Origin of the sequence: Corynebacterium sp. HMSC070E08 (assembly GCF_001808895.1) — a bacterium.
In the GTDB taxonomy this organism is placed as follows: Bacteria; Actinomycetota; Actinomycetes; order Mycobacteriales; family Mycobacteriaceae; genus Corynebacterium; species Corynebacterium hiratae.
This window is the reverse complement of sequence record NZ_KV794727.1, coordinates 1-113095: the sequence shown is the minus strand read 5'-3', so window position 1 is coordinate 113095 and position 113095 is coordinate 1. Positions and strand designations below refer to the sequence as shown.

Sequence of the window (113095 nt, the reverse complement as noted above, 5' to 3'; positions counted from 1 at the left end):
TCGACCTGGTCAACCAGGCACCACGGCTGGGTGCCGTGGGCGTGAACTGCGTGAGCGCGCCCCACGCGCTTGGTGTGGTGAAGACGCTGCGCGCAGCCACCGATAAGCGGCTGCTGGCTTGCCCCAACAGCGGCGAACTCTGGGACCACGGCGCCCATGAGTGGCGGCCGGCCCCCGCTGGCGCGGTGAGTTTGGCTGAGGCCGCAACGGATCTCGTGGCCGCCGGCGCGAGCCTGCTGGGCGGGTGCTGCCGCGTGGGGCCTACTGAGATACGCCAGCTGCGCACTTCCATCCTTCGCGCAACAAGCGACTCATTTGGGCAATAACGAAGGAATACCAGGACAACCCTACGGCACGGGGGATACAGTATTGCTATGAAAAAATCTTCTTTCCTCGCAGCATGCGCTGCGCTCCTCGTTGCATCACTGTCCGTCCCCGCCGCCAACGCCGAGCTGACTCAAACTGAGCGGGATCAATTCCGCACCGATCCCGTTGGCGCGATTGCCTGGCAGGCCATCAAGGGCTCTTCGGAATATGTTCGCGCCGATGGTAACACCATGATGGCCGCGTCCTTCTTCTCCATGACTATGCCGGGGCAGAGCATCGGCCTGCCTGCACTGGAGAACTGTGCTGAGCGCGTCGGCTCCTCCGCGCCGGAGGGCGGCGTTCGCTACGTGGCGGCCGCCCTGTGCGCCACCTTCGATCCGAATGCCCGCGGCGAGGTGCAGCGCGGGGACTTTGGCTACGGTCCACTGGGCTAAGCCTCGCTGTGGTCAGCCGCGCTACGGCACGTAGTGCGTAGCGCGTAGGATCGGGTGCTGTCTTAAGGAGGATTGATGCGCAAGCACGTGGTGATCATGGGAGTCTCGAGCTGCGGTAAGTCCACGGTGGGGGAGTTGCTGGCGCAGCGCACCGGCCTGCCTTTTCGGGATGGGGACGATATGCATCCGAAGGCGAACATCGAGAAGATGTCCTCGGGGCAGGCGCTTGACGACGCCGACCGCAAGCCCTGGCTCGAGTTCATCGGCCGCTTTCTCGCGGACCAGGACACCGGGGCCATCGTGGGCTGCTCCGCGCTCAAGCGCTCCTACCGCGACATCATCCGCGCCGCGGCACCGGATACGGTCTTCGTGCACCTGCACGGCTCCTACGATTTGCTCAAGGAGCGCATGAGCCAGCGCTCTGGGCACTTCATGCCGGTCTCCCTGCTGGATTCACAGTTCGAGACGCTCGAGGAACTGCAGCCGGGGGAAGCAGGCATCGTGCTGGATGTCAGCGCTGCCCCGGAGGACCTTGCCGCCGCGGCGGCCGAGTACCTGCAGGTCTAGAGCAGCGCGGCGGCGCCGTAGAAGATAAGGACGACGCCGAAGCCGATCGCGGAAATCAGCGCCTGGTTGACGGTCCATGTCCGCAGGGTGGTGGCTACGTCCATGCCCATGAGTCGGCCGACCAACCAGAAGCCGGAGTCATTGACGTGGCTGCCAAAGACGGAGCCCGCCGCGGTGGCGAGCGTGATGAGGACCAGCTGGATTTCCGTGAAGCCGCCTGCCTCCACGGCGGGCACCATGAGCGCTGCGGCCGTGGTGAGGGCAACGGTGGCTGAGCCCTGTGCCAGGCGCAGTGCTACCGCGATGAGGTAGCAGGCCAGGATGACGGGGATGCCGAGTCCGGACAAGGAATCCGCCAGCGCGTCACCGATGCCGCTGGTGCGCAGCACCCCACCGAACATGCCGCCGGCGCCGGTGATGAGGATGACGGAACAAATCGGACCGAGCGAAGACTCCACGGTCTTTTCGATGGCGCTCTTGCTTTCCCCACGGCGCAGGCCCAGCACGGCCATCGCCGCAAGAGTGGTGATCAGCAGGGCGATCGGGGTCTGGCCTAAGAAAATGAAGAAGCGCACCCATGAAGCAGCGGGGTCGACGAGGCCAGCGGTGCCCAGCGTGGTCAGCCCGGTATTGCCAAAGATAAGTACCATGGGGATGAACAGGATGCTGAGAACTGCGAACGGGGAGGCCGGGCGCGCCGGCAGTTCCGCTTCGCTCACCAGCGCGCCGGTGACCGCTTCCTCGAGGCGGTAGGGGTACTTCTTTCCTAGGTGGAGCCCGAAGCGGTAGCCGGAGAGATACCACGTGGGCAGCGCGACGAGGAGACCGAAGATAAGGATGAGACCGATGTTCGCGCCGAAGAACTCACCAGCTGCGACAGGCCCCGGGTGCGGTGGGACGAAGACGTGCATGACGGAAAAGGCGCCGGCGGCGGGGATACCGTAGGCCAACACTGGGCCATCGAGGCGCCGGGCGACGGCGAAGATGACCGGCAGCATCACCATGAGGCCCGCGTCGAAGAAGATGGGAAAACCCATGATGAGGGAGGCCACGCCCAGAGCCAGGGGCGCTTTGTCCTCGCCGAAGAGTTTCACGAGGGCGTCGGCAAGCGTCTTGGCACCGCCGGAGGTCTCCGCCAACCGCCCGATCATGGCGCCCAGGCCCACCAGCAAGGCCACGGAACCCAACGTCGATCCGAAGCCGCTCGTCATGGTGGGCACCACGCCATCCAGTGGGATGCCGGCGGCCAACGCAGTCAGCGCGGAGACCGTGACGAGGGTGACGAAGGCGTGCACCTTGAAGTAGATGACAAGGACCAAGATGACCGCAATTGCAGCCGCGGCGATGCCGAGAAGGGGTCCTGTCGTAAGTGTGGGTTCCCACGTATCCATGACATTCATGGATGCTGATTTTACTAATGCAACGTGCGGTGATCTAGGGGCTACACCCCGAGGGCCGGGCCCACCGTGGCCCAACTGATGGCCAGCTCACGTCGGAACAGCCCCCACGTGTGGCGCCCCTCCGGAAGCTCGTAGTAATCGAGGTCCACGCCAGCTGCGGTGGCTTGCTTGGCGTAGTAGGAACTGCACCAATAATCCAACCGCTCGTTGAGGCCTAGTGCAGGCAGCGGTGAGTCCTCAATGTCGACATCAAAGTCCGCCGGGCCACCGCGTGAGACGATGACAAACGTCTTCCTGCCGTGCTGCTTATCGAGGTTGAGAACCGGCGAATGCCGAGCCCACGCCGGATCCCACGGTGCACCAAAGGAGCGCGCCGGGTCCGTGCCGTAGAACGCCGCGCTGACCCACGCGAAGCCTTGCGCGACAACGCCCGTGGTCGAGGGGCAACCGGAGATGGAACCGGCCACCTTGAACCGCGGATCATAGGTGGCAAGTTCGAGTGCTGGGCCGCCAGAGTTGCTCACGCCCGCGATGCCGTCGGTACCGTTGCCGTGAAACTCGGCGTCGATAAGCTGCGGGAGCTCCTTGGTCAGGTAGGTGGCCCACTTATACTTTCCGTGCGTGTCATGCGGCTGGGCCCAATCGGACATCATTGAGCCATAAGCACCGCGCGGCGAGACAACATTGACCTGCTTGTCCTGGAAGAACTCGGAGGCTCCTCCGCCGTCCCACCACAGTGCGTCCTCACCTCCTCCTGCGCCACCGAGCAAATAATAGGTCGGGCGGGGCTGAGTATTCTCCAATCCACCCGGCGGGAGAATGATGTCGTTGGTGATGACGCGGTCCATGGATGGTGAGTAGGCCTTGAACTGCCACACGTTGTCCTGGATGTGCTGCAGCTCGCGCAGCTGTGCCGGCGCGGCGGTTGCTGGTGGGCGCGTGGCTTCCGGCGCTACGACGGGAATCTTTAACAGCTGGAGTAGTGGTCCCCATACGGCAAAGATGTTCTCCGCGAAGAGCACGGGTGCCAACGGACCCAGCGCGATGGGATCGAGGGCAGAGGAGTGCTGATCAATGTTGGTGACCTCGCTGCTCAGCGAGTCTGCTGAGTGCGCGGATTCAACTGAAGACTGCGCATGTGCGAGATGAGTGTGGGGAGGAGAAAGAATCAGCCCCACCGAAAGAAGGCCCGCGAGTGCGGTGCGAGAGGAAAGCATTATCTCAGAATATCCAACGAACGTTGCATCGCCTGCATTAGTGCATTAGTACATAACAGCGCTAGTGGGGCTGGGCGCTCCAAACCGGAGAAACGTAAACCCCCGACCGCATGGGGGCGGTCGGGGGTTTACGCACTCTCTCGCAGCCGGACTAAGCGCCGGCGTGCTGCACACTCGTTATGTAGAGGAGGGGGCTGTTATTTAGAACAGGCCCTCAGCCTTCTTGCCGGTGTCCTTGACGGTGATCTCGCGGGAATCAACGTTCTGGTCGTTGTGGGTGGACTTGTCACCGTCGAGGCGGGAAATCTGGGTGACCTCGATGTAGTTCTTCAGGCGGCCTTCCTTGGTGTTGCCGTCGCCGAAGTCCAGGTTGGCAACGCGAGCGGACTCGCCAGCGTTAATCGGGTTGGCCAGGGTGACCTCGAAGGAGCGGGTGGAGGTCTTCTCGTCGAAGCCAAGGTCGCGGATGTGCGCACCATTGGAGGAACGCGGGGTGATCAGGCGGTCAACACCCTTCGGGCCCTCAGCGGTCTTGACGTCAACGCGGTACTGAACTGCCGGGTAGTTGCCGTAGTAGCGCTCGGTGCCGACGTTCTCCAGGCGGAGAGCAACGGTGCCTGCGAAACCTGCGTGCTTAGCGCCAGAGGTGGTCAGAACCGGCTTCAGGTCCAGCTTCTGCTTAGCCTCATCGGTCTTGCCGTTCTCGACGTCCTCCTGGACCTTCTTGTCGGCTTCCTCTTCCTTCTTGCCTTCGGCCTCGGAGACAACCTTCTCCTCCGGAGCAACCTCGTTGTCCTTGATGACCTCAGCGTCAGCCTCCGGGGACTTCTCCTCCTCAACAACCTTCGGGTCGTTGACGTCGGTGGTGTTCTGAGCGTCCTTGTTCGGAGCGTAGGAATCAGCGATGTCGTCGTAGAGCTTGACGCGAACCTCGTTCTTCATCGGCTGCATTGCGGACCAGAAGGTCGGGGTGGACCAGGTGCCGTTCGGCTTGCAGTACTGCTGGGTACCGGTCATGTTCAGAACGCGGAAGCCGTAGGTGGCCTCACCGGTGTGGTTCGGCGGAACATCGTACGGGCCGATGGACTGGCCAGCCTCCCAGGACAGGGAGTAGGACGCGGAGGCGCCGAGCTTGGTGGCGATCTGGTGGGAGATGCCGAAGGAGCCCTCGGAGTTCTTGCCGGAGCCCTTGCCGCCCGCGTTCATGGAGGTGGTCTCAGTGCGGTCACCGTTGACGGACAGGGTGATGGACTGGGACTTGGACAGGTCCTGCTGCAGCGGGATGTCCTTCTTGGTCTGGTTGGTGGTGGAGATGGTGCCTGCCGGCATGAAGTTATCGGTCACCTTGTAGACCACGGTGCGGTGGTCCTCCCACGGGTTGCAGACCGGACGCGGGTTGAGCACGTTGGCCTTCATGTGGTCGGAGCCGTGGCTGGTGTGGACGATGGGGAGCTTGGCGTTGACGGCCGGGGTCTCCGGGTAGGACTCGGTGTGGGTTGCTGCGGATGCAGCCGGTGCGATGAGGGCGGTGCCCGCAATCGCGAGGCCGGCGATGAGGCCGGCGGTACGACGACGCTTGGTCATGGTTGTTCTCCTGGATGAAAAAGTTTGGGGCAATATGGTGACGCACTGTGGTGGCGCTGCGTATGCGCTGTAGCGCTCAGTGCGTGACGTGAAGCAACGATAAGGTGACTTTCAGGATCGCGCACCCTAAGGATTGTTTATATTTTTGGAGAGCGAAGTATATTTCGATAGGGTGACGCGAAGGTGAACAATTGGCTAAGAAATTTGCGCCGACCTTGGTTTTGTCCAACTAGACCGTATTCTGGGAAAACGTCTCTTTGACCATTTGGCCACAAACTAAAGAATGACCCCATACGGGGTAGGAAAAGGTTGCGTGCAGCGCTTATTGCCAGGCCATTTTTAGCCCCAGAGGTGCGCGCGGGATTGCATGCAGGCCCGCGGCTTACTTAAAAAATTCTTAGGGATGGCGCGTTAATCTTCTTCAATTTCCGGATCTTCGGCGCGCGCTTGCTCGAACACCTCAGCCGCTGCGCGCAGGTTAATGGTGCCGATGATGAGGCCCACCACGATGTCCGGCCACGGGCTTGCCCACACCAGCATGAGTAGGCCGGCGCCGAGAATGAGGATATTGGCGGCGACATCATTGCGTGCCGCCAGCCATGCGCCGCGCGTAAGCGCGCTGCCGTGGCGAAGTTGTATGAGCAGCACCGCGCAGAGCAGGTTGATGAGCATCGCTGCCACGGCCGTGCCCGACAACGTAAGTGGCTCAGGTACGGCGCCGGTGATGATCTTCCATATCGCCATGCCATAGGACGCCAACGCCGGAATCAGGATCAGCCCGGCTAGGCCATAGCTTGCTTTGCGACGTCCCTCCGCCGACCAGCGCAGCGCGAGCAGGACGAGCGCATTGATGAGGAAATCCTCGAGGAAGTCGGCGGCGTCAGCAAACAGTGCCGCCGAGCCGATGATGGCGGCGATGATGAACTCGCCGAAGAATCCGAGGAGGTTCAGTGCAGCAACCCAGGCGACGATGCGCCGGGCGCGCGCGTTCAGGGTGGAGGAGGAGAGTTCTTGAGACACGGCACCTGAGCCTAGTGGGCGGCAGTGTCGAGGCCCAACTTCTTTTACTTTGAAACTATTCCTCCTGTGCGGTGCAGTGCGAGGAGCACTCGGGCCGCGTCCTTGGGTCGAGTGATATCAAGGCCGGTGAGCTCGGTGACCTGCCGCAGGCGGTTGAGCACGGTGTTGCGGTGGCAGTTCAGCGCTTCAGCGGAGTCCTTGATGGAGCCGCAGTCCAGGTAGGTGGTGATGGTTCGGTACAGCGGCGCGTTCTTAAGGCGCATCTCGGCGATGGTCTGCGTCAGCTCCGTCATGCCGCTGGCGGTGAAGTCTGCGAGGACATCGCCCGCGACGGCCCAGAGCGCATCGGCCGCTTCGGTGAGTTGGCTGAGCGGACCGGTGGAGTCGAAAATGCGCGGTGCCTGGTGCGCTGCCGCGCGTGCTCCAGCCAGGCCGGTGACGTCACGGAAGAGTATGCCGGAGATCTGTTCAAAGTCAGCGGTAGTGAAGCTGGCGGTGTGGCCGCTGGGTCCCCGGTCGCTGGGGTAGTGCTTGCTTGGCCAAAAGGCCACGAACATCCCACGCACAGGGTGGCCGAAGGCTTCGCCGGCGGAGATGGGCCCGTCGAGAAGCGCGCGCAGCTTCACCGCAGCGGTGGGGTGGGACACCACGACGTCGAAGTGGGTGTCAACATCGATGTTGAGTGCGCGGGCGATCTCCGCGATGCCGAGCGTGCCCAGGGACTCGGCAGCGAAGAGTCGTTCCAGGTGCCGGGCGTGAGCGTGGTGCACGTTGTGCTGCCCGCGCGCCTCCTCCAAACGGTAAGCATCGCGCACCACGAGGTTGTACATCGTCACAACCGAATGCACCTGTGCCACGTGATCGATGAGTATCTCTTGGTCCGCGCCGGCGGCCCGGCGCAGGTGCTCCCAGAGAACCGTGAAGTCGAGCTGGATGGCATCGATGAGCGTGGCCAGCTCCACCCCCTGATGTGCGCGCCGCCGGCCCAGGCTTTGCGCATGGGCACGCAACTCCTCCTCATCCATCGCGCCGACCAACACGTCGGTGATGCGCGCGAAGACCTCGAAGGCTGTGAGGCGTAACTCGTCTTCGCTCACCAACGAGTCGCCATAGCGCCCTGAACGAGTAAAAGCAGCGAGGAAATCCTCCACCAGGCGGGGGATGGTGCCGTGGACCTCCGCGACGATGTCGCGCCAGCGTATTTCGTGCATATGCACAACGCTACACGCTCAGCGGTGGTGAATTGCCCTGCAGGTAGCGAGGTGCCTCACCGATCTGGCTAGCATGTGGTGACAAACACAGCACGGTGCTCGTGCAGCTTGTCAGAGAAGCAGGAGGACGCATGATTACGCGCATCGACAACGCCCACATCCTGACACAAGACCCCGCGCGGCCGGTCACGGATGCGGTGGCCTTTGCCAACGAGCGCATCCTGGCAGTAGGGGAGGACGCCCGCGCGCTGCCCGCCGATGAGATGTGGGATGCCGGCGGGCGCACGCTCACTCCGGGCTTTAACGATGTGCATTCCCACACGGTGTGGTTCGGCCAAACGCTGCTGGAAGTGGACCTATCCCAGGCCACAACACCAGAGGAGGTCTATTCAGCGTTGCGTGGCACCGAGCCCAATCCCGACGGCTGGGTAGTGGCCGCAGGGTTCCGCCCCTCCGGGCTGGATGCGCCGGTGGAGATAGAGCAGCTTGACCGCGCGACCGGCGGTGCTCCGCTGCTGATCAAGCACAACTCGGGCCACGCCTACACGGTCAACACCGCGGCCCTGCGCGCGGCGGGCGTCGATCCCACCAACCCGCCGGAGGTGGAAGGCGGCGAGTTCCTTCGCGATGCCGACGGGCACTGCACCGGGCTGCTCGATGAAAACGCCATGCGCGCTATCCAGGAGGTAACCCTGCCGGAATCCGGGGAGGAGATCGCCCGCGCTCTTGAGCTGGCCACACGCCGTTACCTGGAGCGCGGTCTGACTTCCGTCACGGACGCCGGGGTGGCCGGCGGCTGGATCGGGCACAGCCCGCGCGAGATAGCCGCCTATCAAAACGCCACCCTGCACACCCGCATGCAGGTGATGGTGACCATGGACGTGCTCCACGAGATCTCCGGACACGCCTCCGACGGCCCCGGCTGGGGCCTAGATGGTGGCCTGCGCACCGGCTTCGGCGATGAGTGGCTGCAGATCGGCCCCGTCAAGATCTTCAGCGATGGCTCCCTACTAGGTACCACCGCCGCACTGACAGAGAATTACGCCTGCTGCTCCCATCACGGATACTTCCAGGGTGATCCGGAACAGATGCGCACCCGTGCGCTGCAGGCGGCGAATTCCGGTTGGTCCTTGGCCATCCACGCCATCGGCGATGCGGCGGTGGATTTTGCGATAGAGACGCTGGAGGAGGCCATCGACAAGCATGGCGTGCCCGCCATGCCACACCGCATCGAACACGGCGGCGTGGTGCGTCCCGATCAGATTGAGCGCCTGCGCGGCCAGCCCATCGTGGTGGTTCCGCAGCCGCTGTTCATCCGGGCTTTCGGCGACGCGATGGCGGATGCCCTCGGCCCGGAGCGCACCGCGTGGAGCTACCCAGGCAAGCGGCTTCTCGACGCCTCCCTCATCCTCCCCGGCAGTTCCGATCAACCCGTGGCACCCGGGGTACCCCTGGAGGTCATGCAGGCCTTCGTGGAGCGGCGCACCGCCTCAGGCCGGGATTATGGGCCTGAGGATCGTCTGACCCCTGCCGAGGCTCTCTACGCCTACACCGCCGGCTCGGCCGCAGCAACTGGTTGGGCCGGGCGCAAGGGGCAGGTGATGCTGGGACAGCTGGCGGATTTCGTGCTGCTTTCACAGGACCCACTGCAGACTGATGATCTTTCCACCATCGACGTGGCCGCCACCATCGTGGGCGGCGAGCTGCGCTACGGAAGCTTTTAAGGAGTAGAAATGCGAGCAACCACCAACGAACAATTCCTGTCAGATTTCCAGGCCATGTCCGCCAACGGCGCCACACCGGGCGGCGGCGTGGAGCGCCAAGCCGCCAGTGCCGGCGATAACCTCAACCGCGCCTGGTTCCATGAGGTCCTGGAGTCGCTTGGGGCGCGCGTCATCTACGACGAGATTGGCAACCAGTACGGACTTTTTGAACTCGCCCCGGGCGCCGAGTACGTGGGCGTGGGCTCGCACCTGGATTCGCAGCCCTTGGCCGGCCGTTTCGACGGTGCTTATGGCGTGCTGGCTGCAGCTCATGCCGCCGGGCGCGTGGCGCAATCGGGTGCCAAGGCGCGCTATAACCTGGCGGTTATCAACTGGTTCAACGAGGAGGGCTCGCGCTTTGCACCCTCCATGATGGGCAGCTCCGTGTTCGTAGGGACGCTGGCGCTTGACGACGCCCACTCCGCCACCGACCTCAGCGGCGTCACCGTCGCGCAGGCTCAAGAAGAGGCCGGCTGGGCCCCGCGCGGTGAAGCCCCGAAGCTCGCGGCCTATGCGGAGATCCACGTCGAGCAAGGCAAGGAGCTTGAAGCCGCCGGCAACACGATTGGTCTGGTCACTGCCACGTGGGGCGCGAAGAAATTCCAGGCGATTGTTTCCGGTGAACAGGGCCATACCGGCTCTACTCTGATGGCCGATAGGAAGGACGCACTTTTCGGTGCCTCCCTCATCATCTCTTCCGTGGAGCGCCTCACCCACGAATTTGCCGAAGGCCAGCTGCAGGCCTCGGTCTCGCAGCTGACGCTGGAGCCAAACTCGCCGGTGACCATCGCGCGCGAGGTGCGCTTCAACGTGGATGTGCGCTCGCCGTCTACGGAGGTGCTGGACAAGGCCCAAGCACGCCTGCAGGAGATCATCGCCGCAGCAGAGGAGGAGTCCCGCACCTCAGTCGAGCTATCCCCGACGCATGAGTGGGCTCTCAACCCCTACCCGGCGGCCGGCGTCGCGCTGGCCCGGGAGGTAGTAGAGGAACTGGGCTACTCGCACCAGGAGATCTATACGGTGGCCGGCCATGACTCGACCAACCTCAAGGAGGTGGTGCCGACGGTCATGCTCTTCATCCCGTCCGTCGACGGCATCTCACACAACGAAAAGGAATTCACCACGGCGGAGGACTGCGTGGCCGGCCTGGACGTGCTGACGCACGTGGCGCAACGCCTCGTGGAATCCGGGTGCGGGGAGGGCTAGGTGCCCTGCGCGCCGCCGCGCAAGACGCGCTAGTTGCTATCTGCCTTAGTCGTTATCGCTCCACGGCTCGTAGCCAAAGGCCTGTAGTGCGACCTCGAATCCGCGCTTCATCGCGGTGAGCTCTTCCTCGCTGAACTCGTAGGTGCGTAAGCGCACTGGGCCGGTAAGCGGGACATGGAGCAGGAAGCGACGGCCTTCTTCGGTGATGTCGCACAAACGGCGGCGCAGGTCCTCCGGATCGTCGTTGAGCGCAATGAGATCATCACGCACTAAGCGCTTGACAGCCTGCCCGATGGTGGCGGGTTGCCATCCTAGTTCCTTGCGCAGCTGAAGGATCGGGATGGGGCCCTTCTTATCGATGAGCCGCAGAAGCGAAAGATGGGAACCGGTGATTCCGTACTCGCGGCGCGCTTCTGTGTCGAACCTAGCCCGGGCGCGTTCGAAGCGGCGGTACTCCGCGATGGTCTCAGCGATTGGATCAATATCTGTCACGTAATCAAGCGTAAAAGTTCGGGGAGGGAATCTGCAACCGAGTTCCAAGAACACACTTTTAGCCACTTTATTGGTGTTAGTCGGGGGTAATATAAAGGAAATTTATGCCGCTAGTCGAAAGTGTTTGATCCACTCAGCGACAGCGGCGGTAAATAGCAGATAAAAAGGACTTTTATCGGGTTAGGAATACGAGAGGCGACTGTGTTCTTTGCCCATACGCGGGGGATATGTTCAAAAACGGTGACACGAGACGCAAATGTGACTATTGTTAACGTGCAGTCAATCTTTGGCTCCCTACATTTTGTATGACTCCTAAGGAGAATCCATGAAGATTTCCCGTTCCCTTGCTGCAGTAGCCCTGTCCGGTACCCTCCTCCTTGGCGGCACCACCATCGCAATCGCCCAGGTTCCGGAGGCAGCAGACAGCATGGAAGGTATTCCGCTGCCGGAAACTTTCGACGTTGATGGTGTGACCTACATCAAGAAGACGAAGACTGGCAGCAATGGCGAAGCGGAGGTGTACTACGAGTCTGCAGATGGCAAGCAGCTCACTGCTTTGCAGGTAAAGGATCTCCGTGACAAGCGTGATGCTGCAAAGGAGTCAGACTCCGAGTCCTCCACCTCTGAGACGACGAGCGCCGAGGCTTCCGCGTCGGACACGACCACCACTACCAAGGCCACTGACCCGGCGGGAAGCGAGACCTCTAAGACCTCCGAGCCGAAGGAATCTCCCACCAGCTCGAGCGCGACCTCGTCCTCCAAGCCTGCTGACAATTCCGAGAAGTCCTCTACCTCCGCCACCACGACTAAGACTGCAGAGCCGTCTACTTCCAAGACCGCGGAACCAGGCGACAAGAAGAGCTCCGCTGAGGGTGTACTGTCCTCCAAGGACGGCAAGCCGACTCCGCTGGCTATCTTCGGCATCGTTGCCGGCGTTCTCGCTGCCGTTGCTGCTGCCTTCCCGGCTATCGCGAAGGCCCTGAACCTCAACATCAAGCTGCCTTTCTAGGCTAAGTAGCTTCTAGGTTCTTTTTGCCCCTGCCTCGCTGAGGCAGGGGCTTTTGTCTTGGGTTAAACCGGCGCGGTTTCCTGTAATAAGAACTTCAGCGCCCGGGCCGCTCACACTGAGGGCCACAGGGCGCTGAAGTCTCTCTATCTCTCTCTGTGTGCGTTCTCTCCAACGCACGACATACAGTATGCAACTGATCGGCAGACAATGTGAAGCTTAGACTCGCCTAAAAGGCAGAGGTGAGCTGTAAGTCTGCTTTGCTGGTTGAATTCCGCTGGTTATCGCCACCAAGACGCAATGGAATCTGTGCGGGGAGTTGCCCCCGGGGTTAATAATCGGGGTTATGGAGAGCCAAAATCGGACGGATTAATGGGGCGTTGTGAGCGGGGGAGCTTTTCCACCACAAGGCGGTAGGAGTCCGTTACAAGTTCGTTGAGAAGCTGCGGGGTGAGTCGGGGATCTGGGTGTACGGACACCCAGTGGCGCTTGTTCATGTGATAGCCGGGTGTGATGAAGGCGTGCTCGCTGCGCAGCGCTTCGGCGTCCAGGGGCTCAGCTTTGAGGATAGCCTGCGGGCGGCCAGTAGCCGCGGTGAGAAGGAGGAAGACCTTGCCGCGTACCTTGAACACGTCCCAGTCAGGGCCGAAGGGGTGCGTCAACGTCGCGCCGGGAAGTTCGGCAGCGCGGGCGCTAGCGCAGGCGTGGAGATCCAGTGGAGAAGAAGAATCCATGTGAACCAGGCTAGGTGAAAAACACCGCTGGGCCCCTCCCGCGATTCCTCGGGGAAGGGCCCAGCAGCGTCTCTATCAAGTTCCTCCGATTATCAGCCACTGGCCGCCCTCCGGAGGATGAGGGGTTCTCTCTCTCGCATGCGCTCTCTCAAACGCACAACACAGAGTATGGCGGCCAGTGCTGGCACCGCCATGAACTCCGCCTGGCAGTTTTCTGCTAGTCGATTTTTGCTAATCAAAACGCGCGGAACGCTTCTCCAGAAATGCCGTGACTCCCTCCTTGTGGCCAGCCGAGGCCATCTGCGCGTACTGCGTCGGCTCTTCCCAGGCCAGCTGCCCATCGAGCTGCTCCAGGGCCGTGCGGTTGATGGCCTCCTTGGCTTTGGCCAGGGCATCGCGCGGTGCGATGTGCAGGCGCTGTGCTACCTCCAGTGCAGTGGCCAGTGCGTGGCCCTGGGGCGCGCGTGTGGCTACGAGACCTGCAGCCTCGGCCTCGGCGACGCCGAGCTTGTCTTGTAGCAGTGCCAGGGCGAGCGCGCGGTGGCGCCCCACGGAGGCGAGTGCGGTGAGGCTCACGCCGCCGTCAGGGATAAGGCCAATCTTGCCGAAGGGCAGCGTGAAGTAGGAGTCCTCGCCGGCCACGATGAGATCGCAGGCAAAAGCCAGCGAAGCACCCGCGCCAGCGGCCGCACCTTCGACCGCGGCGATGACGGGAATTTCGGCGGCCTGAATCTCAGCCACCAGTGCGTTGAGCTGGGGAAGCATGGTGGACTCGGCCGGGTTGGGAGTCTCTCCCGCGGCCTGCGCGGCGGCTGCCTCTTGTGCGGCGGCGACGAGATCCGCTCCGGCACAGAAGGCGGTTTCATCGCCGGTGATGATGAGGGCGCGGACGGCGGGGTCAGAGGAGGCGTCGGCAAGCGCGGCGGAGAGGGCTAGACAGTGTTCCTTGGCAATGGCGTTGCGGCGCGCGGAGTTATTGATGCGTGCGACGAGGACGGAGCCTTCGCGGCGGGTGAGGATGGCATCGGTCATGGCTTAGTCCTTAACAAGCTCGGTGAGGGAGGAAATGATGCGCTCGGCCTCATCGGAGATGCGGGAGACGATTTCGGAGCAGGGGGCCACATCGTGGATTAGACCCTGCGACGTTCCGCAGGTCCACACGCCTGCATCCAAATCACCGGTTTCGTAGACTGCACGGCCGCGCTTGCCGGCAACGAGGTGGCGGATATCCCCAAACTCGGCGCCCTGGGCAAGGCGCTCGGCAACCTCATCGCTGACAGCGTTCCTGGCCACGCGGGTGGAATTGCGCAGCTCGCGGAGGATGAGCTGGGTATCCAGCTCGCTGCGCTCCACGATGGCCTGCTTGACGTTCTCGTGCACTGGGGCTTCCGTGGAAGCCACGAAGCGGGTTCCCATGTTGATGCCCTCGGCGCCCAGTGCCAGGGCGGCAGCGAGCCCGCGGCCATCCGCGAAGCCGCCTGAGGCCACGATGGGGATGTCCAGCTGGTCCGCGGCGGCGGGAATGAGCACGAGTCCCGGAATGTCATCTTCGCCGGGGTGGCCGGCGCACTCGAAGCCGTCGATGCTCACGATGTCGACGCCCACCTTCTGTGCGCTCAGCGCATGCCGCACGGAGGTGCACTTGTGGATGACAGTGATGCCAGCATCCTTGAAAGCCGGCATGTGGTCCTTGGGATTGTTGCCGGCGGTTTCTGCAATCGTGACGCCTTCCTCAATGATGACGTCGCGGTATTCCGCATAGGGCGGTGGGGTAATTGCCGGGAGCATGGTGAGGTTGACGCCGAAGGGCTTATCGGTCAGCTCGCGCGTGCGGCGAATCTCGTGGCGCAAGTCTTCCGGGGTGGGCTGCGTAAGCGCGGTGACGACGCCGAGGCCGCCGGCGTTGGATACCGCGGCGGCGAGTTCAGCGCGGCCGACCCATTGCATGCCGCCTTGGATGATGGGGTGCTCTATGCCGAGCATCTCGGTAACGCGGGTGGAAATCATGAGTGTTGTGCTCCTTGGTGGTGCGAAATTATGGGGGAGGAGGGTGAATGAAAAGGTGAATGGCTATTCGGAAAAATGGGCGTGCAAGCGGTCCTTGAGGTCATCGGGCAGGGCGATGGGGCGGCGCTCAGAGGTATCGATAAGCACCAGCGTCGCTGTTGCGAACACGCACGACGTTCCGTCCTGGATGAGTTCGTGGGAAACCTGATAGGAGGTATTTCCGATGTGGGAAATCCACACGCGTGCCTCGATGGAATCGGTGTAGGTGAGCTCGGCGTCATACTGGACTTCGAGGGATCGCACCACGTGAGCATAGGAATTGGTGGCAATTGGGCCGCTCAGTTTGGCGGCCGCACGGACGCGCGCTTCCTCTAAAAGCGTGACCATCGTGGCGTTATTGACGTGGGCGTTCGCGTCCTGGTCGGACCACCGCAAGGCAAGGGTTATCGGGATGGCGTTGGCGGGCGCGCGCATTGTTCCTCCTGGGGCGAGCGGGTAGAGTGATGCGTATTACTATACATACGAATTGTGGTTCGTTGCTCGAATCGTGAGGAGAATGCCATGACAGATCTTCTGGGGATCGATGCTCTGCTGAGCGAAGAAGAAAAAGCTACTCGCGACCGCGTCGCCGCACTGGTGGATGAGCACATCCGCCCGCACGTGGGGCAGTGGTACGAGGACGCGGTGCTGCCGGACTCCATCTTCTCGGTGCTAGCGCAGGCCGGACTGTTCGGGATGCATCTGGAAGGCTATGGCTGCGCTGGACGTTCCGCGGTGGAATACGGGCTGGCCATGCAGGAACTGGAAGCAGGGGACTCCGGCATCCGCACGGTGGTATCGGTGCAGGGCTCGCTGGCGATGTCGGCGATTTATAAGCACGGCTCGGAGGAGCAGAAGCAACAGTGGCTGCCCAAGATGGCCACCGGCGAGGTCATTGGTTGCTTCGGGTTGACGGAGCCGACCGCCGGTTCGGACCCGGCAAGCATGGCGACGGTCGCGCGCTACCGCTCCGGTGAATGGGTACTGGACGGTGCGAAGCGCTGGATTGGCCTGGCGAGTGTGGCCGGGGTGGCCATCATCTGGGCCAAGGTGTCCGAGGAAGACGCGGCGGCCGCCGGGGTGGAGGCGGGCGTGCGCGGCTTCATCGTGCCGACGTCCACGCCGGGGTTTAAGGCGACGCCAATTACCCGCAAGCTATCGATGCGCGCTTCTATCCAGTGCGATATTGAACTGGAAGGCGTTACTTTGCCCGCCGACGCCCTGCTGCCCAAGCATCCGGGACTCAAGGGGCCGTTTATGTGTTTGAACGAGGCTCGCTTCGGTATCAGCTTCGGTGCTTTGGGCGCTGCGCGCGATTCCTTGGAGGTGGCGCTGAAGTATGCCAAGGAGCGCAAGCAGTTCGACCGCTCGCTGGCGTCCTTCCAGCTCACCCAGCAGAAGCTGGTGGATATGACGGTGGAGCTGAACAAGGGGCAGCTGCTGGCGTTGAACCTGGGCCGCGCCAAGGATGCGGGCACGCTGGAGCCCTACCAAATCTCGGTGGGCAAGCTGGCCAACTGCCGCACTGCCATCGACATTTGCCGCCAGGCCCGCACCATCCTGGGCGGCAACGGTATCACCGCGGACTACTCACCGCTGCGCCACGCCGCCAATCTGGAATCAGTGCGCACCTACGAGGGCACCGATGAGATCCATACGCTGATTCTGGGGCGGGTGCTGACGGGGGAGGCGGCGTTTAGTTAGCTTCTGGTGTCCTTCGGCTTCGGGGCGTTCGGATCGATCGGGCGGCCATCGGCATCCAGATCGTTGAGCTCAGCCAGCTCGGTGAAGTCGGCCTGGGCGTCGGCGAAGCCCTCCTCCGGATCGATTTCATCGAAGTTGCGGATGGTGCCGTCGCGCTCGTCCTTGAACATGTCCTTGCCATAGACGACGAGCACCATGATGATGCCGGCGGCGAAGCCCCACGCGGCACCCTGGGTGGCCAGCACGCCGGCGGTGACACCTGCGATGCCAAGATCCTTCTGGTTCTTGGACTCCATGATGCCCACGCGCACCGACACGAAGCCCTGGATGATGAGAGTCAGCGCCAGACCCACCGGCAGGATGGGCTCGACGAAAGAAGTAATCGGCAGCAGCAGGAGACCCACGTTGGTACCCCAACGGAAGGAGCCCGCGCCGCCAAAGATGGTACGCATGGCGCGCTTGCCCTGCTTGTAGCGCTCGACGATGACCACGTGCATCGCCGCCCACAGCGGGCCACACATAGCGACGTCTGGGCCGATGATGGACATCAGCATGTTGCGGCCACCGAAGAGCAGGTGTGCGCGCGACGGGCTGTACACCACGGCCTCGTCCGTGCGGACGTGATCGGCTTCTTTAAGCACTGCGTTGGCCTGCAAGACGTCACCGAAGACGACGATGTAGGCGGCCAGCACCGTGGGGATGGCGGTGAGGAACATGTGTGCCGGCGGAAGACCGATCCCGAAGACGGTGTACTCAGACCACAGGGTCATGAAATCTGGTTTGGAGAAACCCCACTCCACGTCCGGCCAGGGAGCCTCGCCAGCTAGTGGTGCGACGAAGACCGCGACGAAGATAGCAGGCAGGATGCCTAGCGAAGCCAGGAAGCGCCAACCGGCGGCCTTCTGTCGTAGGGCTTGGAAGCCACGGGAGTACATGAGGAAGAAGGCCACAGCCACCGCGATGGTGATCGTAATGGGGAAGGAGTGGAAACGCCCGCCTTCCTGGAACACCGAGATGATGGCGGCGATACCGGCGCCAAGGACGATGCCGGAGCGCAAGCCCGAGGGGATGAGGCGGACGACCTTCGATGCCCATCCCGTTATGCCTAGCGTTAATGAGAATATGCCCAGCAAGAGCTGGAAGCTGATGAGCGCCCACACACGCTGCTCACCCTCCGGGAAGGTCTGGATGTAGACCGTCAGCAACGGAATCGCCGGGGTAATCCAGCCCGGGACAACCGGGTCGCCCAAGAGGTGGTGGGTGAGGTAGAGCAGGCCGTTGAGCATAACGACGGCCAGTGCCGCCTCGTAAGGCATGCCGAGGGCCTCAGTCATCAGGGGGATAGCGCCCAAGTCCACCACACACATGAACAAGCCTTGGGCGAAGTCCGGCCACTCCATGCGGTAGTGCACGAAGGGGAGGCGGACATCGAAGGGCCCCATCTTCCAGTGGGGTGAAGCTTGACCGATGCCCTGCTCTTCGGGTTCGGTGGTTTCGGCCATGACGGCCTCCTTTCAAAGAAAAGGGACCAAGCCCAGCGGGCGTGAAGCGCGCGGGGCTTGGTGAGGAAAGGTGAGAGGTTCGTTGAGGTTTAGTGCTTGAAGTTTAGTCGAACCTTGGTTAGTCGAACTCGATGATCTGGCGCAGTGCTACACCGTCGGATAGGCGGTCCATGGCGGTGTTGATGTCCTCGAGCTTGATGTGGTCGGAGATGAGGGCCTCAGCGTTGAGCTTGCCCTCACGCCACAGCTGCTCGTACTTCGGGATGTCCTTCGACGGGACGGAGGAGCCCAGGTAGCAGCCGTGGACGCGGCGCGCCTCGGCAGTCATCACCAGCGGGTCGATGGTGATGGTGGAGCCCGGTGCCGGCAGGCCGACGGTGACGGTCAGGCCACCCGGTGCGGTGACCTTGTAGGCGGTTTCCAGTGCCTTCGGGTGGCCGGCGGCCTCCACGACAGCGGTGAACTTCTTGCCGGACTCCTCAGCTTCCTGTGGGGTCATCGCGGAGGTAGCGCCGATTTCGATGGCTTTCTCGCACTTGTCCTTCTGCATGTCGATGCCCACGATCTCCTTCACGCCGAGCGCAGCGGCGGTAATGATGGCGGCCATGCCAACGCCACCGAGGCCGACGACGGCGATGCTGTCCTCCGGCTTTGGATCGATCTCGTTGAGCACGGCGCCGCCACCGGTGAGGATGGCGCAGCCGAGAATAGCGGCGATGTCCGCCGGGACATCGGAGCCCACTGGCACGACGGAGAGCTCGGAGACCACGGCGTGGGTGGCGAAGCCGGAGACACCGAGGTGGTGCTGGATCGTCTCACCGTTGCGGGTGAGGTGGCGGGTGCCGCGGATGAGGGTGCCCTCGTTGTTGGTCTTGGAGCCGACCTCACACGGCATCTTGCCGTCGGTCTTGCAGCCGGCGCACTCACCGCAGCGCGGGAGGAAGGTCATGACCACGTGGTCGCCGACCTTGACGTTGGTAACACCCGGGCCGATCTCTTCGACGATGCCGGCGGACTCGTGGCCCAGCAGCATCGGCAGCGGACGGGGGCGGTTGTTGTTGACCACGGAAAGGTCAGAGTGGCACAGGCCAGCAGCGGTGATCTTGACCAGGATCTCGCCCTCGCCGGGAGCGGAGAGCTCGAGCTCGCTCACGGTGATCGGCTTGGAGTCGGCGTAGGGGCGCTCGTCGCCGGAGCGCTCCAGAACGGCGCCGCGAATGGTAATCGTGTCAGACATAGATACCTCCAGACATGAGATGGGGTTAATGCATCGCAATGTACGCCACCGGGCGTTAAGGAGGGGCGGAACGGTATGGGAAAAACTACACCGGGCCGTTATGTGGATGGGGAATTCTCTACCTGCTGAGGGAGTGGGCGCGCAACGCCACAAAGACATCGAGGCCGCGCTGGCCCACGGCCCACTCCTCACCCATGAGCTCAGCGATCCGATCGAGGCGTTGGCGCACTGTGTTGGGGTGGATGAACATCGCCCGGGCGGTCTGCGGGATGCTGTGCCCGGAGAGCAAGTAGTGGTGCGCGGTAGCAGTCAACTCGGTGGAGTGTTCCTCGTCGTAGTGCACCAGCGGGCCGATGGTGCGCGTAGACAGCGCGTTCAGTGCCTGCGGGTCCGCGCCCAGGATGAGGCCTACCGTGCCCAGGGAGTCCTCGGTGACCAGCTGGCCGCGCAAGCCCAAAGCGAGTGCTGAATCCAGGTAGGCCATGGCGGAATCGTGGGCGCTGCGCGCGGAGCTCAGGCCGTCGAAGCCGATGGCGGAGACTGTCAACTCAGAGAATTCAGACAGCAGTGGGGCCAGCGCCTTATCGATATCCCGATCCGGTTGGTACAGCACGCACACGTGTTGGTCGTGGTGCGTAATGGCGGCGTTACCCGGCAGGAGGTGCTCCAGCTGCGGGCGGGTGGGCAAGTTCTTGGCCGAGTGCAGGCCCACGAAATACAGCTGTGTCGAAGAGTTCAGGCTGATGCCTGTGAGGTGGCGCAGGCGGACGATCTCTTCGCGCCCGGCGTTGCCTAGTGCTACGGCGTAGACGAGGTCGTCGACTTTGCGCGCGGTGGCGTCGACAAGCGCCTCAGCAAAAAGCGCAATCGCTGTAAAGGCTGCGGAGGCGTGGCTGATGACGCGCAGTTCGGCGTCGCTGAGCTCCTTGTCCACACCAATCGTGCCCAGCGCCCGCCCGTTAAACTCCACGGGGAACGTGCTGGTTGGGGGAGTGTCCGGGGCATCCTCCGCGGTCCACAGCGTGACCGGCGCATCGAGGCTTTTAGCTAGCACGCGCTCGAGCTCCTCGAAGCTGGGATTGTTCATCAGCACGTGGAGCAGCTGCGTGTTGACGTCGTTGAGCCACTGCAATTCGTCCACGTGGCGGCTCAGCGCAATTTGGGACCGGGTAAGCTCCGCGACGGATTCGCCCTGGCTCTCAATGACTTGGGCATTCTCTAGCGCCACGGAGGTAATAGAGCCGAGCACCTCGAGCGCTGCGATTTCCTCGTGCGTGTAGTGACGCGGGTGGCGATCCCCCACGAGAAGCGCGCCGATGGTGCGCCCAGAAATGCGGATCGGGGCGCCGAGGATCCCGCGGATTCCTTCGGCTTCTACCGCACGGTCCACGTAATCCACGTGCGTGACGTTGGGATCCACAGAATGGTCATAGGTCCACGCCGGGCGGTTAGTGGCGGCCACGATGCCGAGGATTCCGGAGCCCATCGGCATGTTGATGGTGCGGAATTCCTCAGTTACGACACCGCTGGTGGCCAGCACCTTGGTAAAGCCGGTGTCCTCATCGTTGAGGCTGAGGTAGCCCACCTCCGTGCCGATGGTGGAGCGCGCGTGGCGCACAATCGCCTGGAGGATGTCGGTGGATTCGCGGCCCGAGTTGAGCATCTGGGAGACGTCGAGCAGTTTCGTCGACATCACCCGCCACGTGTGGTTGGCGCGCATGGTTTCCTCAACGGCCCGAAGCGCACCAAGCTCCTCGGCCGCCAGTTGCTCGCGCAACTCGTCGGGGACACGGGTGCCGCTGGCGAGGTGGGAGAGTACGGGGCCGAGGAGAGACATGCCCCCTAGCTTAGGGGGCTAGCCGGGGCGCTACCTACTTCCAGTGGGAAGAGGAACGCTTGGCCATCTGCTCGCGGTACTGCTGGGTGGTGGTGGGCAGGAGCTCACCGGTGGCCCAGTCGAGGATGACGCCGTAGTGGCGGACCAGGTCGAGCTGGTCCAGCTCGCCGGCGTTGTAGCGCTCAGCCACGGACTCCGGGGACTCCGCCAGCTTGTCCAGGCGGGTAGAGCGCAGCTCCTCACGCAGCTTCGCGGTTTCCTCCTCGTCGAGCTCGTACTCGTCGATCTCTGGGTCAACGGGGCGGATGACAACGCCGTAGTCCTTGGCGGCACGGCCCACGGAGACGTAGCCATCGATGACATCCTCCAGCACTGCCTCCGGGTCGCGCTCCAGGGCATCGCCGAAGCCGCCGCCACCGGCAGAGGGGCGCTCGAAGGTATCGCCCGGGCCCACCGGAACGTTGGAGAACAGCGCGCCGAGGTACTGCTCATCCGGGGTGCCGCGGTTGAGCCACACGCCCTGCGGGATGGAGGGCAGACCACCCTCGATGCCCCAGGTGACTGAACGCGAGCGGTCACAGCAGTAGCTCATGACGGTCTTGTTCGCATCCGTGAGCACACCGCCCTTGGAAACGCCCACACCGCCGCGGAACTTGCCGGGGCCCGCCGAGTCAGTCACCAGCGCGTGGTGGCTGGTGATGACAGGGGAGAGACGCTCCTGGCCTTCGACCGGCTGGACCGCCAGGCCCGGGCCGAAGACCGGTGCGGTGGCGGAGGAACCGTCGCGGTCGACGCGGCCGCCCCAGCCGCCGGCCATCCAGTCGTACCACATGAAGAACTCGCCCTTGTCCTCTGGTTTCTTCGCGTCACGCGTATCCCAACCACCAATGAGCAGGTACTCCAGGTTGAAAGCGCAGGCCATGGCGCGCTCCTGCATGAGCTGGGACCACAGCTCGAAGACCGCGTTCATGATCTTCTCGAAGGGGCCGGAACAGAAGCCGGTCACCGCGTGCGGCATTCCAGCGTTGACCACGGTTCCCTCCGGGCCGAGGTCGATGTCCATGGCGCGGTAGAGGCCGGAGTTGAGCGGCACGTCGGGGAAGAAGGTCTTGGTACCGGCGACGATTCCGGAGAACGCGGAGCCATAGCCCGCGTTGAGGAAGCTGGCCACGGCCGGTGCGGAACCATCCAGCGAGTAGGACAGGCGCCCGCCCTTGATGCGCATCGTCACCTTGATCGGGACGAGGCCTTCTTCCTTGGCCGGGTCGAGGTCGATGTAGTCGGTGGTGGACCACTCGCCGTCGTCAAGCTCGGCAACACGAGCGGTGACGATGTCTTCCACGTAGTCCTGGACCTCCCGCAGCGCGGTGCGCACGATGTCGAAGGAGTACTTGTCCACGAGGCGGTGGATTTCACGCTCACAGACCGCGGTGGCCTCGGCCTGGGCCTTGAGGTCACCCATGACGATCTCGGGACTGCGGGTGTTGCCGGCCAAGAGCTTGGCGACGTCCCTGAGGAACACGCCCTTGGACCACACGCGCACCGGGGTGATGCGCAGGCCCTCGGTGTAGTAGTCGGTCGCGGAGACGTCGAAGGAGCCCGGGACGGAGCCGCCGGCATCGGCCCAGTGGCCCTTGTTCTGTGCGAAGGCCAGCAGGGTGCCCTCGTGGAAGATGGGGCGCAGGAAGGACACGTCATTCATGTGCGTGCCGCCCTGGTAGGGGTCGTTGATGGCGAAGACGTCGCCTTCGTGGATGTCATCGCCGAATTCCTTGAGCACGGCTTGGCACTGGAAGTGCAGGGTGCCGACGTGTACGGCGATGTCCTGGTTGCCCTGCATCACGGTGTTTCCCTCGGCGTCACAGAGCGCGGAGGAGAAGTCACGCGAGTAAATGACAAAGGAGTAGCAGGTGCGCAGAATCTGCTCGGACATGAGGTTGACCGAGGTGGCGAAGGCGTTCTTAAGAACCTCGAAGGTCACCGGGTCGAGCGTGCGGCGGCCGGAAGAGGACGGCGACGGTTTCTGTGGTTGTGTGTGAGTCGTAGTCATGTCGATTCCTTTCAAAGGCGAGTCTGAAGGCGAGGGTCTTAGGCGTTGGTGGCCTTGCCGATGTGGATACGGATGTTGGACCACTCATCAATTTCTGCACAGTCTCCAGGCGGAATGACGGTGGTGGCATCGAACTGGTCGATGATGGCCGGGCCGTTGAGCTTGGCACCGGCCTTCAGGTCGGGGCGGTGGTAAATCGGGACATCGGCCCAGCCGCCGTGCGCGGAGAAGTAGACGGGGCGGGTAGTCTCCGGGAGCTCTGCCTCGTGCTCTTCGACCTCGTAGTGCTTGAAGGGCGGGTTCTCGAGCTCGCCGATGGCGATGAGGCCAATCTGGTAGAACTCCACCGCGCCGTCGCGGTCGGCGAAGGAGTACTCGCGCTCGTGCTCATCGTGGAACATGGCGACGGCATCATCGAGCGGGTTATCGGACTCGGGGATTTCCACCGTCAGGGAACGCCACTGGCCGCGGTAGCGCATGGAGGCGGTCAGCTTGAACTTCATGCGCTCCTCCGGGACGTGCTCTTTCTCCAGGCGCTCGCGGGCTTCGGAGATCAGCGCCTGGAATTCCTTGCGCAGTTCGGTGGTGTCCACCTCGTCCACCGGTGCTTGGTACATCTTGGTGATGTCGTGGCGGATGTCCACGAGCAAGCAGCCCTGGGCGGAGGTCACGCCTGGGTGCGGCGGGACCACGACGGTGGGGATGGACAGATCGCGGGCGACCTCAGCGCCGTGCAGGGCGCCGGCGCCGCCGCCGACCACGAGGACGAAGTCACGCGGGTCGTAGCCACGGCGGATGGACAGCAGGCGAACCGCATCGGCCATGTTGGCGTTGGCCACCTGGATGATGTTCTCGGCTGCGGCTTCGAGCTCAAGGTTGAGCGGCTCTGCAACCGTCTTGTTGACGGCCTCGCGCGCGGCATCCGGGTTCAGCTTCAGTGCACCGCCGATGAGCTCGGTGCCGAGGCGGCCGAGGGTGACGTTGGCATCGGTGTTGGTGGCATCGGTGCCGCCGCGCTCGTAGCAGACCGGTCCCGGATCCGCGCCCGCGGACTGCGGGCCGTTGCGCAGGGAACCTGCCTCATCGATCCATGCCAGCGAGCCGCCGCCGGCACCAATGGTGCCGACCTCGATGGACGGGAAGCAGATGGGGAAGCCGTACTCGACCTGCCACTGCTTGGTGATGCGGATGTCACCTTCGTAGACTAGGGCGATATCGGTGGAGGTACCGCCCATTTCCAGGCCAATCGCGTTGGAGTAGCCACAGCGGGTGGCGATGTCTTGCACCGCGATGGCGCCGGCCGCAATGCCGGAGGCAGCCAGGCGGACCGGGTAGCGGGTCACCATCTCCGGGGTCATGGAACCGCCGCCGGAGTGGAGAAGGAGCAGGTCTCCGTCGTAGCCGCCTTCCTCCAGCTGGCGGGACAGGCGGTTGACGTAGCCGGAGACGAGCGGGGCCAGGACCGCATTGGCGACGGTCGTGGAGAAGCGGTCGTGCTCGAAGATCTCCGGGAGGATTTCGGAGGAGGTGGAGACGGTGGCGTCGGGAAGTTCCTCGCGTAGGATCTCCGCCATGCGCTCCTCGTGGGAGGCGTTGGCATGGGAGTTGATGAAGCAGACCGCGACGGTCTCAATCTTCTTGCGGCGCAGGATCCCGGCGATGCGGCGAGCCTCTGCCTCATCCAACGGGGTGATCTCGGCGCCGTCGAAGTCGATGCGCTCTTCGACCTCGTAGCGATCGCGGCGGCGGATGTAGGGGTCCGGAACGTCCTTGTAGGCATCCCACAACTCATCCTTGGTGCCGTCGCGGATTTCCAGAACATCGCGGAAGCCCTTCGTGGTGATGAGCGCTGCCGGTGGGAAGCGGCGCTGGATCAGCGCGTTGGTGGCCACCGTGGTGCCGTGGGAGAACACCTCGACCTGGTTGAGCTGGACGTCGGCCGACTTGAGGCCGTTCATCACCGCCTTCATCGGGTCATCCGGGGTGGAGGGAACCTTGGCCACCGACAACTCGTGGGTCTCGGTGTTAACAATCGCGACATCGGTGAACGTTCCTCCGACGTCGACGGATACGCGAAAAGGTTTATTTCCCGTCATGGTGGGAACCTCTCTTTCAAAGGCTGGTGAATTCGGTTGAGAGGAATCTTGATATGGCACGAGGAGGGGAGCAATGGAGAAACGGTGAATTGAGAGTGAAGAAGGTGGAGGAAACTCCAAACAAGCAGGTTGGGGCATACTAGAATTAGCCGGAGAAAAGTAAGATAGGACACTATTTTCCGGAGGGATAAGTGGCGTCACAGGATAATCCGGTGCTCCGGATCGCCGATCTCGTCGTGATGGAGCCGCGGCTGCGCCGCTTGAGTAAGGCGCTCGAGGATGAGAATTTTGTGGGGCTGTGCGCCGAGGGCGATGGGGACGTGGCAGGTTGGTTTGTCCTTCCCCGGCCGGAGGGAAGCCCGCGCGCCATCCAGCGCCGGCTGGTCGACGCCGCCGGGGTCATCTTCCTCGACTCCGAGTTCGATGAGCAGGAAGTCCTGGACTCGGTGGAGGGAACCGGCGCCGTCCTGTACGGCACCGATGGGATCACGCGCCAAGATATCCGGCGCGCGGTGGATGAGCTTTTGCGGCGCCAACCCAACCTGGCATCCTGGCGCAAGCTCAGCACCATCGGGCAATTAAGCCCCGGGTTAGTCAACCCAGCGCCGGAATCCGAGATCCTTGCGCGCTTTGCCAGGTTCAGCGGGGATTCCCTGCTGCTGTTGACCGTTGACGGCCGGGTTATTGCCGCCGCCGGCGAGCTGCCCGCGCGGAGTATCGCGCGTTCCCTGTCGGTGGTGATAAACCACAGCACCACGACCATGCACGTGGGGCGTTGGAAGGTCTTTGCACGGTGGCTCGACATTGCTGGCGAAAGCCCCTCTTTCGACCACGGCTACTGGCTGATCCGCGGGCGGCAAACCAGTCAGGATGCAGACTTCGATGACCCCGCTTTCGCGGCGCTGGAGGAGCTGCTCACCGCTTCCCTGATGGCGCAGAGAAACATCCAGCGCAACCACGTCGCCGAATCGAGCGCGCTGATGGTGGCGTTGTGCGATGAGAATTCGAATAGGGAAGAAGTGGCCACCACGTTGCGCAGGCGGGGCTTTTCGGAGCATGCCAAGATGCGGCTCCTTGTCTCCGATTCCGTCAAGGATTCCTACCGCAGCGATGTGCGCGACAAGGCCTTCGCCTTGGCCCAGGATGCGGGCGTGCCGCTGGTGCTGGGCTATGTGTCCGGCCGCACCTGCGTGTTGACTACCCATTCGGGAGCGGAGGGGAAGATCGCGGACGTGCTCTTCGGCTCCGTCGGGCTTTCTGATCCCTTCGATACCGTTGAGGAAGGCCCGGCAGCGTGGCTCCAGGCCCTGCTTGCCGCCGTGGTGGTAGAACGCACGCATTCCTTGCACCTGCAGAGCCTGGAGTTTGCTCACTGCAGTGCCATCGAGAAGGCAGCGGCCTACCTGGGCCAGCGCGGCTTGGAGGACGCGGTGGGGGAGCTCGACCGCGCGATTGAGGGGATTAAGGATGGCGAAGAGATCTTTCGCGCCTATGAAGCTGAAAGCTTCTCCGTGGCCCGGGCCGCGAAGGCCGTGGGCGTGCACGCCAATACGGTCCGGCACCGGCTGGAAGCTCTGGAGGAACGGATCCGGTTCTCCGATGCGGATCTGGTTTTGTGGGCGCTGTGGAAAGCGCTGCGCCCCCGCATGCAGCGCTAGGCGGCTGGATGCGGGGGCACGGAGAAGGTGTGAGAGTAGAGAGTGAGAGGGGGAGTGGAGAGAACTACACCTTCTTCTTGCTGCGCGGGATGGGCTTGCCGGTGATCAGCGCGTGGAGCTTGCCGTCACCGATCTGCAGCTCTTCCGGAATGTCCTCGGAATCAACCTCGGTCATGATCTCCTTGATGAAGTCAGATTCCGGGATGGAGGAGTTGCGAGCGATGGCCACTAGCTCACGAGCCTCCTCATCGGAGAGGTGGTTGTCATTCTCAAAGCGCTTCTTGAGTAGCTCACGCGCGCGGCGGCGCAGGTCGGCCTCAGATTGCAGGTCCTTGCGGTTCTTCAACCATGCGAAGCCGATGATGAACATGATGGCAATGCCCATGTATCCAAGAATCGGGTAGACCCAGCCGATGAGGTTGGAGAAGCCGATGAAGGAAAGCACGAAGCCGATGAGCACGGAGATGACATAGACCTTGTAGAAGTTCTGCGGCTTGCCGCGGGTGAGGCGCTTGGCAAAGGCATAGAACATGCCAATCGCGGTGTTATAAATCATGCCGTAGATGGCGACGGACATGGCGATACCGAGCGCCGGGTGAATCTGCTCAATCATGGCCAGCGTTGGCATCTCGGCCTCGGTGATCGGGCCTACGGAGACGTAGAGACCGCCGACCAGGACCGCCAGCAGGAAGAGGAAGCATGCGCCGCCGAGAATGCCGCCGTAGCCCACCTCCTTGGCGTCGAGGAAGTTGCCGCCGATGACGATCATCATGGAGACCACCACGATGACGTTCAGTCCCAGGTTATTGATGGCGGAAACCCACCAGTTGGGCAGCGTCGTAGGAAGCTGCTGCGCCTGCTCATTGAGGTGTGACCAATCTGGGTTGGAGGTGAGCACGGTGTAGACCGTGCCGATGGTCAGCAAGACGATGATGAACGGGGTAATGGCGCCAATGGCGATGGTCACCTTGTCCACGTCGAGCAGACCAGTCAGCAGGGTGAGGACGAGCATGAGGACGGCGCCGATCCACACTGGCCAGCCCCATTGCTGGTTGAGGTTGGCGCCGGCACCGGCAAACATGGCGAAGCCGATGCAGAACAGACAGGTCAGCGTGGCGATATCGAGGATCTTCGACACAATGGGGGTGGACACCGCGTTGAACACGGAGGTGTGCTCTTTGGCGCGGTGATAAGAACCTAATTGGAGAATGGTGATGCCGGAGATGGTCATGGCCAGTGCCGTTACGATGGCGCCGACGACGCCCATGTTGCCGAAAGCAACGAAATACTGGAGGGCCTCGCGGCCCGAAGCGAAAGAGGCACCCGCGAGCACGCCGATGAATGCCATCGCGATGCCGAATGAGCGTTTAAGCATGGTGAACCTAACTTTAGGTGGACAGAAATATTTACTTATGCAAACGGGGCAGGCGGCCTGGGAAAGGTGCCTGCCCCGTGCGTGATGGAGCGGAAGCTTTTAGTTCGCTGCCGCCTTGATGAACTCGGCGATACCAGCGAGCTCCTCCTCGCCGCGGTCAATGACCGCAGCAGAGGTAAACAGCCCGTGGTGGTAGCCCAGAAGGTGCTTGTGCGTGACGTCGACGCCTGCCTTGGCCAGCTTCCCGGCATACTCGATGCCCTCGTCCGCCAGCGGATCGTTATCCACCGTGATAACGAGTGACGGGGGCAGGCCCTCCGGCAGCTCGTGCAGCAGCGGGGAGAGATCCTTCGCCGTGCGCTGCGATTCCTCCGTAACGAAGGTATCGATGAACCAGCGCATGGTGTCAGAGGCCAGCGGGAAGCCCTCTTCCAGGCGCTTGTAGGAGGCACCGTTCTCGGTTCGCTCGCGGGAGCAATCCGTGATCGGGTAGAGCAGGATCTGGGAGCTGAGCTTGGCGACGCCCTCCTCACCCACGAACTCGTTCGCCATCACGGCGGCGAGCTGGCCACCGGCCGAGTCGCCAGCCACCGCGATGGAGGTCACGGTCAGGCCATGCTCAGCCGAGGAGTCGGACAACCAGCGGTAGGCGGCGCGGCAATCGTCGATAGCCGCCGGGTAGGTGTGCTCCGGGGCGAGGCGGTAGTCCACCGCCACAACCGGGAACCCGGTGAGCACCGCGATACGGCGTACCGAGGAGTCGTGGGTCTCCAGGTTGCCCATGAGCCAGCCACCGCCGTGCATGTAGAGCACCGCTGGGGTCTCCTGGCCGCGCTCCGCCTCCGGGCGGGGGTCGTAGAGGCGAACCTGGAAGTCCTCGACCTGGAAATCCGTGGTCGCGGGGTCGTTCTCCTCGTGGAGCGGGTTGGCGTGGGCGGAGGCTACGTAGTTTTCACGCACCTGCGGGATGGGGAAGTTATGGAAGGACTTCGCCCCACCATCGCGGAATGGCTTCAGCGCCTTCCACGCATCCTCAGCGACGGGGCGCCCGGAGTATTCGTCGTGCAAAGTGTGCATTGTGAAACTGCCTCCTAGACCAGCTCGTAGTCGTTGAGCTCGAGCTTGTCGGTGAGCTCGTAGTACTCGGCGACGTTGCCGGACCAGTTGTTGATAACGCGGCCTTCCTCGTTCTTGTACCAGGAGGAGCAGTCAGCGGAGAACGCAGATTCCTCAAGCTCCTTCTGGATGCGGGTGTTGAACTCGTCGATGACGTTCTTCTTCACGTCCAGGGCTGCCTCCGGGTTCTCGCGCAGGTACGCAACGGCCTGGGAGATGTAGCGGTCCTGTGCCTCGAGCATGGCCACCACGGAGTGGTGGTTGAGGTTGGTGTTCGGGCCGTAGAGCATGAAGAAGTTCGGGAAGCCATCCACGGTCATGCCCAGGTAAGCCTCCGGGGAGTTGCCCCAGCGCTCGCGCAGGTCGATGCCGTCGCGGCCAGCAATCGGCAGGTCACCCTGGAACTCCTGGGAGTAGAAGCCGGTGGCGTAGATGACGACGTCGAAGTCGTGCTCGGCACCGTCATCGGTGCGGATGCCGGTCTCGGTGAACTTCTCGATGCCAGCGGTGATGAGCTCTACGTTGTCGCGGTTGAAGGTGGGGTAGAAGTTATCGGAGCGCAGGATGCGCTTGCAGCCGAAGGCGAAGTTCGGGGTGAGCTTCTCCACCAGCTCCGGGTCGTTGACCTGGGAGCGCAGGTGCTCCATGGCCTGCTCAACACCCTCTGCAGCGGAATCGGTGCCCTTGCGGGTGCGGTCGAAGCCTTCCTCGCGAACCTCGTGGATCTCCTGGCGGATAGCGCGGTAGGAATCCGGGTTCTCCTTGAACTCCTTGAGCTCTTCCTCGGTGAAGATGACCTGGTTGCGCGGCAGGATGTAGTTAGCGGAGCGCTGGAACACGGAGAGCTTCTCCGCGACCTCGGCGACCTCCGGAACCAGCTGAACTGCAGAAGCTGCATTGCCGATGACGGCAACCTTCTTGCCGGCTAGGTCAACGTCGTGGTTCCACTCAGCGGAGTGGAACTGCACGCCCTGGAAAGCCTCGCGGTTCGGGAAGTTCGGGATCTTCGGCTTGGAGAGCTGGCCCCACGCGCCGACGAACACACGACCGTAGTAGGTCTCGCCGTTAGCCTCGATCTCCCATGCCTTGAGGTCTTCCTTCCACTCGGCGCGGGTGATGCGGTGGTTGAACTTGATGTGGTCGTAGAGGTTGAACTCCTCGGCGAGAGCCTTGAGGTAGCCCTGCATCTCGTCCTGGCCGGCGAACATGCGGGAGACGCCGAGGTTGAGGAAGTAGGAGTAGCAGTAGATCAGAGCCTGGGTATCGCAAGCAGCGCCCGGGTAGGTGTTGTCGCGCCAGACGCCGCCGACCTCATCGGCAGCTTCGAGGATGAGGAAGTCCTTCTGCTCGTCGCGGACCAGCTGGGCGCCCATGCCCAGTCCGCCGTAGCCGGTGCCGAGGATGATGCAATCGTAGATCTTCATGGTGATGTGTCTCCTTTAAGACGGTGGTGGTTCGGATTAGTTTGCGCGGGTGGCTTCGGCCAGGACCTGGAGGCCGTCGCGCAGGGTGGACTCGTTGATGACCAGCGGCGGCAGGAGGCGGATGACGTTGCCGTCGAGGCCGCAGGTGAGGATGAGCACGCCCTGCTCGCGGCAGGTCTTGGCTACCTTGGCGGTGAGGTCAGCGTTCGGCTGGTTGTTGTCGTCGACCAGCTCGATGGCGATCATGGCGCCGCGGCCGCGGACCTCGGCGACGGTGGTGAGCTCGAGCAGCGGCTCCAGCTCTTCGCGGATGATGGCCTCGATCTCGCGGGCGCGGGAAGCCAGATCCAGCTCCTCCATCTCCTCGAAGGCTGCCAGGGAAGCAGCACAGGCCACCGGGTTACCGGCGTAGGTGCCACCCAGGGAGCCCGGGTCCGGGGCATCCATGATTTCTGCGCGGCCGGTCACAGCGGACAGCGGCATGCCGCCGCCCACGCCCTTGGCGGTGGTGATGAGGTCCGGGATGATGCCCTCGTCATCGCAGGCGAACCAGGAACCAGTGCGGCAGATGCCGGCCTGGATCTCATCGGCGATGAAGACGACGCCATTGTCGGTGCACCATTCCTGCAGTGCCGGGAGGAAGCCCTTGGCCGGCTCGACGAAGCCGCCCTCGCCCTGCACCGGCTCGATGATGACGGCAGCCAGCTCCTCGGTGCCGACGTACTGCTCGATGTAGCGCAGGGTGCGCGCTGCAGCCTGCTTGCCGTCGAGGCCGTCGCGCAGCGGGTAGGACATCGGCGCGCGGTAGATATCAGCGGCCAGGGTGCCAAAGCCCTGCTTGTAGGGCTTGTTCTTGGCGGTCATAGTCATGGTGAGGTTGGTGCGGCCGTGGAAGGCACCGTCGAAGACCACGACGCGGTTCTTGCCGGTGTAGCGGCGAGCGATCTTGATGGCGTTCTCCACTGCCTCAGCGCCGGTGGAGAAGAGGCAGGTCTTCTTCTCGTGGGTGCCCGGGGTCAGCTCGTTGAGCTTCTTGCAGACATCAATGAAGCCCTGGTACGGAGCGTTGAGGAAGCAGGTGTGGGTGAGGTGGCTGGCGGCCTCGGCGACGGCCTTGGCAACGCGCTGGTTGGAAGCGCCGACGGAGGTCACGGCGATGCCGGATGCGAAGTCGACGATGGTGTTGCCGTCGACGTCGACAAGCACGCCACCGTCACCGTCGGTGATGTAGGAGGGGTAGCCCGGGATGACGCCAGCGGCGACGTCTGCTTCACGGGCGGCATTCAGCTCCTGGCTGCGGGGGCCAGGGATTGCGGTGGAGACATTCCGCTCCTGGGGGAGGCGGTGCTTGAGATCCTGCATGCTGTATGCTCCTTAATACTCGGAATTTTTTATGACGTGGGTCATTCTGGCGGCTAGACTCCAGAAGGGCCATAGACAATCTGGTGAAAGAATGGTGAGAAATTGTCCACATTGGATAAGGGGGTAGCTGCCGGACTGGAAGAAGGAAACGTTTCTCTCAGATGGTTAGCTAGCCAACCCGATCTGGGGATTGACGTGCTGCACGATTGCGGGCGGCAGTTTTCCGTTATGCACCCCTGTGAACTGCGCGATCCCCGCGAGTTTGTGGGCTCGGGGGCCGTCATCCTGCTCACTGGTATGGCCTTTGAGGGGCAACCCGATCAGCTAGTGGAGTACGTTCGCAGGGTGGCAGAGGGGGGAGTGACGGGGGTGGGCTTCGGCGTTGGTTTAGCCTTCGCTGAGGTCCCACCCGGCATGGTGGAGGCCGCCCGGGGCTGCGATATTTCACTCTTCACGGTGGCGCGGCGCGTGCCTTTCGTCTCGGTGCTCGCGCGTTTGCACGACGAGTTGCAGCGCCAGCGGGAGGAAGGCTTGGAGCTCTTCATTGCTCAGCAGGGCGCGCTCAACGACGCCGCCGTGTCCGGCCTCGACGCCCTCGTGGATAAAACCAGCCGCCTGCTGGGCGCGCATACCTGCCTAGTGGATAAGGATGGGCGGGTTTTCGCGCAGTCGAGCCACCCCGGGCTCCCGCCGGTGGAGTGGGGCCCGGTAATCACGGATACCCGCGCCCAGAACTTCTATGCCGCGCGCCGCGTGGGCGGGTGGAATGTCTTGGCCCAGCGCTTGGCCGATCACGGTGCGCGCTCCTTCGGGCTGCTGGCGGTGGCGCGGGAGAGTTTCGGTGTGAACGAGCGCGCGCTGCTCAAGCAGGCCGCCGGCCTGGCGGAGCTTACCGTGAAGCGCCCGCAGGAATTACGGCGCACCCAAAACGAACTCAACTCCATGGCGATGGCCATTCAGTTGGGTATGGACCAGCCGGAGGATCCCATGCGCCGCATCTTCCGGCTCGTGGGCGATGCACAGGGCCGCGTGCGTCCGGTCTTGGTGAAATCGGAGGGCGAGCGCGCCCACCAGCGCTTCCTCCACGCCCTGGACGCCCGCCTGCAGGATCACGGGCGCTTGCTTTTCGAATACACGCTGGATAAATCCTCTAGCCTCCTGCTTTTCAGAGGAAGCCGCACAATGAAGAACCTGCAGGACTTGTTGCGCGATATCCGCGGTAGCAAGCGCATCGTCGTGGGCCAGCCCATGCCGTGGGCCGAGCTGGGCGTGGGCATTGTCCGCGAACTAGAGTCCTTCGCTTTCGGGCTTCAGCCCGGGATGTTGGCGGGGCCAGAATCGCGGACGTTGAGCTGGACTAGGGATCCCAGGGTCAAGGGCGCGGTGCACAACCGGGCCGAAGAAACCTGGGGCAAGGTGCGCGCTCACGACGCGGAGCACGGCACCGAGTTGGCGGAAACCCTGGAGGTCTACCTGCGTGCGGGCGGGCATGTGAGCCGAACCGCTGAGGAGCTTCAATCACACCGGCACACCGTGCGCAAGCGCATCGCGGACTTGGAGGATCTCCTCGAGGTGGACCTCAAGGACCCGCTCGTGGCGGCGGAGCTACTGATTCTCGGAGTGAGCGTTACGGACTGAAGCTCTAAGAGTCGATGCTGAGTAGGAGGAGTTCCGCACGGGTGACGGGATTGCTCAGGTCCACCCCGCAGAGGTTTTCTACCTTGTCTAGCCGGGCGCGCACCGTGTGGCGGTGAACGCCCAGCTCCGCCGCAGCGGTGGCCAAGTTGGCGTTGCCCACGAGGAAGGCGCGCAAGGTGGCGAGTAGCTCGGTGTTGTGCTGCGCATCGTGGGCGGCCAAGCGGCTGACCGTGGCCGCGCGCCGGGCGCCGAGGGCCTCCGAGACGCCGGGTTCTGCCAGCCAGGTAGGCGCAGCAGAATCAAAGGCCGCTACGGTGCCAAGGGGCAGGCTGCGCGCATGGCTTTGAAGAGAAGACAGCAGTGCTGGGTTCAGCTCCTGCCACGCAACACCCCGAAGGGCGGAGACGCGAAGGTAGCGCGACTGTTTCTTGAACAGGTGTGAGGTTGCGGTTCCCGGAGGAAGCATGAGAAGTGCAGAATCCTGTTCTGGGCGGACGAAGCTGTGCGGCTCGGCCTTGCCGATCTCACTCACTGTGCGCGCGAGGCGTGAGGAGGTCGAGGCTGTGAGGTAGAGGATGTCCACGAGGTCGTGGCTATCAATCAAGTGAAAGGCCGCGTGCAGGGCGGGGGAGTCAACGCCGGCGAGCTGGGCATCAAGCGCTAGCGCCCCGAGAATAGCGTGGTTATTGCCATCGGGGTGATCAAGCAGCAGGCTGGCCAGACCCGAAAGATGCCGGATGAGCGCGCGCGAATAAGAATCGAACTTCTCCGAGCGCCTGGCGGCGACGGCCCAACGCCGGCCCGCGGAGCCGAAGGTGCTGGTGATGGTGGCGCCCGTGCTTGTCGACGTCCCCGTACCCCGCCCAGCCTGCTCCGCGGCCTCCACCGCGGCGTCGGCCGCACTGAGCCGGCCTCGATCGCTGCGGCTGACCACCGCTCCGGAGGAACTGGCTACCGCTACCGCGGCGCCGAGTTCCTTGCCTGCCTGTGCGATGAGTGCGCCGATGCTCGTGGCCGCCGCCTGGTTGAGGCGCTCCTGCTGGCGGTGGAGTGCAAAGTGCGCGTTGTTGTCCAAGCGGGCCTGTTCTTGAGCCACGGCCGTGGTGATGGACACGAAGCGGGTGGCGCGCGGGATCTCAAAAAGGGTGAGGTGGTGCTGGGAGCAGACGTGGATAAGTTCTGTGGGGACCTCATCGAAGGCAAGCCCGGTGCCGAAACCAATGCCGTGTACCCCGGCTGCAGCGAGGGCGGCGGCATAGTGCTCGAAGCCTTCCGGGTCGTCGCGGAAAACGAGCCCCAGAGTGAGCATGAGCGCGCCGGGGGAGGTGAACTCGGTGGGGTCTGCGAGCTCGGAGGCGTGGATGGTGCTGAATGAAGCGCTGCCGGCGACGATGCTTCGCAGGTTCAATGAGCGCTGGTTGAGAAGCCAGCGGAAGGAAATCTCACGCATGGTGGACAGAGTACACAGCTGTGGGCAGAAAATTTATACACCCTGTCCATAGTGGTGTCAGGGTGGTAGGGGCCACACTAAGTGGCATCCTATTCATCCGAACACAAAAGGAAGACCATGCAGGAACTTCAGTACCACATTGAGCAGTCCCGCCACCTGGGCCAGCAGGTCCCGGGCCCGAAGAGTGCCGCCTTGGATGAGCGTCGTAAGAATGCCCTCCCCGCGGGTATGGCGCCCTCGCTTCCGGGCTACGTGGTGGATGCCGATGGCGGCATTCTTGCCGACGCCGACGGCAACCGCTTCATCGATCTCGCTTCCGGCATCGCCGTGACTTCCGCTGGTGCCTCGAACCCGGCCGTCGTGGCTGCGGTGCAGGAAGCTGTTGCACACTTCACCCACACCTCCTTCACCATTTCCCCGTACGAGTCCTACGTGGCCGTGGCAGAAAAGCTCAACGAGGTCACCCCGGGCGATCACCCGAAGAAGACCGCGCTGTTCAACTCCGGTGCGGAGGCCGTCGAGAATGCCGTGAAGATTGCCCGTAACTACACCGGCAAGCGCGGCGTTGTCGTCATGGACCGCGCCTTCCATGGACGCACCAACCTGACCATGGCGATGACCGCCAAGCAGTCGCCCTACAAGAATGGCTTCGGTCCCTTCGCACCGGAGATTTACCGTGCACCGATGTCCTACCCGCTGCGTGACGGCCTGAGCGGCGCCGAAGCTGCCAAGAAGACCATCACCATGATTGAGCAGGAAGTCGGCGCAGCCAACCTGGCCTGCGTTGTCGCTGAGCCGATCCAGGGCGAGGGCGGCTTCGTCGTTCCGGCGGAGGGCTACCTCGCAGCAATCCAGAAGTGGTGCAACGACAACGACGTGGTCTTCATCGTCGACGAGATCCAGGCAGGCATGATGCGCACCGGTACCTGGTTCGCCTCCGATCATGAGGGCATCGTTCCGGACATGGTGACCATCGCGAAGGGCATTGCCTCCGGCATGCCGCTGTCCGCAGTGACCGGCCGTGCAGAAATCATGGATGCTCCGCAGCCGGGGGGCCTGGGCGGTACCTACACGGGTAACCCGGTGGCTTGTGCTGCTGCGCTGGCAACCTTCAAGGAATTCGAGGAGAAGGACTTCGGGGCACGTGCCCAGAACCTGGAGAAGATTGCCCGCGAGGAGCTGGAGCCCATCCTGGGCGATGAGCGCGTAGCAGAGTTCCGCGGCCGCGGCGCCATGCTCGCCCTCGAATTCGTCACCGCTGAGGGTGAACCGGATTCCGAGCTGGTGCACAAGATTGCCAACGCCGCCAAGGCTGAGGGCGTGCTCATCCTCACCTGCGGCCTCGACCACAACGTCATCCGCTTCCTGCCCTCCCTGGCCATCCCGGAAGACTTGTGGCGTGAGGCGCTGCAGGTCGTCGTCAAGCAGTTCAACGAGTACAAGTAGCTCACTCTTTCGCTCACCCGGTTCTTTCCGGGTGAGCTCCTGTTTTATTAGTCCTTAGTTATCGGAGAAGTTTTTGTCCAACAACATTTCTGTGTCGCAGAAGGATGAGTCCACGGCGGAGTTCAAACCCGCGCTGTCCTTCGTGCAGGGCATCGCCCTTATCTTCGGCACCAACATCGGTGCTGGAGTCCTCTCTATTCCTTATGCCGCCCGCAACGGAGGGTTCCTCGCACTCGTTATTGCTCTGCTGATAGCAGGTACCCTCACGACCATTTCCATGCTGTACGTGGCGGAGACAGCCATGCGCACCAAGGCGCCGCTGCAGGTTTCCGGATTGGCGGAGCATTACCTGGGGCAGTGGGGCCGCTGGTTGGTTTTCGTGGCCATCATCGTCAACGGCATCGGTGCGCTGATTGCCTATGCTGCTGGTTCGGGTGACTTGATCAACAACATCTTCGGGTTGCCGCCGCTACTCGGCACACTGATCTTCTTCGGCTTCGGTTCGTGGGTGATGTACCGCGGCCTGCACACCACGGGTGCAGCTGAGGGAGCCATCACTGCCGGTATGGCGATCATTATCGCGGTGCTGTGTGGATGGACAATCCTGGGACCGGGTATCAAGGCTGAGAACCTACTGGTTCTTCATCCCTTCTTCATCGTCCCGATTCTGAACCTCGCGGTTTTCTCCTTCCTAGCGCAGTACGTGGTTCCGGAACTGGTGCAGGGCATGGACCCAGCCAAGCCACAGCAGACCGCGCGGGCAATTGTGCTCGGCATGGTGGTGACGGGCTTTACCTTGGCGTTGGTTCCTTTTGCCGCCCTTGGTCTGCTTGGCATGGAGGTCACCGAGGTGGTGACCATTGCCTGGGGTGAGGCACTGGGGCCGGTGGCCTACTACTTGGCCAATATCTTTGCGCTGGCGGCCATGCTGACGTCGTTCTTGGCGATTGGTTTTACCACCATGCGCAACGTCCTCGACATCTTCCACTGGGAAGGCGTGAAGGGACAGCGCATCGTGGCAGTGGCGCTGACGGTTGTTCCGCCATTGGTGATTTCCATTGCTGGCCTCGGCGGTTTCGTTGCGGCATTGTCCTATGCCGGTGGCTTCGCAGGCGCCATCATGTCCGTCATCCCGGTGATGCTGCTGCACGCCTCCCGTAAGAAGGGCGACCGCGACCCGGGCTGGAACGTGGGCGGACTCGCACACCCGGTAATCCAAGGAACCATCATCGTGGTTTATGTCTTGGCCTTCATCTACTCGATCATTTCCATCCTCGGGTTGGTGCCGGCAGGCTGGGCTTAGAGCCAGCTTTAGATGCGGCACTTTTAGACGCGACGAACTCGCCTAGTTGCCAAAGTTCGGGCCAGATCTTGAGTCAGGAGCGAGGGTTTTGGCAGAACGGGCAGTTTCGGCCCGGACCTGGTTCCAGATCGCGCCGAAAACACGAAAAGGCTGGGCTGCTCCCCGTATCAAGGAGCGGCCCAGCCTTTCGGCGTGCGGCCTAGGTTTGCAACCTAGGTTATGGCCTAGAAGATGCCGTGCTTATGAAGCGCCTCGTCATCGGAGGGGACCTCAGAAATGGCATCCCACATTTCGACGAGCTTGCCGTCCTCGACGCGCCACAGCTCGCAATAGGAATGGCGCGCACCAGCGATGCTGCCTTCGGAATGGGTCAGAACGAACTGTCCTTGTGCAACTGTGCGGTGGATGCGCTCATACTCCAGACCTTCGCCATCTTCCTGCAGCTTGGTGAGGAAATCGACGCAGTTTTGGGCGCCGTCGGCGATATCAGGGGAATGCTGGGCAAATTGATCATCGCGGGTGTTGTCGATGAAACCGGAGTAGTCACCGCCGATGAGAGAGCGGGTGAAGAACTCGATGACGAACTCTCGGTTCTGCTCGGTGAGGCTCTCATCACCGATCTCGGTAGCGCCATCGAGCTGCGTGCGGCCGCTTGCGTTCGGTTCCGCAAGGGGAACGAGGTTGTCCCAGTGCTCGACAATCTTGTCGCCCTCGACGCGGTAGATATCGAAACCAACGAACGGCTCATCCTCGATGCCGTCGAAGCGACCATGTAAAGCGACGAGGCCGTTGGCTTCGTCGGCAATCACCCGGGCGTTGGTGTACTTCAGACCCTCGCCCAGATCCGTGACAAACTTCTTGAGACCTTCTGCATCATTAGCGATGAGGGGAGAGTGCTCCACGAAGTTGTCGGCGAAGTGCTTGTCCAGGACGGAGGTATCGTGGCCGTCGAAAAGCGCGGTGTGGACCTCGAGAACGAAGTTTCCTAGTGACGTCATGGGATCTCCTTAGTTGGCCACGAAGTAGGTGCGCTTGTTGACAAACTCATCCATGCCGTAGGGGCCCAGCTCGCGGCCGTAACCGGAGTTCTTCACACCACCGAAGGGGACCTCGGCGCCCTCCGCCGCGTAGGTGTTGACGTTGGACATGCCGACCTCCAGGCGCTGGGCAATCTTCTCAGCGCGCTCGACGTCCTTGGAGAAGACGCAACCGCCCAGGCCGTACTGGGTGTCGTTGGCCAGCTCGAGAGCCTCGTCGTCGCTGCTGACCTTGAACACGGTCGCCACGGGGCCGAAGAGTTCTTCGTAGTAGACATCAGAGCCAACCGGGACATCGGTCAGCACGGCGGGGCTGAAGTAGGAAGACTTCTCATCCGCCAGCTCACCGCCGACGTGCAGGGTGGCGCCGGCGGCCACGATGCGGTCGATCTGATCCTTGAGGTTTTCTGCCGCGCTGCGCGAAGACAACGGGGTGTAGACGGTTTCGGAAGCCTCCTGCGGGGTACCAGGCTTCATAGCCTTTGCGAGCTCGACCAGCTCAGCGACGAACTCGTCGTAGATATCGTCCATCACGATCAGGCGCTTGTTGGAGTTACACGCCTGGCCGGTGTTGTACATGCGGGTCTCCCACGCGTCCTTGGCTGCCTGCTTGACGTCATCGGTGTCGAGGATGACGTACGGGTCGGAGCCACCGAGCTCGAGAACTGCCTTCTTGAGGTTCTTCGCAGCCAGAGAGCCCACCGCAGCACCAGCGCGCTCGGAGCCGGTGAGGGACACACCGCGCAGCTCCTTGTGCTCGATGATCTTCTCTGCCTGCTCGTGGGTAGCGAAGACGTTGGTGTAGACGCCCTTGGGAACACCGGCATCATCCATGATCTTTTGGATGGCAAGCGCGGAGCGCGGGCAGATGGTGGCGTGCTTCAAGACGATGGTGTTGCCCAGCATCAGATTCGGGGCGGCGAAGCGCGCGACCTGGTAGTAGGGGAAGTTCCACGGCATGATGCCCAGCAGAGCGCCGATGGGGCGGCGCTGAATGTAGCCCTTGCCGTCCATCTCGACGGGGATTTCCTCGTCGGCGGCGAACTTGGGGCCGTTGTCGGCGTAGTAGCTAAAGATAGCGCCGCTGAACTCAGCCTCCTCGACGCCCTCGGAGATCGGCTTGCCCATTTCGGTAGCGATGATCTCTGCGAGCTCATCCTTGCGCTCTTCGAAGAGCTCGGCAACGCGTGTGACTACCTTGGCGCGCTCCTCGATCGGGGTCTCGCGCCAGCTGAGGAATGCCTCGTGCGCGGAGTCGACAGCGGCCAGGACCTCCTGGTCAGTAGCGTGATCAAAAGTCTCGAGAACCTCACCGGTAGCGGGGTTTTCTACGCGAAATCCGGACATTGCTTCATCCTCCAATGATTGAAGTGTGTATGGTTGCGTCCCATTATGGGGTTGTATGTGACTTATTGCAAGGTCCTTGCGTTTTATGTCATTTGTCTCAGTATGGGCTTATGGGGCACTTGGGCTGAGGGGGTGAAAGGAGGAGGCCACCTAGCCCCGCCAAGGTTGAATCCCCGCGCGGCGCCAGGCTTCCAAGAACTGGGTGGTTTCTGCTTCATCGGTGATGGACACGCGCACACCCTCATCGAGGTAGCGGCGGATGACCACGCCTTCATCGAGCATTTTCGTCTCCACCTCTTCGGCATCTGGGCGCGGCAGCCAGACGAAATTGCCATAGGACTTCTCGGCTCCCAGTTCTGCGCAGACGCGGTCGCGTTGTGCTTTGGTGATCTCGACGGCGTCGTCAAGCTCGTCGTGGCGCTTGAGCACCTCCACGGCGGCAGTTTCTGCCATGGCGGTCACCGTCAGCGGTAGGGAGAGCAGCCGCAGCGCGTTGATGATCTCTTCGCCTGCCACCGCGTAGCCCACGCGCATGCCGGCCAAACCCCAGGCCTTGGAGAAGGTGCGCACGCCCAGCAGGTTGGGGTAGCGCTGGTATTCCTCCACCGAATCCGGGGTATCGGGTGCGTCGTTGTATTCCCAGTAAGCCTCATCCAACAGCACGACGACGTCCTTGGGTACCTGGTCCATGAAGGCGCGGAATTCACCGCGCGTGATGACGGTGCCCGTCGGGTTATTGGGGTTGCACAGGATGATGAGCTTGGTCTTCTCCGTCAGAGCGGCGAGGACTGCCTCCAAGTCGACGCGGTAATCCTCCGTGAGAGGGACCAGGATCGGTTCCGCGCCGGCCATACGCACGTAGAGGGGGTAGGCCTCGAAGCTGCGCCAGGGCACGATGACCTCATCGCCGGTCTGACAAGAAGCCAAGATGGTGGCCTGCAGGATGGGCGTGGAACCCGCGGAGACGAAGATATTATCTGCTGGGACTCCTAGGTAATTGCACAAGGCATTGGTGAGTTCCAGGCTGCCGGGCTGCTGGTAGCGGTTGGTGGTGCGGGCGGCGTCGGCAACCGCGGCAATGATGTCCTCGGCAGGCGGGAAGGGGACCTCATTGGAGGAGAGTTTCAAGGCATTGGGGAAATCCTTGCCTACCTTGTACTCGGGGAAGCTTGAGAGATCACTACGAAGCATAATCACGTCCTTTCTAAATCATGTCCCAGATGGTCACGGCCATAATCAGCAGGCCCATGCCGAAGACGAAGTAGTTCCACGGGTCATTGCGGAATTTCTTGTACACGTCCAGTTTCTTGAACATATACACCGGAACCAGGTAGACGATGAACGCCACGAAGACACCGGAGACAACCGAAATCATGGAAATGATGGAGGGGTTAAAGATCGCCACGAGCGTGGTGCACACGAAGGCGATGAGATAAATGATGTTGAGCAGCGTGCGGTGCGAGACCTTCTCCGCCAGCTTCGGCGCAGCGTTCTTCAACAGGTACTCCGTGCCTTCTTCGGTACCGAGCATGTGGCCGAAGTAGGAGGAGACGATGGCGCAGATGACCACGATGGGGGCCATGTAAGCCATGAACGGAGTGCCAGTGACGTTGGCGAAGTAGGAGAGCACCGGGATGTTTTGCTCGAGGGCCTCATTCATGCCGTCGGCGCCGAGTGCGAGGACGCAGGACCACACGAAGAACATAGTGAAGACGACGAGCAGGATAGCGGTGTAGAACTCCGTGCGGGAAACGCGCTTCTCGGTCTTCTCGCCGTACTGCGGCTGCATGTCGATGGCGAACTGCGACAGCGCCGCCATGTGGGAGAAGGAGAAGACCAGCACCGGCAGGATGAGGAAGATGCCCTTGATGATGCCGCCGTAGCCATTCGAGCCGTCATCGAAATGGATGAAGCTCTGGAGGTCCCAGCGTGGGATGAGGTAGATGGAGGTGACGGCCAGGGCGATAATCAGCGGGTAGACCAGCACCTGGGCCAGCCAGATCATCGGCTTGCGGCCGATGGCGAAGGCGCCGGTCATCACGCCCACGCAGAGCATGGCCAGCAGCCACCGGTCGAGCGACGGGCCACCCAGCTGGTTGACAATGAAGCTATCCACCGCGTTGGTGATGGAGACACCGTAGATGAGGACGGTGGAAAAGACCGTGATCCAGTACAGCACCGCGAAGACGATTCCTTGGCCTTTGCCCAGATACTGGGAGACCAACTCGAGGATGTCCTTGCCGTGGTCCTCTTTGGGCGCGCCCGCAACAATCCGCGCGTAGGTGCGGTGTGAAAAGTACACCAGCGGGAAAATGAAGACCGTGGCGAAGACCAGCGGCCAGAACCCGAAACCGCCGGCATTCAGCGGTAGGAAGAGGATGCCAGCACCCACGGCGGTGCCGAAGAGCGTAATGATCCACGATGCAGTGGAGGCAGCGGGGCGCTGCTTGGCGACGACCCCATCGCCCACAATGTGCTCGCCTTCCTTCAGCTGGCTAGCGGGTACGGCGTTCGAAGTTGGAGGAGTATGTGTCGTGCTCATGGTGAGCCTCCTTTAGCTGGTGGACGTTTCGCTGGTGTGCACAACAGCGGAGGGTGGGATAGGCAGGGAATGTGCCTGGTCGGTGATGACGTTGAGAAGCGCTGGTACGCCGTCCTCGGCGATGGCGCGCAGGGCGCGGGCCACGGCCTCCGGTACCTGGGCGTCATCAGTGATGAGCTCGCCGTGGGCACCGAAGCCGCGGGCAACCGCCGCGAAATCCGGGTTTACAAGCTGCGTGCCGGAAACGCGGTCGGGGAAGTGCTTCTTCTGGTGATCGCGGATGGTTCCGAACTCGCCGTTGGACATGACGATGATGAGAAAAGGCGCACCGTACTGCAGCGCGGTAGCCAGCTCCTGACCGTTCATGAGGTATTCGCCGTCCCCGGCAACGGTGACAACGGTGCGCTCCGGGAACTGCAGCTTGGTGGCCACTGCGGCCGGGATGGAATAGCCCATCGAGCCGTTGCGCACGCTGAACTGCGAGGGATAGACCTGCGAGCGCAGGAACTGCTGGGCCCAGATGCAGTGGTTGCCGGCGCCGAAGGTGTAGATGGAATCCGTCGGCAGCTGCTCATGCAGCGCGGCGAAGACGGCCTCCATGTGGGCGGTGCCCTCCTTGCCCGGGCGGTAGTCCGCGGGGTCGGGGAGCGTGGCGAAGTCGAGGTGGTTCGCGTGCGCGGTATCAAACCACTCGCCGCGTGTGTCCTTGCCCTCGACGCTTAGGCGATCCAGGGTGTGAGCGAAGGCCACGGGGCTCGCCACAATGTGTTCTACCAGCGCCACCGAGTGGCCTCGCAGGCTGGTATCGGGGTTGATGGCGATGTTGCGTTCCTGCGGTGACTGGCGCAAGGTGTAACCGTCGGTAGGAACATCACCGAGAACGGCACCGACTTCGATGACGAGGGAGGCAGCTTCCAAAAGTTGCGCCGCGCGTGGGTCGCGCCCATAGCCGAGCCAGCCGGCGTTGGCGGGGGAGTCGAAAGGTACACGGTCAGCGGCGCGGAAGTCTTGAATGATCGGGATGCGGTGCTCTTCGGCGAAGCGAGTGATCTTTTCAGCGGCCTCCGGGGTCCAGCGCGGACCGCCGGCAAAAATGAGTGGTCGCTCTGCGCGGCTCAGCTCGCGGGAGAGGAGGTCCAGGTGATCGTCGGAAAGCGCGCCTTCCGACACCGGGATGGGTGGGTGGATGCTGCCGGTGAACTCCTGGTGGAGAATATCCTCCGGCAGGCCCACGATGACGGGGCCGGGGCGGCCCTGCTGGGCTTGGAAGAAAGCTTCGGCCACGACGCGGGAGGCGCGCGACGGATCGTCGAGGACAAAGACCTGCTTGGCCTGGGTGCCGAACCACGCCTTGGGATCGAACTCCTGGAAGGACTCGCGGTCACGATCCGAGATGGGGATAAGGCCAACGAAGAGAACGAGCGGGGTGGCATCCTGCCAGGCGGTGTGGATGCCCACGTAGGCGTTGGCTGCGCCGGGGCCGCGCGTCACCATGGCGACGCCGGGCTGTCCGGTGGCTTTGCCATGGGCTTCGGCCATGTAGGTGGCACCGCCTTCGTGGCGGGTGACGATGGCCTTCACGGGGGAATCGTAGAGGCCGTCGAGCACGGGCAGGAAGCTTTCGCCGGGCACGAGGAAAGCGCGGGTGACGTTGTGCGCGGCGAGGGATTCGGCAATGGCGGCGCCGACGTGTGACATGGAAACCTCCCTGGGGTTGTTGTGGTAGTGGTCTCATTATTCTTTGGTGATGTCATGTTGTCTAATGTCGAAAAAGCTGGAAAGTCATACCCTCAAGGCATTGGTAGTGGTAGAAGTAAGGGAATGGACATGGTGAAGGCCAAATATTTCCTTGCGGTCGCCGAAGCTGGCACGGTGACTGCCGCCGCGGAGCGCCTTGGAATAACCCAGCCGGCGCTGAGTCGGCAGCTTCGGCGCTTTGAAAAGGAGCTGGACTTGGAGCTATTCGTGCGGGCCGGCTCCGCACTGGCGCTCAGCGACGCGGCACACGCCCTCATTCCGACGTGCCGCCGCCTGCTCGCCGAATCCGCGCGCGCCGGGCAGGCGGTGGAGGCACTCCGCGCGGGCAGTATCCCGGCGCTGCGCGTGGCTGCTACGCCGACGACGATTTCGACGCTTCTCGCTCCCTTTATTGAGGCCGCTGGCTCGACTATCCCACTGCTCACCACGACCCCGGTTACGCACTACGACGTTTTCGACGCGCTGGAAGGCTCCGCCGACGTGGTGATTGCCACCATCCCGCCGGGCAATGACGTGGCCTCATTGGCGTTGGGCACGATTCCGGTGCGCGCCTGGGTGCCGCCGACGCACCCCTTGGCGCTGGAGTGCGCGGGTTCGACCAGCGTGGAGGTTAAAAGGTTATTGCAAGAAAAGATGGCTCTGCCTTCGCGGCGCAGCGTGTCCCGTGGGGTGGTGGATTCCTTCGTGGGCACGGCTGGCTGTGCCTTGGGCTCGCATGTCGAGTGCGATGACACCGCAACCTTGAGCGCCTTGGCCCGCTCGGGCCGAGCCGTAGCGCTCATGACGGAGCTGCAGCCGGCACGGCTGGTGGGTTTCGACGTGGTCGATGGTGAACGGACTCTGGGCGGTGTGCCGCTGGTGGCGGCGTGGTCCCCGGGGCACTTCGCGGGGCAGGAAATTGCGCAGATTGCTGAGCGCTTCCGTAGTTTTATTGCGGGGTCGCTTCGCTAGGGTCTGGTTCTTGGCGCTGAGCGGTGTGCGCGCTTGGTGGGCGGTGGATAAATCTGCCCCAGTTGCCAAAGATTTGGTGCAAAAGGGCGGCAGGTTCATCTTTGACGGCTCCTGTGGCTTGGGTGTTCAGGTGCTCGTGCCCGGCCAAGTGAAAACTCGCTCATGCAATCTGGCTAGGGAAGAGTCCCACAAACCCTATAGGGCACCGGCCAAAACCGTTCAATGATCTGTGTAGGAAAGACTCAATTGGCCATTCAGGGGACTCGGCAACTCTTGTAACCGAATGGGCTGAAGGTTATCGCCGGTTCGTATGGTTGGCATTAGTTACCAAATCAGGGGCCAACTCCGGTGAGGGTAGCTTCGCCCATTCACACAGTGACTTGAATACTCGTCAACACTATTTTCTTGGCAAGATGAAGTCAGTGTAAGCTACAGTGCCTTCTCCCGATTTGAAAACCGGTGTGAGGCAATCTCGAAGTGCTCACGCAATTTCTCTTCCCAGCCCGATCCATCAGCAACAGAGTTGAGTAACTCTTCATGAATCTTGACCTCATTTTGAATGTCGTCATCCTGAGCGCGGTTGACCAAGAGCAATGCTTTGAAATTCCTTTCACAGATTTCCCACATGCTCAAAGCGAGTCGACCTTCGGAAGCTGATAAGAACGATTGATGGAATCGAAAGTCTGCATCTCTTGCGCTGTCCAAGTCATTACTGTTCGCTGCCCGGGCAAAAGCATCCAAAGCTTCTGTCGTCGCGGACCAGTCGGCATCTCTTTCCAGCGCTATCTCAATTGCACGGCGCTCCAAAAGAAACCTAAGCTCATACAGCTCTTTGACCACTTCATTAATGCGATCGCTCACTTTGTAGCTTCGCCCATCTTGCTGAATTAAGCCATCGGCTTCAAGCTTTGCAATTGCATCGCGTACCGGCCCCCGGCTCACCTCAAATTCGCGAGAAAGCCAAGGCTCCGTAAGTGGGGTCCCCTCTGGGAGAGCCCCTGAAAAGATCTCGATGCGTAGTGACTCGGCTACCTGAACACCCAGCGATTGTTGCCTTACGATCATTTTTTCTCCTATGACTCTTGACTCAGTTGTAGCACCTCCGTATTGTATCCCACAATTAACTGTTAACAGTAAACAGTTAATTGGCTCTCACAAGACAAGGAAAGGAGGGTTCAGGGTTGCGCATTTCGACCAAGGCCCAAGGCGTCTTAAACACAAGGATTTCTAGGCGTGGATTCCTAGGAGCCATGGGCGCTGCGGCTCTATCCAGCACTTTAAGCTCTTGCTCTGGTTCGCGTGCGGCTGGTTCCTCAGCCAAAGCAGAGTTCGATCTCGTCATTGCTCATGCCACGACGACCGATCACTTTACGCATCGTGCTTACATGCTTTTTGCAGATCACATCAATAAGGGCAGCGAGGGAAGAATCAACGCAAGGGTTTTCCCCAATGGAGTTTTCGGCGGAGACCGACAGCTCATTGAATCCGTCCAGCTCAACAACATTCAGGCGACCGCACCGTCAACCTCTCCGCTCGCCGCGTTTTCCAAGAACATGAACGTCTGGGATTTGCCGTTCAAGTTCGATTCCCGGGACGAAGCATTTACAGTGCTAGACGGTGAATTCGGACAAGCACGGCTGAAGGAACTCGAGGATGTTCAAATTGTGGGGTTGGGTTACTGGGAAAATGGATTCCGGAATCTGACACACAAAGTTAAAGACTTGGAACTCCCCCAAGGACTCAAAGGCCTCAAAGTTAGAACACTGGAGAACCCGACGCAGATCCGAGCATGGAACGCCACCGGTGCCAGTGCAACACCGATGGCTTTCACTGAGGTGTACACAGGACTTCAGCAGGGAACGATTGACGCCCAAGAAAACCCACTGGCTCTCATCGCCTCCCAAAAGTTTTATGAAGTTCAAAAGTATATGGTGATGTCCAACCATGTGTACACCCCCATGCCGCTCCTCTTGAGTAAGAAATTCTTCGATGAACTTCCTTTAGAACTTCAGGAGTTGGTCAAGGAAGCAGGCACGCTTTCCACGCAATACTGCCGAGAAGAAGCAATCAAAGACGAAGAGAAGTCGAAGAACGCCATCCTTGAGGGTGGAGTGGAAATCCGCGATATCTCGAACCATGAACGCGACCAAATGCGCGAGATCATGTCCGCCGCAGCGGAGTCATACCTCCGTGGGTTGCTTGGAGACCAAATTATTGACGATATGAATAAAGCAGTGGAGGCCAGCCGTGCATAGCGAAGAAACACGTGGCACGTCCCACCACAAGCTTTACGTTGATGAATACATTGGCGCCGGAATCCTCGGCATCATGACCATTCTCTTGTTTGTCCAAGTCTTTTCACGATTCATCCTTCAAAATTCGCTCTCGTGGAGCGAGGAGCTTTCTCGATACATGTTCATTTGGATGAATTTCTTGCTCCTGGGAATCGTGACGCTTCGAGGAGAACACATTGCAATTGATGTGCTGACGTCCAAGCTTAAAGGCGGGGTCAAGAAGATTGCCATGCAGTTTGTAATCATCGCCTGCTTCATTGTCAACATCATCCTCCTTGTTTTCGCAATACAGATTGCGACTACCCTCTTTCAACTCGGACAAACGTCTGCAGCACTTCAGCTTCCAATGTGGGTCGTCTACTCGGCTCTGCCGTTCGGCCTCGTGCTGTGTTGCCTCCGCATGTTGCAAACAAGTGGCCAAATCTGGCTAGGAACGTCACCCCTCTTGGATGACAACCTTGAGCTAGAACTTGCCGAAAGGACACAATCATGAGTCTGGCTTGTCTCTTGATAACGCTTTTCGCAGCACTTGCCCTAGGTATTCCGATTGCGTACTCACTGCTTGCAGCAGGATTGCTCACAATCTTCTTGTTCAATCCCGGTATCTCGTACGGAATGATTGCGCAATACCTGACTACTGCAAACGACTCGTTCCCGATTCTCGCCGTTCCTTTCTTTATTCTTGCCGGCCTAATAATGGGTAAGGGCGGCATTTCCCGCCGCCTGTTCAATGTGGCGAATTCCTTCGTGGGGCATATTCCCGGTGGTGTCGGAGTTGCAGCGGTCTTGACCGCAATGTTCTTCTCTGCGATTTCTGGGTCGGGCCCCGCAACCGTAGCTGCAATCGGCGGCATCATGATTCCAGAGATGATCAAGCTAGGGTATTCCAAGCAATTCTCCGCGGCTCTCATCGCCTCGGCTGGAACGATTGGCGTTGTCATTCCCCCGTCCATCCCCCTCGTTATCTTCGGCGTCGTAACAGGCACGAGTATCGGGGATCTCTTCCTTGCAGCGATCGTCCCAGGAATCTTGATGGGTGTAGTGCTTATTGGATGGGCTATCTACTACGCCAAGAAGAACAACGTTGGTCGTACCGAGAAGTCCACATTGAGAGAGCGACTGCACCAAGTAAACGGCGCAAAGGCAGGCCTCTTCCTACCAATTATCATTCTCGGAGGAATCTACGGCGGCATCTTCACGCCTACAGAGGCAGCTGTCATTGCAGTCGTCTATGCAGTCCTCGTCAGCATGGTTATCTACAAGGAACTGGACTTCCGCGGCATCATGGAAACCTTCAACTCCGCTGCGCTGACGTCCAGCGGCCTGATGATTATTGTCGCCGCAGCTGCAGTATTTAGTCTCTTCCTCACCATCGAAGAAGCTCCTCAGGCTATCGTAAATGCCTTGAGTCACCTTTCAGATAACCCACTGGTGATCATTATCATCGTGAACCTGATTCTTGTTTTGCTCGGCACCTTCATGGAGACAATTGCTGCGATCACAATTATCAGCCCCATTCTTGTTCCCGTCTTATCACTGGCAGGAATGGATCCCATTCAAATTGGTGTCATCGTCGTTCTCGTTCTATCGATCGGCTTCATCACCCCGCCCCTTGGCGTTAACTTGTTTATCGCCTCCGGCGTTGCCAAAATTCGACCACAAAAAACAGTGGTCGCAATCATCCCCGGGTTCCTCCTCTTGGTTCTCGTGGGCCTCATCGTAAGTTTCATCCCGGCGCTTTCCGTCGGCCTACTTTAAGGAGTTGTACACAATGACTAACCATCGCGAAAATCTCGCAAACGGCGCAATCTACCACGGCCAGTGGCTGATGACTACCAGCACCGACCTCGCTAGGGCTTCGTCTGCCATTGGATTCGATTACGTCTGTATCGACATGCAGCATGGCTTCGCCCGTAATGAAGACATCCTCCGCCTCAGCGACGCGATTCGCGCCGGCGGTGACTCTCTTGTGACGGCACGAGTCGCTGACAACCGATTCACTGAAATTGGAATGCTCGCCGATGCTGGGATCGAAGCCATTATCGTTCCTCTCGTCTCCAACAAGGAACAGGCGAAGGCAGCTGCAGACGCTCTCCGTTATCCGGATCACGGAGGAAACCGTTCCTTCGGCCCTACCGCTCCGATTGTCAAAGGTGACCCCGTGAACACCTCTGATATCAAGCCTCCCCTTCTTTTCGTCATGATTGAGAACGCTGAAGGATTTTCCAACGCAGAAGAAATCTGTGGTGTCGAAGGAGTCGACGGAATTTACATTGGCCCATCGGACCTAGCGCTAGCTGTCGGCTCGACTCCGGGACCGGAAGAGCAAGTTACAACTGATGCTATCGCCAAAGTCCTCGGAATCATCCAGGACGCTGGTAAAATTCCTGGAATCCATTGCAGCCACGGTACTGAAGCTAACAAACGCCGAGAGCAAGGGTTCCGTTTCATCACCACGTCCAGTGATATCGCAGCAGCACGAGCCGGTTTCATTAACGACTTGAAGAACGGACGTGGCACCAATGACTAACAAGCGTGTAGTAATCACCGATCATGAATTTCCCAACCTAGCTGACGAAGAGCGAATTGCTGCTGAAAACGGCGCAACGCTTGAGGTACATAGCGACGTTCTCCAAGAAGACGAAGTTATCGCAGCTACCAAGGGTGCTGATGTCGTAATCCTCGCTTATGCCCAAATCACCCGTAAGGTACTCGAAAGTCTTGCCCCCGGTGCGACCGTGATTCGATATGGAATGGGCTACGAGACAATCGATATGCAAGCAGCAACCGAACTTGGGGTCCGAGTCTGCAACGTTCCAGATTACGGTGCTGACACAGTCGCAGACCACACTGTAATGCTTGCCTTGGCAGCGGTCAGAAAGGTTTTGACCTACCACTCGAATATTGTTCGTGCGAATGACGGGTGGATTGCTGCTCCAGAAGTTGGGCGGATTCCGGCAGTCTCGGATCTTACTTATGCCACTGTCGGGACTGGACAAATTGGTCTCAAAGTTGCAAAGCGCATGCAAGCTTTTGGAGCGACCACCATTGCCTACGATCCTTTTGTTGACAAAGATCTGTTGTCAAAGGAAAACGTTGAGGTTGTCGAACTAGATGAACTGCTTTCGCGAGCAGATGTTGTTTCAATCCACGCCCCGCTTACTGACAGCACGTATCACATCATTGGTGACGCTGAGATTGGCAAGCTGTCGAACGAAGCAATCATCGTGAACACCGCCCGCGGTGCGCTTCTTGACACTGAGGCGGCAGCACGCGCAGTGTCCGAAGGCCGCTTAGGAGGCCTAGCACTCGACGTCATGGAAAGTGAGCCCCTCGAGGAAGGCCACCCGCTTCGGACCGCTCCGAACACTATCCTCACCCCTCATGCCGCTTATTACTCCGAACGGTCTTTGGCCAATCTTCAGTTGTTCGCAGCTGAGGAAATGGGGCGCGCCTTGAGTGAGCAGCCTCTCCGATGCCAGCTCAACCGCTAACCAAACTGGAGTAACGGACAAAAGCTCGCCTCGAGCCCACGCTAGGGCTTGAGGCGAGTTCTTTGTTTTGTTAGCTAGGGCTGTTGGGAGGGGTGAGCTGCGGTCCTAGCAGTCGAGCAAGAAAACTCACGGCATGTTGCGGATACTAGGCAGCAACCAGCCCCTCAACAATGAGCGCCACAGCCGCGCTGATAGCCACCACAAGGACAATGCGGTTGAGCACCTTGGCGTTGATGAAACGGTTGAGGTAGCCGGCGGCGATGAGGCCCACGATGGCTACCGGCAGGTAGGCCGCGGCGGCGGTGAGCTGTAGGCTAGTGATTTGCCCGCTCAAACTCAAGATTGCCAGCGAGATGGTGCAGCCGATGATGAAGGTGCCCGACAGGGTGCCGCGTATGCGGGCTGGGTCATAACCCTTGAGTACCAGCGCCATGGGCGGGCCACCGATGGACGTCGACGTACCCAGAAATCCAGAAGCAGCACCCGCGACAGCAATGTTGGCGGTGGTGCGCTTGGGAGACCAGCCGAGGCTGGACAAGGTCATGGCAAAGATGACGGCGCAGCCGATGAAAAGGGAGAGCCCGCGGTGGGAGAGGGAAGCAATCGCCCACGCACCCGCGAGCGAGCCGGGGATGCGCGCGATGGAGGAGATGGCCACAATGTCCCACGACACTGCCGAGCGTGACTTGAGCATCGTCGTGGTGGAAATGACGAAGGCCAGCAAGAGGATGAGCGTGGGAACCAGCTCCGGCTTGATGAGCGCCAAGATGGGGGTGGCGATGGTGCCAAGTCCGAATCCGATGGTTCCCTGGCAGATTGTGCCCACGAGGATGAGAACACCGATAAATACATAGAGCCAGCTGAACATCGCTCTACTATCTCATGACGGCGTTTAGGAGCGGACGGTGACCTTCTCGTTGTCTGCGATGTCCTCCAAGCGGTCGGCCGAGCACAGGCCCGCCACAATGACGGCGGAGCCGCCCGCAGCCAGTGGTTCGAGGACGGCCCGCTGGAAGGAAGCGCTGTCCGTCCAACCCTGTGAAAGCACGCGCTCAGCGCCCAACTCGGTGGGGAAAAGCTCCGGTAGTGGGGTAGTGGTGCCATAGAAGTGATCGCCATAGAAGCGCACGGTGGGGCCGAAGTCGATGGTGCCCAGCGGCAGCTCGCCGCCGCTTTCGACAACGCCGCGGCCAAAAGGATCCTGCGTGACGAGAACCGTGTCGACCAGTGGGGCCGATGCAGAGCCGGTGCCCGCGTCCGCCGCAGCCTTGAGGTAGGCCTCCGGAGAGGTGAACACCACGGCGATATCGTCGGCGTGCGGCTCTGTAGCGGCCGCACCGTCGGTTATGTCGAAGGAGATGCCCGTGGCTAGAGCCCCAAGTGCAATGACGGCCGCCTGCCAGGACACCGGAAGGTCGATGAGGATGCGGGAATCCGTGTCTGGTTCGAGGTCGAGCTCTTCCAGCAGCATGTTGGCGATCTTGGAGGTCCAGTTCTCCAGTGTTTGCGCCGAGAAGTCCATGCGGGTGCCGTCAGATTCGTTATAAACACTGAGGCGGGGAGCGGAGGCATCGGCGGACAGGAGATGCTGAAGGAGTTCCATGTCCGCCCATCGTAGGTGGCGGGCGCCAAGCCCGCCACGGTGTCTTTAGTTCACGCAGCGCGGGCCATCGCCGCCCGCGTCGATCTCAGGCGAAACCTCCGCGGTACCAAAGTCATCGCCCGGGGTGCCGACCTGCTGGGTGTCGCCGCCTTGGTCGGGCTCCGCAGCAGCCTCTTCTTCCTTCGCGGAGTCATCCTTCGGGCCGGAGTAGTCATCCGTAGCCACCACGATGAAGGTATCCGGTTCGAGCTCTTCGTTAGCCGTGACAGGCAGACCGCCGAGCTGCTCAGCCAAAGCCTGTGCGCGCTCATCGTTGGCATCCGCGGCCACGATCTGGGACTCGGTATACAGGCCCGACTGCGCATTGGCCGTGCGCTCCACGGTGTAGCCCACGTTCTTTAACCACGCGCCGATTCCGCCGGCCATTCCGTCGACGTTGCCGGCGTTGAGGACGTGCAGGTTGAGGTTCTCAGCCACGGGCTTCTCGCCTTCCTCGGCGGCCTTGTCGGTGGCGGCGTCCTCGGACTTTTCGTCCTCCTCGGCCTTCTCCTGAGACTTGGCCAGATCCTCCATGAAGCGGTGGACCTCTGCGGTATCGATGGTCACCACCGATTCGCCATAGTCGCCCACGCCGGTAATTGAGGTCACCGGGATCGTCGTAAAGGTCACGTTGCCGCCGGCCAGCCCGGCCAGCTGGGTGACAAAACCCATGATGTCCCAACCATCGTCGATGACTACGGAGCGCTCCACGGCATCAGCAATCTTGTTGAGCTTGCCCGGAGAGGTCAGGGTTCCCGAATCCAGAACCTTCGACGTCAGCGATGCCATGTAGGCCTGCTGGCGCACGATGCGGTCAAGGTCACCGCGCGGTAGCTCATAGCGCTGGCGCACGAAGGACAGGCCCTCGGAGCCCTGCAAGGTTTGGCGCCCAGCCGGGAATTTAGCGCCCGACATCGGATCATCGACGGCGTCGTTGAGGCAGACGTCGACGCCCCCGACGGCGTCGGTAAGCAGCACGAAGCCCAAGAGACCCACCTCAGCGTAGTGGTCGACGTTGACATCAGTGAGCTTGTGCACCATCGAAATGAGACCAGCGCGGCCAGCCTCCGTGCTCTCCTTCTCCATCTCTTTCTCGGTGTGGGGAGGGGTGTTTCCTGCGGCTTCAGCCTCCGCGTTTTCCTGCTGCAACTCCTCCATCTTGTCTGCTTTGTGCAGCGCAAAGACGGCGTTTATTTTCGTGTTTCCGAAGTCCTCGTCGTGGACATAGGTATCGCGCGGAATGGATACTGCCGTGGCGCGCGAGCCATCATTGGGGATGCGGATCACCATGATGGTGTCGGTGTTTTCCTCGCCCTCATCCACACCGGCATGCAGGTCCGCCAGCTCCTGCTCGGAAAGCGGATTCCCCTTGGCATCGGTGCGCGAGTCCTTGCCCACGAGCAAGATATCGACCGCGCCATCGAGGCCGTTGTCCTTAAAACCGCCCTGATTGCCGAGTGCCAGATTGGAGGCGGAGGAGATGTCATTTCCCAGCTTGCCCACGGTGAAGTAACCCACGCCGGAGAGCACGAGGACCACTGCGGACAGGAAGGCGACGACGGCCTTGAGTGGCGTCGATCCTCGTTGGGCGGTGGGCGCGGACTGCGAGGGCGCGGCCTGAATGTGGCGGGCGGCGCGCGGGGAATTCGGGGAAGTCACGGGACTAGTTTAAGTGAGCACGCTGCAAAACCGTGAAGCAGTGTCGCGGGCGCGTGCGCACGCCGGCGTTGGGTACTCTCAAGAACATCGTGAAGAATATACAGAAACCCCTGGCCGTGGTCACGGTGACCTTTTCGCCTGGCCGCTACCTCAGCGACTTCCTGGAGTCGCTGCGCTTGGCGACGTCCCTTCCTACTCTCACCGTTCTCGCCGATAATGGCTCAACCGATGGGGTGCCGGAAGCCGCCGCGCGGGAGCATGAGGACGTGGAATTCCTCGATACTGGAGGAAACATCGGCTACGGCGCGGGAATGAATGCCGGCGCGCGATTCGCCCGTGCGCACGGCGTTGATGACGAGTTCTTCCTCATTGCCAACCCGGACGTGACGTTTAGCGAAGGCTCCCTGGATGAGCTGATCGCGTGCGCGCGCCGCCACCCGGACGCCGCGGCGGTGGGGCCACGCATCGTGGAGCCGGATGGCAGCAACTATCCCTCTGCTCGCGCCGTGCCTACGCTGCTCACAGGGATCGGCCACGCGCTGTTCGGAACTATTTGGCCATCCAATCCGTGGTCGCGCGCCTACCGCGATGATGCCGATATGGATAGCGAGCGCCCAGCCGGTTGGCTCTCCGGTTCCTGCCTTCTGGTGCGGTGGGCGGCCTTTGAGCAGATTGGTGGCTTTGATGAGCGTTACTTCATGTATTTGGAGGACGTGGACTTAGGTGACCGCTTTGTCCGCGCCGGCTGGCGCAATATCTTCTGCCCCACGGCGGTGATTACCCACGCCAAGGGCCACTCGACGAAAGCGCATCGTGGCGCGATGCTGCGCGCCCACCACGATTCGGCTTACCGCTTCCAAGCGGATAGGCGCCCGCACTGGTACCAGGCGCCACTGCGCGCAGCCTTGTGGATGGGGCTGCGGGCGCGAGGGCTGATTTTAAGCGCGTGCCGCGACGGCTCCTGAGTCAGGCGCGCCTATACACTAACGGTGACTTATCTGAAAAGAGATTAAGGAACGATATGACTGAATCAGCGCCCCAGTGGGGATCGACGGCCGATGCCGTCATTCTGGTGGGAGGTCGCGGCACCCGCCTGCGCCCGCTGACGATTGGCACGCCGAAGCCGATGTTGCCCACGGCCAACTACCCATTCCTCCAGCACCTGCTCGCCCGTATCAAGGAAGCCGGGATTGAGCACGTGGTGCTCTCCACTTCTTATAAGGCGGAGGTCTTTGAGGAGTACTTCGGGGATGGCTCCGATCTGGGCCTGGAAATTGAGTACGTGGTGGAGGAGACCGCGCTGGGTACCGGCGGCGGTATCCGCAACGTCTATGACAAGCTGCGCCAGGACACGGTCATGGTGTTCAACGGCGACGTTTTGTCCGGCATGGATCTCAACGGCATCCTTGATACGCATCATTCCAAGGACGCCGACGTGACGATGCACCTGCTCAACGTCGCTGATCCCCGTGCCTTTGGCTGCGTTCCTACCGATTCCGAGGGCCGAGTAACGGCCTTCTTGGAAAAGACCGAGGATCCGCCGACGAACCAGATCAACGCCGGTTGCTACGTGTTCAAGAAGGATGTCATCGAGACGATTCCGGCTGGCCGCGTGGTCTCCGTGGAGCGCGAGACCTTCCCGCAGCTGCTGGAGTCCGGCCGCCTGGTGGTAGGCCACGTGGATAACTCCTACTGGCGCGATATGGGCCGCCCGGATGATTTCGTCCGCGGCTCCTCCGACTTGGTGCGCGGTATCGCGCATTCGCCGCTGTTGGTGGGGCGCACGGGTGAGTCTGTCGTGGATGAGTCTGCGGGTATCGCCGGTGGCGTACTGCTGCTGTCCGGCACGGCCGTGGGCCGCGGTTCCGTGATTGGGGCGGGCTGCCGCTTGGACGGCACAGTGGTCTTCGATGGCGTCACTATCGAGCCGGGCGCCATCATTAACAACTCCATCATTGCCTCGGGCGCGCACATTGGTGCCAACGCGCACATCGACAACTGCGTCATCGGCGAAGGTGCCACCATCGGCGCGCGTTGCGAGCTGCAGGGCGGCATGCGCGTCTTCCCAGGTGTGAGCATTCCGGACGCCGGCGTGCGTTTTAGCTCGGATGCCTAAACACCTCAGCTAGCTGGGGCAAAGCCTGGGGATAGGCACAGGTCTTGGCGCTGGGAAGTTATCTTCCCGGCGCCTCTTTTCATGCCGTGACGCATGGTTTTTATGGTGCGAATGAGATCCATGTGTTTTGCCCGACTGGGTGGCGACACGCCGAAGAAACCTTGGAATTGTTCACAGGGTCGGGGGTGGCCACTACATGTAGTACCCCCGATGATCACCCCTTAACTAGGAGATCTGTGACTGATGTGAAAGTTGGGGATGCTGTACAGCGTTTTCGCTGGAGCCCAACAAAAATCTTCCGCGACAGGTTGACGATATTTAGTGATCCGGTGTGAAATGACATCAGTGTAATCAACGGCACGGCGGGCGCGGCACCGAGAAATTGTTTCGGTGTAGGGTCGGTGCCACTGAATCAAGAGAGAAACGACCTCGGAGAAAGGAAGCGGCGTGGACAATACAACGAATAATAGCGCTATTCTCCGTGGCGGTGCTGCTGCAGAGATGTCGCTCGATGAACTCTTTGGTGCCGTCGAGCAGGAGTGGCAAGACCAGGCGCTGTGCGCCCAGACGGACCCGGAAGCTTTCTTCCCAGAAAAGGGAGGATCGACGCGCGAGGCTAAGCGCATTTGCCAGGCCTGTGCAGTGCGGGATGAATGCCTCGAATATGCTTTGGAGCACGATGAGCGCTTTGGAATTTGGGGCGGCTTGTCAGACCGTGAGCGCCGCCGATTAAAGCGTGAGATCGGTTAAGCGCAGCGGATCTAGTAGTGCAGCGTCATCGCTCCCCCTATCGTTTGGGCCCTCAGTCCCAGCGGTGAGGGGGAGCGATGGGTTTTCAGGAGTGGTTTACCAGGTAAAGCGCGGATCGATGTCTCCGGGATCGACGTTCAGGTAATTGGCCACTAGTGCGGTAAGCACGGTCGATAGCAGTTCCTCGCGCTCCTGTGCCGACTGCACGCGCTCCTCAATGGGCATGCGGAAAATGACCAGGCGGGCGCGCGTAGGCTGACCGGCGGAATCCACGCCCGCAGGCACGATGCGCCCTAGTGGAACGGGGCCGTCGGCGATGATCTCATCCGGCATGACCGTCATGTCTACCGACAGGCGCATCCGGGGCACGGTATCAACGGCAAGGTCGAGCCCGGTGAGCTGTTCAGCAAAAGCGTAATGGATGGGGGCGTAGGCCTCGAGCACCGCCATATCGAAGCGCTCGGCGCTGCTGCGATAGCGCGGCGTGTTGTGTGGCAGCAGCGGCCCACGTGCACCGCGGCCGTGGCGGTGGCGGGCCGGGCGGATATGCGGGCGGGGCGTGCTCATGCGGCTTAGTTTAGGCCGGGCTGAAGGAGGGTTGTGGCGAGGCGCGCCGCGTTGGACTATCTAAATCTCAAGTTAGGGTTTAGACTTGGGCGCGTGACTAGCTCTCGCCATTGCTCCCGCCCCGGCTGCGGCCGTCCCGCCGTGGCGACGTTGACCTATGCCTACGCACAGCAAACCGCCGTCGTGGGTCCGCTCTCCGAAGAAACCGATCCCCACGCTTGGGACCTGTGCGAAAAGCACAGCGCCCGCATCACCGCCCCGCAAGGCTGGGAGATGGTGCGTGTTGACCGCATCGAGCTTGATGAGGATGACGACCTCACAGCGCTCGCCGAAGCCGTCCGGGAGGCCGGGCGAGTGACCACTGGCCTGGTGGATGATTCCACGGCCGGCTCCGGTGCCGATCCCATTGACTACTCCGCTACCTTCGACGGCGCCGATCCGCGTAACTCAAACCATCCTGTGTTTCGGACCCGCCGCGTCCACGACGCCCGCCAGCGCCGCCGCGCACACCTGACGGTGGTGCCGGACGCCGAGTAATCGGTCGGAGACTGATTAACCCGTCGGACATTAACTAGCCCGTTAGTTGAGTTTTAGCCCGTCGGACGCGGATTGCCGCGTCCGACGGGGGTATGCTTGTGGGCTATGCGAACTCGTGAACAGCTCAATGCAGTGATCAAGGCCTATGACGTCCGTGGCGTCGTGGGCGAGGATATCGATGACGCCCTCGTGCGCGATACCGGTGCGGCCTTCGCCGCTATCCTCCGCGAAGAAGGGGAGACCACCGTGGCGGTGGGCCATGACATGCGTCCGTCCTCCCCGCAGCTGGCCGCTGCTTTCGCGGAGGGCGCTGCCGCGCAGGGCCTCAATGTCATCCAACTCGGCCTGACGTCGACCGATGAGCTGTATTTCGCCGCCGGCCACCTGAATTGTGCGGGCGCTATGTTCACCGCCTCCCACAACCCGGCGAAGTACAACGGCATCAAGCTGTGCCGCGCGGGTGCTGTTCCGGTGGGCCAGGAGACCGGCCTGGAGCAGATTAAGGACATGCTGATCGACGGCACCCCGGCCTTCGACGGCGAGCCAGGCACCGTGACTGAGCGCGAGGTGCTCGGTGATTATGCCGACTTCCTGCGCGGCTTGGTGCCGCTGGAGAATTCTCGCCCGCTCGTCGTCGCGGTGGATGCCGCGAACGGCATGGGCGGCCACACCGTCCCGGCGGTCTTTGAAGGCCTGCCTTTCGACGTGCGTGACCTCTACTTTGAGCTGGACGGCACCTTCCCCAACCACGAGGCCAACCCACTGGATCCGAAGAACCTAGTGGATCTGCAAAAGTTCACCGTTGAGCAGAAGGCGGATATTGGCCTGGCTTTCGACGGCGATGCCGATCGCTGCTTCGTGGTGGACGAGAAGGGCCAGCCGGTGCCGCCGTCCGCCATCTGTGCGCTGGTGGCGGAGCGCTACCTGGACAAGTTCCCCGGCGCCACCGTCATCCATAACCTGATTACGTCCAAGACCGTTCCGGAGCTCATCGCGGAGAAGGGCGGCAAGGCCGTGCGTACCCGCGTGGGCCATTCCTTCATCAAGGCCCAGATGGCCAAGGAGAAGGCGGTCTTTGGTGGCGAGCACTCCGCGCACTACTACTTCCAGGAGTTCTGGAATGCGGACTCCGGCATGCTCGCGGCCATGCACGTACTGGCTGCTCTGGGTGAGCAGGACAAGCCACTGAGCGAGCTCATGGCGCAGTACTCACGCTACGAGGCCTCGGGTGAGATTAACTCCACCGTGGAGGATCAGAAGGCTACGACCCAGCGCGTGCTGGATGAGCTGGCGGACAAGATTGAGTCCGTCGACGAGCTCGATGGCGTGACCGTACAGCTGAAGGGCACTGACGCCTGGTTCAACGTCCGCGCCTCCAACACCGAGCCGCTGTTGCGCCTCAACGTTGAGGCCAAGACCGCTGACGAGGTGCAGGCCATCGTCGACGAGGTGCTCGCCATCATCCGTGCCTAGTGTGAAGGCACGTGCCTTCACACGAATTCCTTGAAGAAAAACTGCCCTATCTGACGGTTTTCCCCGCGTTTATTGCGGCGGGAGCGATAACTTCGTCAGATAGGGCAGTTTTAATTTGGGTCGAGCCGGCTTAGTCGCGCGAGTGGTTGACCATCTCTTCCCACTCGACGAACTTCTTGCGCTCGCGGCCCTCGGCCTCACCCAGGGCGCGCTCGGCGGCGTCGAGCTTCTTCCAGCCCTCCCAGGTCAGGTGCTCCAGCCCCTTGGACTCGAAGAGCTCGACGATGTCCTCGTCACGGGAGTGGGAGAGGTTGCCTGCTTCGGCGTCGGCAAGCAGCATGCCGATGGTCTCCGTGGCATCGGACTTGGTGTTGCCGATGAGCCCCACCGGGCCGCGCTTGATCCAGCCGGTGGTGTACAGGCCCGGCACGACCTCACCGTCGAGGTCAACCACGTGGCCGCCGTCGTTGTTGATGACGTTCTTCTGCTCGTTGAAGGGAACACCCTCAATGGCATCGGAGCGGTAGCCCACAGCCAGGTAGACGGCCTGAGCCGGCCACTCGGTGAACTTGCCGGTGCCGGAGACGGAACCATCGCCGTTGAGGGCGGTGCGCTCGGTCTTCACGGCAGTCACCTTGCCGTTTTCGCCGATGAACTCCACCGGCTGCTCGAAGAGGTGGATCTGCAGGGTGTGCGGGGCATCCTTGGGCTCACGGATGGCGTAGCCTTCCAGGGTCTGGCACACCAGGTCGCAGGACTTGGCCTCTTCGCGGGCCTTGAGGGAGGCCTCGTCGTAGTCGATATCTTCCGGGTCCACCACCACGTTGATGGTCGGGGAGTGGTCGAGCTCCTTGAGCTCCAGCGGGGTGAACTTGGCCTGAGCCGGGCCGCGGCGGCCGAAGACGCGCACGGTGGTGGCCTGGTTCTTGGCCAGGGACTCGTAGACGTTGTCGGGAATCTCGGTGGATTCCTTGAGTTCATCGCCGGTCTTGGCCAGGATGCGGGCCACGTCGAGGCCGACGTTGCCCACGCCGATCACCGCGACGTCAGTGGCGGAGAGATCCCAGGAGCGCTCAAAGCGCGGGTTGCCGTCGTAGAAGCCGACGAACTCGCCCGCACCGTGGATGCCTTCTAGATCGGAGCCCGGGATGTTCATACCCAAGTCGCCGACTGCGCCGGTGGCGAAGACGATGGCGTCGTAGTACTCCTCGAGCTCGGACACGGTGACATCGCGGCCCACGTTGATGTTGGACAGGAGGCGAATCTGCTCGGTGTCGAGCACGCGGTGCAGGGAGTTGATGATTCCCTTAATGCGCGGGTGGTCCGGAGCCACGCCGTAGCGGATGAGCCCGAAGGGGGCGGGCATCTGCTCGATGAGATCGATCTGAACGTTGCCGCCGGTCTTCTTCACCAGGATGTCGGAGGCGTAGATGCCGGCTGGGCCGGCGCCGATGACGGCTACTTTCAGGGGCTGCTGGGTCATGATGGCCTTTCGGAATGTTGTGGTAACTAACGAAAGCTTAGGTTTAAAACAAGCGTGGGTTTCATTGAACCGGCTTGTCTGCTGTAGGGCAACTAGGCCTAATTACATTCGGAGAACATTGTGGCATAAACCCAGCGTGCTTTGCATATTCGGAAGAAAATAAAAAAGACCGCTTTGTCTGTTTTAGCTAGACCGGTAGGTTTTCACTATCCGACGAAAGGCAGCAGATTATGACCACCGCGACGAAGCGGCCACCCCGCGCGAAGAAGCCGGAAGGCCAGTGGAAGATTGATGGCACCGCCCCGCTGAACTCCGACGAGGAGATCAAGCAGGCTGACGACGCCCTCGCCGTGCGCCAGCGCGTTATCGATATCTATTCCAAGCAGGGGTTTTCTTCCATCCCCGCCGAGGATCTCGCTCCCCGTTTCAAGTGGTTGGGCCTGTACACCCAGCGCAACCAGAACCTGGGCGGGGAGATGACCTCCAAGCTCAGCAACACCGAGCTGCAGGATGAATACTTCATGATGCGCGTGCGCTTCGACGGCGGCCGCGCCGATCCCGCCAAGTTGCGCGCCGTAGGAGAGATTTCGCGCGACTATGCGCGCTCCACCGCGGACTTTACGGACCGCCAGAACATCCAGCTGCACTGGATCCAGATTGAGGATGTCCCCGCCATTTGGGAGAAACTGCGCTCTGTTGGTTTGGATACCTTGCTGGGCTGCGGCGACGTCCCCCGTGTCATCCTGGGCTCACCGGTAGCGGGAGTGGCTGCTGACGAAATTATCGACGCCACCCCGGCCATCGAGGAGATCAAGAATGACTACCTCCCGCGCGAGGAGTTCCACAACCTCCCACGCAAGTTTAAGACCGCTATTTCTGGCAACTCCCGGCAGGACGTGACGCACGAAATCCAGGACATCGCTTTTGTTGGCACCGAGCACCCTGAGTACGGGCCGGGCTTCGACTGCTTCGTGGGCGGAGGCCTGTCCACCAACCCGATGCTCTCGCAATCCCTCGGGGCATGGATTCCGCTTGAGCGTGTCCCGGTGGTGTGGGCCGGTGTCGCGCGCATCTTCCGCGATTATGGCTTCCGCCGCAACCGCAACCGCGCGCGCCTGAAGTTCCTCGTGGCGCAGTGGGGCATTGAGAAGTTCCGCAGGGTCCTAGAAGAGGAGTATCTGGACGCGCCGCTTTTCGACGGCCTCCCGCTCCCCATCGCCCCTGGCGACCGCGACCACCTCGGCGTGCACCGCCAGCGGGACGGCAAGTTCTACGTGGGCGTCAAGCCCACCGTGGGGCATGCCACCGGTGAGCAGCTCATCGCCATCGCCGACGTGGCCGAGAAATTCGGAATCAACCGCATCCGTACGACCCCGATGAAGGAGCTTCTCTTCCTCGACGTCGAGGAAGAGGACATCCCCGCCTTGTCCCGCGCTTTGGATGAGACGGGCCTGTACTCCCAGCCCTCGGAGTTCCGCCGCGGCGTCATCTCCTGCACCGGCCTGGAGTTTTGTAAGCTCGCCCACGTGACCACCAAGGCCCGCGCCATCGAGCTCGTCGACATCCTGGAAGATACCCTCGGTGACCTCGACGTGCCGCTGTCCATCGCCCTCAACGGCTGCCCCAACGCCTGCGCACGCTCGCAGGTATCGGATATTGGCCTCAAGGGACAGATCGTGACCGATGCCGATGGCAACCGCGTCGAAGGCTTCCAGGTCCACCTGGGCGGTGCCCTCGGCCTATCCCCGGACTGGGGCCGCAAGTTGCGCGGACACAAGGTGGTGGCCGACGAAGTGCCCGACTACGTCATCCGCTTGGTCAATAAATATAAGGAGCAGCGCGAAGACGGCGAACAGTTCCGCCACTGGGTCCTGCGCGCGGACGAGGAGGACCTGCAGTGAATTTCCGCCGCCAGCCCAACCCCAACCGTAACCACCCAGCCTTTTGTCCCTACTGCGCCGGAACAAACCTGTTTCCCGATGAGGAAGATGATTTTGCCTGGAAGTGCGAAGAATGCCTCCGCATCTTTTCCGTACGCTTCCACGGCCAAGACGATGCCCCCGTAGCGCCTGCGCCGGCGGTCTCCTCCGCGGAGGCGCTGCAGCGCTCTCTCGCTCGCCGCGGCCACTCCACCGCGAAAGCTCACACTTAAGGAAACACACCATGACCGCCCCGACCGCTACTACTGCTTTACTAACCCTGTCTCACGGCTCACGCCACCCCGAGGCCGCAGCGAACGTTATGGCCCTGACCCACGCCGCTGGCGAGCTAGCCGGGGTGCCGGCTACCGCCGCACACTTGGAATTCAATGACCCGCTGCTCGATGAGGCGGCGCGCAGCCTAGCAGCGCAAGGGGTACGCGAGGCGGTCGTTGTGCCTCTGCTCTTTACCGAGGGCTACCACCAGCGCATCGATGTTCCTGCAGCTTTGGCCCAGGCCTCTGCGGCGTCCGGAGTGCGCCTTCACCAAGCCCGTGGCCTCGGTACCGGCGAGGACATGGCGCGTCTGTTGGCTAAGCGCGTTCCGGAGGGGACAGATACCGTTGTGCTCTATTCTGTCGGCTCCTCCGATGAGCGTGCCAACGCTGACGTCGCGGATCTAGCACGACGCGTCGGTGAGCTCACCGGCTGCACAGCGAAGGTTGCCTATGCCACGCGTGGTGAGCGCGAGCCCGTTGGTTCAGATGGCAATCAGGAGGTCGTCGTGCCACTCTTTGTGAGCCCGGGACTGCTCTTAGATCGCCTCGACGAGGATGCAGGGCACAGGGGCGGGGAGTCCCGGCAGGTTCTCCCTCCGCTGGGTGAGGCACTCGCCGGCATTGTTTCCCACCGTTATGCGGAGGTGGCCCATGCGTAGCCTCATCCTCATCGCGATTGCGGGTGCCGCCGCGCAGCTTGTCGACGGCGGCATCGGCATGGGCTTCGGCGTCACTTCCACCACCATCCTGCTGCTGGCGGGTTTGGGACCGGCGACGGCCTCCGCCGTGGTGCATACCTCGGAGCTAGGCACCACCTTGGTCTCGGGAATCAGCCACTGGCGTTTTGGCAACGTGCATTGGCCCACGGTGCTCAAGCTCGGCGTGCCGGGAGGTTTGTCGGCCTTCATTGGAGCGACGGTTCTGTCTAACCTCTCGCTCGAGGCTGCCGCGCCCGTGACCTCCGCTATTCTCGTGGTCCTCGGCATCAACCTAGTCTGGCGCTTCTCACGCCCACGGATCAGTACATCGCAGGAGACCCGACAGCACTCCACTCCTTTTCTCGCGGGGCTCGGCGTGGTGGGAGGCTTCGTCGATGCTTCGGGCGGCGGTGGCTGGGGCCCGATTTCCACCTCGACGCTCATGGCGGTCGGCCGCGAGCAGCCGCGGCGCATCGTCGGCACCGTCAACACCGCAGAATTCCTCGTCACTTTTGGCGCCACGGCGGGCTTCATCGTTGGCCTCTGGGAGGAGATCGTGGCTAACGCCGCCGCGGTTGTAGCGTTGCTTATCGGCGGGATGATCACCGCACCGATTGCGGCGTGGCTCATCTCCCGCATTAACCCCACGCTCCTTGGAGGCTTCGTGGGCACGGCTATCGTGACGCTCAACATTCCGAAGGCCCTAGGGTGGGCGCTGGCGCATCAGCAGATCCTTCTTCTGCAGGTCGCTGCGCTGGTCCTCGGTGTTGCTCTCACGGTCTGGGCGAACCAGCGCCGGGCCCGGTCTGCACAGAGCTCGGAGGGGGATGCTGCTTCGCAGCAACGCGGTGGCAGTCGTGTCGTTGAAACGACGGAGCCAACTGGCCGCGAGGGCGCCCATGCAGGCAGCTCCGCGGAATCGGAGGAAGAGCGCGTCGGAGTTGAGTAGAACTCGGGGCTAGAGCCCAGCAACCTCACCGATGACGATGACCGCCGGGGGAGCCACCGAGTGCTCCTCCATGGTGGCCCCCAGCTCCGCGAGCTCGCAGCTGAAGGCCCGCTCGCCATCGAGGGAGCCTTCCTGGATGATGCGCACGGGGGTGTGGGGGGAGAGGGAGGCGTCGATCAGCGCAGCGGCGATGGCGGCCGCGTTTTTGACGCCCATGATGACGGACAAGGTAGCCCCGGACTGCGCCAGTGCTGCCCAATCCACCAAGGACTTGGGGTGGCCGGGCGGCAGGTGCCCGGAGACCACAGTGAAGGCATGAACGACGCCGCGGTGCGTCACCGGAGTGCCCGCCAGGGCGGGCACCGCGACCGCCGAGGTCACCCCGGGGACGACCTCCACCGGGATACCCGCTTCGGTAAGCGCCGTGAGCTCCTCGAAGCCACGCCCAAACACATACGGGTCCCCGCCTTTGAGGCGGACCACGCGGCGCCCCTGGCGGGCGTTCTCAACCAGAATCTCGTTGATACGCTCCTGGGCCACTTGGGCGCGGTAGGGGATCTTGGAGACGTCGATAAGCTCCTTGGCATTAATATCGCACAGCTTATCTAGCTGGGCGGTGGGGCCGAGGTGATCGGCCACGACGACATCGGCTTCCTGCAGTGCTCGCATGCCGCGCACGGTGATGAGATCCCACGCGCCAGGGCCGCCGCCAACAAGGACTACCGGATGAATGCTCATGGCCACTCATCCTAGCTATGCTCGGGCCTATGACTTCCTATGACCCCGAAACCGTGGGCTTCTTTGACATCGCCCACGAAGGCGCCCAAGCGCGCGTGGTGGCTGCATCCGTGCCGGAGCTTGCTCGCGTGCTGGGCGGACTCCGTCCGCGAAGCCTCGTCATCCTTGCCGCCGACCAAGTTTCCCGCGCTGCCGCTCACGTTGCTGTGGGCCTAGCTGAGCCCGCTGAAGTCCCCATCATGGTCAGCGAATCACTGCCGCGCTTTACTGGTGCCCTCGACGTCGTGGTGGTGGCGGGGGATAGCCCGTGGGTGGAGCGCGCGCTGCATACTGCTGCGCGCCGGGGTGCCACGACCGTCCTCCTCAATGAGATTGAGGACGCGCCCGAAGACACCATCGTCATAGACACTTTGCCCACCGCCGAAGGTATCTCCCCGGTGCGCGTGATTACAGCCGTGCACGCGGTGTACGCGGTGCTGAGCGAAGACCCAGTTCTCGTTTCTCGTCGCGTGGAGGACGTCGCCGATGCCGTGGACCGTGAGCTGGAAGCACTATCCCCGCAACGTGACTCCACGACGAACCCTGGGCGCGCGTTGCGTGAGTTCGTGGACGGCGGCCGGGTCATCCACAGCAGCGGGCCTGATCCCTATGCGCTGTCAGAAGAGCGCACGCGCGTGCACTTCGGCGCGCTTGTCGCCCGCATGGCCGGTGAGCTGTGGGCAGCCCACGGGCTGGGAGGGACCGTTGTTGATGCGGAAGGCTTAGGGCCGATTCTGCAGACAGACCAGACTGACATCTTCTATGACCCGTTTGAAGCGGAAGAGCCTTTGGTACCCTTGAGAGTTGTTTTATGGGGACAGGAAGAGGCGAACCTTCCCCATTCTTTCGCAGCGGCGAGCGCCGACACCTCCTGTGGGGAATTGGCCCGCGCGCTGCAGTTGATTACGCGCAGTTATGCCGCGACCGCCTACGACGTGAAATAGAAACAGAGGAAGTCAATGAAGTTGCTCACCAGCGCCGCCCGCAACTACTCGTGGGGTTCGCGCACGCTGATCCCCACGCTGCTCGGCGAGCCGGAAGCTAATAGCCCGGTGGCTGAGCTGTGGTTCGGCGCGCACCCGGCTGATCCCTCGACGGTGGATGGCGAGAAGCTGGATGAGATCATCGCCGCGGATCCGCAAGGACAACTGGGCAAGCGGGTAGCGGAAACGTACGGAGCCGGACTGCCCTTCCTGTTGAAGATCCTGGCTGCCGCCGAGCCGCTGTCGCTGCAGGCGCACCCGTCCAAGCAACAGGCCGAGGAAGGCTTTGCCCGCGAGAACGCGGAGGGTATCGAACTCACGGCGGCCAACCGCAACTACAAGGATGACAACCACAAGCCGGAGCTCATCGTGGCACTCACAGAGTTTTACGCCATGGCGGGCTTCCGCCCCCTCTCGCAGACCCGCAGCCTCTTCGCGGCTTTGGACTGCGAAGAGCTCGCGCACTACGAGGGCATGCTCGATCCGGACCCCGCTGCTGAAGGCGACAGCCTCCGCGCGCTGTTTACCACGTGGATCACTATCCCCAGCGCTAAGCGCAAGGAGCTTATCAGCGCGGTGGTAGCCGCGGGCGAGCGCCTGCGCGAAAGCCAAGCCGGTGAGCCGTGGATGTCTACCGTGATGGGGACCGTGTCGAAGATCAACGAGCAGTACCCGGGGGACATCGGCGTGCTGGGCGCGCTGCTGCTGAACCACATCGTCTTGCAGCCGGGTGAGGCGATCTACCTCGACGCCGGACAGCTGCACGCCTATGTGTCTGGTCTGGGCGTGGAGATCATGGCCAACTCGGACAACGTGCTGCGCGGCGGCCTGACCCCGAAGTTCGTTGACGTCCCTGAACTGGTCAAGGTCCTGACGTATCAGGCGGCAGAGGATCCGCGAGTGGAGCAAGTAGCGCACGCAGATGCAGCTGAAAAGGAAGCAACAGGCAGCATTACGGGCGCCACGGCGTGGGCCTACCCGGTGCCGATTGGGGAATTCTTGCTGGACCGCGTGGAGCTTTCGGGTGCGGACTCCGCCGAGGTAGACAGCGATGGCCCGATGATCCTGCTGTGCACCGCTGGCGCGGCCACGGTGAGCAACGACGAGGGGGAGAGCGTGGACTTTAGCGCTGGCCACGCAGCATGGATTCCAGCCAGCGACCCAGCCGTCACGATCCGTGCCGCGAAGGCCGAAGGCGCGGAGGTATTTGTCGCTCGCGTCTAGAGCTTAAGGTGCACCTTTAGAGGTGCACCTTTAAGGATGCACCGCTGCCGGTTCGGCGGCGGGTTCCATGGGTTTCTCGCCCGGCTTAACGGCGGTGGGGGTTTCTGCGGACGGTTCCTCTGCGGCGGGGACGTCATCCGTTGGGGCTGCCGGGGTGGGGGCCGCATTGGTTCGGTGCGCCTCGGACTCGCGCGCCAGCTCCTCTAGCGCCTCGTTGCCGTGCTGAGCAGACTCGTCCCACTGCTTTTGCTCGGCTTCGGTCGGCTCACGGTGTTCCGTAACGGAGTCAGGCTCGGCCTCAGGCTTCGGGGCTTCTTGGGCGAGCCCGGCCGGCTGCGGGATGAAGGAATCAGAAGCCTTAGGGGAGTCCTCGCCCTGCGGGGATATAGGGGCCTCGGTGGGTTGCTGCTCGGTCAACTGGGGGTTGTGCTCGCGTTCCCCGCGGGATTCCTGTGGGCCCGAATCCTGCGGTGCGGCAGTCTGCGGCTCCAGGGTGGCCGGCGGCGGCGTTGGCTCGGTGTGCTGCGGGGTAGAGCCAGGTGCCACGGATTCGGAGGCCGTCGACGAGTCAGTCGAGGGAGCAGTCGCTGGGGTGGTAGCAACCGGTGCCGGCGGGTTCTGCGGGTTCTGTGCGTTCTGTGTCGCCTGCGGTTGCTGGTTCTGCAATGAGGAGACGTTATCCGGACGGTAGACGGCCGTGGGGCCAGCGGGCTCCGTGTTGTTGACAACGGCGTTCGGCGCTAAGTACGGATCCTCTGCCGGTGCAGCAACCGGCGTGTGCGAGTCCTTCGACTGGGTGGTCGTCGGAGAAGCCGTGGTGGTGTAGGAGTGCGTCGCTGATGAGGACGTGGTGGCTGTGCTGGACACCGCGGTGGCGGCCGAGGGCTTAGCCACGACGGATTCGGGTGCGCTCATGCGCCACACCGCGACGCCCACGGCGACGGCACACAGGAGGCCGGCCGCCACGAAGGCGAGGATGCGGCGTGAACTGCTCGTCATGCGGGGCGCTCTCCTAACTGCACAAAGGTCACAAGTCGGTAACAACGATAGCACGAATATAGGGATAGTAAATGGCCTGGGCAATAATCCCTGTTCATAATTCTTTCTACGATGCAGGCAGGTCGGCGTTACGGAGAACTGTGGCGCAGCTGTAATAAACGGGCTCATTGGCCGAAGCCTTGCATAAGGGCGCCTAAAGAATGGTAGAAATTGGATTAGATAGCGGCTTGGCGGTGGGCGCGCCCCACGACGCCACACTGACCCACCGTGGACACAAGAAAATAGACCCCAACATAAACCCCCTATTCGCGTAAAGATGAAGGAGAAACAATGAGCTCATGGGATGAGGACATCTTCGCCGACGAAGTCAACGTCGACTTCTTGGATGAACTGGCAGACCTTGAGGACGAAGAGATCGTTGCCGCGGTCGATGATGCCTGCGCCCTGGCGGTCTCCGGTGAGGATCAGACCGAGGACGAGCAACGCAACGCGCTGGCGGCGGCCACGATCGCCGCGATTTGGGCGGGCGCCCCGTTCAGCGCCGGGGAGGTGGTTGAGGACTACCCATTCATTCGTGATCTGGCCGGTTCCGGGAGCGAGAACCTCAACGAGCACGCCCTCGAGCTGCTCGAAGGCGTCGAGGAGGACTACGACCTCGAGCCCTTCATCGAGGCGCTTTCCTAGTACGCCAGCATGCTGATCAGTATTGAAGGAATCGATGGTGCGGGAAAGAGCACCATCACCCAGCGTCTGCGGGAAGAGCTCGACTGCGAGGTCTCGGTCTTAAGCTTCCCGCGCTACGAAGACTCCGTGCACGCGCAGCTCGCGCAGGAAGCGCTCTACGGGCGCATGGGAGATCTCACCGATTCGGCCTACGGGATGGCCACGCTCTTTGCCCTAGATCGGTGGGGTGCTAAGGAACAGCTGCTCGCTGCCGCCGAATCCGCAGACTCCTTGCTCATCCTGGATCGCTACGTGGCGTCGAACGCGGCCTACTCCGCCGCAAGGGTGGGCGGGGAGCTCATCGTTGACTGGGTCTACGAGCTCGAATTCGAGCGTTTTGGCCTTCCCGTTCCACAGTTGCAGATCTTCTTGGACACTGACGTCGAAGTCGCCGGCCAGCGCGCCGTAGCCCGGGCGGCGGAGGATGAGGGGCGCCATCGCGATCGCTATGAGCGGGATGCGGGGCTGCAGGCCCGCACGGCCGCTGCTTACCGTCGTCTAGCGCAGCAGCAGTGGGCTGGGCAGTGGATCGCCACCGCGGATGCCGATATGATTATCCAAGCTGTCAAGGAGCTTGTAGGAGAACAATAACGTGGCACCGAAAATCTTGGTCGTGGATGATGACCCGGCAATCGCCGAAATGCTCACCATCGTGCTCGAGGCAGAGGGGCTGGAACCTATTGCCGTCAACGATGGTAACGAGGCCATCCCGGCCTTCCGCGAGCACGACCCAGATCTGATCCTGTTGGATCTCATGCTTCCGGGCATGAACGGCGTCGATATTTGCCGTGCCATCCGCACCGAGTCTTCTGTGCCCATCGTCATGCTCACCGCGAAGACGGACACCGTTGATGTGGTTCTCGGCCTCGAATCGGGGGCGGATGACTACATCACCAAGCCCTTCAAGCCCAAGGAACTCATCGCCCGCATCCGTGCGCGCCTGCGTCGGATCGACGGGGGCTCCGGAGAGATCATCGAGGTAGGGGACCTGCTGATCGACGTTCCTGAGCACACCGTCACCCGCAAGGGCGGCGAGGAAATCTCGTTGACCCCGCTGGAGTTCGACCTCCTTTTGGAAATGGCCCGCAAGCCCGGGCAGGTCCACACCCGTGAGGCGTTGCTCGAATCCGTTTGGGGTTACCGCCATGCCTCGGATACTCGCCTCGTCAACGTGCACGTTCAGCGCTTGCGCGCCAAGATTGAGCACGATCCGGAGGATCCACACATCGTCCTCACCGTGCGCGGTGTGGGGTACAAGACTGGAAAAACCGCCGAGTAAAGGACTGCCGCTATTTTTGGTTGGTTAGCGCGAGCCCGGGATGGCATCGTCGAGCGCTGGCGTACGTCCCTGCAGACACGCGTGCTGGGCATGATGCTGGTGGCCTCCACGGTGGTCATGATCATTCTGGCCTACGCCCTGGTGTCGGTGCTCACGCAGCAGCTGGTGAGCCAGAAAGAGGACACCGCGCTGCAAGAGCTCGACCGCGCCCGCGTAGCCGTGGAGCAACAGATTGATGCGACAGGAACGGCTAACTCAACGCAGGTGCGTATCAACTCCGCACGCGCCGCACTGGGGCAGATGTCGGCACAGCAACCTGATGCCCAGGCCGTGTACGAGCCGGTCATCCTTGTGGAGAACTCCGACGGCACAGCCACCACCTCACCGGAGGGTTACCGCATCCCCGATGGCATGCGGGAGCTCGTCGGTCAGGGCCAAGTCGTGCAGCAGTACGCCACGGTGGACCAGCAATCGGGGGCTACCTACAACGCACTGATGGTGGGCACCCCCATTGAAAGTGATATCCCGAATACCCAGGTCTACCTCGTGCTCTCCATGGAGTCTGAGGAATCGACGATGGCGCTCATGCGCGGATTGCTCTCTGCTGCTGGAGTGGTCGTCGTGGTCCTCCTCGTGGGCATCGCGTGGCTGGCTACCCAGCAAGTGATCGTGCCGATTCGCTCTGCCTCCCGCATCGCGCAGCGCTTTGCCGCCGGCCACCTGCGTGAGCGCATGGTGGTCAACTCGGATGATGAGATGGGCCGCCTTGCCTCTTCCTTCAACGACATGGCGGATAAGCTCTCCAAACAAATCACCCAACTGGAGGAGTATGGCGATCTCCAACGGCAGTTCACCTCCGACGTGTCCCACGAGTTGCGCACGCCACTGACCACGGTGCGCATGGCGGCGGATGTCATTGCGGCGGACGCGGATGAGTTCAACCCTTATACCAAGCGCTCGGCGGAGCTGCTTATTAAGGAGCTGGATCGCTTCGAGGACTTGCTCGCGGATCTGCTGGAGATCTCTCGCCACGATGCGGGCGTGGCGGATCTGTCCACGGCCTCCATCGATATTCGTTCCTGCGTAGACTCCGCACTGAGCCAGGTTGAACACCTCGCCGCCGAGCTCGATGTGGAGGTCATCGTGCATGTTCCGGAGGAACCCGTGGCCGTCGAATGCGATTCACGGCGTGTCGAGCGCATCCTGCGCAACCTGCTCGCGAACGCCATTGATCACTCTGAAGGCAAACCCGTCACCGTGGATATCGGGGCGACGGAGGACGCCGTCGGCATCGCTGTCACCGACTCCGGTGTCGGCCTCAAGGAGGGCCAGGAGGAGTTGGTGTTCAACCGCTTCTGGCGCGCGGATTCTTCCCGTAAACGCCATTCTGGCGGAACCGGTCTGGGCCTTGCCATCGCCCGCGAGGATGCGGTGCTGCACGGCGGTACGTTGGACGCTATTGGCTACTTCGGCGTGGGCTCGCGCTTCCGGCTGATCCTGCCGCGCACACCAGGCCAGACGGTTGAGTCTGAGCCCATCGCTCTGGAGGTGCCGGGCGCCCCGGAGCAGGTCGAGGCAGAAGAACAATCCGCGCTCGAGGTGACCTCGGAGCCGGGCATGCCTGTGTTTAAAGGTGAGTCGGACACAGGAATCGTGTGGCCTTCAGAGCGCGAATCCCGTGGCGTGGACACGCCTTTCAATCACAACACCGTTCCTGATTTCGAGGAGGAGGCCCAGCGATGATGCCGGCCCGCCGCCCACTCGCAGTGTTCAGCTGCGTTGCGCTCATAGCCCTCGTCGGGTGCTCGACCTTGCCGAACAACACGGATCCGCAAGTGATCGGGACTTTCGAACCGCATGACCGGGCAGACGATGCTGTCGTCGAACCGCGTACAGATAGCGAGCCTGATCTCCTCGTGCGTGACTTCTATTCGGCGGTGGCGATTCCCACCGGTAACTACGCCGCCGCCCGCACCTTCCTTTCGACGAATATAGCTAATTCCTGGGACCCCACGGATACCGTTCTGGTGGTGGATTCCATCGATCTCGTGACGTCCAATATGGAAGACGGCGACCTGGAATACTCGGTCCGCGGCAATATTATTGGCCGTTTGGCCAATGGCGGGGCTTATGTCCCCGATAATTCGCGCATCGAAGCAACCGTCCGACTGCGCCAGTTCAATGGGCAATGGCGCATCACGGATTTGCCCACTGGTGCTGTGATTGAGCGCACCGAACTGCGCAACCGCTACCGGCCGCAGTCGCTGTACTTTTTCGATACAACCCAACGCCTGCTGGTGGCGGACCGTCGTTGGCTCTATTCGGGGAAGGAGTCAATCGCCTCGGAGCTAGTGACCCTGCTGCTGCAGGGGCCGTCCTCCGATATCGCGCCGGCGACGTCCACCTTAAGCCCCAAGGACGCTACCTTCTTGGGAATCAACGATGGCGTCTACGAGTTCAGCGGGATGGCAGGAATGACCCAGGAGGAGCGCCTCAAGTTCGCCGCCCAGTTGGTCTGGACCCTCAACAACGCAGAGATCACGAATTCAGTGCGCGCCACCATCGATGGCAGCCCGCTTGTCGACGGCATGGAGGAAATGACCATCGATGACTTTGCTGAGTTCAACCCAGAGGTGGCTGCCCAGTCCGTGCCTAAGCTCTACGCGGTCAATGACGGCTCACTCCTCGAGGTTAAAGGTGAAGGCAGCACCGAGGTGCAGGGAATGGCCGGGCAGATTCACGATATCCAGTCCGCGGACGTCTCCGATGAGGGCATGGTCGCCGCGGTACGCAAGCGCTCTGAGAAGGAGTCACAGCTGGCGATGGGCGAGCTCGGCCACGAGCTCAAGGATTCGGTCAAGGGTGAAACTTTAGCCCGCCCCACCTTCGAGGTGGGAGGACAGGTGGCGTGGACCGTCGTCGACGGCAAGCACGTGGTCCGCGTGACACGCTCGCCGGCCACCGGCGAGCTGAGCACCGCGGAGGTGGACACCTCCGCATTAGAGAACGTGGAAGGCGAAATCTCCGTCATCCGGCTGTCCCTGACGGGAGCGCGTATCGCCATGATTATCGATGGCAGCATTTATACCGGTGTGGTTGCCCGCGCGACGTCGGGTGAGCGGCGCATCGTCAACGTTCACCAGGTGGGCCCAGAGCTGGCCGGCTCTGCTTTGTCGGTGGAGTGGCAGACAGACGGCTCCCTGCTCGTGGGTACCTCGGCGTCGAGCTCTCCGGTGTGGCGCATCGAGCAAGACGGATCTTCGGCCACCACACTGCCCACCGGAAATATCACCGCACCCGTGGTCGCGGTGGCCTCTTCGCCGTCGACGCTTTATGTCACCGATGCGCATGCGCTGCTGCAGCTTCCCGCGGGTGGATCCGAGCGTTCTTATTGGCGTGAGGTCGAAGGCCTGCAGGGAGTGCGTTCCTCTCCGATCATCGCGCGCTAGAGGACAGCTCAGGAGTCAGGCTAGAGTAGGGCGCATGCCGAAACATCGGGGGATAGGGGAGGCCACCGCCGCGCTCGTGGAGCTGTTCCTACCGCGCCCGTGCGCCGGGTGCGGGGGCGAGACCTCTGCGGGTGGGGTGCTGTGCGCAGCCTGCCAGCACCACCTGCGGCAGATACCGCGCCGCGTGGAACGTCCCCAGCCATTAGGTTTTCCGGCGTGGGCGCTCGGACCGTATTCCGATACCCGCCGCGGGGTCATCATCGCGATGAAGGAACGCGGACACCAGGCGGTGCGCGCGCATTTGGGCGCGGTGCTTGCCGCTGGCATCGACTACCTGCGTGCTCGCGGCGACATTCCGGAGACCGCGCTGTTGGTTCCCGCCCCGACACGAGCATCGTCGGCCCGCAAGCGTGGTGGTGATCCGGTGGCCGCGCTGTGCCGGGCGGCGTCTGCTCGGCTTCCTGGTTGGGACGTGGTTAATGCCTTGATGACGGTCGAAGGCAGTGCGGATCAGTCGCAGCTCAACGCCGCGGAGCGCACAGACAATATGCGCAGTGCCGTGCGCTTGCTGCCGTCCGCCCGGATGTTGGCGGGGCGCAGCGTGCTGCTTGTCGACGACGTCATCACGACCGGCGCGACACTCCGCGCCAGCGCCGCTCGCGTGTGGGCCGTCGGGGGTGACGTGGCGGGGGCGATTGCCCTGGCAGACGCGTAGGGTGGAGCGACATCAAGCCTCTGTAGAGGGGGCCAGTGAACCCGTTGGTTATGACCAGTGGTAGCATGAGGGGTGTCACAGGGAAGCGGACACTAAGCCTCGAATCACAGGCTTGAATAAGGTCCGCAGAATGTGCAGTCATTCAGTCCCCACGAGTAAAGGGAGGCATTACATGTCCCAGCAGACCAACGCTCAGGTCACCATCACCGGTCGTAACGTGGAGGTTCCGGAGCACTTCCAGGAACGTGTCACTGAAAAGCTAGCCAAGATCGAGCGCCTTGATCCGACCCTGACCTTCTTCCACGTGGAGCTGCAGCACGAGCCGAACCCGCGCCGCGAGTCTGAGGCAGAGCGTCTGCAGATTACCGCTACCGGCAAGGGGCACATCGCCCGCGCTGAGGCTAAGGAAGATTCGTTCTACGCGGCACTCGAGACCGCTCTGGGCAAGATGGAGCGCTCCCTGCGCAAGGTAAAGGTGCGCCGCGAGAACGTGAAGTCCGGCCACCGCGCTCAGAAGGGTACCGGTCAGATTGCTGCCGAGCTGGTCGCCGAGGCTGAAGCGGCTAAGCCGGGTAAGGAAGAACGCTACATCGATCCGTACGCAGAGACGGTCGAGGACGTTCGCCCGGGCCAGGTTGTGCGCTTCAAGGAGCACCCGGCTACCCCGATGTCCGTGGATGATGCACTCAGCGAGATGGAGCTGGTCGGCCACGACTTCTACCTCTTCATCAACGAGGAGAACAACAAGCCGTCCGTGGTCTACCGCCGCCACGCCTTCGACTACGGCCTTATCTCCCTGACGGACGCTTAAGGGCTAAGCGTCCTAAGGGCTAAGTATTAAGCCCTTCGGGAAAATTATCCCGGCTACAACACGTTTCCCCGCGCTGAACATGCAGCGCGGGGAAACGTGTTTTCGTTTATCGCGACGCAGCTATATTCCGAATTGGCTGGACAGGTGCACTTCGGCCTCAGCTAGCTTTTGCAGTGGCAGCATGAGCAAGGCCACTGGGGCGAACAGAATCAGATCCAGTCCGAAGTTTTCGGTGGGATGCGACCCTGGGCGGTGGGAAGTGGCGATGGCATCCATGGTTCCGGTCATGATCGCGTCATAGGTCCACATGGCGCTACCACCGCGCGGTGCTTCAGAATCATCAGCCACGGCGGCGGGGGCGGTTATGGTGCTCAAAGCTAAAGCTGCGGAGGTAGCGGTAGCTACGGCAATCTTGGAGAACTGCATAGTCATTCCTGTTCTGTCTCGTTCTGCGTCCGGGTGAGTAGGGGACTGCGTGTTGGGGACGTGGGCGCTCTTGTTGTGCCCTTATCTAAACCTTCGTTGTGAGGTGCGCAACTGTTAGCAGTTGGTTGTTAGGAGTTCGTTGCGGCGCCGCGCTCTGTGGTTCTGAGAAAACACAGGATGGGCGCACGAGTGGGCGCGGGTTAAGTATCGGATTTTGCGTTTTGGGTTGGGTGGCGAATCGATACGGAAAAGCTAGTGAGTACAATGGCGACGAGTTAACTTTATTGTCGCGACCAGAAGGACTATCTAGACGTGTTTGGACTTTCCAAGCTGCTCCGTGCCGGTGAGGGACGCACCGTCAAGCGCCTGGCTAAAATTGCTGATGATGTTATTGCCCTAGAAGATAAATTCGCGGCGCTGTCGGACGACGAGCTTAAGGCTAAGACAGACGAGTTTAAGAAGCGTCTGGCGGATGGCGAAAAGATGAATGACATGCTTCTCGAAGCATTCGCCACCGTGCGTGAAGCCGCCTGGCGCGTGCTCGACCAGAAGCACTACAAGGTGCAGATCATGGGCGGTGCTGCCCTGCACTTTGGCAACGTTGCCGAGATGCGCACTGGTGAGGGTAAGACCCTGACCTCACTGCTGCCGGCCTACCTCAACGCCCTCGAAGGCAAAGGCGTCCACATCGTGACCGTCAACGACTACCTGGCTAAGCGTGACGCCGAGATGATGGGCCGTGTTCACCGCTGGCTGGGACTGTCCGTCGGTGTCATCCTCTCCGAGATGCGCCCTGCAGAGCGCAAGGAAGCCTATGCCTGCGACGTTACGTATGGCACGAACAACGAGCTGGGCTTTGACTACCTGCGCGACAACATGGTCCGCTCACTCGATGAAACTGTCCAGCGCGGCCACAACTACTGCATCGTGGATGAGGTTGACTCCATTCTGATCGATGAGGCGCGTACCCCGCTCATCATTTCCGGCCCGGTCGATGGGTCCTCTCAATTCTACGGAGTCTTTTCCAAGCTGGCCCCGAAGATGCGCGAGGGCATCCACTACGAGGTGGACCACAAGAAGCGCACCATTGGTGTGCTTGAGGAAGGCGTGGAATTCGTCGAAGACCAGCTGGGCATTGAAAACCTCTACGCACCTGAGCACTCCCAGCTGGTGTCCTACCTCAATAACGCTTTGAAGGCGAAGGAGCTCTTCACCCGCGATAAGGACTACATCGTCCGCAATGGCGAGGTCCTCATCGTGGATGGATTCACCGGCCGCGTGCTGGCTGGTCGCCGTTACAACGAAGGTATGCACCAGGCTATTGAGGCGAAGGAAGAGGTGGAGATCAAGAACGAGAACCAGACGCTGGCGACCGTTACCCTCCAGAACTACTTCCGCCTTTACGACAAGATTTCCGGCATGACCGGTACCGCAGAAACTGAGGCGGCCGAGCTGCACTCCATTTACGGTCTCGACGTGGTGCCGATTCCGACCAACAAGCCGAACCAGCGTACCGACCACTCCGACCGCATCTACAAGACCCAGGAAGCGAAGTTCGCTGCGGTGGTCGATGACATCGAGGAGCACGTGGCTGCCGGTCAGCCGGTGCTCGTTGGTACCACCTCCGTGGAACGCTCCGAGTACCTCTCCCAGCTGCTGAGCAAGCGCGGCGTCAAGCACTCGGTGCTCAACGCCAAGCACCACGAGGAAGAGGGCCAGATCGTCGCCCGTGCTGGCCGCCCTGGCACCGTCACCGTGGCCACCAACATGGCCGGTCGTGGTACCGATATCGTGCTCGGTGGCAACCCCGAGGTCATCCTGGATGAGAAGCTGCGGGACCGCGGCCTCGATCCCTTCGAGGACGAGGAGAAGTACCAGGAAGCCTGGGACGCTGAGATCGAGCAGGAGAGGGAACGCTCCAAGAAGATGGGCGATGAGGTCCGTGAGGCCGGCGGCCTGTACGTGCTGGGCACCGAGCGCCACGAGTCGCGCCGTATTGATAACCAGCTGCGTGGCCGTTCCGGACGTCAGGGTGACCCGGGAGAGACCCGCTTCTACCTGTCCATGCGCGATGAGCTCATGGTGCGCTTCGTGGGCCAGTCCATGGAGAACATGATGAACCGCCTCAACGTGCCGGATGACGTGCCGATTGAGGCCAAGATGGTGTCGAACTCTATCAAGGGTGCGCAGGCACAGGTGGAGAACCAGAACTTCGAGATGCGTAAGAACGTGCTCAAGTACGACGAGGTTCTTAACGAGCAGCGCAAGGTGGTGTACGCCACCCGCCACGATATCCTTGAGGCCAACGACATCAAGGACAACATCCGGACGATGATCAATGACACCGTGTCCGCCTACGTGGCAGGGGCTACTGCTACCGGTTACGTGGAGGACTGGAATCTCGATGAGCTGTGGAATGCGCTGGAGTCCCTGTACGGGCCGACCATGACGCATGAGGAGCTCGTTGACGGCACCGAATACGGCGCCGCCGGCGAACTATCTGCGGAGCAGCTGCGGGATGCCCTCCTGGCTGATGCCAACTCCGAGTACGACAAGCTCGAAGATGCTGTGACTGCCATCGGCGGTGAGAACCAGATGCGCAATACCGAGCGCATGATCATTCTGCCGATCATCGACCAGAAGTGGCGCGAGCACCTTTATGAAATGGATTACCTCAAGGAAGGTATTGGCCTGCGTGCTATGGCACAGCGCGATCCCCTGGTGGAATACCAGAAGGAGGGCGGCGACATGTTTAACGCCATGAATGACGCAGTGAAGGAAGAAACCGTCCGCCAGCTGTTCATGTTGCGCAAGCAGTTCAAGGCCCAAGAAGAGGCGAGCGCAGCGGGTGAAGCAAACGCGGAAGCGGAAGCTTAATCTGCCGCGGCTTGAAACTGCGCTGACGCGCGGGCGCTAGAAAGCGCGGAAAGTGATGAGGCGCCGTGTGGGAAGAACTCCCCACGGCGCCTTTTTATTGGAAGCAGTTAGGTATATACTGTCAAATTATTAATTGTTCTGCTTCGGAAGGTTGAGTTAGTATGCGCCGCTTGTCTCTGCGAGTAGGTCTCTCCGTGTTCGCATCTGCCACCCTGTTGGGCGGCGGCGCAGCTGCGTCGGCTATCGAGCTTGCTCCCGAGGAGCAGTGCCAGCTCTCTTCCGTCTTGAGCTCGCAGGACGATGAGTCCTCCAAGGACGCCGTGCTCAGCTCCCAGGACACCGTGGCCACTCAGTGCGGCGCTGCGTCTGCTCCGGAAACCTCCGAGGAAGCTGCAAAGAACCTGCCAGTGGTTGGAGCCACCATGTTTGGCGGTATCAGCTTGGCCCTGGTGAGTGCGTCCGCGGCGTTCGCCGGCATCGATTGGACGCCCATCTTGATCAAGCTCGGTTCGCTTTTTTAATCTCCCGCAGTTTCCAGCCAAGGTTATCCCTTGGCTTTTTGTTTAGCCTCCCGTAGCCTGCCGGTCGCTTCCAGCGATACTGGGGCTGGGGCCGACTGAGAGTAACCGGAAGGAACGTATGTGCCGCCCGGCTGCGGAGCCGGTGAAAGCACGCTGGTGCGAACCTATCAGCACTGAACCGAAGAACTCGCCGTTTGCGCGCGCATGCAAGCTGGTGAGTGCCATGCCCCCGCGGAGCTCTGCCGCTGCATGGGCCTTCCGCCACGCGCGTACATGGGTGACGATTTCTGGAGCAAAGCGCGGGTTGTTGAGATGGCTCATCGGCCGCAAAGCGGCGGCAACTTCTAAAACAATGACGACGAGCCCGTGGATCTCGTCACGCGTGGCGAGATCACCAGCGGTGGGCTCGCGCTCATAGCGGATACGCTGTGGAGCAACATAGAGCTGCAGATGGCTCATGCCGGGGATGGGGGTGTACATGCGGAATCCGGTCCTTATCCGCGATGAGCAGCGCGGAGAAAGGCGTTCGGGTAGGAGAAGGCGAGCGGAGGGAAGGAAGCTGGACGCACGTTCATTGTGCCATGCTGGCGCCATCCGCGGCTAGAAGGCGCTGCGCCTTGGCCTGTGGGAGCAGGCGAGCGGTATGTTCGCTATACTTTCGGACGATAAACACAGCTCAATGCGAAGGGTAGATAATATGCGTGGACTCATCGTCGATTTTGTAGGCGTGCTTGACGGCACCGAAGAAGACGTCAAGCGCTGGCGGGAGCTGTTCGCCGCCGCGAAATCCAACGGAGTCGCCACCGCTATTCTCTCTAACGATCCGGGCGGCCCAGGCGCGGAGCACATTCGCGAGTGGGAATACCGCGGCATCGTTGATGCCGTCGTGCTTTCCGGTGAGGTCGGTGCGGAAAAGCCGGATCGTGCTGCCTTCCAGGCTGCAGCGGACGCTATCGACCTGCCGATTAATGACTGCGTCATGGTAGATGATTCCATCGTCAACGTCCGCGCTGCGGTGGAAAATGGCATGGTGGGCATGCTCTACACGGTCTTTGACCGCACCAGCGTGGAAGTCCAGGCAGTCTTCGACATTGAAGGTGAGTTCTAAGTGTCGAAGGATGTGCGCGTCTTCCTGCCAGCCACTTTTGCCATGCTGACAGAGCTGGAAGAAACCGGCCAGCTTGCCGCCCGCAGCGGCTGGGGATTTACAGTAACCCCGGCGCTGCGCGAGTTCTACACGGAGGGCGACGAAGAAGAAATCGAATACTCTGCCTTCCTCGAGGCTTCCATGGCCTCCCTGCGGCTCTTGGCCATCGGCGATGAGGACAAGTTCCCGCACCGCCGAGTCGTCATTTCCGTCGACGTGGACGAGTCCGTAGTGACCCCGAAGCCGGACATGGGGGAACCAGTCGTGGCGCTCAACCCGGCCACTATCACGAAGGACAATCTGCAAGCTATCCACGTGGACATCGAGGAATCCGAGGCTGCCACCGCCAAGGCTATCGCCGCCATCGACAATGCTGACCTCGGCGACGAAGACGCCGAACTCGCCGTCGGTGATGCCCTAGATAACTTCATGGCTTTCTATGATCCCACCGAGCTGCCCATCCTCGTAGAACTGCTCTAGAATTCACCAGCGTTAACAGCCCTAACGCGAATGGTGGTGCTACTCTAAGCCCTTATTGCCATTGCTTGAGAAAAGGAGCACCATCATGAAGGCAACTCGCCTTGCTAGCCTTATCACCGCTGCTGCGCTGAGCACCGCAGCACTTGTCTCCGCACCGGTGGCCGGAGCAGAGGAAGCAGTAGCGCCGGCAGCGCAGACAAATCAGACCGCGCAGGGGAGCTCTGCTCAGGAAGCGGCTCCCAGCGAACCTGACCCCAACAATCCGGACCCCAACATGGCCGTGATGCCTAAGACTCCGTGGCTGCGCATCGTTGAGGGCTCCTCGCAAGGACCGATGGGGGTTATCGTCGCCATTCTCTTCGGAATTATCAGCATCGGCTTCGCTGTGTACAAGGAGTTCGGTGATTACCTGCCCAAGTTGGGCTAAATGCTGATAGTCTGCTGGAGTAAAACTCAGCTCGATCGAAAGGTCCCCTCAGCATGACTTCCTCTCGTCTTCGCCGCGTAGTTGCTACCTCCACCTTGTCCGTCGCACTTGTTGCTGGCGGAATCGCTGCCCCCACTGCGGGTGCGGTGACCACCTCCATCAAGAATGACAAGTGCACCATCACGTTGAGCGAGGACGAAGCCAGCGACCTCAAGAACGCGGAGTCCAAGGACAACGACGTCGACAGCAGCCTGCTGAAGGATGGCCTTAAGATTTCGCCCAAGGACGCGGAGAAGCGTGCTCGCGACGTAGAGAACCAATCGGACGAGCTCTACCGTGCTCTGGCTGGCTATGAGGCAGAGGTCGAGCTCGGTGACGAGGACGCCGTCAAGCGCGCTAAGAACAACATCAAGGTAGCCGAGACTTTCCGCGACATCGCGCCGGAGTACGTCAAGGCTCTCGATGCGTGTGCCAAGAAGGAAGAGTTCAACAAGAAGGCACCGAGCGGTGATAACACCTCCTCCAACATCGACAAGGGTGGCGCCATCATCCTCGGTGTATCCGGCGCCCTGACGGTGTTCTTTATGGCTCTCCGCGCTGCCAGCCCCTTCCTGAAGACCGTCCTGCCGCCGCAGCTGGCGGCTATGCTTCCGGCCTAAGCTTGAGGGCTTAAGGCCTAAGCCCAATCGACGTTGGTGCGCAGGGAGGCCAAAAGGCCCCGCACTGCGTCGCGACGGCGCGCAGAAGCAGTGCCTTCCTCGATGTTTAAGTCCAGGCCGCACTCAGGGTCCGCGGGCGGCCCAGCATGCGTGCAGCCGCGCGGGCAGTCCTCGATGGCTTCGGCCAGATCATCGAAGACCTCGATGACGTTCTCCGCGTCAATGTGGGCTAAGCCAAAGGAGCGGATGCCGGGGGTATCAATGATCCACCCGCCATTCGGCGTGCTTCCTTCCGCCGGCAGGCGCAATGCCACCGACTGCGTCGAGGTGTGGCGGCCCTTGCCCACGGCGGAAACCTCGCCGGTCTCTCGGTTGGCGTCCGGGACAAGCCGGTTCACCAGGGTGGACTTTCCCACGCCCGAGTGGCCTATGAGGGCCGTGACATGTCCATCAATTGCGGCACAGACCTGCTCCAGCCCATCGTCGACGCCGGCCTCCACCACCGTGACATCCAAGTCCGCAAACTCTTGGGCAAACGGAGTGGGGTCGGTGAGGTCGGTCTTCGTTAGACATAGGACCGGCTGGATATTGCCGGCAAAGGCCGCGATGAGTGCACGTTCCACGAATCCGGAACGCGGGGGCGGATCCGCCACGGCACTGACGATGAGCAGGCGGTCCGCATTCGCCACCACGATGCGCTCATAAGGGTCAGTGTCATCCGCGGTGCGCCGGAGGACGGAACGGCGTTCCTCCAGCTTGACGATGCGTGCCAAGGTGTCCTTGCGCCCGGAGGTATCGCCCACGACGCCGACGCGGTCGCCGACCTCGACGGGCGTGCGGCCCATCTCGCGGGCGCGCATGGCCGTGACGACCGGGCCATCGTTATCTAGAGCGACTCCCCAACGGCCGCGATCCTTGGTGATGACCATGCCGAACTTGGCATCCTTGTGCTTTGGGCGGTCCTTCGTGCGCGGGCGCGAGCCTTTGCCGGGCCGGATGCGGACATCGGATTCGTCATAGCTGCTCGCGCGCCTAGCCACGGATCATGGCCTCCCACATCCCGGCGAAGCCGGGCAGAGTCTTGGACGTGGTATCGATGTCCTCGACCTCGACCCCTTCGACTGCTAGGCCGATGATGGCGCCGGCGGTGGCCATGCGGTGGTCGGCGTAGGAGTGCCACTGCCCTCCGTGGAGTGGGGCAGGGGTGATGCGGAGGCCGTCGTCAAGCTCGGTGACGTTGCCTCCCAAGCCGTTGATCTCGGTAGCGAGGGCCGCCAGACGGTCCGTCTCGTGGCCGCGTAGGTGCGCGATGCCGGTCAACGTCGAAGGCGTAGAGGCCAGCGCGCACAGCGCAGCCACGGTCGGGGTGAGCTCGCCGATATCTCCCATGTCGAGATCGATACCGCGCAGGCCTGCTAGACCCTCCTCTGGGCCGGTGACCTTCAGGTAGGGATCCTGGCGAGGTGCCTGCGGGACGTACTCAACCTGAGCTCCCATCTGTTCCAAGATGCTGCGGAAAGCGTCACCAGGCTGGTCCGTTTCCTCCGGCCAGTTCGGGATGCTTACGCTGCCGCCACAGGTGGCAGCAGCGGCAAGGAAAGGAGTGGCGTTGGAGAGGTCCGGCTCGATATACCACTCGCGGCCTTCAATCTTTCCAGGGCGCACGACCCAATTATCTTCGCCCGCGACTACATGCACGCCGGCATCACGCAGCATGCCGATGGTCATCAGGATGTGGGGCTGGGAAGGTACGGTGCCGCCTTCGTGGCGCACGCTGAGCCCGTAGCGGTAGCGCGCACCGGCCAGGAGCAGGCCAGAGACGAACTGGGAGGAGGCGGAAGCGTCAATGGTGACCTCGGCGCCCTCTGGGACACCATGGGGCGTGATGGTCAGCGGCAGGCTATCGCCCTTGATGTCAACGCCCAGCTCACGCAGGGCCTTCGTCATGGTGGACATGGGGCGCTTGCGCGCATACGGGTCGCCATCGATGATGACGGGGCCATCCGCCAATGCGGCTACCGGTGGCAAAAAGCGCATAATCGTGCCGGCCAAGCCGCAATCGACGGTCGCCCCATGCAGCTGGCCCGGGGTCACACGCAGGTGCGGGCCCCAGTCGGAGATACCTACGCCCATGGCCTTCAAGGCTTCTTTCATCAGGTCAGTATCGCGGGAGATCAGTGGGTTGTAGATGATAGAGGGGGAGTCAGCCAGCGCGGCGAGGATGAGGGCGCGGTTGGTCATCGACTTCGATCCGGGGACTTCTTGAGTCCAGGACAGCGGGCCGGTGGGTTGGGGAGCACTCCAGTAAGCAGACATGTAGTCCATAATAAAGGGCATGTGCGGAAGATTTGTTCTGTTCACCGAGTCCCTACTGGAGGAAGTCGGAGCGTGGGAGTCCATTACGGAAGTTCATGCGCCGGAAGGCCTGCCGCCAGCACGCTATAACATTGCTCCGACCCAGCCCATCGCCATCGTGCGGGTTGCGGAGGAGACCGCCCGTGTGGAGCCAGCGCGCTGGGGACTTATTCCGCATTGGAAGAAAGACCTCGACGGCCCGCCCCTGTTTAATGCCCGCGCGGAGACTGTGGCGCAGAAACCTTCCTTTCGCGATGCCTTCAAGGCGCAGCGCTGCGTCATCCCGCTGGATGGCTACTACGAGTGGAAAGCCGGTGAAGATAAGAAGGCCAAGAAGCAGCCCTATTATGTGACCGGGCCCGACGGCCTGCTGTGGGCGGCTGGTTTGTGGGCCACGGGGTTGGATAGGCTCTCGGCCACGATGGTGACCACGGATGCCACGGAGGAGATGGCGTGGCTGCACCACCGCTTGCCCAAGTTTCTAACTGCAGATGAAATCGCGCCCTGGCTGGCGGGGGAGGCGCTGCTGGAGCCGAGCTCTGTGCGCGGCTTTCAGGCACGCCCGGCAGACCCCGCGGTGGGCAACGTGCGCAACGACTACGCAGAGCTTATCGACGAACCACCGGCCACCACCTTGTTCTAGTGCGCGAAAACTAGTCGGCGAGCACGTCGGCGAAGGAGAGCTCCAGCACGCGGGGGAGATCCTCCGGATTCATCTCAATGTCGAGGCCACGCTTGCCGCCGGAGAAGAAGATGGTATCGAAGAGCAGCGCGGTCTCGTCAACGACAGTGGGCAGGACGTGTTTGTGCCCTAACGGGGAGATGCCGCCGGGGATGTAGCCGGAGGACTTGGAGGCGTCGGCAGGCGCGGCCATTGTGGCCTTGGAGGCACCGAAAGCGGCGGCGGCCTTCTTGAGACTGAGCTGATGGGTGACCGGAAGGACGCAGACGGCGAGTTGGCGTTTGGGGCCTTTGCCGGCGCTTAGATCAATGACGAGGGTTTTGAAGATACGCTCAGGAGCAACGTCGAGGGCCACAGCGGCTGCCTCGCCGAAGTTTTCGCGACCGCCATCAAAGGTGGAGACGTGGTGGTCAATACCTGCCTCTTCGAGGAGTTTGAGAGCGGGGGTAGCGGCACGCGGGGTCTTCTTGGACATATAAACCACCCTAGTCCGGAGCGCTAGGATGGTCGGTATGGCCACAGAAACGACGAGCGAGACGCTTCAGAAACAGCGGTTGTTTGAGGAGCAAGCCTTGCCCTTGCTGGACCAGCTTTACGGCGGAGCGATGCGTTTGACGCGCAACCCGCAAGACGCGGAGGATTTGATCCAGGAGACCTACCTCAAGGCCTTTAGCAACTTCGATTCCTTCAAACAGGGCACGAACTTGAAGGCGTGGCTGTACCGCATTATGACGAATACCTATATCAACTCCTACCGGAAGGCCAAGCGCCGCCCGGTGGAATCCTCCGCGGATGAGCTTAGTGACTTTCAGCTGTATACCACGTCCGGGCATGACTCCACGGGCCTGGAATCAGCGGAGGTCGAAGCGCTCAAGCAGATGCCGGACTCGGAGATTTCCGAGGCCATGAATGACCTACCGGAGGATTACCGAATGGTGGTGTACTACTCGGATGTGGTGGGTTTGGCTTATAAGGAAATCGCAGAAGTGATGGGCACCCCGTTGGGGACGGTCATGAGCCGCCTCCACCGCGGAAGAAAACTACTTCGCGCGGCGTTGAAAGACGTAGCACGAGAAAAAGGCATCGGTCGAAACCACCCAGAGATGGAGGAGAAGTAATGGAACGCGCAACAGGACGCAATTGCGGTGCGTGTAACTCTCCCGAGGTTGAAGCGCTCTTTCGGGAGCTGTTCGATGAATCAACAAGCTATGCGCGAGCACTGGAAATCCGCGAGCACCTCGCGCAGTGCGATGCCTGCCAGCAGCGCGTCGAGAGTGAAGAAGTAGTCCGCGCACTCGTGCGCAAATGCTGTGGGGGACAGGCTGCACCGCAGTCATTGCGCCAGCGCATTTGCGTGGAGATTACGCGGACTGAAATTACCTGGGGCTAGGACCGCCGAGTTGCATAAGCAAAGGGCTCGTTTCCGTCCTCGGAATGAGGGAGGAAACGAGCCCTAATTGATTGCTGACGTTATGCGTTAGGACGCTTGCCGTGGTTAGCGGACTTCTTACGGCGATCCTTGCGCTTACGGCCACGCTTGCTCATCGCGTACTCCTTCTGTTAAGGGTAAATGAACTTATTTAACTGTAGCGGCAGGGTATGCCGGAGTGTTAATCGGGGGTGTGCCTTCTGAGGGTTCTTTAGGCAGAAACGCGGGCGCGGGCGCGGCTGCGGTTGCGGCGCTTGATGGCGCGGCGCTCTTCCTCAGAGAGACCGCCCCAGACACCGGCGTCCTGTCCGGATTCCAGGGCCCACTTGAGGCAGGAAGAGGCAACTGGGCAGCGGTTGCAGACCAGCTTGGCCTTAGCGATCTGGGTGAGTGCAGGGCCGGAGTTACCGACGGGGAAGAAGAGCTCTGGGTCTTCGTCGCGGCAAACAGCTTCGTGGCGCCAATCCATGATTGAAATCTCCTAACAAATTTTTGACAGCAGTGGGTGAAAGTAGGCGCACCTAGGGCAGTTCACAGCTGTGAACTGTTCCGAGTGCTACGGGGTGAAGTGGACTGGTCTGCGGTCAGTGGGGCCCTGTCTCGAGTTGGGGCCAGCGTCGACGCCGCCGTGGTTCACTTTCTGTTAACTCGAAGTTTGCTCCGAGTTATGAACTGATTTAACAGCTCGTTGTTTTTGCTACCTGAGAATAATGACACGTTTACTCAAAGTCCGCTAGGGGTAAAGGGTAAAAAGTGTCCAAAGTCACTAAAGAAATATCGTCGCTTTAGGGGCTACTAATGGATTGGAGGCTGTAAGAAGGCTGTCAATAATTCGTCTACCAGCGTTGATGTGGGTAAAACTGTGAGTGTGGTGACCTGGATCGCGTCAAATCCATATTCAGTCCTCTGCCCCCGAAGACTGGGCGTGTGGGAAGGTCCAGCTGAATGCCGAGGACTGTGTCTGCGGGGCGGGGGAGTCTGCGGTGTGGAGATGGCCTAAACCGAAGGGGTAAGAAGTAGACTAAGCGGCCGTGAACAAGAAGAAGAAACAGTCCTCGACTACGTCACCTCGTACCAGTGGGAATGGCGCGCCGGCTTCGGTCATCGCGGCTGCGGGAATCGCGGTGGTTCAGTCCATCGCCGTAATCATCTTTGGCATTTTCCTCATCGTCCGTGAGGTATCTGGTGCTGAAAACGATTCGATGGTTTCGGACTCAGGCGCGACGGGCTTCGTCGGCCTGGGCACGGCCATCTTCATTTTTATCGTCTTCGGCTTTGTCATCGTTGGCTCCTGGGCCTTCGTGAAAGGCAAACGCTGGGGGCGCGGGGCCATCGTGCTCGTGGAATTCATCCTGGGCGCCATCGCCTTCCAGATGTTTAGTGGGGGCTCAGCCCTACTCGGTGCGTTAACCCTAGCGAGCGCCGGGTTGGTGCTGTACCTGCTCATGGTGCGACCCGAGGCGGCGCAATGGGCTGAAAGCCACTTCTAGGATGCCTTGAGCGCCACGGCCGTGTCCCCGCGCTGTTCAACGATGACCGTGCCGGACAAGGTCAGCGAAATCGGGCCTGAATAGCCATCACGGTCGACGGGGATGGTGCGCTCCGTCTTACCGGTCGACCAATCCACCACGTCGATCCCTTCTTCAGTGGGCACGAGAACGCGTTCGTCAACGGCAATGCCGGTGCCCAGCGCTTGCTCTAAAACGTGGTCAACCTTGAGCTGAGTTGGCGTAAAGAGGTAGAGGCGCTCGCCATCAAACCACGTCATGTGGTGGGGCAGATCGGCTACGGCAGGAGCAAAGGGGGAGGCGGAGTTGGTGATGGACGTCGAAGGTTCCACGTCCGTGGACGACAGCGCTTCACCCTCAAAGTTATAGGACACAATGCGAGGCGTATCGCCCGGCAAGAAGACTGCGGCCGCCTCCTGACCGTAGGCGACGAGGCGCGCGCCCGGATCCTCGATCTTGATGTCTTTGGAAATCTCCGGGGAGCGGGAATCCTCCGGTGTGGCGGTCTGGATACGCAACCACGTGGCATCCGGGGAATCCGGGCAGGATTCGGTCACTGCCATCGTCTCGGTACGGGTCAGCGCTGATGTGATGGCGCAGTCCTCGTGGGGCTGCATGTTGGGTTCCTGCTTGGCATCGACATCGCCGTACTCCACCGTGCGCACGAGGTCGGAGCGCCACAGCTCTACCCGCTCGGCGGAGACCGTTCCCACGCGGTCGTTCGAGACGATGGGGACCACCTCGTCGGAATTGCGGGCGCTGCGGGTATCGGAATACTGGCCGGAGGCAGCATCGATCGCCACCACATCACCGCAGCCGTTGCCCGCATCATAGGAAGCGACAATCTTGTTCCACGCCGTGCCGAGCGAACACAGGTCGGCGTCGCGGCGCTCATAGGTCCACACCTCATCGCCGGCAGCATTCGTGGCGCTCAGGGTGTCGCCGTCATGGGTCACCAGCAGGCCCTTCGACGACACAGCCCGAGTTTGGCCCGGCACCAAGGCGTTGGGGAGGCTGAAGGATTCGGTGAGGGAGTTCGGGACGGTGGTGAGGAGAGTTGGCTCGGCGTTGGCAGCGGCGTCGACTGCCGGGGTGAGCTCAGCCTTGTGGATCGGTGCGGTGATGACCGCACCGCCGATGGCGATGGCGCATACCGCGCTGATCGCGCCCACGGCAATCCAGTCCGCCTTCGTGGAACGCAAAATGGGTGCCTTCTTCGCAGCGGCGTTGTCGACCGGGGATTCTTGGGCGTGCTCGGTGCTCATCGGCGTCCTCCTTGGCGGGGATTGCGTTTACGGGAACGAGTGCGGCGCGAAGCGCGGGCAGAACGCGTAGATTCACCACGGGGGGATCCTCCGCGAGGCGAGGTCCCGCGTGAGCCCGAGCGCCGCGGGGCACCCAGCACCTTGGTGGGTGGGCCGACCGTATCGGCAACCCCTTCCGGAATGTCCAGTGCTTCCGCGAGCTCCGGGGAGGTGCTGAACCACTGCGGTGGCTCCGCCTGGCCCAAGTCGAGCTCATCGTTGATGACCTGCCATTTACCCAGCTCATCGTAGCCCACGAGGGTGATCGCCGTGCCTGTATGCCCCGCGCGGCCGGTACGGCCGATGCGGTGAACAAACGTCATTGGATCGTCCGGAACCTGATAGTTGATGACGTGGGTGACATCATCGATGTCGATGCCGCGGGCAGCGACATCCGTGGCCACTAGAATCTCCACGGTGCCGTCGCGGAAGGCATCGAGCGAGCGCTCGCGTGCTTTTTGATCCATGTCGCCATGAACCGCGCCCACCGCGAACCCGCGCTGCGCCAGCTCCTCCGCGACGGCGGCCGCCGAGCGCTTCGTGCGCGTGAAAATGATGGTGCGCCCGCGGCCGTGGGCCTGCAGGACCTTTCCCAGTACCGCAATCTTGTCCATGCGGTGCGCTTGGAAGGTGACCTTGCGGGTGGAGGCATGGGTCTGCTGGGCGTCGGCAGATTCGGCACGGATATGCACCGGCTGGTCCAGGAATGTGCGAGCCAGCGTCACGATGGGGCCAGGCATAGTGGCGGAAAAGAGCATGGTCTGGTGCGGGTTGCCGTGCAGCAGGGAGAGAATCTTCTCGATGTCCGGAAGGAAGCCCAAGTCCAGCATCTCGTCGGCCTCATCCAATACAAGAACGCTGACCTGATCGAAGGATAAGTGCTTCTTCTGGCAGAGATCGAGGAGGCGGCCCGGGGTGCCCACGACGACGTCCGCGCCTGCGTTGATCTGTTTGATCTGCTCCTCATAGGGGCGGCCGCCGCACAAGGTGATGACGCTGAGCGGCAAATTCGCGGCAGCGACCTGCAAGTCCCCGCTGACCTGGATGGCTAGCTCGCGCGTTGGCGCAATGACCAGCGCGCGGGGGGTTCCGTCAAGCTCTGGGATGTCGGCGTCATCGAAGACGCGATCGAGAAGCGGTACACCGAAGCCGTAGGTCTTTCCCATGCCGGTGCGAGCTTGACCAATGAGGTCCTGGCCATTGAGCGCGATGGGGAGCGTGAGCTCCTGGATGGCGAAGGTGTGCGTAATCCCGTTGTCAGCGAGGGCATCGCAGATCTCTACGGCGACGCCGAGCTCGGCAAAGGTAGGGGATTCGCGGGATTCGCGGGAAGATTTCGGGGCAAGCACACCTTGATAGTAGAGGACGTGGCTATAGTGGGGCCATTAGAGCGCCGGGGGCGCAGGCCTCACGGCACCGATTAATGACAACGATCTAAGGGAGACACACCACATGGACATCAAGTTTGGTTTTGCCGATACCGCCCGCGAACTGGTTATTCATGCCGAAGGCGAGCGCGAAGAACTGACCCAGACCATTAACAATGCCTTGGCGGAGAACTCCACCCTCGAATTGAAGGACACCAAGGGCCGCTCCTACATTGTGCGCACCGAGCGAGTCGTCTACGTAGAAATCGGCACTGCACGCGCCCACACCGTCGGTTTCGCGGGCTAAGTACGCGCGCGCCGTCTCAGCGGGTAGCCTAAATGGCCATGGAGAATCCCGCGGATCTTGGACAGCACCCACAGCGCCTTTCAGCGGTGGAGCGTTTCGCTCGCGAGTATGGCTGGTGGCGCGTGGTGGCGATCCCCGTCATGGTCGTCATCACCGTGTGGGTGCTCGTTGACGTTTTCCGCTCCCCAGCTCAGGAGGCGGACGTGACGGCGGCAGGGGAGACGTCGACAAGCAGCGCTACCGCAACCCCGTCCCTGCCCAAGGGGCCGGATCCTGCCAACGCCAGTGCGGTCGCTGCTGCCAAGGATGGCTTGCCCGCCGGCGGTGCCTTCACGGAGCAAGGTGATGAAACCTACCGCGATGCCGGCCCTTCCACCATGCACGCGGGCAAGGGTGGAAAACAGACCATCCGTTTTTCCGTGGAGATCGAAAATGGCGTGGACACCTCCGCCTACGGTGGGGATGCTGCGGTGGTCGCTCTGGTCGACGCCACCCTGTCCGACCCTCGCGGGTGGACCGCCAACGGAGACTTCGAATTCATCCACGTCAAGGCCGATGACAACCCAGATACGCACATCCGTCTGACCTCGCTGGGGACCACCGCAAAGCTGTGCGGTGCACAGCTGGAATCGGAAACCTCGTGTCACACGACGATTACCGGTGAATCCGCGGTCAACCTCAACGAGTCTCGCTGGGTGCGGGGCGCTGCACCGTTTGAGGGGGATTTGGGCAACTACCGCCAGTACCTGATCAACCATGAGTTCGGCCACGCCATTGGTTACGCGGCCCACCAGCCCTGTGGTGGCGAGGGTAAGCTCGCGCCCGTCATGATGCAGCAGACGCTGAGCCTCAACAACGGGAAGCTCTTTGAGAAGGAACCAAACGAGGTGTATCCGGACGAGGACGTCACCTGCGAGCCGAACCCGTGGCCCTACCCGAATCCGGCTAATTCTGATCACGCCAAGCCCGAGTAAGCCGCTCGAAATTTAAGGACTATTTCCCCCATGCCACTGCCACCTGAGCCCGTTCTTGCCGCCTTCAACGCCGAGTTTCACCCGCGCCGAACGCAGGGAGAGCTCGTGGGGTCTGCCTGGGATAACGGGATTCGCGTCGGGGATATCGTCTTTGCCGAGGCGCGGCCGTGGACTGGTTGGTCCGCTAAGGTACGCGAGAAACTCAGCGTGCCGGGAGCGCGTATCGCCCGCCCGGTTCTGACCGCCGATGGGCGCTACACAGCCGCTGGGTGGAAGGCCACGCAATTCGTGGACGGTCAGTTGCGAGGGCGCATCGATGAAACCGTGCAGTTGGCGCTTCGCCTTGATGACGCCCTCGATGTGGCCCCGCTGCCCACCATGGACCGGCGCGAGGACGTGTTTGCGCGGGCGGAGCGGGCCGCGTGGGAGGAGAGCGGCGAGGCCTATTCTGATGCTGAGCTTGCGCACCTCCCGTTGGTCACCGCTCACATGGATCTTCTGGGAACCACCATTTTTTCCGGGGCCAATCCGCCGGCGTTGATTGATATCGTGCCTTCTGCCGCTCCGCGTCCGGCGGGCTGGACTGCAGCGATAGTCATGGTGGATGGTCTGATCGCGGGGGCGGTCGATGGTGATATTTGCACCCGCTTTGCGTCGGTGCCCGGAATACAGCAGCTCTTGCTGCGTGCGGTGGCGTATCGCCGTTACGTCAATATCCTGCACCCGCGCTCCAAGGCGACCGTGCGTTCGAACATAGAAAGGGTCGAAGAGGCCCTTGTGTCCGCGGCATCTGACAGACTGTAGGGCGTGAAGTACAGCAGCGAATCCCCCACACGTTCCGGCGTCACGCTTCCTCCCTCGCCGGATGTCCGCCTTGTTCCCCGGAACCGCCGGGCCACGTCGCGCACATGGGGTGTACCGGTGCCCACGGAGGGCACGTGGCGGGTGCTCGGCGCGGCCGGGTCCGGAGTATCGAGCCTGCTGATCGACGTGGTCTTGGGCCAGCTCAACGCCGGGGCCGATGCCTCCGGCATCCTCGTCGTCGCCCCGTCCAAGGAATCGGGTTCGCTGCTGCGCCGGGAATTGGCAGAAAACCTCGATGATTATGCGGCGCAAACATCGATGGTGCGCTCGGTGCACTCTTTGGCCTTTGCCCTGCTGCGCCAGAGCAGCGAGGAGGAGCTGCGCCTGATTACCGGCGCAGAGCAGGATGCGGTCATCCGCGAGCTGCTCCAAGGCCATGCTGCGGATGGCAGGGGTGCGTGGCCGGAGGAGATGCGGCCGGCCCTGGAGTACGTGGGTTTTGCGCGCCAGTTGCGTGACTTGTTGTTGCGTGCCATCGAACGGGGGCTGGGCCCGACAGAGCTCGAGGAGCTCGGGGAGCGCCATGCTCGGCCCATGTGGACTGCTGCCGGCGAGTTCCTGCGCGAATATGAGCGGACTCAGGCGCTGGCGGTTTCGCATTCCTATTCCGCGGCAGAACTGGTCAGCCAGGTGCTTTTGCGCCCAGAGCTGCTGCGCGAGCACCCGTGGCACACCATCGTGGTCGATGACGCCCAGTTGCTCGATCCGACCTCCGGCCAGCTGATCGCGGAGTTGGCGAAGACCGCCCGCCTCACCGTGATTGGTGGTGACCCCGACCAAGCGGTCTTTGCTTTCCGTGGTGCTAATTCGGAATTCCTCACCACGTGGGAGGCGGAGAACGAGCTGTGCTTAGACTCGACGCACCGCACTCCCTCCCCGGCCTGCGTGAGCGTCGTGGAGTCCCGTGGCACCTTGCGCGATGTCCTGGCCAACACGGTTCGCCGCCGGCACCTCGAGGATGGTGTGGACTGGCGTGATATCGCTGTCATCGTGCGCTCTACTGGGGATATCGGCCCCGCCCGGCGCACGCTGCTGTCTGCTGGCGTGCCGGTGCACATCAACCCCACGGACGTGGTGCTGGCGGAACAGCGCTTGGTCAAGGCGGTGCTTCTGGCTCTACGTGCTTTGGAGAATGAGCTTGAGCCCGTGGAGCTCGAGGACCTGATTACCGGTCCTGTCGGCGGTGCGGACCCAGTCACGCTGCGGAGGCTCATTCGCGGCCTGCGCCGTTGGAAGCCGGAGCAGCGCGGTATGGACACGCTGCGAGAGCTGCTGGATGGTGAGTTGCCGGACTTCAACAACCTCCTGACTGAGCGCGAAGAAGCGATCCTGGCCCGCATTCGCGGGGTGCTGTCGGCCGGGCGTGCGGCCTTGCAGCAAGGCGCTGCTGTTGAGGAAGTCCTCTGGGAGGTGTGGCAGGCCACCGGTTTGGACACGCGCCTGCAGGCGGCAGCCTTGCGCGGCGGTGCCGCGGGTTCGCAGGCGGACCGAGACCTGGATGCCATGATGGCGCTGTTCGATGCCGCCGGTGACTATGCCGAGCGCCGCCCGGCGGCCTCCCTAGAGTCCTTCATCCTGCACATCACGGAGCAAGAATTGCCCACCGGCGTGCGGGATCGTCGCTCGGCGCTGCCTGATGCGGTAGAGATCCTCACCGCGCACGGCGCGGTGGGCCGTGAGTGGGACACCGTCATCGTGGCGGGCGTTCAGGAAGGAACGTGGCCGTCGGTAGGGGAGACCGGCTCTCTCTTCGGGCAAGAGGACCTCATCGATCTCCTAGATCGCGGCATCACACCCGGCACCCCAGTCAGCCACGTGTCGGGGCGCTTGGCGGAGGAGCGCCGGCTCTTCCACGTGGCCACCACGCGTCACCGATGCCGCCTGCTCGTCCTCGCGGTGGATTCGCCGGAGAGCGATGTGGCCGAGGAGCCGTCGCGCTTCATCGATGAGTTCCTGTCCGCCCGCGGTGTCGATGTCCCAGGAGCACAAGCGCGCCGGGAAGCAGGTAAGCGGCTGGCGCGCCAGGCCTGGCCACGCGAGCTGGGCCTCGAGGTTCCGGAACCGAATCCAGTGACGTTGCCCAGTGCGGCTAGTGGGGAGGAAGAGCTCGATCCCCTTGACGTCTCCGTGCTCTCGGTTCCCGCCTTCGTGGCGCAGCTGCGGCGTTGCGCTACCGATCCGGAGACGGGTGAGGCCGAGCGCTCCCAAGCGGTGCGGCAGTTGGCCCGTCTGGCCGAGGCTGGGGTTCCGGGGGCGCACCCGGATCAGTGGTGGGCCGCCCGCGGCATCGCCTCGGAGCTGCCTCTGCATGGTTCCAGTACCGTGTCGCCGTCCCGGGTCGATGCCCTGCTCACGTGTCCGCTCAATGCGGTGCTCGGGCAGCTCGTCGAGGATGACTCAGCGGATATCAACCTTCTGCGGGGAAATTTGGCGCATGCTTTCCTGGAGGCGCTGGGCCGGGGAGCTGCCGCTGAGCCTGCGAAGCAGCTCGTGGTTGATGCCTTCGCCGCGCTGCTTGATGGCCCCGCGTGGCGCCGCGAGGCTGAGCGCGCGGACTTTGAGCGCCTTATCGACCGCACCCACAGCTGGGTGCTCTCGAGCTCGACGTCACTCGAACCCGTCGGCGTTGAGGTTCCCGTCACCGTGGACATCGGCCTCGATGTCACCATTCGTGGGTTCATCGACCGGCTGGCGAAGGCCGGTGAGGACTATGTGGTAGTGGATCTCAAGACCGGAACAACGGTTCCCTCGAAGGCCAGCGCCCAGGACAATACCCAGCTCATGACGTATCAGCTGGCCCTGGCACACGGTGAACTCGTCACGGCACCAGCGGACTCTGACGGCGAGCCTCAGTCTGTATCCATCCGGACCGGTGCCGGCCTGCCGCGTGGCGGCGGCGTGCTGGTGTACCCGCGATCCAGCGCTGCCTCCGTGTCCACCCGGGAACAAGCGACCAAGCCCCCGGAGGAACTCGAGGAATTTGCGCAGGCGCTACCTGCACTCGTGGCCGAGCTGCGCGGACCGGGGCTGACCGCGCGTGAAAACGCCGATTGTGATCGGTGCCCGATCCGCCCTATTTGCCCTGTGATGAATGAAGGAGCTCTGGTGACCGATGCCTAAGAACACCACCCAACACTTCAGTCCTGAAGAGCTGGCCAGTGCGCTGGGGAAGCCTTTTCCTCCCACCGCAGAGCAAGCCGCAGTCATCGACGGTCCACTCGGGCCGAAACTTGTCGTGGCCGGCGCGGGCGCTGGTAAGACGGAGACGATGGCCTCGCGCGTGGTGTCGCTGGTCGCAAACGGGTTGGTGCGGCCCGAGCAAGTCCTGGGCCTGACCTTTACCCGCAAGGCAGCCCAGCAGCTGGAGCAGCGCATCCGCCGCCAGTTGCTGACCCTGCGCTCCTCAGGAATCCTTGCTCCGGGCAGCCCAGCGGCAGAGGCAGTGGAGAATATCGCGCCTAACGTCTCCACCTATGACTCCTACGCGGGTGATCTGGTCCGCGAGTATGGCTTGCTCATGCCGGTGGAGCCGAATGCCCGCATTATCACTGAGGCGGAGCGCTATGCCATCGCCCACGAGGTCGTCAGCAACTACACGGGCTCGCTGAGCACCGATAATGCCGTGGCCACGGTCACCGCCACCTTGCTCAAACTGGCAGAGACCATGGACGGGGAGCTCAAGGATCCCCATGATCTGTATGAGCACGAGGACATCTTCCGCAAGACCGCTGAGGACCTAGAGAAGAGCAAGAGGACCAGCAGTGAGTACAGCCAAAAGCTGCAGGGATACCTGGATACCCAACGCCTGCGCCTGGAGTACCTGCCCTTGGTGGAAGCACTGAAGAAGGAACAGGCGGAGCGGGGCGTCATCACCTTCGGCGAGCAGATGTCCATCGCTGCCACCCTGGCCAAAAACTTCCCCCTCTTGGGCGAGCAACAAAGCGCGCGGTATCGCGTGGTCATGCTGGATGAGTACCAGGACACTTCCCACGCGCAGCGCATCCTGCTGCGTTCCCTCTTCGGTGGTAAGCGCGAGGGGCTCTCGGTTACCGCGGTCGGTGACCCCATGCAGTCCATCTATGGCTGGCGCGGGGCGACGGCGGAAAACCTCGAGGCCTTCGTCACGGACTTCCCGCAGGCTGACGGCACCCCGGCGCCCAAAGACCAGCTGACCACCTCCTGGCGCAACCCCTCGACGGTGCTGGGAATGGCCAATGACGTGGCCTCGAAGCTCTTCTCCGAAAGCCCGGGCGAGCGGCCGGTGGATGAGCTATCGCCGAAGCCCACCGCGCCGGCAGGCACGGTAGAGCTGGGCTATTTCGCCTCCGAAGATGAGGAACGAGACTTCATCGCAGAGCACCTGCGTCAGCTCTATGAGTCCACGCCGGAGGGTGAGGACTTCAGCGCCGCAGTACTCGTGCGCACCAATAAACAGTCGCCGTTGATCGCCGCGGCCCTGGACAAGGCCGGGGTCCCCAACGAAATCTTTGGTCTCGGCGGGCTGCTCTGGCAGCCGGAGATCCAAGACCTCGTAGCGGTGGCCACCTTGCTGGTGCGTCCGCAGGACACCGCGGCGGCGCTGCGCGTGCTGACCGGGCCGATGTGCGGCCTAGGTATCGCCGACATCCAGGCGCTGCATTCGCGTCAGCGCAACCTTGCCGGTGCTGCGGAGGGGCGCACACGCTGGGAGGGCGGTGATCCCCTGGAGCACCTGGCTACCCAAATCGAGGGCATCACCGCAGAGGGGCCTGACCAGGTGCTGGGGCTTGCCGACGCCCTCGCAGACCTCGGCGAACGCGAGCGCTACAGTGCCGAAGGCCTAGAGCGCATGGAAGAGGTTTCCTCCAAGCTGCGCTACCTCCGCACCTATTCCCTGGGAAAGTCGCTCAACGACATTGTCGCCGATATTGAGTTGCTCTTTGGTCTGCGTACCGAGGTCTTAGCCTCCGGGAAGCCAGGCGGGGCAACACACCTCGACGCCTTCGCCGACGTCGTCGCTGGTTTCCACGGGGAGGGCCTAGCCGGGCTCCTGGACTATCTTGAGCTGGCTAAGGAGAAGGAAGACGGCCTTGAGTTGGGAGAGGTCCCGCTCGTGCGCAACCGCGTCCACATCATGACGGTGCACAAGGCTAAGGGCTTGGAATGGGAACACCTCTGCGTGGCACACGCGGATTCCACAAGCTATAAGGCGCAGGCGGAGACTTTCCTGACCAAGATCGAAAAAGCACCGGGTGATGAGGATGTCATCGATGTCCCCGAGGACGCGGTGACACGCTCCGACTTCGACAAGGCGTGTGAGGCTTTCAAGGAACAAAACCGCGAGTTCCAAGCAGAGGAAGCAGCCCGCCTGTTCTACGTGGCAATGACCCGCACCGAGTCCACCCTGACGGTGACTGGCTCCGGAACCAATAAGGCGAAGGGCAAGAGCAAGAAGGGCCCGTATTCCTACCTGCAACTGCTGGCGGATAAGCACCCAGAGCTCGTCGTCCACTGGGAGGTCCCCGAGAACCCCGTGGAAGACGAAGAGCGTTCTGTTACGGAGGCCTCCTTCCCTGCACTAACCCCGCAACCGGAAGCGCTCAAGGCCGCAGACGCGGTGCGCGCGGCAATGGAGAACCTGCCACCGCTGCGCGATGGCGAGGTCTTTGGACTCTGGGAGCAGGAGGCGAGCGCGCTCATCGAGGAACACAAAGCCCTCCAAGCCCCGGTGGTCGATGTGGAGCTGCCTGGCGAGTTGACAGCCTCCGACATGGTGGCGATGTCAGCGGATCCCACTCAGTTTGCCCGCCGCCAGCGCCGCCCCATTCCCTTCAAACCTAACTCCTATGCCAAGCGCGGCACCGCCTTCCACGCCTGGCTGGAGGATCGGTTTGGGGCGCCCGCCTTGCTGGGGGAGGACGAGCTGCCCGGCTCCCACGATGAGCCGGACCACGACCTGGAATCACTCAAAGAGTCTTTCCTAGATTCGGAGTGGGCGCAGCGCACACCTGCCTATGTGGAAGCGCCTTTTGAGATCACCATTGGGGACTCGGTCGTCCGCGGCCGCATGGACGCGGTCTTCCAACAACCGGATGGTTCCTGGCTCATCGTGGACTGGAAGACTGGCCGCCGCCCGCAGGGCGCTGCACTGAACTCGGCGCAGATTCAGCTCGCCGTGTATGCGGAGGCATGGCGGCGTATTCACGGCGTGGAGACCGTCCGCGCGGCGTTCTTCTATGTGCATGAGAACTACCTTTTGGAGCCGGATGACTTGCCCACTGGAGCACGGCTGGCTGAGCTTTTAAGCTCTGCAGTTTCCACGCCACCAGGGTTGAGTCTAAGGTAGTCTCACGAGGAAATCCGCATCATCTAGGGAGGTTGGCGCTTCGTGCCCAAGCACTTAAGAAAACGCATTACGTCGCGTTTTTTATCGCAGGTTGAGCTGACCTCGCAGCCTGACCACGCGTTGCTCGATGTCATCACGATTCCGCGCACGCAAAGCACCAGCCCGTGGAAGCAACTGGCGCGCCGCGTGATATGGGCCATGGGGCTGATGGTCTTTGTCACCATCATCGTCTTTTTCGACGGTGACGGGTATAGCGAGGATTTGTCTTTCTTGGATGCGGCTTATTACTCGGCGGTGTCGCTGACCACTGTGGGCTACGGCGATATTGTCCCTGTGACTCCCACCGCGCGCTTCATTAACCTTATTATCGTTACCCCGGCCCGCCTGCTCTTCCTTGTTTTGTTGGTCGGTGCTACCTTGTCGGTTCTGACGGATCGAGCCCGTCGCACGTTTGAAATCCAGAATTGGAGAAAGCAATTGCGTAACCACACCGTCGTCATCGGCTATGGCACCAAGGGCGCCGGTGCGGTCGCCGCGCTGATCGCCGACGACGTCCCCGCCTCCCAGATCGTTGTTGTTGATAACAACCGTGCAGCCTTGGCCAGTGCCGAGCACCACGGCCTCGTCACCATCTATGGCTCCGGAACCAAGCAGGACGTCCTGCGCATCGCCGGCGCGCAGCATGCATCCTCCGTAGTGGTGACTCCGTCCACGGACGATACCGCGGTGCTGTGTACGTTGTCCGTGCGCGAGCTTAACCCTAAGGCCAAGGTGGTCGCGTCTGTGCGTGAATCTGAAAACCGCCACCTTCTCCTTCAATCCGGCGCTGATTCGGTGGTGACCTCGGCGGAGACGGCCGGCCGCCTCCTGGGCCTCGCTACCGTAACGCCAACCGTGGTGGAGATGATGGAGGATCTCCTCTCACCAAATGAGGGTTTCTCCGTGGCGGAGCGCGCGGTGCGCGAATTCGAGGTGGGCTCCAACCCGCGCCACCTCGCTGACATTGTCCTGGCCGTCTTGCGCAACAACGAGCTGCACCGCGTCGACACGGCAGATGCGTACGCGCTCAAGCCCGGTGACCGCCTGCTCTACATCAAGCACGAGATGCAGCAGGCCGCGGAAGATTCCGATGAAGACGAGGACGAAGGCAACTAATGTTCCTTCCTGTCACCGAGACCGGCCGCGTCCCGGTTACGCCACAGGGCCAGCCGGTCTTTCTGGCTGAGCCGGCGGGGGACATCGTGGTCACGGCCGGGGCCATCCATGCTTTCCTACTGGGCACCGAGGCCGCCGAGCGGCTCGGCTCGCTGCGTGATGCCACCTTCTTTAACGGTCAGCGCGACATCCTCAAAGCCCTGCACCTGATCCGTAACCGTCGGGAAGCGCGCTTTGATCCGCGCAGCGGCCGCGAGCTGTCTTATCCTGCGCCCGGGGCGGTGGGGCGCGACGGCGAGCGCCTCGTCTTCCCACGCCTTGATCCCGCCGTCATCGGTATTATCCGTCACGCAGACTCGGACCAAATCCTGTTGGCTCGTAACCGCCACCGTCCTAACTTCTTCTCCTTGATTGCCGGCTATGTGGATCCCGGTGAGACCCTCGAAGAAGCGATGATCCGGGAGGCACTGGAAGAGACCGGCCGCCGCGTGGAGTCAGTCAAGTACTGGGGTTCACAGCCGTGGCCGCCGAGCGGTTCGTTGATGGTGGGCTTTTCCGCGGTCACGGAGGATGTCCAGCCCGTGTGCGATACTGACGACGAGCTCGCTGAGGTGCGGTGGGTGTCCCGCGCCGAGCTTCCAACAATGACCATTGCCCGCCAGGGCTCAATTGCACACACGATGATTATGGAGTGGTTCCACGGTGATGAGACCGGATCTGTCCCTGCTCGATGAAGACCAACGGGCCGCCGCCACGGCGCCGCGCGGCCCGGTCTGCATCCTGGCCGGTGCCGGAACGGGCAAAACTCGCACGATCACCTATCGCATCGCCCACATGGTGGATCAGGGCTTCGTCAACCCGCAGCGTGTTCTGGCCGTCACTTTTACCTCTCGTGCCGCGAGTGAAATGCGCGAGCGTCTCAACCAGATGGGTGTCGGGGGAGTGCAGGCTCAAACCTTCCACGCCGCGGCGCGCCGCCAACTGAAGTACTTCTGGCCGCAGGTCGCCGGGGATCTGCCGTGGCAGCTCATCGATAATAAGTTCAGCCTGGTTGCACGTGCGGTGCGTTCGCTCGGTCTGGACAATAACAAGGACACCATCCGTGACTTCCTGGGGGAAATCGAATGGGCGAAGTCTTCGTTGATTAGCCCCGAGGGCTATCCCGGCGTCATCGAGTCCACGGACCGCGAAGCACCGGGGGATCCGGCCAAGGTGGCAGAGGTCTTCCGCCGCTACGAGGACATGAAGGCCACCCCGGATCTCATGTACCTTGATTTCGATGATTTGCTCATGCACATCGCGGGCGCCATCGAGAACGTACCTGCGGTGGCGGAGGTCTTCCGTGAGCAGTACCGCACCTTTGTCGTCGATGAGTACCAAGACGTGACGCCGCTGCAACAGCGCGTGCTGGAGGCCTGGCTGGGGGAGCGCGATGACCTGACGGTCGTGGGCGATGCTAACCAGACCATTTATTCCTTCAACGGAGCTTCCCCGGAGTACCTGCTGAATTTTTCCCGCACGTATCCGCAGGCCACGGTGGTAAAGCTGCAGCGAGATTACCGCTCCACTCCGCAGGTGACGGATTTGGCCAACGAGGTCATCTCGAAGGCCACGGGCCGCGCGGCGGGGACCCGCCTGGAGCTGCAAGGTATGCGCGAGCCTGGCCCCGAGCCCACTTTTAAGGCCTATGAGTCTGAGGAGATCGAAGCCAAGGAGGTCGCGGGCCAGGTTCTGACTTTGCTCAACCAGGGCGTGAAGGCTTCCGAAATCGCAATTCTCTACCGCATCAACGCGCAATCAGAGCAGTTTGAGCAGGCGCTTGCCGACGCCGGAGTGGTCTACCAAGTCCGCGGCGGCGAGGGATTCTTCCGCCGCCCAGAGATCTTGGAGGCCATCCGCGTGCTCATCGCTGCCACGCGCCGTGATGATCTGCCGAATGATCCTGTGGCCGTGGCACGTGCGGCCTTCGTGGAGCTGGGGCTGTCCGCCACGGAGCCGCAGGGCGCGCAGGCGCGTGAGCGCTGGCAGTCGCTCACGGCGTTGGTGGATCTCATCGCGCAGATCGTGGAGGACCACGAAGGGATCGACCTGCCTGGCGTGCTGGGGGAGCTGCACCGCCGATCCGAAAACAAGCACAACCCCACGATGGAGGGCGTGACCCTAGCGACCATCCACGCTGCCAAGGGCTTGGAGTGGGATGCGGTCTTCCTCGTTGGCCTCACCGAAAAACTCTTGCCCATTAACCACGCCATCAAGGCCGGCGATGAGCACGTGGAGGAGGAGCGCCGGCTGTTCTATGTCGGCATTACCCGTGCGCGCGAGCACCTGGCTTTGTCGTGGGCGTTAGCCAAGACGACCGGTTCGCGGGCTTCGCGTGAGCGAACTCGCTTCCTTGACGGCGTGGTGCCGGGAATCGAGGAGAGCCAGTCATCGAACCGTCGCTATCGCCCGCGCCGCTGCCGCGTGTGCTCGGGCCAGCTCAGCAGTCCCGCCGAAAAGGTTCTGGGGCGCCACGAGTGGTGCGAATATGAGGGCGATGAGGATGTCTTCAACGCGCTGCGCGCCTGGCGCGCGTCCGTTGCTAAGGACTCCCAGGTTCCTGCCTACGTCGTGTTTTCCGATGCCACCCTGCAAGCCATCTCGGAGGCGCTTCCCGCCAGCGAGGCCGAGTTGCTCGACATCTCCGGGGTAGGCCCCTCCAAGCTGGAGCGCTACGGCGCGGAGGTGTTGCAGATCATCGCCTCTACCCGGGGTTAGGCACCGGCGCAGAACGTACAGCGTGGGTGCTCCATCAACAGCCGGTGTTGCTCGATCCCGTAGGGGTCTATCTCCTTAAGCTCCCCGGCTAACGGCTTGCCGCCGGGAGCCCCGGGCGGGGCGGGCCTTCCCAAAAGGCGGCGGATGGTGACCACAGCATGCATCACTATTGCGGTGCGCACGATCGGATCCCCCGGCGGTTCTACCGCGGCGGCGCGGCGCGCCACCTCGTGCCACTGCTCGTCCGCATCGATGCGGTGCAGATGCGCGCACAGTGGGCAAGGCCCCGCGCCGGCTACGCGGACCGGACCGATGATGCCGCGGGCATCCAGCATCGATACCGGTAGCCACGTCGCCGAGGATTTGTGCAGGGCTTGTGCCCATTCCGTCGCGCCGTCCAGCATGTCGACGGCGACAATCGGCAGGTGCCCGGCCACGTTCGCGATGTACTCGGAGGGTGTTTCGCTGTGGAGAGGGGAGCGGGGCTGGAAGGAATCGTTCAGGAGGACGTCGCGTAGCTCGTTAGCGAGGGCCGACGTACCCAGCACGGCCACGCGCTGCGGCTGGGGCGCTGGCCACAGAACGCGGTAACTGATCAGATCATCAACCAGGCTGCGGGCAGCAGACGGGCTGGTGCCGGTATTTTCGATGGATTTTTCAATGGTCTGCCGGGTCAGCGGGGTGCGCAACCGATTGAGCAGGCGTGCCAGTTGTGGGTGGGCCTCGAACACGCCGACGCGCGTGGCATCCATCCCACACTGGAGCATCCCGGGCTCGCGCTCCAGGATTGTGGTTTCCGGCGCCAGCATATACGTCTGTGCAGACATGGTTTCCTCCCCGTTGATGACCCACCCCAGCTGTGCTTAGCCATCATTGCACCACAGGTAGAATGCCCTGTCATGTCGAACAACCCCGAGGTCCGTGTCATTCGCTCCGCCCGGCGCCGTCGCACCGTCCAAGCCCGCGTTGTTGAAGGTGTCCTCGAGGTGCGCATTCCTGCCTGGATGTCGTCAGCAGAAGAACAGAAAGCAGTGGATGAGATCGTGGCGAAGGTGCGCAAGAAGCACACCTCGTCGCAGCGCTCCGATGCCTCTCTCGCCGCCCGCGCACGCACGTTGAACACTCGCTTTTTGGACGACCGCGCCACGGTGGGATCCATTCGGTGGGTCAGCAACCAAAAATCCCGCTGGGGCAGTTGCACTACCTCAACGGGAGATATTCGGATTTCTGACCGGCTGCAGGACGTCCCCGACTATGTGCTCGATGCGGTCATCATCCACGAGCTGACGCACACCTTCATTCCGGGCCATGGCCCGGACTTTTGGGAGTGGGCCGACCGCGCCCCCAAAGCAGAACGCGCGAAGGGGTACCTCGAGGCCTACCAGCGTTTCCGCTAGTTCTCTTCCTCCGGCCCGTCCTTTTTGTCCTCGTCGCCGTCGGCGTCTGCGCCCTCACCAGCGCTATCGCTGGCATCGTCCCCGGCATCCTGCTGGCGGAGCATCTCCTCCAACTTGGAGAATTCTGCCTCAAAGCCCTCATCAGGATTGTCATCGAGCAACCCGTCGATGAAGGAAGCCGGGTTCTCCAAGTGCTCGGCCGTGGGCAGAAGATCCGGATGGTCCCAGGCGGAATCGCGCTTATCGGCGCCCACCGCGACGGTGGCGCGGCGCCACAGCTCAGCGGCGGCCTCCACCTTCGGGGCGTTGAGTTCGATGCCGACGACCTGGGAGAAGGCCTTCTCCGCGGAGCCGCCAGTGGAGCGGCGGTGCGCCCATGCCTCAGTCATTGCCTTTGTGGACGGGATGCGCTCTCCCAGGGCCTCGGTCACCACGTGTTCAACCCAGCCCTCGACGAGCGCTAGGAGGGTCTCCAGGCGGGAAGCGGCTCCCGCGTTGCGCGAGGTGATCCGTGGGGACAGGTCCATGCCCTGCAGCTTGTTCATCGCGTCCTGGATGGCCTGCGGGTCACCGGATTCCAGGTTGAGCTCGCGGGTAGCTTCCTCGATATGGGAGGTGTCGATGACCAAGCCCATGGCGTATTCCTCAACGGAGGAGACGAGGCGCTCGACCAACCACGGCACGTGCTTGAACAGGCGCTGGCGGGCGGCCTCACGGGCGCCGATGTAGACGAGTACTTCCTGGCCCGGAACGTTGAGATCGCGCGCGATGGCCTGGATATTGTGCGGCAAGAGTGCGGTGGTGCCTGCGGGGGAGACAGGCAAGCCGAAGTCGGAACCGGTCAGCGCCTGCGCAGCCAGGTCACCGAGGGCGTGGCCGAGCTTCATCCCGAAGTTCATGCCAGACATCGAGTTCATCATCGAGGTCATCGGGCCCATCATCTCGCGGGCCTCCTCCGGTAGGGATTCCAACTGCGCGGAATTCATGTGTTCGGCTACCGGAGTGACCATGCGCTGCCACATCGGCAGCGTCTCATCCAGCCACTGCGCGGAATTCCACGCGGTCACGGTGCCGGACGCGGTGGGCAGAATCGTGGCATCATCCAGCCACAGTTCTGCCAGCCGCACGGCTTCTTGCACAGCGGTGCGGTCTTGCTCGCTGACCTCTTTATCGCGGGAGATCTGCTGGTGCGCGATGCGCTTGGCCAAGTCATAGTTGACCGGGCCAGCACCCTCCGGGGAGTTCATGGAGGAACCCATGCCGGACAGCATCTGGCCGAACTGATTCAACAGGTCTCCTAGGCCACCGTTGCCCGCGCTGAAGCCGAAGGCGCCGAACGGGTTCTGGTCGCGACGATCGTTATCATCGTCATCGTCGTTATTGGGGAAGGAAAAACCGAATCCGTTGCTCATGGGCCCTAATCTACTAGGTTTCCTAGCGCGGATTCTAGGACCACGGCAACGCTGAGAGCGAACAGGCAGCCTAAGGCTGTAGGCTGATCCTCCGTGAAAACCCCGCAGAACCCCCGAGCCCGCCGCCTGTCCACCCTCACGTGGGGAGCCATTCCGGTGGTGTTGACGGGAGCCCTGCTCAGCGTCGACCACATCCCCGGCACCGATATCACCCTGTCGGTGCCGTACGCCGCCGAAGGACCGGGGCCTACCGTGGATACCTTGGGCGAGGTGGAAGGGGAGCCTGTCGTTAACGTCGAAGCCCCGGAAACGTTTCAGCCGCAGGGGCATCTCAACATGACGACGGTCTCTGTGCGCACCAACATGACGCTGGCCCAGGCCCTGGGCCGGTGGCTGTTGACGGATGACACCATTGTCCCCATCGAGAACGTCATCCCGCAGGGTAAGACAGATAAGGAAGTCCAGGAGGCAAATCAACAGGCCTTTACCCAGTCCGAGTCAGCGGCCACGGTCGCCGCCATGGACTATCTGGACAAGCCCGTGCGGATCGAGGTCGCACAAGTCCTCGACGACGGCCCCGCAGCAGGTGCGCTTGACGACGCCGACATCATCACCGCCGTCAACGGCGACAAGGTCACGGAGCCTGGCCAGGTACAGGAGAAGATCCGCGCTCTTAAGCCCGGCGATGAGGTGGAGCTAGGCATCGTTCGCAAGGGCGAGGATAAGACTGTCCGCGTGCCCCTCGGCTCCCATCCCGAGCAGGAGGACGTGGCCCTGCTAGGCATCCTTATGACCTCGGTGCCCACCGAGGACATCACGGTGGATTATAACCTGCAGGACATTGGCGGCCCCTCGGCCGGCATGATGTTTACCTTGGCGGTGATTGACAAGCTCTCTAGCGAGGATCTCACCGGCGGCCGCTTTGTCGCCGGCACCGGCACTATTGGTGAGGACGGCGAGGTCGGCCCCATCGGTGGCATTGTACATAAGGTAAGCGCAGCGAAGGAGGCGGGCGCCGAGCTTTTCCTCGCCCCAGCCGATAATTGCGCGGAGGCAGTAAGCCGCGATACGGGGGACATGGTGGTGGCCAAGGTTCACACGCTGGACGATGCCATCGAGGCCATGCACAACTTCTCAGAGGGCAAGCCCGTCGAGACCTGTGAAGGCTAGACCTTAAGGAAGTTGCGGCCCTAGACCAGGCCGAGCTCCTTGAGGCGCTCCTCCGGATCGTCCTGGTCCGTGGAGATCATCTGCTGCATGATGAGGCCCTCATCGTTGTCAACGACGGTGAGGATGGCCGTGTTGCCCAGCATGGACCAGCCCACGACGCGGTTGCCGCTGTCCTCGATGACGCGGGAGCTGCGCAGCTCGGTGAGCACCTGGGTGGTTTGGGAAGCCTTGGTCTTGGACTTGAAGAACTGGAACTGTCCCACCTCGGAGCCGGAGCAGTTGAAGGAATCCGTCACGCCGTTGGGATCGCAGCGGTCGAATTGCGCGAAGATCTCCTCTGGGACGAGGCCGCCAAAGATCTCATAAGCCTGCTCCACAGAGTCGGTGAACTTGCCGCTGGGCTCAGCGGGCTCGCTGGCGTTCTTTTCTTTGTCCTTCCGAGCAGCGGAGCTTCCGGCAGCCGAGGATTCATCCTCCGCCTCCGAGTGGCCTTCGGACTCGGAGGTGGCAGGAGAAGTCGTCTCGGAGTCCTCGGCAGAGGTGGCCGGGGCCGGCGCGCTGGTCTTCTCCGCGGCGGCGGTGGTTGCTTCGCTCGCAGGCGCTGGTTCAGGGGAGGGGGCATCGTCCTTCCCACATGCGGAGAGCAGGCAGCCGGTGGCAAGCACGGCCGAAGCTGCGGCGGTGAAGCGGGATGTCAAGCGCACGAGAGACTCCTCTATCAATTGCGTGCCCAGCCCCGAGAGCTGAGCGCTAATGGCCACTGCAGTCTGAGTTTAGTCGATTAGAGCATTTCCTCCGGATCTTGCTCCAACCCGTAGCGCAGCGCAGCGATGACCCCAGGCGCCACATTCGGTCCGCCACGCAGTTGGATATCGTCCTCCGCGAAGGGGCCGGCCTCCGCCAGTTCTTCCTCGGTGGGGCGTAGCTGCAAAAGCGTGAGCTCGGCGCCATCGTCGTCAATACTCTCCGAATCGGCTGTGGAGCTTCCGTCCAGGGCGGTGGCTCGCAGGACTCCGGAGAAGAGGCGGGCGGGGCGGGCGTCGCCAAGCGCGGCGTCCGAGGTGTCCTTGAACATGATCTCCTGTGCCAGAATGACGCCGGCGATCTCCTGTGGCCAGGCCAAGCGGGAGACGTAGTCCGCGAGGTGTTCGGAACCCGGCTCGATGCCTTCCGGCAACTCTTGCACCACGAGCGTGAGGGGAGAGGAGTCGTCGACGTCACCGAGCTGTGCGGCCACCAGCTCAGTGGGGACGAGAGCAAAAAGGGTAGGAGGCGCATCCCAGCCCTCGGCGTGGATGAAGTCCACGGCTTCGCGCATGGCCTTGTTGAGCGCGCGGTGTACAGCGGGCTGGGAGGAAGGTTGGGAACTCATAAGCGTCCTTGTTCGTTGACGGTCATAGTGCTTCTCTAGACTAGAAGCTTGATACCTCTATATTCGCACGACACTTGATTGGAGCTGGAGTTGGCTTCCGGACTCAACCGACCCACCGCCCCGATGAAACGTCCGCCCAAATTTCTCTCATGGGTTGTCGCCATCATCGCGGTCCTCTTGTTCATTGGCCCCATGTTGGTGGGCTTCTATACGGATTGGAAGTGGTTCGGCGCGATTGAGTACCGCGGGGTCTTCACCAAGACCCTGATCACGCGCATTGTGCTCTTCGTCCTCTTCGGCCTCGTGGCAGCGGCTGTTACCTACGTAGCGGGCCTGATTGTGTGGCGGGGGCGCGGCGATTCGATGGACATGGCGGATTTCAATTCCCCCGTTTATCAGTACCGCAAGTCCATTGAGAGCACGATGAGTGTCTTCCTCAAGGTCATCCCGGTCCTCGTTGGCGTTGTCTCTGGCCTGTTGGGGCAGGCAAATTGGCGCACCGTCATGCTCTTCCTCAATTCTCATGACTTTGGGGTGACGGACCCGCAGTTCAACCACGATCTCGGCTTCTACGCCTTCCGCTTGCCGGTGTGGTCGATGTTGGTCAATGCTTTCTCCATGCTGGTCGCTGTGTGCTTCCTTATCGCACTGGTGGGGCATTACATCCTCGGCGGCATTCGTTTAGGTAACCGCGCCGCCGGTGTCCGTGGTTCCTTGTCGAAGTCGGCGCGCACTCAGCTGGCCGTGACTGGCGGAATCTGGATGCTGCTCCAAGTGGCCGGTTACTGGCTCGGGCGTTACGAGTTGCTGTACAACCAGCACTCGCTGTTTACGGGTGGTTCCTACACGGATATCAATGCCTACCTGCCGGCAAAGATCATCCTCATGATCATCGGCGTGTTCGTGGCCGTGGCGATCTTCTCTGCCGTGGTGATTAAGGACCTGCGAATTCCGGGCCTGGCCGTAGTTCTCATGGTGCTGTCTTCCTTGGTCATTGGCCAGGGCTGGCCGCTCATCATGGAGCGCTTCTCCGTGAACCCGAACCGTCAGGCTAAAGAAGCGGAGTCCATCTCACGCAACATCGAGTCCACCCGTTTTGCCTATGGCCTCACCGATGACAAGGTGACCTACGAGGAGAATTGGGGTGCCGACGACGTCGCCGATGACAAGGTCGCCTCGGATGACTCCACCATTTCCAACCTGCGCCTGCTGGACCCGGACATCTTGGCGCCGACGTTTACTCAGATGCAGCAGCTGAAGAACTTCTACGGCTTCCCAGAGACCCTCGCGATGGACCGCTACGAAATCGATGGCGAGCTGCGTGACTTCGTGGTTGCTGCCCGCGAGCTGGATCCGAATGAGCTGCAAGAAAACCAGCAGAACTGGATCAACCGCCACACCGTGTACACCCACGGCAACGGCTTCATCGCGGCGCAGGCCAACACCGTCGATGAGGTGGCTCGTGATGCCGGTTCGGCCCGTGGTGGTTTCCCCATCTTCACGGTGGCTGACTTGCAGACCCAGGCGGGTAAGGACGCCGAAGGGGAGGGCGAAACCCAGAATGCTGAAGAATCCCTCGGTATCAAGGTGGACCAGCCGCGAACCTATTTCGGCCCGGTGATCGCTAGCGCCCAGGATGGAATGGACTACGCCATCGTGGGCAAGACCGGTGATGAGGCCGTCGAGTATGACACCGATACCTCTACCTACACCTATGACGGTAAGGGTGGCGTCGACATCGGCAACATTGTTGACCGCACTGCCTTTGCGCTGAAGTACCAGGAACTCAACTTCCTGCTCTCGGACCGCGTGGGGCCGGAGTCCAAGCTGCTCTATGACCGCGACCCGCGCGAGCGCGTGGAGAAGGTTGCTCCCTGGCTGACGACGGATTCCTCCACCTACCCGGCGGTTATCGATGGCCGCATCAAGTGGATCGTTGACGGCTACACCACCCTGGATTCCCTGCCGTATTCGCAGCGCACCTCCCTGACGGAGACCACCCAGGACGCGCAGAACCCGACGGGCACGACGCAGCGCTTGGTCAATGACCAGGTGGGCTATATCCGTAACTCGGTCAAGGCGACTGTCGACGCCTACGATGGCACCGTCGATCTCTACGAGTTTGACACCGAAGACCCCGTGCTCAAGGCATGGGAGGGTGTGTTCCCGGGGGTTGTGAAGCCAGAGGTTGAAATCTCCGACGAGCTGCGCCAGCACCTGCGCTACCCGGAGGACATGTTCAAGGTGCAGCGCAACCTGCTGGCCAAGTACCACGTGGATGACCCGGGCGTCTTCTTCAACAACGATGCCTTCTGGTCCGTACCGGAGGATCCGACCGCTGGTGAGTCCCAGGGCTTGAACCAGCCGCCGTACTACGTGCTGGCTTCCGACCCGGAGACCAACAAGCCGAGCTTCCAGCTCATCACCTCCTACCGCGGTCTGAACCGTCAGTTCCTTTCTGCACACATGGCGGTGTCCTCCGACCCGGATACCTACGGTGATATCACCGTGCGTGTGCTGCCGACGAATACCCAGACCCAAGGTCCGAAGCAGGCGCAGGACGCCATGATGTCTTCTGACCAGGTGGCTCGTGACCGCACGCTGTGGCAGGGCTCGAATGATCTAAAGAACGGCAACCTGCTGGCCCTGCCGGTGGGTGGGGGAGAGATCCTCTACTTGGAGCCGATCTACTCGCAGCGCAAGGGCCAGGAGTCTGCCTTCCCGAAGCTGCTGCGTGTGTTGGTCTCCTATAAGGGCCGCGTGGGCTATGCCCCGACGATTGGTGAGGCCCTGGAGCAGGTGGGCATCGACCCGAAGGCTGCCCAGGACATCACCGAAATCGAAGGTGACTCCGGCAAGCAGACGGAGAAGGACGAGCAATCCACCGATAGCGAGAAGAAGGATGCGGAAGACGCTAAGGACTCCGATGCTTCTGCACCGGCCTCCGCTCCGAAGGCATCTAGCGAAGGTGAGGCTATCGACGCTATCAACAAGGCTCTCGACGGCGTGGACAAGGCTAAGAACGGTTCCTTTGAGGAGTACGGCAAGGCCCTGGACGAGCTCGATAAGGCAGTAGAGGACTACCGCTCGCTGCAGTCTCAGTAAGTCTGGATAGGCGCCGGTACAACAGCCCGGCGCCTTACCTATGAAATGGCGCCTGCCCAGGGGATTTGGGTAGGCGCCATGGTGTCTGTATAGTTACATCCGTCGCCGGCACACGGGACAGTGTGCAGAGCGCTTGATGTTTGGAAGTACATCTCGACGCGGGGTGGAGCAGCTCGGTAGCTCGCTGGGCTCATAACCCAGAGGTCGTAGGTTCGAATCCTGCCCCCGCTACCAACTTCCAAGCCCCTACCAGGAGAAACACTGGTAGGGGCTTTAGTTATTTCTCTTAAGGCGCACGTCCTGGGACTCAAATCGGGACTTTAGCGATGGCTTTTTGTCACTTAAGCCGGTTTGGAAGTGATGGGGTTAAGTGACAATTTTCGGGCTTAAGGGACATTTCGTGTGGATTTGCGGCG

Annotated in this window: 101 protein-coding genes, 1 tRNA gene and 1 pseudogene (1 of these 103 cut by a window edge); 57 read left to right on the top strand and 46 right to left on the bottom strand. The window is 62.0% G+C overall.

The annotated features are described in order from the left end of the window. From mmuM to HMPREF2526_RS00985, 3 genes are all read left to right on the top strand, one after another. Window positions 1-326, top strand: the end of a protein-coding gene (mmuM, locus tag HMPREF2526_RS00995) for a homocysteine S-methyltransferase (protein WP_239663616.1). Its footprint begins 613 nt before the window's first position; 326 of the gene's 939 nt are visible here — the last part of the coding sequence; its start codon lies off the left edge, out of view; the stop codon is at window positions 324-326. Between the two features lie 48 nt (window positions 327-374). Then, window positions 375-761 (top strand): hypothetical protein, encoded by a 387-nt coding sequence (locus tag HMPREF2526_RS00990; RefSeq protein ID WP_049155956.1) that lies wholly within the window; start codon window positions 375-377, stop codon window positions 759-761. Window positions 762-836: 75 nt separating this feature from the next. Next, the gene (locus HMPREF2526_RS00985; RefSeq protein ID WP_070545276.1) at window positions 837-1328 is read left to right on the top strand and encodes a gluconokinase; all 492 of its coding nucleotides are present in this window, start codon (window positions 837-839) and stop codon (window positions 1326-1328) included. Here HMPREF2526_RS00985 and HMPREF2526_RS00980 read toward each other — a convergent pair. The 5 genes from HMPREF2526_RS00980 to HMPREF2526_RS00960 all read right to left on the bottom strand — a co-directional run bounded on the left by HMPREF2526_RS00980 (window position 1325) and on the right by HMPREF2526_RS00960 (window position 7760). Then, the gene (locus HMPREF2526_RS00980) at window positions 1325-2719 is read right to left on the bottom strand and encodes a GntP family permease (RefSeq protein ID WP_070545368.1); all 1395 of its coding nucleotides are present in this window, start codon (window positions 2717-2719) and stop codon (window positions 1325-1327) included. The genes HMPREF2526_RS00985 and HMPREF2526_RS00980 overlap by 4 nt on opposite strands. A 50-nt stretch (window positions 2720-2769) precedes the next feature. After that, window positions 2770-3945, bottom strand: coding sequence for an alpha/beta hydrolase (locus tag HMPREF2526_RS00975; protein WP_070545274.1), 1176 nt, complete (start codon window positions 3943-3945; stop codon window positions 2770-2772). Window positions 3946-4146: 201 nt separating this feature from the next. Further along, a complete protein-coding gene (locus tag HMPREF2526_RS00970) occupies window positions 4147-5529 on the bottom strand; it encodes a hypothetical protein (protein WP_070545273.1) in 1383 nt (460 codons plus the stop codon). Between the two features lie 411 nt (window positions 5530-5940). Beyond that, on the bottom strand, window positions 5941-6549 hold the full coding sequence (locus tag HMPREF2526_RS00965) for a cation efflux transmembrane domain-containing protein (RefSeq protein WP_070545271.1): 609 nt from the start codon (window positions 6547-6549) through the stop codon (window positions 5941-5943). Window positions 6550-6593: 44 nt separating this feature from the next. After that, on the bottom strand, window positions 6594-7760 hold the full coding sequence (locus HMPREF2526_RS00960; protein ID WP_070545269.1) for a helix-turn-helix domain-containing protein: 1167 nt from the start codon (window positions 7758-7760) through the stop codon (window positions 6594-6596). A gap of 131 nt (window positions 7761-7891) precedes the next feature. On the opposite strand from HMPREF2526_RS00960, the gene HMPREF2526_RS00955 reads away from it, so the two are divergent. Beyond that, window positions 7892-9484, top strand: a complete 1593-nt coding sequence (locus HMPREF2526_RS00955; RefSeq protein ID WP_070545268.1) for an amidohydrolase — start codon at window positions 7892-7894, stop codon at window positions 9482-9484. A 9-nt stretch (window positions 9485-9493) separates the two neighbouring features. Further along, window positions 9494-10729, top strand: a complete 1236-nt coding sequence (locus HMPREF2526_RS00950; protein WP_070545266.1) for a M20 family metallo-hydrolase — start codon at window positions 9494-9496, stop codon at window positions 10727-10729. 45 nt (window positions 10730-10774) lie between these two features. Here HMPREF2526_RS00950 and HMPREF2526_RS00945 read toward each other — a convergent pair whose 3' ends face one another. Continuing rightward, on the bottom strand, window positions 10775-11221 hold the full coding sequence (locus HMPREF2526_RS00945) for a MarR family winged helix-turn-helix transcriptional regulator (RefSeq protein ID WP_049156188.1): 447 nt from the start codon (window positions 11219-11221) through the stop codon (window positions 10775-10777). Window positions 11222-11546: 325 nt separating this feature from the next. Here HMPREF2526_RS00945 and HMPREF2526_RS00940 point away from each other — a divergent pair, with 325 nt between their 5' ends. After that, window positions 11547-12230, top strand: coding sequence for a hypothetical protein (locus HMPREF2526_RS00940; RefSeq protein ID WP_070545264.1), 684 nt, complete (start codon window positions 11547-11549; stop codon window positions 12228-12230). A gap of 341 nt (window positions 12231-12571) precedes the next feature. Here the strand turns inward: HMPREF2526_RS00940 and HMPREF2526_RS00935 are convergent, their stop codons facing one another. The 4 genes and pseudogenes from HMPREF2526_RS00935 to HMPREF2526_RS00920 form a co-directional block, all read right to left on the bottom strand. Next, window positions 12572-12961: an MmcQ/YjbR family DNA-binding protein gene (locus tag HMPREF2526_RS00935; protein WP_070545262.1), complete on the bottom strand. Its 390-nt coding sequence runs from the start codon at window positions 12959-12961 to the stop codon at window positions 12572-12574. A 231-nt stretch (window positions 12962-13192) separates the two neighbouring features. Continuing rightward, complete coding sequence (locus tag HMPREF2526_RS00930; protein WP_070545260.1) at window positions 13193-13993, bottom strand: enoyl-CoA hydratase-related protein; 801 nt, start codon at window positions 13991-13993, stop codon at window positions 13193-13195. Between the two features lie 3 nt (window positions 13994-13996). Next, window positions 13997-15013 (bottom strand): annotated as a pseudogene (locus tag HMPREF2526_RS00925) (NAD(P)H-dependent flavin oxidoreductase); the annotation flags it as partial. 18 nt (window positions 15014-15031) lie between these two features. Beyond that, window positions 15032-15442: an acyl-CoA thioesterase gene (locus tag HMPREF2526_RS00920; RefSeq protein WP_070545256.1), complete on the bottom strand. Its 411-nt coding sequence runs from the start codon at window positions 15440-15442 to the stop codon at window positions 15032-15034. An 87-nt stretch (window positions 15443-15529) separates the two neighbouring features. Here HMPREF2526_RS00920 and HMPREF2526_RS00915 point away from each other — a divergent pair, with 87 nt between their 5' ends. After that, window positions 15530-16711 (top strand): acyl-CoA dehydrogenase family protein, encoded by a 1182-nt coding sequence (locus HMPREF2526_RS00915; protein WP_070545254.1) that lies wholly within the window; start codon window positions 15530-15532, stop codon window positions 16709-16711. Here HMPREF2526_RS00915 and HMPREF2526_RS00910 read toward each other — a convergent pair. The 5 genes from HMPREF2526_RS00910 to HMPREF2526_RS00890 form a co-directional block, all read right to left on the bottom strand. Continuing rightward, window positions 16708-18213, bottom strand: coding sequence for a permease family protein (locus HMPREF2526_RS00910; RefSeq protein WP_070545252.1), 1506 nt, complete (start codon window positions 18211-18213; stop codon window positions 16708-16710). The genes HMPREF2526_RS00915 and HMPREF2526_RS00910 overlap by 4 nt on opposite strands. A 118-nt stretch (window positions 18214-18331) precedes the next feature. Beyond that, on the bottom strand, window positions 18332-19450 hold the full coding sequence (locus HMPREF2526_RS00905) for an alcohol dehydrogenase catalytic domain-containing protein (protein ID WP_070512342.1): 1119 nt from the start codon (window positions 19448-19450) through the stop codon (window positions 18332-18334). Window positions 19451-19568: 118 nt separating this feature from the next. Next, window positions 19569-21287 (bottom strand): helix-turn-helix domain-containing protein, encoded by a 1719-nt coding sequence (locus HMPREF2526_RS00900; protein WP_070545250.1) that lies wholly within the window; start codon window positions 21285-21287, stop codon window positions 19569-19571. 34 nt (window positions 21288-21321) lie between these two features. Further along, window positions 21322-23337: a hydantoinase B/oxoprolinase family protein gene (locus HMPREF2526_RS00895; protein WP_070545248.1), complete on the bottom strand. Its 2016-nt coding sequence runs from the start codon at window positions 23335-23337 to the stop codon at window positions 21322-21324. A 38-nt stretch (window positions 23338-23375) separates the two neighbouring features. After that, the gene (locus HMPREF2526_RS00890; protein WP_070545246.1) at window positions 23376-25433 is read right to left on the bottom strand and encodes a hydantoinase/oxoprolinase family protein; all 2058 of its coding nucleotides are present in this window, start codon (window positions 25431-25433) and stop codon (window positions 23376-23378) included. A 191-nt stretch (window positions 25434-25624) separates the two neighbouring features. Between HMPREF2526_RS00890 and HMPREF2526_RS00885 the strand changes: the two genes are divergently transcribed. After that, window positions 25625-27091 carry a helix-turn-helix domain-containing protein gene (locus HMPREF2526_RS00885; RefSeq protein ID WP_070545245.1) on the top strand — a complete coding sequence of 489 codons (1467 nt, stop codon included), beginning with the start codon at window positions 25625-25627 and terminating at the stop codon, window positions 27089-27091. Between the two features lie 64 nt (window positions 27092-27155). Here HMPREF2526_RS00885 and HMPREF2526_RS00880 read toward each other — a convergent pair whose 3' ends face one another. The 4 genes from HMPREF2526_RS00880 to gabT (HMPREF2526_RS00865) all read right to left on the bottom strand — a co-directional run bounded on the left by HMPREF2526_RS00880 (window position 27156) and on the right by gabT (HMPREF2526_RS00865) (window position 32368). Beyond that, window positions 27156-28466 carry a YkvI family membrane protein gene (locus tag HMPREF2526_RS00880; RefSeq protein WP_049156025.1) on the bottom strand — a complete coding sequence of 437 codons (1311 nt, stop codon included), beginning with the start codon at window positions 28464-28466 and terminating at the stop codon, window positions 27156-27158. A 99-nt stretch (window positions 28467-28565) separates the two neighbouring features. Next, window positions 28566-29543 carry an alpha/beta hydrolase gene (locus HMPREF2526_RS00875; protein ID WP_070545243.1) on the bottom strand — a complete coding sequence of 326 codons (978 nt, stop codon included), beginning with the start codon at window positions 29541-29543 and terminating at the stop codon, window positions 28566-28568. A gap of 14 nt (window positions 29544-29557) precedes the next feature. Next, window positions 29558-31006 carry a flavin-containing monooxygenase gene (locus tag HMPREF2526_RS00870; RefSeq protein ID WP_046647718.1) on the bottom strand — a complete coding sequence of 483 codons (1449 nt, stop codon included), beginning with the start codon at window positions 31004-31006 and terminating at the stop codon, window positions 29558-29560. Between the two features lie 36 nt (window positions 31007-31042). Further along, a complete protein-coding gene (gene gabT / locus HMPREF2526_RS00865; RefSeq protein ID WP_070545242.1) occupies window positions 31043-32368 on the bottom strand; it encodes a 4-aminobutyrate--2-oxoglutarate transaminase in 1326 nt (441 codons plus the stop codon). Window positions 32369-32596: 228 nt separating this feature from the next. Here gabT (HMPREF2526_RS00865) and HMPREF2526_RS00860 point away from each other — a divergent pair, with 228 nt between their 5' ends. After that, the gene (locus HMPREF2526_RS00860) at window positions 32597-34006 is read left to right on the top strand and encodes a helix-turn-helix domain-containing protein (RefSeq protein ID WP_070545239.1); all 1410 of its coding nucleotides are present in this window, start codon (window positions 32597-32599) and stop codon (window positions 34004-34006) included. A 4-nt stretch (window positions 34007-34010) separates the two neighbouring features. Here the strand turns inward: HMPREF2526_RS00860 and HMPREF2526_RS00855 are convergent, their stop codons facing one another. Next, window positions 34011-35456, bottom strand: coding sequence for a PucR family transcriptional regulator (locus HMPREF2526_RS00855; RefSeq protein ID WP_070545237.1), 1446 nt, complete (start codon window positions 35454-35456; stop codon window positions 34011-34013). 117 nt (window positions 35457-35573) lie between these two features. Between HMPREF2526_RS00855 and gabT (HMPREF2526_RS00850) the strand changes: the two genes are divergently transcribed. Further along, window positions 35574-36902 carry a 4-aminobutyrate--2-oxoglutarate transaminase gene (gene gabT, locus HMPREF2526_RS00850; RefSeq protein WP_070545235.1) on the top strand — a complete coding sequence of 443 codons (1329 nt, stop codon included), beginning with the start codon at window positions 35574-35576 and terminating at the stop codon, window positions 36900-36902. Window positions 36903-36975: 73 nt separating this feature from the next. After that, entirely contained in the window at window positions 36976-38205 is a 1230-nt protein-coding gene (locus HMPREF2526_RS00845; RefSeq protein ID WP_070545232.1) for an aromatic amino acid transport family protein, read from the top strand. Window positions 38206-38429: 224 nt separating this feature from the next. Here the strand turns inward: HMPREF2526_RS00845 and HMPREF2526_RS00840 are convergent, their stop codons facing one another. The 5 genes from HMPREF2526_RS00840 to HMPREF2526_RS00820 all read right to left on the bottom strand — a co-directional run bounded on the left by HMPREF2526_RS00840 (window position 38430) and on the right by HMPREF2526_RS00820 (window position 44829). After that, entirely contained in the window at window positions 38430-39203 is a 774-nt protein-coding gene (locus tag HMPREF2526_RS00840; protein WP_070517824.1) for a nuclear transport factor 2 family protein, read from the bottom strand. A 9-nt stretch (window positions 39204-39212) separates the two neighbouring features. After that, window positions 39213-40589 (bottom strand): NAD-dependent succinate-semialdehyde dehydrogenase, encoded by a 1377-nt coding sequence (locus tag HMPREF2526_RS00835; protein WP_049156035.1) that lies wholly within the window; start codon window positions 40587-40589, stop codon window positions 39213-39215. Between the two features lie 150 nt (window positions 40590-40739). Further along, window positions 40740-41780, bottom strand: a complete 1041-nt coding sequence (locus tag HMPREF2526_RS00830) for a histidinol-phosphate transaminase (protein ID WP_070545231.1) — start codon at window positions 41778-41780, stop codon at window positions 40740-40742. A 13-nt stretch (window positions 41781-41793) separates the two neighbouring features. Continuing rightward, window positions 41794-43131 (bottom strand): aromatic amino acid transport family protein, encoded by a 1338-nt coding sequence (locus HMPREF2526_RS00825; protein WP_070545229.1) that lies wholly within the window; start codon window positions 43129-43131, stop codon window positions 41794-41796. A 12-nt stretch (window positions 43132-43143) separates the two neighbouring features. Continuing rightward, window positions 43144-44829, bottom strand: a complete 1686-nt coding sequence (locus HMPREF2526_RS00820; RefSeq protein WP_070545226.1) for a thiamine pyrophosphate-dependent enzyme — start codon at window positions 44827-44829, stop codon at window positions 43144-43146. A 129-nt stretch (window positions 44830-44958) separates the two neighbouring features. On the opposite strand from HMPREF2526_RS00820, the gene HMPREF2526_RS00815 reads away from it, so the two are divergent. Next, window positions 44959-45840 (top strand): LysR family transcriptional regulator, encoded by an 882-nt coding sequence (locus HMPREF2526_RS00815; RefSeq protein ID WP_246819835.1) that lies wholly within the window; start codon window positions 44959-44961, stop codon window positions 45838-45840. Window positions 45841-46269: 429 nt separating this feature from the next. On the opposite strand, the gene HMPREF2526_RS00810 is transcribed toward HMPREF2526_RS00815, so the two are convergent. Continuing rightward, window positions 46270-46905 carry a GntR family transcriptional regulator gene (locus HMPREF2526_RS00810; protein ID WP_070512278.1) on the bottom strand — a complete coding sequence of 212 codons (636 nt, stop codon included), beginning with the start codon at window positions 46903-46905 and terminating at the stop codon, window positions 46270-46272. A 185-nt stretch (window positions 46906-47090) separates the two neighbouring features. Between HMPREF2526_RS00810 and HMPREF2526_RS00805 the strand changes: the two genes are divergently transcribed. Genes HMPREF2526_RS00805 through HMPREF2526_RS00785 form a run of 5 tightly spaced genes read left to right on the top strand, consistent with a single transcriptional unit; the run spans window position 47091 to window position 51628 of the window. After that, window positions 47091-48095, top strand: a complete 1005-nt coding sequence (locus HMPREF2526_RS00805; protein ID WP_070512275.1) for a TRAP transporter substrate-binding protein — start codon at window positions 47091-47093, stop codon at window positions 48093-48095. After that, window positions 48088-48627, top strand: coding sequence for a TRAP transporter small permease (locus HMPREF2526_RS00800; RefSeq protein WP_070512270.1), 540 nt, complete (start codon window positions 48088-48090; stop codon window positions 48625-48627). Before HMPREF2526_RS00805 ends, HMPREF2526_RS00800 begins: the two co-directional genes overlap by 8 nt. After that, window positions 48624-49892 carry a TRAP transporter large permease gene (locus HMPREF2526_RS00795; RefSeq protein ID WP_070512267.1) on the top strand — a complete coding sequence of 423 codons (1269 nt, stop codon included), beginning with the start codon at window positions 48624-48626 and terminating at the stop codon, window positions 49890-49892. The genes HMPREF2526_RS00800 and HMPREF2526_RS00795 overlap by 4 nt, the downstream gene beginning before the upstream one ends. 13 nt (window positions 49893-49905) lie before the next feature. Next, window positions 49906-50664: an HpcH/HpaI aldolase family protein gene (locus HMPREF2526_RS00790; protein WP_070512263.1), complete on the top strand. Its 759-nt coding sequence runs from the start codon at window positions 49906-49908 to the stop codon at window positions 50662-50664. Continuing rightward, on the top strand, window positions 50657-51628 hold the full coding sequence (locus HMPREF2526_RS00785; protein ID WP_070512259.1) for a C-terminal binding protein: 972 nt from the start codon (window positions 50657-50659) through the stop codon (window positions 51626-51628). The genes HMPREF2526_RS00790 and HMPREF2526_RS00785 overlap by 8 nt, the downstream gene beginning before the upstream one ends. A 145-nt stretch (window positions 51629-51773) precedes the next feature. Here HMPREF2526_RS00785 and HMPREF2526_RS00780 read toward each other — a convergent pair whose 3' ends face one another. Genes HMPREF2526_RS00780 through HMPREF2526_RS00770 form a run of 3 tightly spaced genes read right to left on the bottom strand, consistent with a single transcriptional unit; the run spans window position 51774 to window position 54929 of the window. Continuing rightward, a complete protein-coding gene (locus HMPREF2526_RS00780) occupies window positions 51774-52496 on the bottom strand; it encodes a sulfite exporter TauE/SafE family protein (RefSeq protein ID WP_070545223.1) in 723 nt (240 codons plus the stop codon). A 24-nt stretch (window positions 52497-52520) separates the two neighbouring features. Beyond that, window positions 52521-53231, bottom strand: a complete 711-nt coding sequence (locus HMPREF2526_RS00775) for a TIGR03089 family protein (protein ID WP_070545221.1) — start codon at window positions 53229-53231, stop codon at window positions 52521-52523. A gap of 45 nt (window positions 53232-53276) precedes the next feature. Continuing rightward, window positions 53277-54929 (bottom strand): LCP family protein, encoded by a 1653-nt coding sequence (locus tag HMPREF2526_RS00770; RefSeq protein WP_246819834.1) that lies wholly within the window; start codon window positions 54927-54929, stop codon window positions 53277-53279. A 53-nt stretch (window positions 54930-54982) separates the two neighbouring features. On the opposite strand from HMPREF2526_RS00770, the gene HMPREF2526_RS00765 reads away from it, so the two are divergent. From HMPREF2526_RS00765 to HMPREF2526_RS00755, 3 genes are all read left to right on the top strand, one after another. Then, window positions 54983-55894, top strand: a complete 912-nt coding sequence (locus HMPREF2526_RS00765; protein ID WP_305764315.1) for a glycosyltransferase family 2 protein — start codon at window positions 54983-54985, stop codon at window positions 55892-55894. A 56-nt stretch (window positions 55895-55950) separates the two neighbouring features. Beyond that, window positions 55951-57045, top strand: a complete 1095-nt coding sequence (locus tag HMPREF2526_RS00760; RefSeq protein ID WP_049156050.1) for a mannose-1-phosphate guanylyltransferase — start codon at window positions 55951-55953, stop codon at window positions 57043-57045. A gap of 501 nt (window positions 57046-57546) precedes the next feature. Beyond that, window positions 57547-57795: a WhiB family transcriptional regulator gene (locus HMPREF2526_RS00755; protein ID WP_005528147.1), complete on the top strand. Its 249-nt coding sequence runs from the start codon at window positions 57547-57549 to the stop codon at window positions 57793-57795. Between the two features lie 96 nt (window positions 57796-57891). Here HMPREF2526_RS00755 and HMPREF2526_RS00750 read toward each other — a convergent pair whose 3' ends face one another. Then, window positions 57892-58362 (bottom strand): metallopeptidase family protein, encoded by a 471-nt coding sequence (locus tag HMPREF2526_RS00750; RefSeq protein WP_046647428.1) that lies wholly within the window; start codon window positions 58360-58362, stop codon window positions 57892-57894. A gap of 93 nt (window positions 58363-58455) precedes the next feature. Between HMPREF2526_RS00750 and HMPREF2526_RS00745 the strand changes: the two genes are divergently transcribed. Both HMPREF2526_RS00745 and HMPREF2526_RS00740 read left to right on the top strand, forming a co-directional pair. Then, window positions 58456-58899 (top strand): DUF3499 domain-containing protein, encoded by a 444-nt coding sequence (locus HMPREF2526_RS00745; RefSeq protein WP_080975101.1) that lies wholly within the window; start codon window positions 58456-58458, stop codon window positions 58897-58899. 105 nt (window positions 58900-59004) lie between these two features. Beyond that, complete coding sequence (locus HMPREF2526_RS00740; protein ID WP_070545219.1) at window positions 59005-60372, top strand: phosphomannomutase/phosphoglucomutase; 1368 nt, start codon at window positions 59005-59007, stop codon at window positions 60370-60372. A 130-nt stretch (window positions 60373-60502) separates the two neighbouring features. Here HMPREF2526_RS00740 and HMPREF2526_RS00735 read toward each other — a convergent pair whose 3' ends face one another. Next, window positions 60503-61855 (bottom strand): FAD-dependent oxidoreductase, encoded by a 1353-nt coding sequence (locus HMPREF2526_RS00735; RefSeq protein WP_070545217.1) that lies wholly within the window; start codon window positions 61853-61855, stop codon window positions 60503-60505. Between the two features lie 230 nt (window positions 61856-62085). Between HMPREF2526_RS00735 and HMPREF2526_RS00730 the strand changes: the two genes are divergently transcribed. Genes HMPREF2526_RS00730 through HMPREF2526_RS00715 form a run of 4 tightly spaced genes read left to right on the top strand, consistent with a single transcriptional unit; the run spans window position 62086 to window position 65699 of the window. Further along, entirely contained in the window at window positions 62086-63756 is a 1671-nt protein-coding gene (locus HMPREF2526_RS00730; RefSeq protein ID WP_070545215.1) for a nitrite/sulfite reductase, read from the top strand. Beyond that, window positions 63753-64007, top strand: a complete 255-nt coding sequence (locus tag HMPREF2526_RS00725; protein WP_049156060.1) for a hypothetical protein — start codon at window positions 63753-63755, stop codon at window positions 64005-64007. Before HMPREF2526_RS00730 ends, HMPREF2526_RS00725 begins: the two co-directional genes overlap by 4 nt. Before the next feature lie 11 nt (window positions 64008-64018). Then, window positions 64019-64711, top strand: a complete 693-nt coding sequence (locus tag HMPREF2526_RS00720) for a sirohydrochlorin chelatase (protein ID WP_070545213.1) — start codon at window positions 64019-64021, stop codon at window positions 64709-64711. After that, on the top strand, window positions 64704-65699 hold the full coding sequence (locus tag HMPREF2526_RS00715; protein WP_070512237.1) for a sulfite exporter TauE/SafE family protein: 996 nt from the start codon (window positions 64704-64706) through the stop codon (window positions 65697-65699). The genes HMPREF2526_RS00720 and HMPREF2526_RS00715 overlap by 8 nt, the downstream gene beginning before the upstream one ends. 9 nt (window positions 65700-65708) lie before the next feature. On the opposite strand, the gene cobA is transcribed toward HMPREF2526_RS00715, so the two are convergent. After that, window positions 65709-66437 carry a uroporphyrinogen-III C-methyltransferase gene (cobA, locus tag HMPREF2526_RS00710; protein WP_070512234.1) on the bottom strand — a complete coding sequence of 243 codons (729 nt, stop codon included), beginning with the start codon at window positions 66435-66437 and terminating at the stop codon, window positions 65709-65711. A gap of 29 nt (window positions 66438-66466) precedes the next feature. Here cobA and HMPREF2526_RS00705 point away from each other — a divergent pair, with 29 nt between their 5' ends. Then, window positions 66467-67420 carry an exopolyphosphatase gene (locus tag HMPREF2526_RS00705; RefSeq protein ID WP_246819833.1) on the top strand — a complete coding sequence of 318 codons (954 nt, stop codon included), beginning with the start codon at window positions 66467-66469 and terminating at the stop codon, window positions 67418-67420. A 15-nt stretch (window positions 67421-67435) separates the two neighbouring features. Continuing rightward, complete coding sequence (gene manA / locus HMPREF2526_RS00700) at window positions 67436-68683, top strand: mannose-6-phosphate isomerase, class I (protein ID WP_070545209.1); 1248 nt, start codon at window positions 67436-67438, stop codon at window positions 68681-68683. Between the two features lie 30 nt (window positions 68684-68713). On the opposite strand, the gene HMPREF2526_RS00695 is transcribed toward manA, so the two are convergent. Beyond that, window positions 68714-69682 carry a DNA-directed RNA polymerase II gene (locus HMPREF2526_RS00695; protein WP_070545207.1) on the bottom strand — a complete coding sequence of 323 codons (969 nt, stop codon included), beginning with the start codon at window positions 69680-69682 and terminating at the stop codon, window positions 68714-68716. Between the two features lie 330 nt (window positions 69683-70012). Between HMPREF2526_RS00695 and HMPREF2526_RS00690 the strand changes: the two genes are divergently transcribed. From HMPREF2526_RS00690 to hpf, 7 genes are all read left to right on the top strand, one after another. Next, window positions 70013-70366 carry a DUF4259 domain-containing protein gene (locus HMPREF2526_RS00690; protein ID WP_046647442.1) on the top strand — a complete coding sequence of 118 codons (354 nt, stop codon included), beginning with the start codon at window positions 70013-70015 and terminating at the stop codon, window positions 70364-70366. Between the two features lie 9 nt (window positions 70367-70375). After that, on the top strand, window positions 70376-70996 hold the full coding sequence (locus tag HMPREF2526_RS00685; RefSeq protein ID WP_070545205.1) for a dTMP kinase: 621 nt from the start codon (window positions 70376-70378) through the stop codon (window positions 70994-70996). A gap of 1 nt (window position 70997) precedes the next feature. After that, window positions 70998-71684, top strand: coding sequence for an MtrAB system response regulator MtrA (gene mtrA, locus HMPREF2526_RS00680; RefSeq protein WP_046647444.1), 687 nt, complete (start codon window positions 70998-71000; stop codon window positions 71682-71684). A gap of 69 nt (window positions 71685-71753) precedes the next feature. After that, window positions 71754-73427, top strand: coding sequence for an MtrAB system histidine kinase MtrB (gene mtrB / locus HMPREF2526_RS00675; RefSeq protein ID WP_268865445.1), 1674 nt, complete (start codon window positions 71754-71756; stop codon window positions 73425-73427). Next, entirely contained in the window at window positions 73424-75133 is a 1710-nt protein-coding gene (gene lpqB / locus HMPREF2526_RS00670) for an MtrAB system accessory lipoprotein LpqB (RefSeq protein ID WP_046647445.1), read from the top strand. The genes mtrB and lpqB overlap by 4 nt, the downstream gene beginning before the upstream one ends. A gap of 34 nt (window positions 75134-75167) precedes the next feature. Then, window positions 75168-75848, top strand: coding sequence for a ComF family protein (locus HMPREF2526_RS13555; protein WP_046647446.1), 681 nt, complete (start codon window positions 75168-75170; stop codon window positions 75846-75848). A gap of 172 nt (window positions 75849-76020) precedes the next feature. Further along, a complete protein-coding gene (hpf, locus tag HMPREF2526_RS00660) occupies window positions 76021-76659 on the top strand; it encodes a ribosome hibernation-promoting factor, HPF/YfiA family (RefSeq protein WP_046647448.1) in 639 nt (212 codons plus the stop codon). A 120-nt stretch (window positions 76660-76779) separates the two neighbouring features. Here hpf and HMPREF2526_RS00655 read toward each other — a convergent pair whose 3' ends face one another. Beyond that, the gene (locus tag HMPREF2526_RS00655) at window positions 76780-77091 is read right to left on the bottom strand and encodes a hypothetical protein (RefSeq protein ID WP_141759833.1); all 312 of its coding nucleotides are present in this window, start codon (window positions 77089-77091) and stop codon (window positions 76780-76782) included. Window positions 77092-77397: 306 nt separating this feature from the next. Between HMPREF2526_RS00655 and secA the strand changes: the two genes are divergently transcribed. Beyond that, the gene (secA, locus tag HMPREF2526_RS00650) at window positions 77398-79962 is read left to right on the top strand and encodes a preprotein translocase subunit SecA (protein WP_070545199.1); all 2565 of its coding nucleotides are present in this window, start codon (window positions 77398-77400) and stop codon (window positions 79960-79962) included. Window positions 79963-80123: 161 nt separating this feature from the next. Beyond that, the gene (locus HMPREF2526_RS00645; protein ID WP_070512202.1) at window positions 80124-80483 is read left to right on the top strand and encodes a hypothetical protein; all 360 of its coding nucleotides are present in this window, start codon (window positions 80124-80126) and stop codon (window positions 80481-80483) included. Window positions 80484-80525: 42 nt separating this feature from the next. On the opposite strand, the gene HMPREF2526_RS00640 is transcribed toward HMPREF2526_RS00645, so the two are convergent. Continuing rightward, window positions 80526-80963 (bottom strand): hypothetical protein, encoded by a 438-nt coding sequence (locus HMPREF2526_RS00640; protein ID WP_070545197.1) that lies wholly within the window; start codon window positions 80961-80963, stop codon window positions 80526-80528. Window positions 80964-81180: 217 nt separating this feature from the next. Here HMPREF2526_RS00640 and HMPREF2526_RS00635 point away from each other — a divergent pair, with 217 nt between their 5' ends. The 4 genes from HMPREF2526_RS00635 (at window position 81181) to HMPREF2526_RS00620 (ending at window position 83196) form a co-directional block, all read left to right on the top strand. After that, the gene (locus tag HMPREF2526_RS00635; protein WP_010189184.1) at window positions 81181-81591 is read left to right on the top strand and encodes an HAD-IA family hydrolase; all 411 of its coding nucleotides are present in this window, start codon (window positions 81181-81183) and stop codon (window positions 81589-81591) included. A gap of 12 nt (window positions 81592-81603) precedes the next feature. Then, window positions 81604-82110, top strand: a complete 507-nt coding sequence (locus HMPREF2526_RS00630; protein WP_175974375.1) for a DUF6912 family protein — start codon at window positions 81604-81606, stop codon at window positions 82108-82110. Window positions 82111-82195: 85 nt separating this feature from the next. Then, complete coding sequence (locus HMPREF2526_RS00625) at window positions 82196-82537, top strand: hypothetical protein (RefSeq protein WP_070545193.1); 342 nt, start codon at window positions 82196-82198, stop codon at window positions 82535-82537. A 53-nt stretch (window positions 82538-82590) separates the two neighbouring features. Further along, window positions 82591-83196: a hypothetical protein gene (locus HMPREF2526_RS00620; protein WP_070512186.1), complete on the top strand. Its 606-nt coding sequence runs from the start codon at window positions 82591-82593 to the stop codon at window positions 83194-83196. 17 nt (window positions 83197-83213) lie between these two features. On the opposite strand, the gene rsgA is transcribed toward HMPREF2526_RS00620, so the two are convergent. Further along, complete coding sequence (gene rsgA, locus HMPREF2526_RS00615; RefSeq protein ID WP_070517844.1) at window positions 83214-84236, bottom strand: ribosome small subunit-dependent GTPase A; 1023 nt, start codon at window positions 84234-84236, stop codon at window positions 83214-83216. Continuing rightward, the gene (gene aroA, locus HMPREF2526_RS00610) at window positions 84229-85533 is read right to left on the bottom strand and encodes a 3-phosphoshikimate 1-carboxyvinyltransferase (RefSeq protein WP_046647458.1); all 1305 of its coding nucleotides are present in this window, start codon (window positions 85531-85533) and stop codon (window positions 84229-84231) included. Before aroA ends, rsgA begins: the two co-directional genes overlap by 8 nt. Between aroA and HMPREF2526_RS00605 the strand changes: the two genes are divergently transcribed. After that, window positions 85532-86194, top strand: coding sequence for an SOS response-associated peptidase (locus tag HMPREF2526_RS00605; protein WP_070545192.1), 663 nt, complete (start codon window positions 85532-85534; stop codon window positions 86192-86194). The two genes, aroA and HMPREF2526_RS00605, sit on opposite strands and share 2 nt — an antisense overlap. 10 nt (window positions 86195-86204) lie before the next feature. Here the strand turns inward: HMPREF2526_RS00605 and ybaK are convergent, their stop codons facing one another. Then, a complete protein-coding gene (ybaK, locus tag HMPREF2526_RS00600; RefSeq protein ID WP_070545190.1) occupies window positions 86205-86708 on the bottom strand; it encodes a Cys-tRNA(Pro) deacylase in 504 nt (167 codons plus the stop codon). 37 nt (window positions 86709-86745) lie between these two features. On the opposite strand from ybaK, the gene HMPREF2526_RS00595 reads away from it, so the two are divergent. Further along, a complete protein-coding gene (locus tag HMPREF2526_RS00595) occupies window positions 86746-87351 on the top strand; it encodes a sigma-70 family RNA polymerase sigma factor (protein WP_049156090.1) in 606 nt (201 codons plus the stop codon). Next, window positions 87351-87623, top strand: coding sequence for a mycothiol system anti-sigma-R factor (rsrA, locus tag HMPREF2526_RS12820; protein WP_080975102.1), 273 nt, complete (start codon window positions 87351-87353; stop codon window positions 87621-87623). Before HMPREF2526_RS00595 ends, rsrA begins: the two co-directional genes overlap by 1 nt. Before the next feature lie 80 nt (window positions 87624-87703). Here rsrA and HMPREF2526_RS13755 read toward each other — a convergent pair whose 3' ends face one another. Both HMPREF2526_RS13755 and HMPREF2526_RS00590 read right to left on the bottom strand, forming a co-directional pair. Further along, window positions 87704-87778, bottom strand: coding sequence for a 50S ribosomal protein bL37 (locus HMPREF2526_RS13755; RefSeq protein ID WP_012714902.1), 75 nt, complete (start codon window positions 87776-87778; stop codon window positions 87704-87706). A 95-nt stretch (window positions 87779-87873) separates the two neighbouring features. Continuing rightward, a complete protein-coding gene (locus HMPREF2526_RS00590) occupies window positions 87874-88131 on the bottom strand; it encodes a WhiB family transcriptional regulator (protein WP_042529827.1) in 258 nt (85 codons plus the stop codon). A 562-nt stretch (window positions 88132-88693) separates the two neighbouring features. Between HMPREF2526_RS00590 and HMPREF2526_RS00585 the strand changes: the two genes are divergently transcribed. Next, window positions 88694-89152: a hypothetical protein gene (locus tag HMPREF2526_RS00585; protein ID WP_046647461.1), complete on the top strand. Its 459-nt coding sequence runs from the start codon at window positions 88694-88696 to the stop codon at window positions 89150-89152. Here HMPREF2526_RS00585 and HMPREF2526_RS00580 read toward each other — a convergent pair. Together HMPREF2526_RS00580 and HMPREF2526_RS00575 are read right to left on the bottom strand one after the other, a co-directional pair. Further along, window positions 89149-90435 (bottom strand): Rv3212 family protein, encoded by a 1287-nt coding sequence (locus HMPREF2526_RS00580; RefSeq protein ID WP_070545188.1) that lies wholly within the window; start codon window positions 90433-90435, stop codon window positions 89149-89151. The two genes, HMPREF2526_RS00585 and HMPREF2526_RS00580, sit on opposite strands and share 4 nt — an antisense overlap. Next, window positions 90432-91823 (bottom strand): DEAD/DEAH box helicase, encoded by a 1392-nt coding sequence (locus HMPREF2526_RS00575; protein ID WP_070545186.1) that lies wholly within the window; start codon window positions 91821-91823, stop codon window positions 90432-90434. The genes HMPREF2526_RS00580 and HMPREF2526_RS00575 overlap by 4 nt, the downstream gene beginning before the upstream one ends. A gap of 103 nt (window positions 91824-91926) precedes the next feature. On the opposite strand from HMPREF2526_RS00575, the gene HMPREF2526_RS00570 reads away from it, so the two are divergent. From HMPREF2526_RS00570 to HMPREF2526_RS00535, 8 genes are read left to right on the top strand one after another with little or no spacing between them, the layout of a single operon-like run. Next, window positions 91927-92148 (top strand): DUF3107 domain-containing protein, encoded by a 222-nt coding sequence (locus HMPREF2526_RS00570; RefSeq protein WP_046647465.1) that lies wholly within the window; start codon window positions 91927-91929, stop codon window positions 92146-92148. Window positions 92149-92180: 32 nt separating this feature from the next. Then, window positions 92181-93122: a DUF3152 domain-containing protein gene (locus HMPREF2526_RS00565; RefSeq protein ID WP_049156095.1), complete on the top strand. Its 942-nt coding sequence runs from the start codon at window positions 92181-92183 to the stop codon at window positions 93120-93122. A gap of 30 nt (window positions 93123-93152) precedes the next feature. Continuing rightward, complete coding sequence (locus tag HMPREF2526_RS00560; protein ID WP_049156097.1) at window positions 93153-93926, top strand: hypothetical protein; 774 nt, start codon at window positions 93153-93155, stop codon at window positions 93924-93926. 3 nt (window positions 93927-93929) lie between these two features. After that, a complete protein-coding gene (locus HMPREF2526_RS00555; RefSeq protein WP_246819832.1) occupies window positions 93930-97106 on the top strand; it encodes an ATP-dependent DNA helicase in 3177 nt (1058 codons plus the stop codon). Then, window positions 97099-100311 (top strand): ATP-dependent helicase, encoded by a 3213-nt coding sequence (locus tag HMPREF2526_RS00550; protein WP_070545183.1) that lies wholly within the window; start codon window positions 97099-97101, stop codon window positions 100309-100311. The genes HMPREF2526_RS00555 and HMPREF2526_RS00550 overlap by 8 nt, the downstream gene beginning before the upstream one ends. Window positions 100312-100353: 42 nt before the next feature. Next, window positions 100354-101466 (top strand): potassium channel family protein, encoded by a 1113-nt coding sequence (locus tag HMPREF2526_RS00545; protein ID WP_049156104.1) that lies wholly within the window; start codon window positions 100354-100356, stop codon window positions 101464-101466. After that, window positions 101466-102200 carry an NAD(+) diphosphatase gene (locus tag HMPREF2526_RS00540; RefSeq protein WP_046647468.1) on the top strand — a complete coding sequence of 245 codons (735 nt, stop codon included), beginning with the start codon at window positions 101466-101468 and terminating at the stop codon, window positions 102198-102200. The genes HMPREF2526_RS00545 and HMPREF2526_RS00540 overlap by 1 nt, the downstream gene beginning before the upstream one ends. Continuing rightward, a complete protein-coding gene (locus tag HMPREF2526_RS00535; RefSeq protein WP_158397690.1) occupies window positions 102172-104223 on the top strand; it encodes an ATP-dependent DNA helicase UvrD2 in 2052 nt (683 codons plus the stop codon). The genes HMPREF2526_RS00540 and HMPREF2526_RS00535 overlap by 29 nt, the downstream gene beginning before the upstream one ends. Here HMPREF2526_RS00535 and HMPREF2526_RS00530 read toward each other — a convergent pair. Next, a complete protein-coding gene (locus HMPREF2526_RS00530) occupies window positions 104220-105050 on the bottom strand; it encodes a hypothetical protein (RefSeq protein WP_070512163.1) in 831 nt (276 codons plus the stop codon). The genes HMPREF2526_RS00535 and HMPREF2526_RS00530 overlap by 4 nt on opposite strands. Before the next feature lie 72 nt (window positions 105051-105122). Between HMPREF2526_RS00530 and HMPREF2526_RS00525 the strand changes: the two genes are divergently transcribed. Beyond that, complete coding sequence (locus HMPREF2526_RS00525; RefSeq protein WP_070545181.1) at window positions 105123-105620, top strand: M48 metallopeptidase family protein; 498 nt, start codon at window positions 105123-105125, stop codon at window positions 105618-105620. Here HMPREF2526_RS00525 and HMPREF2526_RS00520 read toward each other — a convergent pair. Then, window positions 105617-107032, bottom strand: coding sequence for a zinc-dependent metalloprotease (locus HMPREF2526_RS00520; protein ID WP_070545179.1), 1416 nt, complete (start codon window positions 107030-107032; stop codon window positions 105617-105619). The genes HMPREF2526_RS00525 and HMPREF2526_RS00520 overlap by 4 nt on opposite strands. Before the next feature lie 93 nt (window positions 107033-107125). On the opposite strand from HMPREF2526_RS00520, the gene HMPREF2526_RS00515 reads away from it, so the two are divergent. Then, complete coding sequence (locus HMPREF2526_RS00515; protein ID WP_070545178.1) at window positions 107126-108202, top strand: YlbL family protein; 1077 nt, start codon at window positions 107126-107128, stop codon at window positions 108200-108202. A 20-nt stretch (window positions 108203-108222) separates the two neighbouring features. On the opposite strand, the gene HMPREF2526_RS00510 is transcribed toward HMPREF2526_RS00515, so the two are convergent. Together HMPREF2526_RS00510 and HMPREF2526_RS00505 are read right to left on the bottom strand one after the other, a co-directional pair. Then, window positions 108223-108906 carry a beta-N-acetylglucosaminidase gene (locus tag HMPREF2526_RS00510; protein ID WP_070545362.1) on the bottom strand — a complete coding sequence of 228 codons (684 nt, stop codon included), beginning with the start codon at window positions 108904-108906 and terminating at the stop codon, window positions 108223-108225. A gap of 77 nt (window positions 108907-108983) precedes the next feature. Next, window positions 108984-109574 carry a PPA1309 family protein gene (locus HMPREF2526_RS00505; RefSeq protein WP_070545176.1) on the bottom strand — a complete coding sequence of 197 codons (591 nt, stop codon included), beginning with the start codon at window positions 109572-109574 and terminating at the stop codon, window positions 108984-108986. A 123-nt stretch (window positions 109575-109697) separates the two neighbouring features. Between HMPREF2526_RS00505 and HMPREF2526_RS00500 the strand changes: the two genes are divergently transcribed. Together HMPREF2526_RS00500 and HMPREF2526_RS00495 are read left to right on the top strand one after the other, a co-directional pair. Further along, complete coding sequence (locus HMPREF2526_RS00500) at window positions 109698-112679, top strand: UPF0182 family protein (RefSeq protein WP_070545361.1); 2982 nt, start codon at window positions 109698-109700, stop codon at window positions 112677-112679. Between the two features lie 157 nt (window positions 112680-112836). Next, window positions 112837-112913, top strand: a tRNA-Met gene (locus HMPREF2526_RS00495). Window positions 112914-113095 lie beyond the last annotated feature (182 nt).

Excerpts from the sequence above, each read along its gene's own strand:
- HMPREF2526_RS00735 (WP_070545217.1), bottom strand. The coding sequence starts at position 61,855 with ATGACCCAGCAGCCCCTGAAAGTAGCCGTCATCGGCGCCGGCCCAGCC.
- HMPREF2526_RS00775 (WP_070545221.1), bottom strand. The coding sequence starts at position 53,231 with ATGGAACTCCTTCAGCATCTCCTGTCCGCCGATGCCTCCGCTCCCCGC.
- HMPREF2526_RS00955 (WP_070545268.1), top strand. The coding sequence starts at position 7,892 with ATGATTACGCGCATCGACAACGCCCACATCCTGACACAAGACCCCGCG.
- HMPREF2526_RS00895 (WP_070545248.1), bottom strand. The coding sequence starts at position 23,337 with ATGACTACGACTCACACACAACCACAGAAACCGTCGCCGTCCTCTTCC.
- aroA (WP_046647458.1), bottom strand. The coding sequence starts at position 85,533 with ATGCCCTTTATTATGGACTACATGTCTGCTTACTGGAGTGCTCCCCAA.
- HMPREF2526_RS00645 (WP_070512202.1), top strand. The coding sequence starts at position 80,124 with ATGCGCCGCTTGTCTCTGCGAGTAGGTCTCTCCGTGTTCGCATCTGCC.
- manA (WP_070545209.1), top strand. The coding sequence starts at position 67,436 with ATGAAGTTGCTCACCAGCGCCGCCCGCAACTACTCGTGGGGTTCGCGC.
- HMPREF2526_RS00950 (WP_070545266.1), top strand. The coding sequence starts at position 9,494 with ATGCGAGCAACCACCAACGAACAATTCCTGTCAGATTTCCAGGCCATG.
- HMPREF2526_RS00690 (WP_046647442.1), top strand. The coding sequence starts at position 70,013 with ATGAGCTCATGGGATGAGGACATCTTCGCCGACGAAGTCAACGTCGAC.
- HMPREF2526_RS00635 (WP_010189184.1), top strand. The coding sequence starts at position 81,181 with ATGCGTGGACTCATCGTCGATTTTGTAGGCGTGCTTGACGGCACCGAA.
- HMPREF2526_RS00830 (WP_070545231.1), bottom strand. The coding sequence starts at position 41,780 with ATGCTTCGTAGTGATCTCTCAAGCTTCCCCGAGTACAAGGTAGGCAAG.
- HMPREF2526_RS00785 (WP_070512259.1), top strand. The coding sequence starts at position 50,657 with ATGACTAACAAGCGTGTAGTAATCACCGATCATGAATTTCCCAACCTA.
- HMPREF2526_RS00840 (WP_070517824.1), bottom strand. The coding sequence starts at position 39,203 with ATGACGTCACTAGGAAACTTCGTTCTCGAGGTCCACACCGCGCTTTTC.
- HMPREF2526_RS00760 (WP_049156050.1), top strand. The coding sequence starts at position 55,951 with ATGACTGAATCAGCGCCCCAGTGGGGATCGACGGCCGATGCCGTCATT.
- HMPREF2526_RS00875 (WP_070545243.1), bottom strand. The coding sequence starts at position 29,543 with ATGCACACTTTGCACGACGAATACTCCGGGCGCCCCGTCGCTGAGGAT.
- HMPREF2526_RS00530 (WP_070512163.1), bottom strand. The coding sequence starts at position 105,050 with ATGTCTGCACAGACGTATATGCTGGCGCCGGAAACCACAATCCTGGAG.
- HMPREF2526_RS00755 (WP_005528147.1), top strand. The coding sequence starts at position 57,547 with ATGTCGCTCGATGAACTCTTTGGTGCCGTCGAGCAGGAGTGGCAAGAC.
- HMPREF2526_RS00695 (WP_070545207.1), bottom strand. The coding sequence starts at position 69,682 with ATGACGAGCAGTTCACGCCGCATCCTCGCCTTCGTGGCGGCCGGCCTC.
- HMPREF2526_RS00900 (WP_070545250.1), bottom strand. The coding sequence starts at position 21,287 with ATGTCTCTCCTCGGCCCCGTACTCTCCCACCTCGCCAGCGGCACCCGT.
- HMPREF2526_RS00605 (WP_070545192.1), top strand. The coding sequence starts at position 85,532 with ATGTGCGGAAGATTTGTTCTGTTCACCGAGTCCCTACTGGAGGAAGTC.
- HMPREF2526_RS00535 (WP_158397690.1), top strand. The coding sequence starts at position 102,172 with ATGAGACCGGATCTGTCCCTGCTCGATGAAGACCAACGGGCCGCCGCC.
- HMPREF2526_RS00620 (WP_070512186.1), top strand. The coding sequence starts at position 82,591 with ATGACTTCCTCTCGTCTTCGCCGCGTAGTTGCTACCTCCACCTTGTCC.
- HMPREF2526_RS00990 (WP_049155956.1), top strand. The coding sequence starts at position 375 with ATGAAAAAATCTTCTTTCCTCGCAGCATGCGCTGCGCTCCTCGTTGCA.
- HMPREF2526_RS00625 (WP_070545193.1), top strand. The coding sequence starts at position 82,196 with ATGAAGGCAACTCGCCTTGCTAGCCTTATCACCGCTGCTGCGCTGAGC.
- gabT (WP_070545235.1), top strand. The coding sequence starts at position 35,574 with ATGCAGGAACTTCAGTACCACATTGAGCAGTCCCGCCACCTGGGCCAG.
- HMPREF2526_RS00920 (WP_070545256.1), bottom strand. The coding sequence starts at position 15,442 with ATGCGCGCGCCCGCCAACGCCATCCCGATAACCCTTGCCTTGCGGTGG.
- HMPREF2526_RS00705 (WP_246819833.1), top strand. The coding sequence starts at position 66,467 with ATGACTTCCTATGACCCCGAAACCGTGGGCTTCTTTGACATCGCCCAC.
- HMPREF2526_RS00655 (WP_141759833.1), bottom strand. The coding sequence starts at position 77,091 with ATGACTATGCAGTTCTCCAAGATTGCCGTAGCTACCGCTACCTCCGCA.
- HMPREF2526_RS00795 (WP_070512267.1), top strand. The coding sequence starts at position 48,624 with ATGAGTCTGGCTTGTCTCTTGATAACGCTTTTCGCAGCACTTGCCCTA.
- HMPREF2526_RS00935 (WP_070545262.1), bottom strand. The coding sequence starts at position 12,961 with ATGGATTCTTCTTCTCCACTGGATCTCCACGCCTGCGCTAGCGCCCGC.
- gabT (WP_070545242.1), bottom strand. The coding sequence starts at position 32,368 with ATGCAGGATCTCAAGCACCGCCTCCCCCAGGAGCGGAATGTCTCCACC.
- HMPREF2526_RS00590 (WP_042529827.1), bottom strand. The coding sequence starts at position 88,131 with ATGGATTGGCGCCACGAAGCTGTTTGCCGCGACGAAGACCCAGAGCTC.
- HMPREF2526_RS00860 (WP_070545239.1), top strand. The coding sequence starts at position 32,597 with ATGCACCCCTGTGAACTGCGCGATCCCCGCGAGTTTGTGGGCTCGGGG.
- HMPREF2526_RS00640 (WP_070545197.1), bottom strand. The coding sequence starts at position 80,963 with ATGTACACCCCCATCCCCGGCATGAGCCATCTGCAGCTCTATGTTGCT.
- HMPREF2526_RS00560 (WP_049156097.1), top strand. The coding sequence starts at position 93,153 with ATGCCACTGCCACCTGAGCCCGTTCTTGCCGCCTTCAACGCCGAGTTT.
- HMPREF2526_RS00780 (WP_070545223.1), bottom strand. The coding sequence starts at position 52,496 with ATGTTCAGCTGGCTCTATGTATTTATCGGTGTTCTCATCCTCGTGGGC.
- HMPREF2526_RS00685 (WP_070545205.1), top strand. The coding sequence starts at position 70,376 with ATGCTGATCAGTATTGAAGGAATCGATGGTGCGGGAAAGAGCACCATC.
- HMPREF2526_RS00880 (WP_049156025.1), bottom strand. The coding sequence starts at position 28,466 with ATGCTTAAACGCTCATTCGGCATCGCGATGGCATTCATCGGCGTGCTC.
- hpf (WP_046647448.1), top strand. The coding sequence starts at position 76,021 with ATGTCCCAGCAGACCAACGCTCAGGTCACCATCACCGGTCGTAACGTG.
- HMPREF2526_RS00570 (WP_046647465.1), top strand. The coding sequence starts at position 91,927 with ATGGACATCAAGTTTGGTTTTGCCGATACCGCCCGCGAACTGGTTATT.
- HMPREF2526_RS00790 (WP_070512263.1), top strand. The coding sequence starts at position 49,906 with ATGACTAACCATCGCGAAAATCTCGCAAACGGCGCAATCTACCACGGC.
- HMPREF2526_RS00715 (WP_070512237.1), top strand. The coding sequence starts at position 64,704 with ATGCGTAGCCTCATCCTCATCGCGATTGCGGGTGCCGCCGCGCAGCTT.
- lpqB (WP_046647445.1), top strand. The coding sequence starts at position 73,424 with ATGATGCCGGCCCGCCGCCCACTCGCAGTGTTCAGCTGCGTTGCGCTC.
- HMPREF2526_RS00915 (WP_070545254.1), top strand. The coding sequence starts at position 15,530 with ATGACAGATCTTCTGGGGATCGATGCTCTGCTGAGCGAAGAAGAAAAA.
- HMPREF2526_RS13555 (WP_046647446.1), top strand. The coding sequence starts at position 75,168 with ATGCCGAAACATCGGGGGATAGGGGAGGCCACCGCCGCGCTCGTGGAG.
- HMPREF2526_RS00905 (WP_070512342.1), bottom strand. The coding sequence starts at position 19,450 with ATGTCTGACACGATTACCATTCGCGGCGCCGTTCTGGAGCGCTCCGGC.
- HMPREF2526_RS00750 (WP_046647428.1), bottom strand. The coding sequence starts at position 58,362 with ATGAGCACGCCCCGCCCGCATATCCGCCCGGCCCGCCACCGCCACGGC.
- HMPREF2526_RS00525 (WP_070545181.1), top strand. The coding sequence starts at position 105,123 with ATGTCGAACAACCCCGAGGTCCGTGTCATTCGCTCCGCCCGGCGCCGT.
- HMPREF2526_RS00910 (WP_070545252.1), bottom strand. The coding sequence starts at position 18,213 with ATGGCCGAAACCACCGAACCCGAAGAGCAGGGCATCGGTCAAGCTTCA.
- HMPREF2526_RS00870 (WP_046647718.1), bottom strand. The coding sequence starts at position 31,006 with ATGAAGATCTACGATTGCATCATCCTCGGCACCGGCTACGGCGGACTG.
- HMPREF2526_RS00730 (WP_070545215.1), top strand. The coding sequence starts at position 62,086 with ATGACCACCGCGACGAAGCGGCCACCCCGCGCGAAGAAGCCGGAAGGC.
- HMPREF2526_RS00835 (WP_049156035.1), bottom strand. The coding sequence starts at position 40,589 with ATGTCCGGATTTCGCGTAGAAAACCCCGCTACCGGTGAGGTTCTCGAG.
- HMPREF2526_RS00960 (WP_070545269.1), bottom strand. The coding sequence starts at position 7,760 with ATGCACGAAATACGCTGGCGCGACATCGTCGCGGAGGTCCACGGCACC.
- HMPREF2526_RS00985 (WP_070545276.1), top strand. The coding sequence starts at position 837 with ATGCGCAAGCACGTGGTGATCATGGGAGTCTCGAGCTGCGGTAAGTCC.
- HMPREF2526_RS00565 (WP_049156095.1), top strand. The coding sequence starts at position 92,181 with ATGGCCATGGAGAATCCCGCGGATCTTGGACAGCACCCACAGCGCCTT.
- HMPREF2526_RS00505 (WP_070545176.1), bottom strand. The coding sequence starts at position 109,574 with ATGAGTTCCCAACCTTCCTCCCAGCCCGCTGTACACCGCGCGCTCAAC.
- HMPREF2526_RS00890 (WP_070545246.1), bottom strand. The coding sequence starts at position 25,433 with ATGACGGGAAATAAACCTTTTCGCGTATCCGTCGACGTCGGAGGAACG.
- HMPREF2526_RS00595 (WP_049156090.1), top strand. The coding sequence starts at position 86,746 with ATGGCCACAGAAACGACGAGCGAGACGCTTCAGAAACAGCGGTTGTTT.
- HMPREF2526_RS00815 (WP_246819835.1), top strand. The coding sequence starts at position 44,959 with ATGGTGAAGGCCAAATATTTCCTTGCGGTCGCCGAAGCTGGCACGGTG.
- HMPREF2526_RS00540 (WP_046647468.1), top strand. The coding sequence starts at position 101,466 with ATGTTCCTTCCTGTCACCGAGACCGGCCGCGTCCCGGTTACGCCACAG.
- HMPREF2526_RS00940 (WP_070545264.1), top strand. The coding sequence starts at position 11,547 with ATGAAGATTTCCCGTTCCCTTGCTGCAGTAGCCCTGTCCGGTACCCTC.
- HMPREF2526_RS00500 (WP_070545361.1), top strand. The coding sequence starts at position 109,698 with ATGAAACGTCCGCCCAAATTTCTCTCATGGGTTGTCGCCATCATCGCG.
- rsrA (WP_080975102.1), top strand. The coding sequence starts at position 87,351 with ATGGAACGCGCAACAGGACGCAATTGCGGTGCGTGTAACTCTCCCGAG.
- HMPREF2526_RS00970 (WP_070545273.1), bottom strand. The coding sequence starts at position 5,529 with ATGACCAAGCGTCGTCGTACCGCCGGCCTCATCGCCGGCCTCGCGATT.
- cobA (WP_070512234.1), bottom strand. The coding sequence starts at position 66,437 with ATGAGCATTCATCCGGTAGTCCTTGTTGGCGGCGGCCCTGGCGCGTGG.
- HMPREF2526_RS00980 (WP_070545368.1), bottom strand. The coding sequence starts at position 2,719 with ATGGATACGTGGGAACCCACACTTACGACAGGACCCCTTCTCGGCATC.
- HMPREF2526_RS00975 (WP_070545274.1), bottom strand. The coding sequence starts at position 3,945 with ATGCTTTCCTCTCGCACCGCACTCGCGGGCCTTCTTTCGGTGGGGCTG.
- HMPREF2526_RS00930 (WP_070545260.1), bottom strand. The coding sequence starts at position 13,993 with ATGACCGATGCCATCCTCACCCGCCGCGAAGGCTCCGTCCTCGTCGCA.
- ybaK (WP_070545190.1), bottom strand. The coding sequence starts at position 86,708 with ATGTCCAAGAAGACCCCGCGTGCCGCTACCCCCGCTCTCAAACTCCTC.
- HMPREF2526_RS00820 (WP_070545226.1), bottom strand. The coding sequence starts at position 44,829 with ATGTCACACGTCGGCGCCGCCATTGCCGAATCCCTCGCCGCGCACAAC.
- HMPREF2526_RS00720 (WP_070545213.1), top strand. The coding sequence starts at position 64,019 with ATGACCGCCCCGACCGCTACTACTGCTTTACTAACCCTGTCTCACGGC.
- HMPREF2526_RS00550 (WP_070545183.1), top strand. The coding sequence starts at position 97,099 with ATGCCTAAGAACACCACCCAACACTTCAGTCCTGAAGAGCTGGCCAGT.
- HMPREF2526_RS00810 (WP_070512278.1), bottom strand. The coding sequence starts at position 46,905 with ATGATCGTAAGGCAACAATCGCTGGGTGTTCAGGTAGCCGAGTCACTA.
- HMPREF2526_RS00580 (WP_070545188.1), bottom strand. The coding sequence starts at position 90,435 with ATGAGCACCGAGCACGCCCAAGAATCCCCGGTCGACAACGCCGCTGCG.
- HMPREF2526_RS00855 (WP_070545237.1), bottom strand. The coding sequence starts at position 35,456 with ATGCGTGAGATTTCCTTCCGCTGGCTTCTCAACCAGCGCTCATTGAAC.
- HMPREF2526_RS00740 (WP_070545219.1), top strand. The coding sequence starts at position 59,005 with ATGCGAACTCGTGAACAGCTCAATGCAGTGATCAAGGCCTATGACGTC.
- HMPREF2526_RS00805 (WP_070512275.1), top strand. The coding sequence starts at position 47,091 with ATGGGCGCTGCGGCTCTATCCAGCACTTTAAGCTCTTGCTCTGGTTCG.
- HMPREF2526_RS00520 (WP_070545179.1), bottom strand. The coding sequence starts at position 107,032 with ATGAGCAACGGATTCGGTTTTTCCTTCCCCAATAACGACGATGACGAT.
- HMPREF2526_RS00825 (WP_070545229.1), bottom strand. The coding sequence starts at position 43,131 with ATGAGCACGACACATACTCCTCCAACTTCGAACGCCGTACCCGCTAGC.